111 protein-coding genes, 3 tRNA genes and 1 pseudogene (1 of these 115 cut by a window edge) are annotated in these 109,357 nt (G+C 64.7%); 47 read left to right on the forward strand and 68 right to left on the reverse strand.

Annotated features, from left to right (window positions below):
• Positions 1-231: 231 nt before the first annotated feature.
• A complete protein-coding gene (locus ABIB91_RS14865) occupies positions 232-711 on the reverse strand; it encodes a hypothetical protein (protein ID WP_219682442.1) in 480 nt (159 codons plus the stop codon).
• Between the two features lie 195 nt (positions 712-906).
• On the opposite strand from ABIB91_RS14865, the gene ABIB91_RS14870 reads away from it, so the two are divergent.
• The gene (locus tag ABIB91_RS14870) at positions 907-1,209 is read left to right on the forward strand and encodes a hypothetical protein (RefSeq protein ID WP_354162753.1); all 303 of its coding nucleotides are present in this window, start codon (positions 907-909) and stop codon (positions 1,207-1,209) included.
• Positions 1,210-1,372: 163 nt separating this feature from the next.
• Here ABIB91_RS14870 and ABIB91_RS14875 read toward each other — a convergent pair whose 3' ends face one another.
• On the reverse strand, positions 1,373-2,587 hold the full coding sequence (locus ABIB91_RS14875) for a hypothetical protein (protein WP_354162750.1): 1,215 nt from the start codon (positions 2,585-2,587) through the stop codon (positions 1,373-1,375).
• 70 nt (positions 2,588-2,657) lie between these two features.
• On the reverse strand, positions 2,658-3,287 hold the full coding sequence (locus ABIB91_RS14880) for an NUDIX hydrolase (protein ID WP_502916981.1): 630 nt from the start codon (positions 3,285-3,287) through the stop codon (positions 2,658-2,660).
• Between the two features lie 66 nt (positions 3,288-3,353).
• On the opposite strand from ABIB91_RS14880, the gene ABIB91_RS14885 reads away from it, so the two are divergent.
• The 4 genes from ABIB91_RS14885 (at position 3,354) to ABIB91_RS14900 (ending at position 7,168) form a co-directional block, all read left to right on the forward strand.
• Positions 3,354-3,779, forward strand: coding sequence for a PaaI family thioesterase (locus ABIB91_RS14885; RefSeq protein WP_354162744.1), 426 nt, complete (start codon positions 3,354-3,356; stop codon positions 3,777-3,779).
• Between the two features lie 278 nt (positions 3,780-4,057).
• Positions 4,058-5,068: an aldo/keto reductase gene (locus ABIB91_RS14890; protein ID WP_007597527.1), complete on the forward strand. Its 1,011-nt coding sequence runs from the start codon at positions 4,058-4,060 to the stop codon at positions 5,066-5,068.
• Between the two features lie 13 nt (positions 5,069-5,081).
• Positions 5,082-6,395 (forward strand): tetratricopeptide repeat protein, encoded by a 1,314-nt coding sequence (locus tag ABIB91_RS14895; protein WP_354162739.1) that lies wholly within the window; start codon positions 5,082-5,084, stop codon positions 6,393-6,395.
• Positions 6,396-6,592: 197 nt separating this feature from the next.
• The gene (locus tag ABIB91_RS14900) at positions 6,593-7,168 is read left to right on the forward strand and encodes a hypothetical protein (RefSeq protein ID WP_007597530.1); all 576 of its coding nucleotides are present in this window, start codon (positions 6,593-6,595) and stop codon (positions 7,166-7,168) included.
• Between the two features lie 9 nt (positions 7,169-7,177).
• Here ABIB91_RS14900 and ABIB91_RS14905 read toward each other — a convergent pair whose 3' ends face one another.
• Positions 7,178-8,737, reverse strand: a complete 1,560-nt coding sequence (locus tag ABIB91_RS14905) for an oleate hydratase (RefSeq protein ID WP_354162736.1) — start codon at positions 8,735-8,737, stop codon at positions 7,178-7,180.
• A 454-nt stretch (positions 8,738-9,191) separates the two neighbouring features.
• Here ABIB91_RS14905 and ABIB91_RS14910 point away from each other — a divergent pair, with 454 nt between their 5' ends.
• A complete protein-coding gene (locus tag ABIB91_RS14910) occupies positions 9,192-9,512 on the forward strand; it encodes a hypothetical protein (protein WP_354162733.1) in 321 nt (106 codons plus the stop codon).
• Between the two features lie 58 nt (positions 9,513-9,570).
• On the opposite strand, the gene ABIB91_RS14915 is transcribed toward ABIB91_RS14910, so the two are convergent.
• From ABIB91_RS14915 to ABIB91_RS14930, 4 genes are all read right to left on the reverse strand, one after another.
• Positions 9,571-10,842, reverse strand: a complete 1,272-nt coding sequence (locus tag ABIB91_RS14915; RefSeq protein ID WP_354162730.1) for a flavin monoamine oxidase family protein — start codon at positions 10,840-10,842, stop codon at positions 9,571-9,573.
• Between the two features lie 8 nt (positions 10,843-10,850).
• Positions 10,851-11,561 carry a RibD family protein gene (locus ABIB91_RS14920; protein ID WP_219682450.1) on the reverse strand — a complete coding sequence of 237 codons (711 nt, stop codon included), beginning with the start codon at positions 11,559-11,561 and terminating at the stop codon, positions 10,851-10,853.
• 19 nt (positions 11,562-11,580) lie between these two features.
• On the reverse strand, positions 11,581-12,252 hold the full coding sequence (locus tag ABIB91_RS14925; RefSeq protein ID WP_007597539.1) for an FABP family protein: 672 nt from the start codon (positions 12,250-12,252) through the stop codon (positions 11,581-11,583).
• A 236-nt stretch (positions 12,253-12,488) separates the two neighbouring features.
• A complete protein-coding gene (locus ABIB91_RS14930; protein ID WP_354162726.1) occupies positions 12,489-12,989 on the reverse strand; it encodes a hypothetical protein in 501 nt (166 codons plus the stop codon).
• A 376-nt stretch (positions 12,990-13,365) separates the two neighbouring features.
• Here ABIB91_RS14930 and ABIB91_RS14935 point away from each other — a divergent pair, with 376 nt between their 5' ends.
• The gene (locus ABIB91_RS14935) at positions 13,366-14,508 is read left to right on the forward strand and encodes a helix-turn-helix transcriptional regulator (protein ID WP_354162723.1); all 1,143 of its coding nucleotides are present in this window, start codon (positions 13,366-13,368) and stop codon (positions 14,506-14,508) included.
• Positions 14,509-14,521: 13 nt separating this feature from the next.
• Here ABIB91_RS14935 and ABIB91_RS14940 read toward each other — a convergent pair whose 3' ends face one another.
• The 10 genes from ABIB91_RS14940 to ABIB91_RS14985 all read right to left on the reverse strand — a co-directional run bounded on the left by ABIB91_RS14940 (position 14,522) and on the right by ABIB91_RS14985 (position 20,899).
• Complete coding sequence (locus ABIB91_RS14940) at positions 14,522-14,770, reverse strand: hypothetical protein (protein ID WP_354127099.1); 249 nt, start codon at positions 14,768-14,770, stop codon at positions 14,522-14,524.
• A gap of 185 nt (positions 14,771-14,955) precedes the next feature.
• Positions 14,956-15,031: transfer RNA gene (locus ABIB91_RS14945), tRNA-Phe, on the reverse strand.
• Between the two features lie 185 nt (positions 15,032-15,216).
• Positions 15,217-15,399 (reverse strand): DNA gyrase inhibitor YacG, encoded by a 183-nt coding sequence (gene yacG, locus ABIB91_RS14950; RefSeq protein ID WP_007597555.1) that lies wholly within the window; start codon positions 15,397-15,399, stop codon positions 15,217-15,219.
• A 155-nt stretch (positions 15,400-15,554) separates the two neighbouring features.
• A complete protein-coding gene (locus ABIB91_RS14955) occupies positions 15,555-16,184 on the reverse strand; it encodes a Maf-like protein (protein WP_007597557.1) in 630 nt (209 codons plus the stop codon).
• Positions 16,185-16,340: 156 nt separating this feature from the next.
• A complete protein-coding gene (locus tag ABIB91_RS14960) occupies positions 16,341-16,808 on the reverse strand; it encodes an arsenate-mycothiol transferase ArsC (protein ID WP_219682453.1) in 468 nt (155 codons plus the stop codon).
• A gap of 5 nt (positions 16,809-16,813) precedes the next feature.
• Complete coding sequence (locus tag ABIB91_RS14965) at positions 16,814-17,311, reverse strand: UPF0262 family protein (RefSeq protein ID WP_018453111.1); 498 nt, start codon at positions 17,309-17,311, stop codon at positions 16,814-16,816.
• Positions 17,308-18,603 carry a histidinol dehydrogenase gene (gene hisD, locus ABIB91_RS14970; protein ID WP_035993721.1) on the reverse strand — a complete coding sequence of 432 codons (1,296 nt, stop codon included), beginning with the start codon at positions 18,601-18,603 and terminating at the stop codon, positions 17,308-17,310. Before hisD ends, ABIB91_RS14965 begins: the two co-directional genes overlap by 4 nt.
• 152 nt (positions 18,604-18,755) lie before the next feature.
• Positions 18,756-19,193 carry a DUF2948 family protein gene (locus ABIB91_RS14975; protein WP_354162718.1) on the reverse strand — a complete coding sequence of 146 codons (438 nt, stop codon included), beginning with the start codon at positions 19,191-19,193 and terminating at the stop codon, positions 18,756-18,758.
• Positions 19,194-19,274: 81 nt separating this feature from the next.
• A complete protein-coding gene (locus ABIB91_RS14980) occupies positions 19,275-19,934 on the reverse strand; it encodes an NAD(P)H-binding protein (RefSeq protein ID WP_354162715.1) in 660 nt (219 codons plus the stop codon).
• 26 nt (positions 19,935-19,960) lie between these two features.
• Entirely contained in the window at positions 19,961-20,899 is a 939-nt protein-coding gene (locus ABIB91_RS14985; RefSeq protein ID WP_354162712.1) for an SDR family oxidoreductase, read from the reverse strand.
• 84 nt (positions 20,900-20,983) lie between these two features.
• Between ABIB91_RS14985 and ABIB91_RS14990 the strand changes: the two genes are divergently transcribed.
• Positions 20,984-21,637, forward strand: coding sequence for a TetR/AcrR family transcriptional regulator (locus ABIB91_RS14990; protein ID WP_035993724.1), 654 nt, complete (start codon positions 20,984-20,986; stop codon positions 21,635-21,637).
• Between the two features lie 6 nt (positions 21,638-21,643).
• Here the strand turns inward: ABIB91_RS14990 and ABIB91_RS14995 are convergent, their stop codons facing one another.
• Entirely contained in the window at positions 21,644-22,468 is an 825-nt protein-coding gene (locus ABIB91_RS14995; protein WP_354162708.1) for an alpha/beta fold hydrolase, read from the reverse strand.
• A gap of 19 nt (positions 22,469-22,487) precedes the next feature.
• Positions 22,488-22,996 (reverse strand): annotated as a pseudogene (locus ABIB91_RS15000) (hypothetical protein).
• Between ABIB91_RS15000 and ABIB91_RS15005 the strand changes: the two are divergent.
• On the forward strand, positions 22,955-23,173 hold the full coding sequence (locus ABIB91_RS15005) for a hypothetical protein (RefSeq protein WP_354162799.1): 219 nt from the start codon (positions 22,955-22,957) through the stop codon (positions 23,171-23,173). The pseudogene ABIB91_RS15000 and the gene ABIB91_RS15005 overlap by 42 nt on opposite strands.
• 96 nt (positions 23,174-23,269) lie before the next feature.
• On the opposite strand, the gene ABIB91_RS15010 is transcribed toward ABIB91_RS15005, so the two are convergent.
• From ABIB91_RS15010 to ABIB91_RS15020, 3 genes are all read right to left on the reverse strand, one after another.
• The gene (locus ABIB91_RS15010; RefSeq protein WP_007597575.1) at positions 23,270-23,578 is read right to left on the reverse strand and encodes an EthD family reductase; all 309 of its coding nucleotides are present in this window, start codon (positions 23,576-23,578) and stop codon (positions 23,270-23,272) included.
• Positions 23,579-23,794: 216 nt separating this feature from the next.
• Complete coding sequence (locus tag ABIB91_RS15015; RefSeq protein ID WP_354162796.1) at positions 23,795-25,501, reverse strand: FAD-dependent oxidoreductase; 1,707 nt, start codon at positions 25,499-25,501, stop codon at positions 23,795-23,797.
• Between the two features lie 27 nt (positions 25,502-25,528).
• A complete protein-coding gene (locus tag ABIB91_RS15020; protein ID WP_219682459.1) occupies positions 25,529-25,741 on the reverse strand; it encodes a hypothetical protein in 213 nt (70 codons plus the stop codon).
• Between the two features lie 315 nt (positions 25,742-26,056).
• On the opposite strand from ABIB91_RS15020, the gene ABIB91_RS15025 reads away from it, so the two are divergent.
• Positions 26,057-26,131, forward strand: a tRNA-Thr gene (locus ABIB91_RS15025).
• 820 nt (positions 26,132-26,951) lie between these two features.
• Positions 26,952-27,356, forward strand: coding sequence for a VOC family protein (locus ABIB91_RS15030; protein WP_354162703.1), 405 nt, complete (start codon positions 26,952-26,954; stop codon positions 27,354-27,356).
• A 126-nt stretch (positions 27,357-27,482) separates the two neighbouring features.
• On the opposite strand, the gene ABIB91_RS15035 is transcribed toward ABIB91_RS15030, so the two are convergent.
• The 3 genes from ABIB91_RS15035 to ABIB91_RS15045 form a co-directional block, all read right to left on the reverse strand.
• A complete protein-coding gene (locus ABIB91_RS15035; protein WP_354162700.1) occupies positions 27,483-27,959 on the reverse strand; it encodes a Crp/Fnr family transcriptional regulator in 477 nt (158 codons plus the stop codon).
• A gap of 207 nt (positions 27,960-28,166) precedes the next feature.
• Positions 28,167-28,787: a ferric reductase-like transmembrane domain-containing protein gene (locus ABIB91_RS15040; RefSeq protein WP_354162697.1), complete on the reverse strand. Its 621-nt coding sequence runs from the start codon at positions 28,785-28,787 to the stop codon at positions 28,167-28,169.
• An 11-nt stretch (positions 28,788-28,798) separates the two neighbouring features.
• Positions 28,799-29,302: a peptidase associated/transthyretin-like domain-containing protein gene (locus ABIB91_RS15045; protein ID WP_354162694.1), complete on the reverse strand. Its 504-nt coding sequence runs from the start codon at positions 29,300-29,302 to the stop codon at positions 28,799-28,801.
• Positions 29,303-29,585: 283 nt separating this feature from the next.
• On the opposite strand from ABIB91_RS15045, the gene ABIB91_RS15050 reads away from it, so the two are divergent.
• Positions 29,586-30,581 (forward strand): LLM class flavin-dependent oxidoreductase, encoded by a 996-nt coding sequence (locus tag ABIB91_RS15050; protein WP_354162793.1) that lies wholly within the window; start codon positions 29,586-29,588, stop codon positions 30,579-30,581.
• A 234-nt stretch (positions 30,582-30,815) separates the two neighbouring features.
• Here the strand turns inward: ABIB91_RS15050 and ABIB91_RS15055 are convergent, their stop codons facing one another.
• The 6 genes from ABIB91_RS15055 to ABIB91_RS15080 are packed head-to-tail and all read right to left on the reverse strand — an operon-like array spanning position 30,816 to position 35,420.
• Complete coding sequence (locus ABIB91_RS15055; protein ID WP_354162691.1) at positions 30,816-31,691, reverse strand: amidohydrolase family protein; 876 nt, start codon at positions 31,689-31,691, stop codon at positions 30,816-30,818.
• 13 nt (positions 31,692-31,704) lie between these two features.
• The gene (locus ABIB91_RS15060; protein ID WP_354162688.1) at positions 31,705-32,097 is read right to left on the reverse strand and encodes a RidA family protein; all 393 of its coding nucleotides are present in this window, start codon (positions 32,095-32,097) and stop codon (positions 31,705-31,707) included.
• A gap of 25 nt (positions 32,098-32,122) precedes the next feature.
• Positions 32,123-32,926 carry a 2-oxo-hept-4-ene-1,7-dioate hydratase gene (hpaH, locus tag ABIB91_RS15065; RefSeq protein ID WP_354162685.1) on the reverse strand — a complete coding sequence of 268 codons (804 nt, stop codon included), beginning with the start codon at positions 32,924-32,926 and terminating at the stop codon, positions 32,123-32,125.
• A 3-nt stretch (positions 32,927-32,929) separates the two neighbouring features.
• Complete coding sequence (locus ABIB91_RS15070) at positions 32,930-33,790, reverse strand: fumarylacetoacetate hydrolase family protein (protein WP_354162682.1); 861 nt, start codon at positions 33,788-33,790, stop codon at positions 32,930-32,932.
• 43 nt (positions 33,791-33,833) lie between these two features.
• Positions 33,834-34,451, reverse strand: a complete 618-nt coding sequence (locus ABIB91_RS15075) for a flavin reductase family protein (protein WP_354162679.1) — start codon at positions 34,449-34,451, stop codon at positions 33,834-33,836.
• A gap of 3 nt (positions 34,452-34,454) precedes the next feature.
• A complete protein-coding gene (locus ABIB91_RS15080) occupies positions 34,455-35,420 on the reverse strand; it encodes a Bug family tripartite tricarboxylate transporter substrate binding protein (RefSeq protein ID WP_354162676.1) in 966 nt (321 codons plus the stop codon).
• Positions 35,421-35,551: 131 nt separating this feature from the next.
• On the opposite strand from ABIB91_RS15080, the gene ABIB91_RS15085 reads away from it, so the two are divergent.
• The 4 genes from ABIB91_RS15085 (at position 35,552) to ABIB91_RS15100 (ending at position 39,088) form a co-directional block, all read left to right on the forward strand.
• Positions 35,552-36,352 (forward strand): IclR family transcriptional regulator, encoded by an 801-nt coding sequence (locus ABIB91_RS15085; protein ID WP_354162673.1) that lies wholly within the window; start codon positions 35,552-35,554, stop codon positions 36,350-36,352.
• Between the two features lie 81 nt (positions 36,353-36,433).
• Entirely contained in the window at positions 36,434-37,729 is a 1,296-nt protein-coding gene (locus ABIB91_RS15090) for an O-acetylhomoserine aminocarboxypropyltransferase (protein WP_354162670.1), read from the forward strand.
• Between the two features lie 4 nt (positions 37,730-37,733).
• A complete protein-coding gene (locus ABIB91_RS15095) occupies positions 37,734-38,516 on the forward strand; it encodes an alpha/beta fold hydrolase (protein ID WP_354162667.1) in 783 nt (260 codons plus the stop codon).
• 68 nt (positions 38,517-38,584) lie between these two features.
• The gene (locus ABIB91_RS15100; protein WP_354162664.1) at positions 38,585-39,088 is read left to right on the forward strand and encodes a DUF6496 domain-containing protein; all 504 of its coding nucleotides are present in this window, start codon (positions 38,585-38,587) and stop codon (positions 39,086-39,088) included.
• A 209-nt stretch (positions 39,089-39,297) separates the two neighbouring features.
• On the opposite strand, the gene ABIB91_RS15105 is transcribed toward ABIB91_RS15100, so the two are convergent.
• The 9 genes from ABIB91_RS15105 to phnG are packed head-to-tail and all read right to left on the reverse strand — an operon-like array spanning position 39,298 to position 46,239.
• Entirely contained in the window at positions 39,298-39,909 is a 612-nt protein-coding gene (locus ABIB91_RS15105; RefSeq protein WP_354162661.1) for a pyridoxamine 5'-phosphate oxidase family protein, read from the reverse strand.
• A 22-nt stretch (positions 39,910-39,931) separates the two neighbouring features.
• A complete protein-coding gene (phnN, locus tag ABIB91_RS15110) occupies positions 39,932-40,528 on the reverse strand; it encodes a phosphonate metabolism protein/1,5-bisphosphokinase (PRPP-forming) PhnN (protein WP_354162658.1) in 597 nt (198 codons plus the stop codon).
• Positions 40,525-41,679 (reverse strand): alpha-D-ribose 1-methylphosphonate 5-triphosphate diphosphatase, encoded by a 1,155-nt coding sequence (locus ABIB91_RS15115; RefSeq protein WP_354162655.1) that lies wholly within the window; start codon positions 41,677-41,679, stop codon positions 40,525-40,527. Before ABIB91_RS15115 ends, phnN begins: the two co-directional genes overlap by 4 nt.
• An 11-nt stretch (positions 41,680-41,690) precedes the next feature.
• Positions 41,691-42,389: a phosphonate C-P lyase system protein PhnL gene (gene phnL / locus ABIB91_RS15120; RefSeq protein ID WP_354162652.1), complete on the reverse strand. Its 699-nt coding sequence runs from the start codon at positions 42,387-42,389 to the stop codon at positions 41,691-41,693.
• A 22-nt stretch (positions 42,390-42,411) separates the two neighbouring features.
• Positions 42,412-43,209, reverse strand: a complete 798-nt coding sequence (phnK, locus tag ABIB91_RS15125; RefSeq protein WP_354162649.1) for a phosphonate C-P lyase system protein PhnK — start codon at positions 43,207-43,209, stop codon at positions 42,412-42,414.
• Positions 43,202-44,098 carry an alpha-D-ribose 1-methylphosphonate 5-phosphate C-P-lyase PhnJ gene (locus tag ABIB91_RS15130; protein WP_354162646.1) on the reverse strand — a complete coding sequence of 299 codons (897 nt, stop codon included), beginning with the start codon at positions 44,096-44,098 and terminating at the stop codon, positions 43,202-43,204. Before ABIB91_RS15130 ends, phnK begins: the two co-directional genes overlap by 8 nt.
• The gene (locus ABIB91_RS15135; protein ID WP_354162643.1) at positions 44,095-45,210 is read right to left on the reverse strand and encodes a carbon-phosphorus lyase complex subunit; all 1,116 of its coding nucleotides are present in this window, start codon (positions 45,208-45,210) and stop codon (positions 44,095-44,097) included. The genes ABIB91_RS15130 and ABIB91_RS15135 overlap by 4 nt, the downstream gene beginning before the upstream one ends.
• Positions 45,211-45,212: 2 nt before the next feature.
• Entirely contained in the window at positions 45,213-45,821 is a 609-nt protein-coding gene (phnH, locus tag ABIB91_RS15140) for a phosphonate C-P lyase system protein PhnH (protein ID WP_354162640.1), read from the reverse strand.
• A gap of 4 nt (positions 45,822-45,825) precedes the next feature.
• On the reverse strand, positions 45,826-46,239 hold the full coding sequence (gene phnG / locus ABIB91_RS15145; protein ID WP_007597616.1) for a phosphonate C-P lyase system protein PhnG: 414 nt from the start codon (positions 46,237-46,239) through the stop codon (positions 45,826-45,828).
• A 170-nt stretch (positions 46,240-46,409) separates the two neighbouring features.
• Between phnG and phnF the strand changes: the two genes are divergently transcribed.
• Positions 46,410-47,141: a phosphonate metabolism transcriptional regulator PhnF gene (gene phnF, locus ABIB91_RS15150; RefSeq protein WP_035993736.1), complete on the forward strand. Its 732-nt coding sequence runs from the start codon at positions 46,410-46,412 to the stop codon at positions 47,139-47,141.
• 109 nt (positions 47,142-47,250) lie between these two features.
• Here phnF and phnE (ABIB91_RS15155) read toward each other — a convergent pair whose 3' ends face one another.
• From phnE (ABIB91_RS15155) to phnC, 4 genes are all read right to left on the reverse strand, one after another.
• Positions 47,251-48,099, reverse strand: coding sequence for a phosphonate ABC transporter, permease protein PhnE (phnE, locus tag ABIB91_RS15155; protein WP_354162636.1), 849 nt, complete (start codon positions 48,097-48,099; stop codon positions 47,251-47,253).
• On the reverse strand, positions 48,096-48,980 hold the full coding sequence (gene phnE / locus ABIB91_RS15160; RefSeq protein WP_007597621.1) for a phosphonate ABC transporter, permease protein PhnE: 885 nt from the start codon (positions 48,978-48,980) through the stop codon (positions 48,096-48,098). Before phnE (ABIB91_RS15160) ends, phnE (ABIB91_RS15155) begins: the two co-directional genes overlap by 4 nt.
• 75 nt (positions 48,981-49,055) lie before the next feature.
• Complete coding sequence (phnD, locus tag ABIB91_RS15165; protein WP_354162632.1) at positions 49,056-49,991, reverse strand: phosphonate ABC transporter substrate-binding protein; 936 nt, start codon at positions 49,989-49,991, stop codon at positions 49,056-49,058.
• A gap of 63 nt (positions 49,992-50,054) precedes the next feature.
• A complete protein-coding gene (gene phnC / locus ABIB91_RS15170; RefSeq protein WP_007597623.1) occupies positions 50,055-50,864 on the reverse strand; it encodes a phosphonate ABC transporter ATP-binding protein in 810 nt (269 codons plus the stop codon).
• A 183-nt stretch (positions 50,865-51,047) separates the two neighbouring features.
• Between phnC and ABIB91_RS15175 the strand changes: the two genes are divergently transcribed.
• The 3 genes from ABIB91_RS15175 to ABIB91_RS15185 are packed head-to-tail and all read left to right on the forward strand — an operon-like array spanning position 51,048 to position 53,614.
• Complete coding sequence (locus ABIB91_RS15175) at positions 51,048-51,707, forward strand: LbetaH domain-containing protein (RefSeq protein WP_354162629.1); 660 nt, start codon at positions 51,048-51,050, stop codon at positions 51,705-51,707.
• Positions 51,704-52,897: an alpha-D-ribose 1-methylphosphonate 5-triphosphate diphosphatase gene (locus tag ABIB91_RS15180; protein ID WP_354162626.1), complete on the forward strand. Its 1,194-nt coding sequence runs from the start codon at positions 51,704-51,706 to the stop codon at positions 52,895-52,897. The genes ABIB91_RS15175 and ABIB91_RS15180 overlap by 4 nt, the downstream gene beginning before the upstream one ends.
• A gap of 18 nt (positions 52,898-52,915) precedes the next feature.
• Positions 52,916-53,614 carry a DUF1045 domain-containing protein gene (locus ABIB91_RS15185; RefSeq protein ID WP_354162623.1) on the forward strand — a complete coding sequence of 233 codons (699 nt, stop codon included), beginning with the start codon at positions 52,916-52,918 and terminating at the stop codon, positions 53,612-53,614.
• A gap of 3 nt (positions 53,615-53,617) precedes the next feature.
• Here the strand turns inward: ABIB91_RS15185 and ABIB91_RS15190 are convergent, their stop codons facing one another.
• The 6 genes from ABIB91_RS15190 to ABIB91_RS15215 all read right to left on the reverse strand — a co-directional run bounded on the left by ABIB91_RS15190 (position 53,618) and on the right by ABIB91_RS15215 (position 60,526).
• On the reverse strand, positions 53,618-54,208 hold the full coding sequence (locus ABIB91_RS15190; protein ID WP_354162790.1) for a hypothetical protein: 591 nt from the start codon (positions 54,206-54,208) through the stop codon (positions 53,618-53,620).
• Positions 54,209-54,285: 77 nt separating this feature from the next.
• Positions 54,286-55,686, reverse strand: coding sequence for a selenium-binding protein SBP56-related protein (locus tag ABIB91_RS15195; protein ID WP_354162620.1), 1,401 nt, complete (start codon positions 55,684-55,686; stop codon positions 54,286-54,288).
• A gap of 307 nt (positions 55,687-55,993) precedes the next feature.
• Positions 55,994-56,935 (reverse strand): dihydrodipicolinate synthase family protein, encoded by a 942-nt coding sequence (locus tag ABIB91_RS15200; protein WP_354162617.1) that lies wholly within the window; start codon positions 56,933-56,935, stop codon positions 55,994-55,996.
• 124 nt (positions 56,936-57,059) lie between these two features.
• Positions 57,060-59,141 carry a methyl-accepting chemotaxis protein gene (locus ABIB91_RS15205; RefSeq protein ID WP_354162614.1) on the reverse strand — a complete coding sequence of 694 codons (2,082 nt, stop codon included), beginning with the start codon at positions 59,139-59,141 and terminating at the stop codon, positions 57,060-57,062.
• Between the two features lie 129 nt (positions 59,142-59,270).
• Entirely contained in the window at positions 59,271-60,041 is a 771-nt protein-coding gene (locus ABIB91_RS15210) for an enoyl-CoA hydratase (protein WP_354162611.1), read from the reverse strand.
• Between the two features lie 11 nt (positions 60,042-60,052).
• Positions 60,053-60,526, reverse strand: coding sequence for a MarR family winged helix-turn-helix transcriptional regulator (locus ABIB91_RS15215; protein ID WP_354162608.1), 474 nt, complete (start codon positions 60,524-60,526; stop codon positions 60,053-60,055).
• A gap of 154 nt (positions 60,527-60,680) precedes the next feature.
• On the opposite strand from ABIB91_RS15215, the gene ABIB91_RS15220 reads away from it, so the two are divergent.
• Positions 60,681-62,399, forward strand: a complete 1,719-nt coding sequence (locus ABIB91_RS15220; RefSeq protein ID WP_354162787.1) for an ATP-dependent Clp protease adaptor ClpS — start codon at positions 60,681-60,683, stop codon at positions 62,397-62,399.
• A gap of 25 nt (positions 62,400-62,424) precedes the next feature.
• On the opposite strand, the gene ABIB91_RS15225 is transcribed toward ABIB91_RS15220, so the two are convergent.
• The 3 genes from ABIB91_RS15225 to ABIB91_RS15235 form a co-directional block, all read right to left on the reverse strand.
• Positions 62,425-64,086 (reverse strand): tannase/feruloyl esterase family alpha/beta hydrolase, encoded by a 1,662-nt coding sequence (locus ABIB91_RS15225; RefSeq protein WP_354162605.1) that lies wholly within the window; start codon positions 64,084-64,086, stop codon positions 62,425-62,427.
• 77 nt (positions 64,087-64,163) lie between these two features.
• Entirely contained in the window at positions 64,164-65,408 is a 1,245-nt protein-coding gene (serA, locus tag ABIB91_RS15230) for a phosphoglycerate dehydrogenase (protein ID WP_354162602.1), read from the reverse strand.
• A gap of 98 nt (positions 65,409-65,506) precedes the next feature.
• Positions 65,507-66,736 carry a rhodanese-like domain-containing protein gene (locus ABIB91_RS15235; RefSeq protein WP_354162599.1) on the reverse strand — a complete coding sequence of 410 codons (1,230 nt, stop codon included), beginning with the start codon at positions 66,734-66,736 and terminating at the stop codon, positions 65,507-65,509.
• A gap of 182 nt (positions 66,737-66,918) precedes the next feature.
• Here ABIB91_RS15235 and ABIB91_RS15240 point away from each other — a divergent pair, with 182 nt between their 5' ends.
• Positions 66,919-67,587 (forward strand): hypothetical protein, encoded by a 669-nt coding sequence (locus ABIB91_RS15240; protein ID WP_354162596.1) that lies wholly within the window; start codon positions 66,919-66,921, stop codon positions 67,585-67,587.
• A gap of 57 nt (positions 67,588-67,644) precedes the next feature.
• Here ABIB91_RS15240 and ABIB91_RS15245 read toward each other — a convergent pair whose 3' ends face one another.
• The 3 genes from ABIB91_RS15245 to ABIB91_RS15255 all read right to left on the reverse strand — a co-directional run bounded on the left by ABIB91_RS15245 (position 67,645) and on the right by ABIB91_RS15255 (position 72,317).
• On the reverse strand, positions 67,645-68,838 hold the full coding sequence (locus tag ABIB91_RS15245; protein WP_354162593.1) for a PepSY-associated TM helix domain-containing protein: 1,194 nt from the start codon (positions 68,836-68,838) through the stop codon (positions 67,645-67,647).
• 63 nt (positions 68,839-68,901) lie between these two features.
• Complete coding sequence (locus tag ABIB91_RS15250; RefSeq protein ID WP_354162590.1) at positions 68,902-71,226, reverse strand: TonB-dependent siderophore receptor; 2,325 nt, start codon at positions 71,224-71,226, stop codon at positions 68,902-68,904.
• Positions 71,227-71,432: 206 nt separating this feature from the next.
• Complete coding sequence (locus tag ABIB91_RS15255; RefSeq protein WP_354162587.1) at positions 71,433-72,317, reverse strand: dihydrodipicolinate synthase family protein; 885 nt, start codon at positions 72,315-72,317, stop codon at positions 71,433-71,435.
• A 177-nt stretch (positions 72,318-72,494) separates the two neighbouring features.
• Between ABIB91_RS15255 and ABIB91_RS15260 the strand changes: the two genes are divergently transcribed.
• Both ABIB91_RS15260 and ABIB91_RS15265 read left to right on the forward strand, forming a co-directional pair.
• Entirely contained in the window at positions 72,495-73,907 is a 1,413-nt protein-coding gene (locus ABIB91_RS15260) for an FAD-binding oxidoreductase (protein ID WP_354162584.1), read from the forward strand.
• Positions 73,908-73,915: 8 nt separating this feature from the next.
• Entirely contained in the window at positions 73,916-74,581 is a 666-nt protein-coding gene (locus ABIB91_RS15265) for a GntR family transcriptional regulator (RefSeq protein WP_354162581.1), read from the forward strand.
• Between the two features lie 6 nt (positions 74,582-74,587).
• Here ABIB91_RS15265 and ABIB91_RS15270 read toward each other — a convergent pair whose 3' ends face one another.
• A complete protein-coding gene (locus ABIB91_RS15270) occupies positions 74,588-74,752 on the reverse strand; it encodes a hypothetical protein (protein WP_007597654.1) in 165 nt (54 codons plus the stop codon).
• A gap of 266 nt (positions 74,753-75,018) precedes the next feature.
• On the opposite strand from ABIB91_RS15270, the gene ABIB91_RS15275 reads away from it, so the two are divergent.
• The 3 genes from ABIB91_RS15275 to ABIB91_RS15285 all read left to right on the forward strand — a co-directional run bounded on the left by ABIB91_RS15275 (position 75,019) and on the right by ABIB91_RS15285 (position 77,957).
• A complete protein-coding gene (locus ABIB91_RS15275) occupies positions 75,019-77,040 on the forward strand; it encodes a YgiQ family radical SAM protein (RefSeq protein ID WP_354162576.1) in 2,022 nt (673 codons plus the stop codon).
• 247 nt (positions 77,041-77,287) lie between these two features.
• On the forward strand, positions 77,288-77,590 hold the full coding sequence (locus ABIB91_RS15280; RefSeq protein WP_354162573.1) for a type II toxin-antitoxin system HigB family toxin: 303 nt from the start codon (positions 77,288-77,290) through the stop codon (positions 77,588-77,590).
• A complete protein-coding gene (locus tag ABIB91_RS15285; protein WP_007597661.1) occupies positions 77,577-77,957 on the forward strand; it encodes a helix-turn-helix domain-containing protein in 381 nt (126 codons plus the stop codon). Before ABIB91_RS15280 ends, ABIB91_RS15285 begins: the two co-directional genes overlap by 14 nt.
• 90 nt (positions 77,958-78,047) lie before the next feature.
• Here ABIB91_RS15285 and ABIB91_RS15290 read toward each other — a convergent pair whose 3' ends face one another.
• Complete coding sequence (locus ABIB91_RS15290) at positions 78,048-79,067, reverse strand: MFS transporter (protein WP_354162570.1); 1,020 nt, start codon at positions 79,065-79,067, stop codon at positions 78,048-78,050.
• Between the two features lie 370 nt (positions 79,068-79,437).
• Between ABIB91_RS15290 and ABIB91_RS15295 the strand changes: the two genes are divergently transcribed.
• Positions 79,438-79,896 (forward strand): Rrf2 family transcriptional regulator, encoded by a 459-nt coding sequence (locus ABIB91_RS15295; protein ID WP_354162567.1) that lies wholly within the window; start codon positions 79,438-79,440, stop codon positions 79,894-79,896.
• 26 nt (positions 79,897-79,922) lie between these two features.
• A complete protein-coding gene (locus tag ABIB91_RS15300) occupies positions 79,923-80,606 on the forward strand; it encodes a class I SAM-dependent methyltransferase (RefSeq protein ID WP_354162564.1) in 684 nt (227 codons plus the stop codon).
• Positions 80,607-80,653: 47 nt separating this feature from the next.
• Here ABIB91_RS15300 and ABIB91_RS15305 read toward each other — a convergent pair whose 3' ends face one another.
• On the reverse strand, positions 80,654-81,457 hold the full coding sequence (locus ABIB91_RS15305; protein WP_354162560.1) for an outer membrane protein: 804 nt from the start codon (positions 81,455-81,457) through the stop codon (positions 80,654-80,656).
• Between the two features lie 66 nt (positions 81,458-81,523).
• Complete coding sequence (locus tag ABIB91_RS15310) at positions 81,524-85,159, reverse strand: autotransporter outer membrane beta-barrel domain-containing protein (protein ID WP_354162557.1); 3,636 nt, start codon at positions 85,157-85,159, stop codon at positions 81,524-81,526.
• 355 nt (positions 85,160-85,514) lie between these two features.
• Between ABIB91_RS15310 and ABIB91_RS15315 the strand changes: the two genes are divergently transcribed.
• The 3 genes from ABIB91_RS15315 (at position 85,515) to ABIB91_RS15325 (ending at position 88,680) form a co-directional block, all read left to right on the forward strand.
• Positions 85,515-86,483, forward strand: a complete 969-nt coding sequence (locus ABIB91_RS15315; RefSeq protein ID WP_354162554.1) for an AraC family transcriptional regulator — start codon at positions 85,515-85,517, stop codon at positions 86,481-86,483.
• A gap of 219 nt (positions 86,484-86,702) precedes the next feature.
• Entirely contained in the window at positions 86,703-87,605 is a 903-nt protein-coding gene (locus ABIB91_RS15320; RefSeq protein ID WP_354213052.1) for a helix-turn-helix domain-containing protein, read from the forward strand.
• Positions 87,606-87,657: 52 nt separating this feature from the next.
• Positions 87,658-88,680 (forward strand): LLM class flavin-dependent oxidoreductase, encoded by a 1,023-nt coding sequence (locus ABIB91_RS15325; RefSeq protein WP_354162548.1) that lies wholly within the window; start codon positions 87,658-87,660, stop codon positions 88,678-88,680.
• Between the two features lie 30 nt (positions 88,681-88,710).
• Here ABIB91_RS15325 and ABIB91_RS15330 read toward each other — a convergent pair whose 3' ends face one another.
• The gene (locus ABIB91_RS15330) at positions 88,711-88,869 is read right to left on the reverse strand and encodes a hypothetical protein (protein ID WP_007597667.1); all 159 of its coding nucleotides are present in this window, start codon (positions 88,867-88,869) and stop codon (positions 88,711-88,713) included.
• Positions 88,870-89,316: 447 nt separating this feature from the next.
• Between ABIB91_RS15330 and ABIB91_RS15335 the strand changes: the two genes are divergently transcribed.
• Complete coding sequence (locus tag ABIB91_RS15335) at positions 89,317-91,611, forward strand: MHYT domain-containing protein (protein WP_354162545.1); 2,295 nt, start codon at positions 89,317-89,319, stop codon at positions 91,609-91,611.
• 75 nt (positions 91,612-91,686) lie between these two features.
• On the opposite strand, the gene ABIB91_RS15340 is transcribed toward ABIB91_RS15335, so the two are convergent.
• On the reverse strand, positions 91,687-92,172 hold the full coding sequence (locus ABIB91_RS15340) for a hypothetical protein (RefSeq protein WP_354162542.1): 486 nt from the start codon (positions 92,170-92,172) through the stop codon (positions 91,687-91,689).
• Positions 92,173-92,409: 237 nt separating this feature from the next.
• On the opposite strand from ABIB91_RS15340, the gene ABIB91_RS15345 reads away from it, so the two are divergent.
• Together ABIB91_RS15345 and ABIB91_RS15350 are read left to right on the forward strand one after the other, a co-directional pair.
• On the forward strand, positions 92,410-92,634 hold the full coding sequence (locus ABIB91_RS15345; RefSeq protein ID WP_354162539.1) for a hypothetical protein: 225 nt from the start codon (positions 92,410-92,412) through the stop codon (positions 92,632-92,634).
• A 251-nt stretch (positions 92,635-92,885) separates the two neighbouring features.
• Positions 92,886-94,307 carry a DUF7986 domain-containing protein gene (locus tag ABIB91_RS15350; RefSeq protein ID WP_354213045.1) on the forward strand — a complete coding sequence of 474 codons (1,422 nt, stop codon included), beginning with the start codon at positions 92,886-92,888 and terminating at the stop codon, positions 94,305-94,307.
• A gap of 80 nt (positions 94,308-94,387) precedes the next feature.
• Here ABIB91_RS15350 and ABIB91_RS15355 read toward each other — a convergent pair.
• Together ABIB91_RS15355 and ABIB91_RS15360 are read right to left on the reverse strand one after the other, a co-directional pair.
• Positions 94,388-94,464, reverse strand: a tRNA-Arg gene (locus tag ABIB91_RS15355).
• A 163-nt stretch (positions 94,465-94,627) separates the two neighbouring features.
• The gene (locus ABIB91_RS15360) at positions 94,628-96,127 is read right to left on the reverse strand and encodes an ATP-binding protein (protein ID WP_219682512.1); all 1,500 of its coding nucleotides are present in this window, start codon (positions 96,125-96,127) and stop codon (positions 94,628-94,630) included.
• Positions 96,128-96,511: 384 nt separating this feature from the next.
• On the opposite strand from ABIB91_RS15360, the gene rpmH reads away from it, so the two are divergent.
• The 11 genes from rpmH to dapE all read left to right on the forward strand — a co-directional run bounded on the left by rpmH (position 96,512) and on the right by dapE (position 106,376).
• Entirely contained in the window at positions 96,512-96,646 is a 135-nt protein-coding gene (gene rpmH, locus ABIB91_RS15365) for a 50S ribosomal protein L34 (protein ID WP_008542748.1), read from the forward strand.
• 27 nt (positions 96,647-96,673) lie between these two features.
• Positions 96,674-97,117, forward strand: a complete 444-nt coding sequence (gene rnpA / locus ABIB91_RS15370) for a ribonuclease P protein component (RefSeq protein WP_354162530.1) — start codon at positions 96,674-96,676, stop codon at positions 97,115-97,117.
• Between the two features lie 13 nt (positions 97,118-97,130).
• Positions 97,131-98,978 carry a membrane protein insertase YidC gene (yidC, locus tag ABIB91_RS15375; protein ID WP_354162527.1) on the forward strand — a complete coding sequence of 616 codons (1,848 nt, stop codon included), beginning with the start codon at positions 97,131-97,133 and terminating at the stop codon, positions 98,976-98,978.
• Positions 98,979-99,090: 112 nt separating this feature from the next.
• On the forward strand, positions 99,091-99,744 hold the full coding sequence (gene yihA / locus ABIB91_RS15380) for a ribosome biogenesis GTP-binding protein YihA/YsxC (RefSeq protein ID WP_007597680.1): 654 nt from the start codon (positions 99,091-99,093) through the stop codon (positions 99,742-99,744).
• Positions 99,744-100,115 (forward strand): DUF423 domain-containing protein, encoded by a 372-nt coding sequence (locus tag ABIB91_RS15385; RefSeq protein ID WP_007597682.1) that lies wholly within the window; start codon positions 99,744-99,746, stop codon positions 100,113-100,115. The genes yihA and ABIB91_RS15385 overlap by 1 nt, the downstream gene beginning before the upstream one ends.
• Before the next feature lie 170 nt (positions 100,116-100,285).
• Positions 100,286-101,173, forward strand: coding sequence for an acetylglutamate kinase (argB, locus tag ABIB91_RS15390; protein WP_007597683.1), 888 nt, complete (start codon positions 100,286-100,288; stop codon positions 101,171-101,173).
• A gap of 185 nt (positions 101,174-101,358) precedes the next feature.
• The gene (locus ABIB91_RS15395; RefSeq protein ID WP_354127106.1) at positions 101,359-102,345 is read left to right on the forward strand and encodes a DUF1036 domain-containing protein; all 987 of its coding nucleotides are present in this window, start codon (positions 101,359-101,361) and stop codon (positions 102,343-102,345) included.
• Between the two features lie 199 nt (positions 102,346-102,544).
• Complete coding sequence (locus ABIB91_RS15400) at positions 102,545-103,237, forward strand: pyrimidine 5'-nucleotidase (RefSeq protein WP_007597685.1); 693 nt, start codon at positions 102,545-102,547, stop codon at positions 103,235-103,237.
• Between the two features lie 244 nt (positions 103,238-103,481).
• A complete protein-coding gene (gene dapD / locus ABIB91_RS15405) occupies positions 103,482-104,327 on the forward strand; it encodes a 2,3,4,5-tetrahydropyridine-2,6-dicarboxylate N-succinyltransferase (RefSeq protein ID WP_354162521.1) in 846 nt (281 codons plus the stop codon).
• Between the two features lie 232 nt (positions 104,328-104,559).
• Entirely contained in the window at positions 104,560-105,213 is a 654-nt protein-coding gene (locus ABIB91_RS15410; RefSeq protein ID WP_354162518.1) for a DUF805 domain-containing protein, read from the forward strand.
• Positions 105,210-106,376, forward strand: coding sequence for a succinyl-diaminopimelate desuccinylase (gene dapE / locus ABIB91_RS15415; RefSeq protein WP_354162515.1), 1,167 nt, complete (start codon positions 105,210-105,212; stop codon positions 106,374-106,376). The genes ABIB91_RS15410 and dapE overlap by 4 nt, the downstream gene beginning before the upstream one ends.
• 167 nt (positions 106,377-106,543) lie before the next feature.
• On the opposite strand, the gene truA is transcribed toward dapE, so the two are convergent.
• From truA to def, 3 genes are all read right to left on the reverse strand, one after another.
• On the reverse strand, positions 106,544-107,281 hold the full coding sequence (gene truA / locus ABIB91_RS15420; RefSeq protein WP_354162782.1) for a tRNA pseudouridine(38-40) synthase TruA: 738 nt from the start codon (positions 107,279-107,281) through the stop codon (positions 106,544-106,546).
• A 120-nt stretch (positions 107,282-107,401) separates the two neighbouring features.
• Positions 107,402-108,337 (reverse strand): methionyl-tRNA formyltransferase, encoded by a 936-nt coding sequence (fmt, locus tag ABIB91_RS15425; RefSeq protein WP_354162512.1) that lies wholly within the window; start codon positions 108,335-108,337, stop codon positions 107,402-107,404.
• 202 nt (positions 108,338-108,539) lie between these two features.
• Entirely contained in the window at positions 108,540-109,064 is a 525-nt protein-coding gene (def, locus tag ABIB91_RS15430; RefSeq protein WP_354162509.1) for a peptide deformylase, read from the reverse strand.
• Between the two features lie 171 nt (positions 109,065-109,235).
• Between def and ABIB91_RS15435 the strand changes: the two genes are divergently transcribed.
• Positions 109,236-109,357: the 5' portion of a DNA recombination protein RmuC gene (locus tag ABIB91_RS15435; protein ID WP_354162506.1), read on the forward strand. It continues 1,078 nt past the right edge of the window; only the first 122 of its 1,200 coding nucleotides appear in the window; the start codon lies at positions 109,236-109,238; its stop codon lies off the right edge, out of view.

Raw genomic sequence — 109,357 nt, forward strand, 5'->3', positions numbered from 1 at the left:
TTGCCCCACCTGCCGATATGCCATCCCCAGATCCTCTTCAGATGTCTCTTAGAGAATCGCAGATTCGCGATTTACGCAAAGCCCTCGCTTGCGGGTGAGGTCGGCGCGAAGCGCCGGGTGAGGGCTTCCTCCTCTGGGGGATTGCCCCATTGCGGAAACACCCTCTCCCCAACCCTCCGCGCAAGCGAGCAGGGAGCGCACCGTCACTGGCGAACTCTCACTGGCAAACGCTTACTGGAAAGTCATGTCCAGGCATTTGGAGATGTCGGAGCCGAGGCCGGAGGAGATGATGATGCAGCCGCGCACCTTCTGCGCGCCGACGTCGGCGGCCCAGACCGAGTAACCGCCGGGGCCGAAGAACGAATTGGTGTTCGGCGGCTCGGTCTCGGTGGCGTCGAAATCGTAATGGCCGTCGGTCTCGAAGATGCGCGGCTTCTTGGTGCAGGCGCCGTCGGTCTGGACGTTGATGACTTCCTTGTTGTCGCGGGTCAGCGCCAGCGAGACCTGGCAACGGAAATATTCCGAGGTCTTGGTGTTGAAGAGATATGTGTAGGACTTGCAGGTCGCGGTGTTCAGCTTGCCTGGGGCCAGGCCGCGGCTGCACGAAATCCTCTGGTTGTGGCTGAGCTGGTAATCATCGGCCCGGGCGGCCGGCGCGAGCACCGTCAGCAACAGGCCGGCGGCCCAGCAAGCTTTAATGACGAAGTTCATTCGAATCATCCCCTACCCAATGTTTTTGTCGAATTGCGTTCTAGACGGAAAGCGGAACATAGTCGCGCGGGGACGAAGGGAAAATCACAAACTGCTCGGCAAGACGTGATGCGCTGCGGCGCTTTCGCAAATTGACCTGGAAGCGCCGTTCGTGATTTGTTCAAGCCGGGGCGCCTCGATGGGGAGGATAGGGTGATGGCATTTTCGACAAGGATTTTTTTGGTGACGGCCGTGCTCGGCGCGTTGGCTGCACCCGCATTGGCGCAGACCGCTGCGACACCTTGGGAGCTCAAGCCCGACACCGGCTACGCCTATGACAAGGACGGCAAGACCTTCTCCTACAAGATGGGCACCAGCAATGCCGGCGAACTTCTGAAGGGCGCCAAGAAGGTGCCAAAGGGCACGCTGTTCTTCATCGGCCACAACGGCCAGCTCTACATGCGCAGCGGCCCGTATCTGGAAGGCGACGGCAAGTTCAAGTTCGGGTCGGATCAGTAGGGCGGGGTCGCGGCGCGCTCCCTCGCCCCGCTCTTGCGGGGAGAGGGTTGGGGTGAGGGGCTGCCTCCGCGCATGAGATTGTAAAGAGACCTGTACCCCCTCACCCGGATTGCTTCGCAATCCGACCTCGCCCCGCAAGCGGGGCGAGGTGAAGAGACACCGTCTAGAACGTCCCCGCCAGCTCCCGCGCGCCGGCGTTGTTGCTGTTGCTGTCCATCCTCGTATCCGTCACCGCCAGCAGCTTCGCCACCGTGTTGTGGCGGATCGCGACCGGGTTGCGCTCGTAGCCGCCGCGCTGGAAGAAGTTCGAGGTCGGCACTTGCTCGCGCATCGCCGGCGGCATCGTCACCATGTCGAGCCCGGTGCCGTCGCCGGTGAGGTTCATCATCTCGAGTTCGGCCGCGCTGAGCGGGCGGGTGTAGCCCTTGGCGCGTGCGAACAGCACCGAGGTGAGCAGCTTGTGAGTCTGCAGCATCGGCCCGATATCGATGTCGAGCACCATGGCATGCATGGCCCAGCCCTGCGCGGTGTTGCCGATCTTCTCGTGCTCCGACCAGGTGTCGGGCACCGATTTGGCATGTGCCACCATTTTCTTCAGAACGGCGAGCTTGTGCTCGAGCGACTGGCGCGCCGGGCCCGAGGTCCTCGCGACCCTGTCAGAGAGCGCGCGGATGAATTCATGGCCTTGCTCGGCCAGCAGCTCGACGCTGTTGGTCGTCAGCAGCTGGTTGTAGCCCATCGCGGTCGAAATGGCGCGCTTGCCGCCATGCTCGATTCCGGCCTGCACGTCGTAACTGCCGGTGCCGCCGGTCTCGAACGCATAGACCCGCACCGCCTGCTCGCGCGTCAGCCCCGAGGCCAGCGCGTAGCGTGCATAGACGCGCTTGAACTCGACTTCGCTGGACGGCCGCTGCGGCGTGAACTGATAGAGCTCCTGCGCCGCACGCAGCAGATCGGCGACCACGGGGATCGGCTTTCTCGTCGGCCGGTCCGGGGTTTCCTCTGGCTCCGGATTCACCGGCCGTTTCGGCCCGTTATAGAGCGGCGGATGCTCCAGCACGTAATCGTCGAGCGTGATCTGCTGCCCGCTGCGCCGCTTGGCGTTGCGACCTTTCCGCTTCTCGGAGATCTGACTCCAATATGCGCCGGCTTCCTCGTCGAACGCAGCACGCGCCGCCTGATACTCCTGCAGCTTGCGGCGATATTCGAGCACGGCCGGCGACGCGCCGCCTTGCGCGAAAAATTGCGACAACAGCTGGGCTTTGGCATTGCGGACGGCTGGCGGCAGCGCGTCGGATTCGCCCCCGCGCGCGGCAGGCGCGAGCAGGACGAGCGCGAGTGGAACCAGTCTCACGGCATTTCGAATCGATCGATGCATGCTGCCCTCTTAGCAGGCATCCGGTAACTGTCACGTTAACGCGCCGTTTACCTCGTTTTCGCCCCTCGCGTCATTTCCAGGCGAATACCGGCTGTTCCAGCTCGGTGACGCGGGTGTGCCGTCCTGCCAGCACTTCGCGGAACTGGTAGATCAACGCCGCCGTCGGTGCGTGGATCAAGCTCGACTGATGATGGAAGCGGATCACACGGCGCGTGCTCTCGGGGATCCCGACGAAATCAAACGCATCTTCGCGCTCGACCGTCGCAAGCGCGATGCGATGGACGGAGGCGACCTCGTCGGGGTTTGGTTTGATCGCGGCACTGTCGGCGGCCCAGACCACGACCGGCGTGATCAGATAGCCGGAGCGGGTCGGATAATCATCGAGCGTCCCGAGCACCTCCGCGCCGGTGAGCTGGAGGCCGAGCTCCTCGTCGAGCTCGCGTAGCGCCGCCTCGACCGGCGTCTCGCCGGCATCGCAGCGTCCACCGGGCAAGGCCCATTGACCGCGATGGGCGCGCAAATGAGATGCGCGCAGCGTGAGCAGCAACGCTGTGTCATCGCTCTCGCTGGCCGCAGTCAGCGCAACTGCCACCGCGGCGCGCTTCAACGCCGCCGGCGCCTCGTCCTCCGGCAGCCGCGTGAAGGCCGCGCAGGCGGCCGCGATATTCCGCCGTGTGGCATCGTCGAACGATCTCATGATGCTTGACTACACCACGTCCGGCCCCGATGAAATGAGATCGCACGACCCGCGCAGGAAATGGACGACATGACCAACAAGACCGCCGCGAGGCTGAAAGCAGACGGCTGGACCATCCTGGAGACCACGGGCTTCATGCACCTGATCGGCCCGTTATGGGAGCGCAAGATCGACGGCCAACACGAATTCGCACTTGCGACCGAGGACAAACACCACAACCGCCGCGGCATGGTCCAGGGCGGCGTGATGATGACGTTCGCGGACCGTACCTGCGGCATGACCGCCCGCTACGTCTCCGGCAAGGAGTTCATGGCGACGGTGCAGCTCGACACCCATTTCGTCGAAGCCGGCCAGATCGGCGACATCCTGATCTCCCGCCCGCGCGTGGTGCGCTCGACGCGCAGCCTGATCTTCATGAGCACCGAGGTCAGCGTGGACGGCCGCTGCGTGGTGATGGCCAATGGTGTGTTCAAGATTTTGAAGGGGCCGGGGTAGCTCCACACCCAACACTGTCATTCCCCGCGAAGGCGGGGAATCCAGTACGCCGAGGCTTCTCCGGTCATCACTATCCTCTCGGCGTACTGGATCGCCCGGTCAAGCCGGGCGATGACAGCTGAGAGCGTAGCAAGCTGCTCCCCCAACCGCGTCATTGCGAGCGCAGCGAAGCAATCCAGGCTCTTTCTGCGGATGCATCTCTGGATTGCTTCGCTGCGCTCGCAATGACGGCATGAGACGGCTATGCTGATGCCACAAGAAGCAGCAAGGACGCGCCCATGCAATATCGCCAACTCGGCCGCAGCGGCATCAAAGTGTCGCCGATCTGCTTGGGCACGATGATGTTCGGCGGGCCGACCGATGAAGCCACCTCAAAGCGGATCATCGCGAAGGCGCACGAGGCCGGGATCAATTTCATCGACACCGCGGATGCCTATTCGAAGGGTGCATCCGAAGAGGTCGTGGGACGCGCGATCGGCAACAACCGTCACGCCTGGGTGCTCGCGACGAAACTCGCCAATCCCATGGGCGACGATCCCAACCGTGTCGGCCTGTCGCGACGCTGGGTATTGCAGGCGGCGGATGAGAGCCTCAAGCGGCTCGGCACCGATCACATCGACATCTATTATCTGCACAAGGAAGACCATGCGACGCCGCTCGAAGAGACGGTGCGCGCGATGGGCGATTTGATCCGCGCCGGCAAAGTGCGCTATTTCGGCGTCTCGAACTACCGCGCCTGGCGCGTCGCCGAAATCTGCAACATCTGCGACCGGCTCGGCATCGACCGGCCCGCGGTGAGCCAGCCCTATTACAACGCCATGAACCGCATGCCCGAAGTCGAGCACTTCCCGGCCTGCTCCTATTACGGCCTCGGCATCGTGCCCTACAGCCCGCTGGCGCGCGGCGTGCTGACCGGCAAATACAAGCCCGACGCGGCTCCCGACAAGGAGACGCGCGCAGGCCGCAACGACACGCGCATGATGCAGACCGAATGGCGGCCGGAATCGCTTCAGCTGGCGCAGGAGATCAAGGCTCACGCTGAGAAAAAGGGCATCACCGCAGGCCAGTTCGCGGTCGCCTGGGTGCTGAACTCCGCCTTTGTCTCCTCGATCGTTGCCGGGCCGCGCACCGAGGAGCAATGGGACGGCTACACCGGCGCGCTCGACTATCGCTTCACTGCGGAAGACGAGGCGCTGATCGACAGGCTCGTCGTGCCGGGGCATCCCTCGACGCCGGGCTACAACGACCCGGCCTATCCGATTGAAGGACGTCGCGCGCGGACGGCCTGAGCCGGAGACAAGAATGGCCCTCGAAGATCGCTACGGCCTGCCGCTCTCTACCTCTTCGCCCGAGGCGGCATCCGATTATCGCGAGGGCGTCGACCTCATGCTCGCGGGCTGGACCGGTACGGCGGAAACGCTGGAGCGCGCGATTGCGGCCGATCCGGATTTTGCGCTGGCCCATATCGCCCGCGGCCGCCTGCATGGCTTCTATCAGCAAGGCGATCTGGCACGGCAGAAGGCGGCACTCGCGCGTGAGCTCGTGGCGACACGCGGCACGGAACGCGAGCGTTCGCATGTCGAGACGCTGGCGCTCGCAATCGAGGGCCGGCTGCCCGAGGCGATCGCGGCGACGATGAAGCACGTCGAGGCGTGGCCGCGCGATGCATTGGTGCTGTCGCTGCCGCTCGGCGCCTTCGGCCTGTTCGCATTCTCCGGCATGGCCGATCACGACCGCGCGCGGCAGGAGCTGTGCGAGCGCGTGGCGCATCACTATGGCGAGGATTGGTGGTTCCTCACCATGTACGGCTGGGCGATGACCGAGAACGGCAATGTCGGTCGCGGTCGCGGTATCACCGAGCGCGGCTTCGACCTGCGCCGGCAGAATGCCCACGCCGCGCACGCCGTGCTGCATGCGATGTTCGAGGACGGTTCGATCGAGGCGGCCGACCGACTCGTCGACGACTGGATACCCTCTTACGACCGGGCTGGAATTTTGCACGGCCACATCCGTTGGCATCAGGCGCTCGGCGCGCTGGAGCATGGCGATGCCGCGCGGGCGCTCGCGATCTATGCCGACGTGCTGCAGCCGCAGGCGACGCAGGCGCCGCCGCTCAACGTCGTCACCGACGCCGCGTCCCTGCTCTGGCGCCTGTCGGCTTACGGCCACGCCGTGCCGAAAGCGCTCTGGGTCGAAGCCGATGCCACCGCGCAAAAGCTGTTTCCGAAATCGAGCCTGCCCTTCGCCGACATCCACATGGCGCTGTTCGCGGCTGCGACGCAAAATCGCGAGGCGCTCGCCATACGTCTTGCCGCGATCGAGCAGCGGCTCGCCGATGGCAAGCTTCCGGCCGGTCCCGTGGTGCCCGCGGTCTGCCGTGCGCTGGCAGCCTTTGCGGAAGAGGATTACGCGGCATGCGTGCAAATGCTCGCGCCGGTCCTCGGCGAGGTCGTGCGCGTCGGCGGCAGCCATGTCCAGCGCGAATTGATCGAGGACACTTTTGTCGTTGCCCTGATGCGCAGCGGCGAGCTGCCCCGCGCCCGCGCGCTGCTCGACGCCCGCCTGCACCGCCGTCCCTCCCTGCGCGATACGCGCTGGCAGGCGGCAATGGGGTAGCTCCGCCACGAAAAAAACACCGGCCGGGCGGCAAGTGCCGGCCGGGAATGGGTTGGGCGATACGGGCGAATCGCCGTTGGGGTGGCGCGGTGGTATTTCAGACGAATCCGGCAGAACAAACGGGATCGCAACCAATTTGCGGTTCGCTGGTTATCGGACGGAACTTTTCCGTGGTTCCCTGGCATGTGAGCCTCCCGATGCGCCTCTGCCGACCAGTCCTCACCGCCGCCCTTATCAGCCTGGCAAGCCCTTGTTTTGCCGAGTCTTCCTTGTCGATTCCCGTCAACAACCCTCCGGCCGCAAACGCTTACGTCGACCTGCTGGCGCTGATGTCCGGCCACTGCAAGACGTTGAAGGTCGCCGGGCGCACCTTCGCCTGCAAGACGGTGGCCTACGCCCATGGTGACAAGGGCCGGGTCAATTTCGCGGTCGCGGTCGACGATCCCGCCGATCACAATCACGTCGTGTCGTTCTCCGGCGAGAACGGCAAGCGCGCCGACGACAATTCCTACGAGCTGCCGATCGATCGCATGCTGCTCAACTCCAAGGACCGCCCCAAGGTCGACGGGTTGCCAGTGCCGGCCGAGCAGACCTCCACCGGCCTCTGCCGCCAGACCGGCAATTTCGCCGCCAAGAAGGTGACTGACGTCACCTGCTCCGCCACCGACAGCGAGGGCCGCCGCTACGAACTGCTGTTCGTGTCCGACGGCACGCCCGTGAGCGTGCGTCGTATCAGGCAGTCGGCACCATCGATCCAGGATCCATTCAAATAACTCGACCCGTCACGTGAACGCCTTTTCCAGCGTTGCGAAGATCACTGCGAGCGATTTGTCGTGCCGCGTCACCGGCGGCACCGGGCGATCGATCTTCATCAGCTGATAGACCGCCGTCTGCGCCGCGCGCACCGAATATTCGACGGTGAACACGACGTCATCGGGGATTTCGACGAACTGGCTGACGAAGGCGAGATTGACGGAATTCCTGGGCACCGGCAGCGGCCGGTCGGTCGCGCTGCGCGGCATGAACATGCTGGTGATGTAGGGCATGCGGCAGGGAACGCAGATCGCATCCTCGAAGACGCCAAGGTCGAAATTCAGATGGCCGCAAAGCTCCTTCAGGATGTCGGCGCCGCTGCAATCGGACATCGGTTTGGCCACGAAATTGCCGACGCGGTCGGGATGCAGCGCATAGCCCCAGAACACCTGCACGTTGTTCGGCTGTCCGGCGAAATGCGGCTGGTGATACAGCACCACCGACATCAGCCAGTTGGAGTCCCTGAACGTGACGAGGCCGCCGGTGCCGGCCTTGTTGCCGGAGAACGCCTCCATCTTGCCGAAGAAGCGCGGATCGCGGCAGGTGACCGTGAATGACAACCAATAGGATTCCGGGATCGACGCGTTGAACGCGGACGGCTTGCCGAATTCGGGACGTCCCTCCGCGATTCGTTCCCACAGCGTCCAACCCCGGCTGTCGGACTTGGTCAGGCGCGGAGCCGGCTCGGTCATCGAGCCCAGGCTCGAGGCATCCGTCATCGAGCCGTTCTGAAAGAACACGAGGTCGCCGTCCTCGATCTGGACATTGGCGATGCGGCCGTCGCGGTCGAGTACGAGCTGGCGCACCCGCAAGCGTCCGTCCTCGCTCTCGATCGCCATGTCGGTGACGGCGGTCCCGCGCACGAACTGCACGCCCTGACCCTTGAGCCAGTCGGCAAGCGGCCGCACGATCGCGTCATACTGGTTGTAGACGGTGCGCTTGACGCCGGCGAGCGTCTCGATGCGCGGGAATTCGTTCATGAAGCGATGCAGATAGCGCTTCAGCTCGACCGCGCTGTGCCAGGGCTGAAAGGCGAAAGTGGTCTGCCACATGTACCAGAAATTGGATTCGAAGAATTTGGGCGACAGCCAGTCGGTGATGCGGCTGTTGCCGAGCGTCTCCTCCGAGGCCTCCGTGAGCCGCAGCAGCTCGAGCCGGTCGCGCGCGGAAAATCCCATATGCGAGACGTCGAGCTTGAAGCGGTTGCGATCGACCAACCTCGCCTGCGAATGCGCCGGGTTCTCGGTGTTGAACGCGACGGTTTCCTCGCGCACGCTGAGGCCGGGATGTTCGAGCGAGGGAATGCTCGACAGCAGGTCCCAGGTGCATTCGTAGTGATCGGTCGTGAGCATGCGTCCGCCGCGCAGCGAATAAGCGCCGTTCGCGAGCAGCGCGCCGTCGAGGCTGCCGCCGACCAGCGGCTGCGCCTCGTAGATCACGATGTCCCGCCCCGGCAGCTGCGCGTCACGAACCAGGAACGCCGCGCCCGCGAGCGATCCAATGCCGCCACCGATGAAATACGCCTTCATGTCTTGCCTCGATCTGCAATTCGAATTGTCGCGGCGACATTGCATGGGGAGACACTGGCCGGAGTTGCGCTGGATCAAGCGCAACGCGCATGAGGATCACGTTGAGTTGAGCGATTGACTGATCAGCCCCCGGCATGGCGGCCTTTCGCGACTCTCGTGCCCCGGAAGCAGCGCAGCGTCTCTTCGACGGCGCGCTGCAGAGCCGCGACCCACGTCTCTAGGGGATTTTGCGCAGCATTGGGTCCCTATCACGACCGATGACGTGATTGCGTCATTCGCGGCAGAGTGATGGCAGAGTTGCGATCGACGCCGGTGATGCGACAATAGATCTCACGAGACGCACGCAGCCGCGCAAATCGAACGCCAATGAAACTGCGTCGTTTCGACGCCCGCACTGGCCGGAACGCGCCGGATGACCACGTGTTGTCACACGACATTCAACTGGAGTGATGACATGAAGTATCTCATTGTCGCGATAGCCGTCGGTGCTGCGGCGCTTGCTGGCGGATCCACGGCGAACGCGGCCAACAATTCAAGCGCGAAACAGAACGCGCCAGCCGGCCAGTCAACCGATATCAGCGCGCAGCACAGGCACCACCATCACGGCTATCGCCATCACTGGCGTCCTCACCACCATCACGGATTTCATCGTCCGCACTACCGGAGCTACGGCTATTACCCGCGGCACCACGGCTATTACGGCGGCGGACCGTACGGATATTACGGCGGCGGCGGTCCCAGCGTGACGTTCGGCTTCGGCGGCAGCCGCTGGTAAGACGAAAGGCAGCAACACGAAAGGCTCGCGAAATGCGGGCTTTTCTTTGCTCGTCAGCCTATCCCCGCAAGATCATCCCCGCCGTCTGTTGACCGCTCGCCAGCGCCGCTTCGACCGTGCCCATGTCGGCTCCGCGATAGAGCGCCTCGCCGGAGAACGACACCGGACCGTCGGCGCGCGCGAGGATCGTTTGCGCCTCGCGCGTTCGCGGCGTCGCCCAGGAATAGGCGCCGCGGGCATAGGGATCGTGCGCCCAGTTTGTCGCAACGGCCGCGATGATCTCGCGCGCGAGGTCCTCACGCGACAGGCCGAAGACGGTCGCAAGCGAATCGAGCCCGGCATCGATCAGCGCTTGCGGGCCGAGGTGCGACAGCGCTGCCGTGCGCGGGCCGCCGAACCATCCGGTCAGCACGGGATGCCGGTTCGGATATTGCGTCCACCACACCGGGATGACCTGGTCGGACAAAATGAAGCTCATGTCCGCGAGCTCTTCCTTGCGCTCGCGCCACCATGGCCGCCTGAAGCGCAGCAGGATTTTTATCACGTTACCGAAGCCGATGTCGTCGGCCGCCGCCGCCTTCGCGCGCGCGCGGCTCGGCAGCCCGATCTCGCGCAATAGCGGCAACGGAACAGTGAGGATCACGCGACCGCAGCCATGCACGTCGCCGCCGATACAGCGAACGGCGATCGCGCCGCCCTCCTCCTCGACCGCCGACACCACGCAGCCCAAGCGAAACATCACGCCAAGCTTGCGGCACTCGGCTGCCAGGAAGTCGATCATCCCACCATAGCCTCCCTTGATGCGCGCCTGCGGAGAGTGCCCGCCAGCCATCCATTCCTCGCGCAGCGCCAGCGTGGAGGCGCGCTCGGGATCGGCCGCATCGTAGCCCTCGACCATTCGCTCGATCGAATGGCGCAGCCCCGCATGCTCATCGCCGGCAAAATGCCGGCGCAGGAAATCGGCGATGGTGAGATCGTCATTCAATTCCCGAACCACGGCGTGCAGCTCAGCCTCAAGCGGATCGTGGCGGTCCTCGCGCACGATGTCTGCGCCGTCAAAGCCCCATCGCTCGCCTTCGATTTCCTGAAGGGACAGCCCGGCCTCATGCAGCAGCGCGCGCGTGACCGGCGCCTCGCCGTGGACGAATTCGGCGCCGCCATCGGCGGGGTAGCCGAACTCCGAAACAGACAGCGGATGGATGCGGCCGCCGCAGCGCTCGCGCGCCTCCAGGATCGTCACCGTCCTGCCCGCGCACGCCAGCTCGCGCGCCGCCATCAGGCCGGCCGCGCCGGCACCGACGATGACGATATGCTCTGATGTTGCCGACATGTCGGTGCTTACTTGCCCACGGCCTGCGGATCGTTCTGGATCAGATAGCGCAGCAGCAGGACGCCGCCGCCGAGATCCCGCGTGCTCTCCAGCGTCATCGCGCTCAGCGGTGCACGCCGGTCGCCATCGGCATCCGTGGAATCGAACACGAAGGGCGCGCCCTTGGCGCCGTCGATCGCGGGGCTAAGGATCAGATCGAACTCGTCGATCAGGCCGGCACGCAGGAACGCGCCGTTGGCGACGCCCCCGCCCTCCACCAGAAGGCGCTTCACGCCGAGCTCGCGGTTGAGAATGTCCACCGCCCGCGCGAGGTCGATCTCGGACTTTCCGGCAAAGATATAGGACACGCCCTCGCGGCGGAGCCCCGCGAGATGCGAATCGGAGACGCTCTCGGTCAGCACGACGACGATCGGATCGCCGCCGATATCGGAGCGGCCCCAGCCGATCTTGCCCTTCGCATCGAGCACGACGCCATAGGTTATCGCGTCACGTCGTGCCAACCAATTTTCGCGCGGAAATTTCGCGGCCGCCGTCGCGGGATAGGGCTTGCCCTTGGCGAACTCCGAGCCGGTGACGCGGCCGATTACCCAGGCATCGCCGCCGAGCTCGTCGTGGATCTTCTCGAACCAGTCCGTCCCTGCCCCCTTCGGGCGCCAGCGGCTCGGATGGGTGCGGCCGTCCAGACTCGAATGCATCAGACAGATGACGTAAGGCTTCATGCGTATCTCCGGGCCGCGCTCAGGCTGCCGGCTCATTGCCCTTATTCCCAGTGGCGCGATCGTTCAAGATCACCGCGAGGGGATTGAGCTTTGGCGGCGCGACGAGTTTCAGCGTGTTGGTGTCGCGATGGTTGAACGGCGCGCCGCGCACGAACAACTCGGTCTGGATCAGATAGGTCCAACTGCCGTCGTCGTTGAAGGTGATGTCGCAGCGGTAAGCATCGGTGCGGAACGCTTGTTCCAGAAAATCAGTCGAGCAGATCCCATATGCGGTGTCGCCGCGCTTGGCGGTCACGGAGATCTCCTTGTCGTCCGCCCCGGCCTTGCCCGACGCCAGTAGCACCTGCCCGCGCGGGATCGCCAGCGTCTGCATGATCAGCCCGGTCGCTGGCTCCCACAACCAGTAGCCGACCTGGTCGTGGAAGGTGATGTCTTCCTCGGGCGTGTTGATGTGGATGTGATAGCGCAGCCCATAGAGCAGCTGCGGCCCGTTCGCCTGGGGATCGATCGGGTCCATCCGGATGCGCTCAATGAAGGTCCGCCGCTCCGGCCCCTCCGCCTTCGGATTGATATCGATACCTTTGTCGGCCTGCCAGCTGCCTGCGAGACGGCGGAGCGGGCCGAGATTGGCAAGCCCGTCGGGCGAGACGTCCTCGGGCTCGGTGAAGATATCGGCGGGAAGGGGGAGCATGGGTGTCCTCGCGTCATTGCGGAGGCAGCAATAGCATGAGAGCGCGGGCGTGGCTCGTTCGCAAGCCTCACAATCGCGAATGGACATAGGCGCCACGCGCAGACGATCCATGACGCGAGCCACCTGACAACAGGCTGGACTGACCGGCTGGAATGATATGTGTCGTCAATCACGCGCTGATCGTCGACCCGCTTGCGACTTGCCTCGTGCAATCGGAGGAGAGGCCATCCGCACTGCTACTTCAACGCAAGGCTGCTGCAATATGCCGAGGTCTCGCCGGAGCGCCAGCCGGTGATCCGTCCTGCTTCCTTGCACTCGTCATAGGTCTTGTAGTTGCCGACGTTACGGCACGTGAACGAATAGACGCCGCCCGAAACGTTGCAGCCAACCCAGGGCTTGTCGCCCGCCTTGAAGCTCGATTGGCAACCGCCGACGCAGCAGCCCGTGGCGGCGGCGAGCTTGGCAAGCTTCGCGGCGTCCGAGTTCGGCGCCAGTGACGCCGTCGAAGCGGCTGAGGTGCGCGACGCGGGCCCGCGAGCTGTCGCGTGATGCGCCAACCGGTGTGGCCGCGCCACATGCTTCGGCGCATCAACCGTGACGCCGGGAAGCTGGGTTTCGGCGGCGGTCGTGGTCGGCGTCGGTTGCGACATCGCGGTGCCGCCGAGGGCGCACAGGAGCAGTGCAATCGATGAGATGGCGACAGCGGGACGCGTAACGAAGCGTGATGACAACGTCATGGCCATGTCCTTCCAGATGTGGGGCGGTCAATTCCTTCCCGAGGGCCAGGATATCACGCCCTGATCCAGGTTGCATGGAGAAGCACCATGCAACCTGACACGGCCAGCCGACGCGCTCCGCATCGCATCTGCTGCAGTTTTGAGCAGGCATCGAGCAGAACAGACACTGGACTAGCGACGACAAAGCACGAGCGCGAAATTCGTCGCGGTCGCCAACAAGCCACCCCAAGCATTTGTGTTCGGTGTTCCCGTTTGTGCCACGGAATCACGATGATAAGATCACTGCCTCAGGGTTGTGAAATACATCATAGGCGATGAAGCCACTCCTAAACTAACGTTCAAGTGACGTCCGTTATTTTCAAGTGAGTGGTTTGGAATGCGGCAGGCTTCGGTCGAGAAGTTCTCGGGCCTCATCGGCAGTGTCTATGATTGTGTGATCGCACCTGAACGGTGGACCGCGGTTCTGGATGAGATTTGCGCCGAGTTCGGCTTTGCCACCGGCGCGCTCTCGGTCGCCAGCCTCACCAACATGAAGGCCGTCGTCAATGCGGTCTCCGGGTCCGACCTGGCCCAGATGGCCCGGAACGGGGTCGGCTACGGCGCCGACATCATTGAGCTCTGGGGCGGCGCCGAACGCATTCAGCAATACCCGCTCGGCGAGCCGATCGTTCAATCCCAGGCGGTCCGGCCGGACGTCATTTCCAGCAACCGCTATTATCGCGAATGGGCGATGCCCAAGGGCTTGTTCGACGCCGATGCCGTCGGCCTCGTACGCGACAGGACGATGGTTGGAAATGCGATATTCAGCCAGCAAGAGTCGGCGGGTCGCATTGACGATGCGCAGGTCGACGGATTGCGCCTTCTGGCGCCTCACATCCGCCGCGCCGTGACGATCAGCAATCTGTTCGACATGAAGGCGGTGGAGGCCAACACATTCGCGGCGACGGTGGAGGCCCTGACGGTGGGCGTCATCCTGGCCGACGAGGATTCGAAAATCGTTCACACCAACGCCGCAGCTGCGGCGATGCTCGCGGCCGGCGATCCGATCGTGGCAAGGCATGGCCGGATCGCGGTTCAATCCGCGGCGACCACGGCCACATTGCAATCAGCGGTCGCGCAGGCAGCAAAGGACGAGACGAAGCTCGGGCAAAAAGGCATCGGCATCCCGATCCCTCGCCAAGGCGGTGACGCTCTCGTCATTCACGTTCTGCCGTTGCGACGCAGCCACACGCGATCCGGCCTGATCCAAAGCGCCGCTGCCGCCGTGTTCGTGACGTCAGCCTCCGGGCCGCCGCGATTGCCTCACGATGCGCTCAACCAGCTCTATGACCTGACGCCGGCCGAAATTCGCATCTTCGAGCTCATCTGCGAGGGACACACACGAGACGCGATCTCGGCCTTGCTCGGCGTTTCCGTCAGCACCGTGAAGAGCCACCTCATTCACGTCTTCGAAAAGACGGGCTGCCGGCGCCAGGTCGACCTGGTCAGGCTTGCGAAATCGCTGACGTTCCCGGTGTAACAGAAGAGCGCGCTCAAGCCGCTTCCGACGTTGATCGCGCACGCTGCTCGAGCACGCCGATCGTCGAGACCAAATTGTCGCGTCGCGCGCGAAGATTAAGCGCAAGAAGCGGGTATGTCGGCTGCAGCACGTCAAACACCCCTGCTCTCGCCTCTTCCTCGAGAATGTCTGTGTTCATGAGCCGAACGCGCCACCACAAATCGGCGACCAACGCATCGAGCCGGAGTTCGCCAGCAGCATCAGAACGGGACACTTCCTGCATCACTTGCCTCAACCTGAAACGGCCTCTCTTCCAAGGCCAGACTTTGGTCCTGGCTGAGCAAGCAGAGTGCCAGCAATGGACGGGCGCGATCTGGTTCCGGAACGGATTGCTGCGCGAGCCGGCTGGTCAAGACCTGGCGCTCAAGGCTTGGCGCTGGGGAAGATGTTGCCCGTGGCGAGCGAAAATGGTGCCCAGGGGCGGAATCGAACCACCGACACTGCGATTTTCAGTCGCATGCTCTACCAACTGAGCTACCTGGGCGTGCTCCAAAGAGGGGCCAAAGCCCATCGAGCGGGCGGTTTATAGTGGGCTGAAGGCTGCCTGTCCACCCGGCTTCACCAAGAGGCTTCGCCGGGCGCGGCCCGGCTGTGCACAAGGTCGGGCGGGCTTGCTGGAGCTGGCGTGCTGCGCGGGCATCATTCACTTAGAATGTTGATATTACTTGTTTATTCTTCTCCATCCGCCTCGTCATCCCGGCCGGGGATGACGTAGGAGCCTTTCAGCCAGCGGTTCAGATCGACGTCGCGGCAGCGCGAGGAGCAGAACGGGCGGGTGGCCTCGGACTGCGGCTTGCCGCAGATCGGGCAGGTTTTGAGGGGGCTTGCGGGCTTTTTCACCTGGTCGTCCATAGGGTGCTCAGCTTGCACGAGGTGAGAGAGTTCAAGAGCCTGTCGCCAAAGGAGTTCCTCCGGCGGAAGTGCAGGCGTTCCGGCCAGATTCCCGCGGGGCAATTCTACTGTGCATGGGGTTGTTTTCGCGATTTTTACAGGAGCGGCTTGTCGGCTCAGACGGCGGTGGCATTGAGCCAGCCGAAGCGGATCGGGAAACCTTCGCCGCCGAGCAGCGTGGTGGTCTCGTAGAGCGGCAGGCCGACCACGTTGGTGTAGGACCCCACCATCTTGACCACGAACGACCCCGCGATGCCCTGCACGGCGTAGCCGCCGGCTTTGCCGCGCCATTCGCCGGAGCCGATATAGGCCTGGATGTCGTCCTCCGAGAGGCGCTTGAAGCGGACGCGGGTCTCGACCAGGCGCTGGCGGAAGGCCTCACGCGGCGTCACCAGGGTGATTGCGGTGTAGACGCGATGGTTGCGGCCCGACAGCAGCCGCAGGCACTGCGCGGCCTCGTCGACGAGATTGGCCTTGGGCAGGATGCGGCGGCCGACCGCCACCACCGTGTCGGCGGAGAGGATGAAGGCGCCGCGCAGCTCGTCGTCGAGCTGCACTGATTTGAGCGCCGCATCCGCCTTGGCCCGCGCGAGCCGGTTGGCGCAGGCGCGCGGCAGCTCGCCCCGCTTCGGCGTCTCGTCGACGTCGGCGGGCCGGAGCGCGTCCGGCTCGATGCCGGCCTGGTTGAGCAGCGACAGGCGCCGCGGCGAACCGGAGGCGAGAACGAATTTGGGGCGGCCGAGCATCAGGTGATTTGGGGAATGAAGCAGGGGGTGAATTGCGCGCGGAACCTATCGGACGGGGGCTGATTTCACAACCCGGGAACCCGGACTTTACTGATTCGACGGGTACAGGATGCGTGTGCCCGCAGTCTGTGACGCGGGTGTTACGGGCGCCGAATGCTACCCGTTCGCCGCGCCCACCTTCGAAAACCGCCGGCGGATGCGCAGCAGGAGCTGGTCGCAGACGTCACGGTAAGCCGCCAACTTCTGGTCGCGGCTGCCTTCCATGGTGGTGGGATCAAGCGTCGGCCAATACTCGACGTCGGCGGCAAGCGTCCGGGTCAGCTCCAGCGCCTTGTGATGCGCCTCCGGCGACAGCGTGATGATCAGGTCGAAATTCAGCCCCTCCCAATCCTCCAGCTCCTCGAAGGTCTGCGGCTTGTGGGTGGAGATGTCCTGGCCGAGCTCGGCCATCACGGACACCGCGAACGGATCGAGCTCGCCGCGCCTGGCGCCGGCCGACTTCACGTAGAGGCCTTGCGGAAACATGTGCCGCAGCAGGCTCTCCGCCATCGGCGAGCGCACGCTGTTCATGGCGCAAGCGAACAGCACCGATTGCGGATCGCGTGCGCGTGGCGGACCCGCCATCGCGTTTAACCCTTCCAGTGCAGGACAGTAATGAGCGTGAACAGCCGGCGCGAGGTCTCGAAATCGACCCGCACCTTGCCCTTCAGCCGCTCCTGCAGCGTACGCGATCCTTCGTCATGGATGCCGCGGCGGCCCATGTCGATGGCCTCGATCTTGTCCGGCGTCGCCGTGCGGATCGCCTGGTAGTAGCTGTCGCAGATCATGAAATAGTCCTTCACGATCCGCCGGAACGGCGTCAGCGACAACAGATGTGCGACCACGGGCGTGCCGTCCTCGCGGCGGATGTCGAACATCAGGCGGCTGCCGGTGATGCCGATATGCAGCGTGAACGGCCCCTTCCCGTCGGCGCCCTCCGGCGCGAACAGGTTCTGTTCGATCAAATCGTAGATCGCGATCGCGCGCTCATGCTCGATGTCGGGGCCGGAACGGCCGATCGAGTCCTCGTCGAGCGTGACGCCGACGATGCGATTGGTCGAGTCGTCCTGTTCGGGCGGCTGGGTCATGACAGGTTGAGGCGCAATCCAATCGAGCGCGAATGGGCATCTAGCCCCTCCGCCTTGCCGAGAATCATCGCGGCCGGACCCAGCGCACGCAACTGATCCGGGCCGCATTTCAGGATCGAGGTGCGCTTGAGGAAATCGTGCACCGAGAGCCCCGACGAGAATCGTGCCGAGCGCGCCGTCGGCAGCACGTGGTTGGAGCCGCCGACGTAATCGCCAATCGCCTCCGGCGTGTGCGGCCCGAGGAACACGGCGCCTGCGTTGCGGATCCTTGCGGCGAGCGCGTCGGGATCATGCGTCATGATCTCGAGATGCTCGGCGGCAATCGCATCCGCGAGCGGAATGGCGTCATTGAGGCTCTGCACCATGATGATGGCGCCGAAATCGGCCCACGAGGCGCTGGCGATCGCAGCGCGCGGCAGCGTCTTCAACTGCGCCTCGACGGCCTTTTCGACGTCGGCGGCAAGGCGCGCGGAATCGGTAATCAGGATCGACTGCGCGCTGGAATCGTGCTCGGCCTGTGCCAGCAGGTCGGCGGCAATCCAGTCGGCATTGCCGGTGTCATCGGCGATGACAAGCACCTCCGAGGGACCGGCGATCATGTCGATCCCGACCTTGCCGAACACCAGCCGCTTTGCCGCGGCGACATACGCGTTGCCGGGTCCGACGATCTTGGCGACGGGCGCGATCGTCGCGGTGCCATGCGCGAGCGCGGCAACCGCCTGCGCACCGCCGACGCGATAGATCTCGGTGACGCCGCCAAGCTTTGCTGCCGCCAGGACCAGCGGGTTGAGCTTGCCGTCGGGCGAGGGCACCACCATGACGAGGCGCGCTACGCCCGCGACCTTTGCCGGCACCGCATTCATCAGCACCGAAGACGGATAGGCTGCAGTGCCGCCGGGCACGTAGAGGCCGGCGGATTCGATCGCGGTGTAGCGCCAGCCGAGCTCGACGCCGAGCGAATCGGTGAAACGCTCGTCCTTCGGCAGTTGCCGGCTGTGATAGGTCTCGATGCGATCGCGCGCGAGCTTGAGCGCATCCAGGGTCGCTGCGTCGCAGGCTTTCACCGCGGCCTCGATCTCGGCGGCGGTGACGCGCAGGCCGGATGCATTGAGCGTCAACCGGTCGAACTTTGCCGTGGCCTCGAGCAGGGCGGCATCGCCCCGCTTCGCCACGTCGTCGACGATGGCTCGCGCGGCCGCCTCGACGTCGGCCGAGGCCTCGCGCTTGGCGGCGAGGAAGGCCCCGAATCGCTGGTCAAAATCGGCGCTGCTGCGGTCGAGACGAACGGGCATCTTGGCTTCTAACTGGTTTTTGGGGGCGCGGTTTGGCTCACCAGGCCCCTGCTCAATGGCGCGGCGGGGAAGCTGCGTCAACCCTTGGGCCGGGCCGTTCCCCTCCGGCGTCGTCCTGGCGAAAGCGGAATGCGTGGCCTTGGCATGCCACTTCACCCCTCCCCTTCAGCCTCCAACCCCGCTCCCAGCTGATCCGCCCCCAGATCAGTCAGTTCGCATTCCAGGCATTCGACGTCGAGGCGGATGGCGCCGCCTTGGGCAAACAGGAGCAGCGCGCTCCCGCCGGGGGCGTCCTGGCCGCGGAATTCGATGCCGACGAGATCCAGGACAGTGTCGGGCGCGTCGAGGTCGATGTTGCGCGACTTGCAGGCGAGCACGCGGTCGAAACGGAGGGCGGCGACCAGCCTGCGCGGCTCGGCCTCGCCGTCCAGCGTCTGCTCCCAGTCCAACCGGCTCATGCCGACGACCAGCCGCTTTTCGCTTTGCCGCCAGATGATGTCCGAGGGCTGCACGCGGGCGTCCTGGACGTGGGCCGAGATCACGGAGAGGTCGTCGGCGTCGAGTGCGATCAGTTTGAGCTGGGGAGACATCGACGGCGCTTTCTGCTTCGGGCGGACGGGGCTCAACGCGCGCGGGCGGCGAAATTTCCCTAGAACTAACGCCCCACTGGACTAGAGGCTATTGATATCCTCCATCTCCAGCACCTTTCGCGGATACCCCTCCCGCGCGACCCGGATCATCGCGCGGCCGATCTGCTCCGTCGAGGTGACGAGCCGCGGCGAGACCCGGCGCAGTACCGACCACAGTGGCCAACTTGCTGCATACACGGCCTGCACCCACGCGGTCTTGGAGCGGGCACCGTGGAGCGGTTGGATTGCACCGGGGCGGAACATGTAGGCCGCCTTGAACGGCAGCTTGAGCAGATCGTTCTCGGTCTTGCCCTTGATCCGCGCCCACATCCGCGAACCCTGCTCGGTGGAATCGGTGCCGGCGCCCGTGACATAGACGAATGTCATCTGCGGATTGAGCCGTGCCAGCGCGGTCGCCGCTGCGAGCGTGAGGTCATAGGTGAGATGGCGGTAGCGCTCCTCGCTCATGCCGATCGAGGAGACGCCGAGGCAGAAGAAGCAGGCATCGAAGCCGGTGAGCTGCGCTTCGATCGCCGAGTAGTCCGTGAAATCGCCGTGCGTGATCTCCGTGAGCTTGGCGTTGCGCACGCCGGTCGGGCTGCGGCCGACCACGAGCACGCGATCGATGCCGGCATCGATCAGGCATTCGCGCAAGACGCCCTGCCCGACCATGCCCGTCGCGCCGAAAATGATGATCTGCATCGGGACCTCCCCGACAGGCTCGCGGCTCATGCGGCGGCCGCGATCTCGTCGAAGGATATACCGGTCAACGTCGCCGAAACATCCCACAGCATGGCTGACGAGGCGAAATCCTTTGCATGCGGCATGACCTTCGCCGGCCGCGGCGGCCCTTTCAATTCGAAGAACCAGTTGGGACCATAGTAGCCGCCCGGCTCTGCTGCCGGCGAGGTCGCCGCCAACAAAGTCGGCAGCGCGCCTTCCGCGGCAGACTGGCTGATGAAGGGCTGCAGCCACCGGCTCACACGCCACTGGAACGTGTTCGCACCCGGACCGTTCGAAATCAGATCGGTCCGCGCGTAGCCGGGATGTGCGGCAAGGCTCGTCAGACCCCAGCCTGCGGCGAGGCTGCGGCGCTGCAATTCCAGCGAAAACATCAGCATCGCCAGCTTGGACTGGCAATAAGCCCGCCACGGACGATAGGAATGCTTAGCCTGCAGATCGTCGAAATTGATCGCCCCGGAGCGGTGCGCAAGGCTCGAAAGGTTGACGACCCGAGCCGCCTTCGCCCGGCGAAGCTGCGGCAACAGCCGCGCCGTCAGCGCGTAATGACCGAGATAGTTGGTGCCGAGCTGCATCTCGAAACGATCCGCCGTCTGCTGCCGCTTTGGCAGCGCCATCACGCCGGCATTGTTGACGAGCAGGTCGAGCTGCTCGTTGCTGGCGGCGAAGCGCCTGGTAAAATCGGCGACGGAAGCGAGGCTGGCGAGGTCGAGATGCTCGTAGGCGATCAGCGCATTGGGAAAGCGCTCGCAAATGCCCTCGATCGCGCGCAGGCCCTTTGCCTCGTTGCGTCCGGTGAGTATGACAATGGCACCGGCGCCCGCCAGCGCCATCGCCGTCTCGTAGCCGAGGCCGCCCGTCGCTCCGGTCACGACGGCAGTCTTGCCGCTGAGGGAGGGGATGTCTGCCGTGGTCCAGTCGGTCATGCCATAGCTCCGTCGGGGCTGGGAAAGGCCCCCGCGACGGGTCTAAATGTGCACTGGGTGCAACTTTGCAAGTGGTGAAGTGATTTGAAGCTTTCGAAAGTCGCCGGGAAATCAGTCAACAGGCGCACCAAGCCATTGCCGGCAGGAGCAAAATCCGCCGATGGCACCGGCCTGCGCCAGCGCAAATTGCAAGCGACCCGCGAGCGGTTGACCCGCGCCGCGATGGCGCTATTCCTGGAGCGCGGTTTCGAGGCCACGACCATCGACGATATTGCGGCCGCGGCGGACGTGTCGCGACGCAGCTTCTTCCATTATTTCGCCTCGAAAGAGGACGTGGTCGCGGCTTGGCAGGAAGGCGCCGCCGCCGCGCTGGTCGCGGAGGTCGTGGCGCGGCCGGCGGGCGAAACCATGCTGACGGCGGCGGAGAACGCGATCGCGGCGGCGCTCAAGCGGATCGATCCGGCGGAGGCTGCGGCCATGTCGCGGCTCAAGCGCGATAATCCCGCGCTTCGGGCGCGCGACCAACTCAAATACGAGAAGCTCGAGCGGGCGCTGGCCGAAGGGCTCGCCCAGCGCGCCAGAACCAAATCGGACCAGCTGAAGGCGCGGCTCGTCGCCATGATCGCCACCGGCGCGATGCGCGTCGGCGGCGAGAGCTGGATCGCCGGAGGAGCGCCGGAGAAGCCGGAAGCTTTCGTCAAGCGCACCTTCGACGCGATCAGGGCGATATTGGCGTGAGGCCGCTCACTCCCTAAAGAACGCCAACAGGTCCGCGTTGATGGTCTCGGCGTGCGTCGTCGGCATGCCGTGCGGAAAACCCTTGTAGGTCTTCAGCGTACCGTTCTTGAGCAGCTTGGCTGACAGCGGCGCGGAATCGGCGTAGGGCACGATCTGGTCGTCGTCGCCGTGCATCACCAGCACCGGCACAGTGATCTTCTTCAAATCCTCGGTGAAGTCGGTTTGCGAGAACGCGACGATGCCGTCGTAATGGGCCTTCGCGCCGCCCATCATGCCCTGGCGCCACCAGTTCTGGATCACCGCTTCCGACGGCTTCGCGCCGGGACGATTGTAGCCATAGAAGGGGCCAGCCGCGATGTCGCGGTAGAAGCTGGCGCGGCCGGCAGCGAGCTGCACCTGGAAATCGTCGAACACGCTCTTCGGCAGGCCGCCGGGATTGGCGGCGGTCTGCAGCATCAGCGGCGGCACCGCGGAGAGGATCGCGGCCTTCGCCACCCGGCTCTCGCCGTGGCGCGCGATGTAATGCACCACTTCGCCGCCGCCGGTGGAGTGGCCGACATGGATCGCGTTCTTGAGATCGAGATGGGCCGTCACGGCCGCGAGATCATCGGCATAATGATCCATGTCGTGGCCGTCGGCGACCTGCGACGAACGGCCATGGCCGCGACGGTCGTGCGCGATGACGCGATAGCCGTGCGTCACGAAGAACATCATCTGCGCGTCCCAGTCGTCGGCCGACAGCGGCCAGCCGTGGCTGAACACGATCGGCTGGCCCGAGCCCCAGTCCTTGTAGAAGATCTCCACGCCGTCCTTGGTGGTGATGCTAGGCATTGTCAGGCTCCTTGAATGATCAGGCGAACGCCATCGGTTTGAAGCGGCGCCAGGCGCCGATGGTGAGCACCACGAAAAACACCAGCACGAGGCCCTGCACCACCGCGAACACGGGGCCTCCGGGCGGCGCCGGCGCCACGGCGGGTGCGAGCGCGGCGAGCGCCGGCACCTTCAGGAACGACTGGATCACCAGCACGAAGACATTGAAATACAGCGAGATCATCGCGGTCACGATGTAGACCGGACGCCAGACGCCAGCGAGCTTCATGCCGTACAGCGCGATGCAGGCGATCGCGAGCAGCACCAGCGAGATGATGCCGATGATATGCGACGGCAGCAGCTCCTTGAACGGAAACAGGAAGCCGGTGGCGCTGGTGAGGATCGTAAACGCTAAGAAAATCGCGGTGAGGCCCGGCATCGGCTTCGAGCCGAGCAGGCCGAACACACGACGAGGCCGGCGGCAATGCCGATCAGGCTGATGATGACATGAACCAGCGTGAAGGCGGGCAAGCTCAACCCAAGAACCATGACATCTCTCCTACTCTCTGCATCGAGTTCGGGATTGATATTACGGTCCTCATCGGATTGCCACACGCGCTGGTGTCACACATGCGTGCGCAGCCATGCGTCATCGTGCGAATCGAAAAACGCATGGCTGAATTTTTTGCAACGCTGTCACGAACGACGACAGTTTGTAGTGCGTAGCCCGGATGGAGCGATAGCGTAATCCGGGATTTTCGCGTGCAAATGCATGGCCCCGGATTACGCTGCGCTCCATCCGGGCTACACGAGAGTCGCGGCTCACACTTCCTTGGTATCGAAGATCAACAGGTCGGCGCCGCCAGTGGCGAATTTCGGCACGTCGCCGGCCGCCGCCTTGCCTGCTTCGCTGCCGAAGGCCGACTGGATGGCGGCGACGTTGTCGAAGGTGAGAATGGCGACGAGGTGAATTCCGGAAGGTCCGGCGGGGGAGCCGACCGTGCCCGTGCTGACGGCGTATTTCTTCAAGCCGGGAAGTTTCTTGGCGAGCGGAATGTGGGTCTCGGCATAATGCTTGTCGAAAGCGGCGGCATCCTTGGGCGTCTTGTAGAGCACGACGAGTTCGGCCATTTAGTCCTCCCATATAAATTTGTTCTGTTAGATCCTCATGGTGAGGAGCGTGCGAAGCACGCGTCTCGAACCATGAAGGCCCGGCTTTGGCAGCTGGGCCTTCATCCTTCGAGACGCGGCCTGCGGCCGCTCCTCAGGATGAGGGGAGATAGTCACGCATCACCCGGCAAGATGGCAAGCCAGATTCGGCTTGCCGTCCGCTCGTCTTCTGCTTGACTAAAGCGCCGGTTTTGCGGCGTCGCCGAGGAAGCCGTGCAGGGAGGCCACGACCTGCGCGCCTTCGCCGATGGCGCCGCCGACGCGCTTGACCGAGCCGGAGCGGACGTCGCCGACGGCGTAGACGCCGGGCACCGAGGTCTCCAGCGGCGCCACCAGTCGGCCCTGGTTCTGCTCGGACTGCGCGCCCGTGACGACGAAGCCGCCGCGATCGAGCGTCACGCCGCAGCCGTCGAGCCAATTGGTGGCGGGATCGGCGCCGACGAACAGGAAGAGATTGCGGATATCCGCGAAATCCGCGTCATCAGACAGCCGGCTCTTCCAGCGGATGCGCCGCAGTAGCGAGGCCTCGTCGCCTTGGAGCGCCGTGATCTCGGTGTTGAACATCAGTTCGATGTTCGGCGTGGCTTCGATGCGCTCGATAAGATAGCGCGACATGCTGGCGCCAAGGCCACCACCGCGGATGATCATCAGCACTTTCTTGGCGTGCCCCGAGAGGAAAACAGCGGCCTGCCCCGCGGAGTTGCCGGCACCGACCAGCGCGACCTCTTCGCCGGCGCACAGCTTCGCCTCGACCGGCGATGCCCAATACCAGACGCCGCGGCCCTCGAACTTGTCGAGGTTCTCGATCTCGGGCCGGCGATAGCGCGCACCGCTTGCGACCACCACCGCGCGCGAATGCAGCGGGCCGCAGCCGTCAAGCGCCACCGAAAACGCGCCGTCCTTGCGCGTGCAGTCGAGCGACTTCACCGTCACCGGGATCATGATCTCCGCGCCGAACTTTTGCGCCTGATTGAAGGCGCGCGCGGTCAGGGCCTGGCCGGAAATGCCGGTCGGAAAGCCGAGATAGTTTTCAATGCGTGCGCTGGCGCCGGCTTGGCCGCCGAAGGCGCGGGTGTCGAGCACGGCGACCGAGAGGCCTTCGGACGCGGCATACACGGCGGTAGCGAGCCCGGCCGGCCCGGAGCCGACGATCGCGACGTCGTAGATGCGGTCGTTGCGCGGGCCGCCGATCATGCCGATCGCGCGCGCAAGCTCGGTTTCGCCGGGATTGCGCAGCACCGCACCATCGGGGGTGACGACCAGCGGCCAGTCGTCCGGCTTGGGCGAATAACGCGCGATGACATCGGCGGCGTCGCGATCGCGCGCGGGATCGAGCAGATGATGCGGCTGACCGTTGCGGGTGAGGAAGCCTTGCAACCGCACCACGCCTGCCGAATGCGACGGACCGATCAGCACCACGCCGCCAACGCCGCCCTGGAGCAGATTGACCCGGCGCAGAATCAGCGCGCGCATGATGCGCTCGCCGAGTTCAGCCTCGGCGACCAGCAGCGCGCGCAGCCGCTCCGGCGGCAACAGCAGCGTCTCGACATCGCCTTCGGCGCGGCCGTCGACCAGCGCCGGCCGTCCCGAGAGCTGGCTCAACTCGGCCAAAAATTGCCCCGGCCCCTGGTCGATCAACGGGGTGACATGGCCAAGGCCGTCGCGCTGGGTGATGGCGACGTGGCCCTTCAGCACGACGAACATGCCCGGCCCGGGCTTGCCGGTCTCAAACAGGAATTCCCCGTCGGCGTAGTTGCGGACCTCGCCGAAATGCCTCATCCGCTCGATCTCGGCTGACGTCAGCGCCGGAAAGGTCTGCTCAGGGCGGGTGAACCGCGACATCTGCGCGTCACCGTCGGGTCGTTGCTGCTCGTCCTGCCCCATTGCCACGGCCATGCACTCCAAAAAATTCTAGTCGCCGGTCTTGTCGGCTATCTTGCCGGCGGTCCCCTCATTTAGGGAATCATCTTCGTTCTGCGAGGGGCCGCCACTTGCGGCCCGTTCGCGCGCCTGCATCCTTCGCCGCTTCAGGTTTTCGCGCAGCGCCGATTTGAGCCGGTCGTCGCGGGACGCCCTCGCCTGTCTGGAGTCCTGCTTCGTACTCTTGTCGTTCTGGTCTGCCATCGAGGTCCATTACAGCGATCGGCGATAACATGCCCGAGGAATAAGGCAGCTCAAGAGGGCCGCGCGATCCGATCGTGCGAAAATCGAAATGGATCGAATCCGGCGCATCGGGCAACTGGCCAGTTGGGTGGGGATATCGGAACCGAATCCGCGGAAAGTCGGCCGTTTCGAGCCAAAATAGGCATTTTGGCCCCGATATCGACCCGATTTTATCGCTTTGGCGGAGCTAGCAAGCTTGCACAGGAGGGGGGCTTGTGGCAGATATCGGCCCGCTTGGTAGGCCCCTCGTGGCGGCCGATTCTTACCCCAGCACATGCTGCCGTAGCTCAGTGGTAGAGCACTCCATTGGTAATGGAGAGGTCGACAGTTCAATCCTGTCTGGCAGCACCATTCCCTCGCTCAAATCGCACATGAAGCAGCCTTCTCGCGGCACCAAATGCCCGAGTTTTGCTTTTTTCGTAGCCCTCCTCAGTGAAGAGGGCGCAGGGAAGACCGGGTGCCGGCTGGCACCCGCGGTCCGCTGCGCAAAGATGTAGCGCAAAGAGACCGCACAGCAGCATACAGGTGACGCCGAACACTCGGCCTTCCCTGCGCAGTGGATTGACGGCTTATGCCGCGCTCTCCCCGGCGACGAGTTCCTTTTTGTCACCGTCGCCTTGCGAATTGACGATGGACAAAGACCCGGTAGAGCCCCGATCCATCTCCGCAAGGCTTGACCGTAGCAACGACGGCCAGGACCACACGATTTTGCCGTACGCAGCGATCCGGCTTCGCCCGAAGGCTTCGCCGGACACAGGCGCCGTTCGTCCGCACGCTAGACAAGACCTCACGAGGTTCATCTCGCCCTGGTCCCGTCTTCATGCCCGACGCTGCCGCGTCCACCGCACCCCGATCCACGTTCGTTACGACGGACGATCGCCCCTCTCCCTGGATCGGGATGGGGAATTGATACTGCGATTCCGAATTTCGGTAAAGTGGAATATTTTTGTGGTGGGGGATTGACGGGGTTTTGCGGGAAGGCGGGTGTGTTGCCCGACGGGTCGCCCTTGGCCACGCGTGCTGCTTTTGACATAATCGGCGAATCCAAGAGGCAATCCCGCGACAGTCCTGGCGCAGCTAAAGCCTTGTTCGGTGGCCAAGCATGCATGATGGGTTTCGCAAGTGCTCTACCCATCCTACGCGAGCTTAAGACTTAAAAAAGGAGAGAGGCATGCTTGGGAACGCGAAGGTGGCAACCCGGCTTCCAGCCAAAGACCTGGATCGGGCGCGAGCGTTCTATTCCGAAAAGCTCGGGCTCGAGCCGGTCGAACAGCGCGAGGGTGGACTCCGCTACGTCTGTGCGACCGGCGAGTTTGCGATATTCATCTCGGCCGGACTGCAATTCGGCACGCACACACAGATGGGCTGGGAAGTTGAGGATATCGAGGCAACGGTGCGCGAGCTTCGCGTGCGGGGAGTCGAGTTCGAGGAATATGACCTACCCGGCTTGAAGACCGTTGATGGAATTGCCGCGATTACCGGGAATTACCCCAGCAAGGGTATCGGTGAGCGGGGCGCGTGGTTCCGCGACAGCGAAGGTAACTTGCTGGGAATCGGGCAGCCGATTCGATCTTGACGAGCAGCTGGGTCGTTCGTGTCGTCGTCATTCGGACGGCCGCCGCCAACCATCGCGGTCTTGCGGCGGTGACGAAACATGATGGGTTTCGCAAGTGGTCTACCCATCTCACGCATTATCACTTGATCACTTGTCGTCACCCATCTGATGCCCCGCAAAGCGATCGTCGCTGCGACGCAGCCGGCGGCATAGCTCGCGATTGATGTTTTGCAGGACGATCACATAGGCATGGATATCGGCCTTGTAGCAGGCGTAGAGCTTTTGGGCCGTCAGCTCGTACAGCACCGTCGGACTCTCCGCGATCACCGTGGCGGAACGATTCTGCATTTCGATCAGCGTCATCTCGCCGAAGAAATCGCCGGGCTCCAGAACGGAGATCGGGATCACGCGCCCCGCATTCGCCCGTTTGCTCACCGCCAGCCGGCCGGATTTGACGATGAACAGCGAGCGTCCGGGCTCGCCCTCCGTCACGACGGTTGCTCCGGTATCAAATCGGCACTCGACCAGCATCGACATCAGGAGGTCGAGACTTTGATCCGGGATACCGCCGAAGAACGGTGTGGCGAGCAGGAATGCTTTCAGGTCGGGGACACTGACGGCCATCGCGCGAGGATAATCTTCACCGCCATCCGCGGCAAGCAGGGCAGATGCGGGCGCTGACGACGCCGACGTGTTGGAATAAAGAGGTCAGCGGAAGTTTCGTGTCTCGTAGGGCGGGCAAAGCGAAGCGTGCCCACCAACCACTGTGATAGGTAGATAGATGGTGGGCACGGCGCTACGCGCCTTTTGCCCACCCTACGCTTACCACCCCTACGCACTCTCGCCGCGCAGCGTCCGCTTTCGCCAGAGGTCAGCCATGAGCTTGACGGTCGCTGCGAGCACGAGCGCGCACAGCACCGCCTTCGAGATCGTCTCCATCGTCCCCTCGATCAGCAGGCAATGCGCCACACTGCCTGCGACGATGACGATCGCGAGGGGAATGTGGACGATGCGCCAGGTGCGCAGCCGCAGTCCCAATCGCCGGCGGAGTAGCGCCAGAAGCGCGACGGTGAAGATGGCCCACATCGCGGTCACGCCGAAGGGGGAGAACGGCGTCGGTGAGGTATAGGTCAGGGCGTCGATCATATCGGGCGGACTGGTGATCCAGAGGCCGGCGACGTGGATCACCACCGCCAGAGCGAGCGCGCCGCCGATCCAGCGATGGGCGCGCCGGCCGCGATAGGCCGACAGGCCCGGCAAATATCCGCCGATTAGCAGGGGCTGAGCGAGCACGAGACCGAGCGCGACGATGCCCGCGAAGCCGGCGAGGATGTAGAGCGGGCCGCGCCATGCGAGTTGCTCGCTTGTTGCGGCGGCGGCGACCGGCACGCCGATGGCCAAGGCAAGGGTGACCCAGATCAGGGGCGCCCGGGCCGATCGCCACCCTTTCATTCGCAATGCGGTCAGGCCGGCTGCAGCACGAAATGCGCTTCCAGGCTGGTTTCCTTTGGGCTCCGCATCACCGGCCGCAGGAAGACGGTTTTGAACTCGCCGCTGTCATAGGCGAGATGGCCATGCGGCTGGCCGAAGATCGGAACGATCTGCGGCATCTCGAGTCGGAATTTTCCGTCCTTGTCGGTGAGCGTGGCGCCATGACTCTGCGGCTCGTGCTCCTGACCTTCGGTGGTGTGCGCCCAGATCTGGATGCGCTGGCTTGCGAGCGGCGCGCCGTCGCCGGCGCGGCGCACGGTACCGCTCATCCAGAAGCCGCCTTTGCCGATCCGCTCCACGATCGCTGCGCCCTTGCGGTAATTGTTCGCGCCGCCCGACATCGTCTCGGTCGGCGCGAGCCCGTCCGCACGGGCAGGCAACAGCAGGCCGGGAACGCCGGTTGCCAAAATCCCGGTGGCGACGATCGAGCCGCCAGCGGCAAGGAGGTTGCGGCGATTGAGTAGGACCGTGGTCATGTCGGTTCCTCCTGCAACAGAGCAGTGGCTCCGGCAATGGTACAACAACAGACGCGAGACGCCCAGTTGGGGCGAGGGGTGGAACGGGGCGCGATGACGGTGTTGTGAATGGGGTTTAGGCCGCTCGAACAGCTTCGTAGGATGGGTAGAGCGCAGCGAAACCCATCGAGCCTTGTTCGATGAAGACGCATGATGGGTTTCGCTGCGCTCTACCCATCCTACGCGCCGACACTACATGTATTCTCAGCCGCCGCGCGTCATCCTCCTCCACTTCGGTACCGAAATGATCCCCTTCTCCGTGCTCGACCTCGCGCCCATCCGCCAGGGTGGCGACGCGTCACAAGCGTTCCGCAATTCGCTCGATCTCGCCCGGCACGCCGAAGGTTGGGGCTACAAACGGTTCTGGCTGGCCGAGCATCACAACATGACGGGCATCGCGAGCGCGGCGACGTCGGTGGTGATCGGGCATGTCGCGGGCGGCACCAAAACCATCCGCGTCGGCTCCGGCGGGATCATGCTGCCGAACCATTCACCGCTGGTCATCGCCGAGCAGTTCGGCACGCTGGCCTCGCTCTTTCCCGGGCGGATCGATCTTGGGCTCGGCAGGGCGCCGGGCACCGACCAGTTCACCGCACGCGCGCTGCGCCGCGATCTCGCCACCAGCTCCGAGAATTTTCCGCAGGACGTGCTGGAGCTGCAGGCGCTGCTCGGCGATGTGCAGCCGAACCAGACGATCCGCGCCGTGCCGGGCATGGGGACGAAGGTGCCGCTGTGGATCCTGGGATCGAGCACCTTCGGCGCGCAGCTCGCAGGCATGCTCGGCCTGCCGTTCGCGTTCGCGTCGCATTTCGCGCCTCAGATGATGATGCCGGCGCTGCGCGAGTATCGCGCGCGATTCGAGCCGTCGGCGCAGCTGGACAAGCCCTATGCAATGGTCGGCGTCAACGTGTTCGCCGCCGATAGCGAGGCGGACGCGCAACGCATGTTCTCCTCGCTGCAGCAGCAATTCATCAATCTTCGCCGCGGCACGCCCGGCCCGCTGCCGCCACCGGTCGACGACATGGACGCGCTGTGGTCGCCGGCGGAAAAGGCCATGGTCGGGCAGTCGCTGTCCTGCTCGGCGGTCGGCTCGCCTGACATGGTCGAAGCGAAGCTGAAGGCTCTGATCGCCGAGACCGGCGCGGACGAACTGATGACCACGGGCCAGATCTACGATCACGCTGCGCGACTGCACTCGTTCGAGATCGCGGCTGGGGTAAGGGATCGGCTGGCGGGGTGAGCGCAGAGTTTGTCGCCCGACAAAGGTGCGTTCCCTCCCCCCTTGTGGGGGAGGGCTAGGGAGGGAGGTAGCCCAGGAAAAGGTGCTGGTTGTAGATGATGCGCTCAGGGCCGGTGCGCGAAGGAAAGAACCCCCGCGTGGCACCCCCCTCCCTGCCCCTCCCCCACAAGGGGGGAGGGAACGGAGAGAGCGGTATTCGCGGTTAAACTCGACTCGGCTTCAGCTCATCTCGCCCTAATCCGGAAAGCCGAACAGCTTGGCCGGATTGTGCACCAAAATCTTCTCCAGCGTCGACTGGTCGGGCGCGTAGCGGTACATCAGCTCCAGCAGATCGGCGTCGTTGGGCGGCTGCTTCACCGAGACCGGATGCGGCCAGTCGCTGGCCCAGACGCAGCGGTCGACGGCTGCCTCGATATAGGCGCGCGCGATCGGGATCACGTCGTCGTAGGGTGGCCCAAGCTTCGAGGTCTTCTCGCCGAGCGACAGCATCACCCAGAAATTGCCCTTGGCGAGCAGCTCGAGCATCTTGCGCAGGTTCGGATCGTTGCTGCCGGCTTCAGGATCTGGCCGCGCCATGTGGTCGATCAGCACGGGCACATCGAGATTCTCGTATTTGGCGACGCTGGAGACAATGCCGTCCTTCTCGGGCTGGATCTTGACGTACCAGCCGAGCTCGCGGATGCGCGCAATGGCGCGGGCGAAATCGGCATCCGACAGCACCGCGCCGAGCTCCTGGCGGAAGCTGAAGCGCGCGCCGCGGACACCGGCATCGTGCAGCTTGGCGAGATAGGCGTCGTTCGCCTCCGCGAACACCAGCGCGTTGGCGCAGCCGCGATAGTTCGGGCCCATCGCGGCGAGACCGTCGAGCACGACGGCATGATCGGCGCCATAGGTGGTGGTCTGCACGATGATGCCGCGCTCGATGCCGAGCGTCTTGTGCACGCGTAGCGCCGCTTCCCAGGTCGCGGAAGGCATCCGATAGGCCGCACCGGGTCGTTCCGGATATTTGTCGATGGGGCCGAGCACGTGAAACTGGCTGTCCACGGTTTTGGGCGGCGGCGCCTTGACCGGGCGGCGCGGGTTCGGGTCGAACGGCAGATAGGTCGGCATGCGCAAAACTCCCTCAGTCGATCATGGCGGTGAAGTCGCACTGCACCAGCGCGCCGCCATCCATGTTGTCCATCGGCAGCGCGTGGCGCGCCGGGCGCGAATGCTCGTCCGGAAACATCTTCAACCACTCGACATTCACGGGCGCGCGCTGCGTACGGTCCTTCAGCCACACCGTCATCTTGATGATGTCGTCCGTGGTGCCGCCGGCGGCCTGTACCGTCGCCTTCATATGCGCGAACATGTTGGCGCATTGCGCGTCGAGACTCTCGGGCATCGCGCCGGCCGCATCGCGGCCGAGGATGACGCCCGACATCACGAGATTGCCGATGCGGCAGGCGTTCGGAATCGGGTTGGCGTGCTTGAAGCCGCCGATATGGATGCTCTTGCGCCGCGTGTGACCCGTCATGGTGCGCTCCCTCTTAGGTGTGGGTTCAGACGAACTGGCACGACACCGAGCCGAACGCGCCGTAGTCGGCATGAAACGTGTCGCCGCGGCGGATATCGACCGGACGCGTGAACGACCCCGCCAGCACCACCTCGCCGGCGGCGAGATGCTCGTCATGCGGCGCGAGGCGGTTGGCGAGCCAGGCGATGCCGTTGGCGGGATGATTGAGCACGCCGGCCGCAAGCCCGGTCTCCTCGACCTCGCCGTTGCGGAACAACAGCGCGCCGATCCAGCGCAGGTCCGCATCCAGGGGGCGGAACGGCCGGCCGCCGAGCACCAGCGCGGCATTCGCCGCGTTGTCCGAGATCGTGTCCATCACCTTTCGCGCCTTGCCGGTGTCGGGATCGACGCGGTGCATGCGCGTCTCCAGGATCTCCAGCGCGGGCGTGACATAGTCGGTGGCGTTGAGCACGTCGAAGATGGTGCAATCCGGCCCGCGCAGCGGCGCCTTCAGCACGAAGGCGAGCTCGACCTCGATGCGCGGCGCGTGAAAACGGTCGAACGGAATCGGCGTGGCATCGGCATAGAACATGTCGGCGAACAGCACGCCGTAATCCGGCTCGGAAATGCCGACCGCGTTCTGCATCGCCTTCGAGGTCAGGCCGATCTTGTGGCCCTTGATGACCCGGCCGCGTCCGAGCTGGAGTTTGGTCCAGGCGCGCTGAACGGCATAGGCATCCTCGATGCTGAAATCGGGATAGTCTTTGGTGAACATCGTGATCAGCGTCTTGGTGCGCTCGGCTTCGTCGAGCCGCGCGGCAAGGCGTTCGATCGTGGCGGTGTCCAGCATGACTTAACTCTCCGCGGCCACAGTGTTGCGCAGCACGCCGATGCGGCTGGATTCGACCTCAACGACATCGCCGACTTTCAGCCAGCGCGGCGGGTCGAAGCGGGCGCCTGCCCCGGTCGGCGTGCCCGTCACGATCATGTCGCCGGGCTTCAGGGTGGCGAAGGTGGAGAGATAGGAGATCAGAAAATCGAACGGAAACATCAGCCGCTCGGTGGTGTCCTGCTGCCGCACCTCGCCGTTGACGCGCGTGACGATATCGTGCGGCCCGCGCGGGTCGAGCTCGTCCGACGTGACGATCCACGGACCGATGCTGCCGGAGCGATCGAAATTCTTGCCCTGCGTGACGTTGAACTTGCCGTGGCGCAGCCAGTCGCGGATCGTGCCCTCGTTGCACAGCGTCATGCCGAAGATGTGCGACCAGGCCTTCTCGCGCGGAATGTGGCGGCCGCCCTGCCCGATCACGATGACGAGCTCGCCTTCGTAATCGAGCTGATCGGATACCGTGGGCTTCTCCAGCGGCTGACCGGAGCCTGTCATCGAGGACATGCTGCGCACGAACAGGCTGGGATATTTGGGCAGGTCGGAGCTGTCCTTATACTCCGCATTGCGCTCGGCATAATTGACGCCGATGCACCAGAGCTTTTCCGGCGCCAGCACCGGCGGAAGCAGCACGAGCTCGCCGAGGGCATAGTCCGGCTTCTGCCCAGCGACGGCTTCCTGCGCGTCGGCCAGCGCATTGGCTGCGATCAGCGCCCTCAAATCGGAGAAGTCGCGGCCGACCCGCCGGGTCAGATCGACGACACCGCCTTCGATGGCGGCACCATAGTGCGGCTCTCCGTCCACGAGATAACTTAGGAGTCGCATGGTCGTTCTCCAATGGTCTTGAGGCGCGCGCGGGGCAGCGCGCTCAGTCTTTCGATTTGGGAGTCTGGAACACGCCGCGCAGCGTCACGATCTCGCCGAGCCGGGCGTAGCGCGGTCCGCCGATGCGCGCGATCGGATCGAGCGCCGCGGTTTCGACCTTGCCGTCGTTCACGAGGCCGTCGCGGAGGTGGAACATCACGACTTCGCCGACGATCAGGCGGCTGCGGGCGTCGCCGAATTCCAGGCACTGCCGGAAGCGGCATTCCATCGCAACGGGTGCAATGCTGAGCCGCGGCACCTTGATGCGCTCGCTCGGGAGCGTCTCGAGGCCAAGCTCCGCGACCTCACTGATCTCAGGCGGATGCTCGACCGATGAGTCGTGCACGGCCTGCATCAGCGAGGTATCGGCGATGTGGATGACGTATTCCTCGGTGTCGAGGATGTTGTGCGCGGTGTCCTTGTAGTCCGCACCCTTGCGGCCGACGCTGATGGCCAGCATCGGCGGCTTCTGCGAGACGAAGGTGAAGGCGCTGAACGGCGCGAGGTTGAGCACGCCTGCGCGGGACAGGCTCGTCACCCAGGCGATCGGACGCGGCACCACGATGCCGGTCATCAGCCGGTAGATGCGCTCGGCGCCGAGCCCGGTGGGGTCGATCCGCATCGATCAATCCGCCTTGATGTTGGCCTTGCGCACGATCGGAATCCATTTGGCGTCCTCGCGCGCGAGATAGGCCTTGAATTCGTCGGGCGTCATCGCGACGGCTTCGCCGCCGAGCTTCTCGAACTTGTCGACCACGGCGGGGTCCTTCAGAATCGCGGTCAGCGCCTCGTGCAGCTTGTCGATCACGGGCGCCGGCGTGCCTGCCGGCGCGAACAGGCCAGTGAAGGTCTGGCCGTCAAAATCCTTGTAGCCGAGCTCGGCGAAGGTCGGCACGTCGGGCAGCGACTTCAGGCGGTGCGGGCTGGTGACCGCCAGTGCCCGGAACAGGCCGGCCTTGATGTGCTGCAGGCTGACCGTGAGCTGGTCGAACGCGAACTGTACCTGGCCGCCCAAGAGATCGTTGACCGCAGGCGCATTGCCGCGATAGTGCGCGGTGACCCATTGCAGGTCGAGGCTGGACTGCATCAGCTCACTGAGCAGATGGTTGGTGGTGCCGGGACCGGGCGAGGCCATCGTCAACTTGCCGGGCTCGCGCTTGGCAAGGTCGATGAATTCCTTGAAATTCGTCGCCTGCACCGACGGATGCACCTCGAGCACCAGCGGCGTCATCGAGATCGTCGAGATCGGCAGGAAGTCCTTCTTCCAATTGTAGACGTCGCGCTTGTTGATTTCGGTTGCGAACAGCACCGGGCCGTTGGCGCCGACGAACAGCGTGTAGCCGTCGGGCGCGGATTTCGCGAAGGCTTCGCCCGCGATCATGCCGCCGGCACCCGCCTTGTTCTCGATGATGAAAGGCTGGCCGAGCTTTTCCTGAAGCTTGTCGGCGATGATGCGCGCGGCGCTGTCGACATTCCCGCCGGCCGGATAGGGCACGATCAGCTTGACGTTGCGCGCCGGCCATTGCTGGCCGGACGCCGGTCCCGCCAGCATCGCCGCTGCGGCAGCTATGGCAATCCAGATTAATCTCATGTTAACCTCCCGGCGGTGCTTCCAATTTTACGTCGATTTGCCTGACGTCGTACACGGCATCTCGATTCGGAGCGCAATCTCCAGATGCGCGCTTTACCTGTCGAGTGAATTGTGGCGTTCTTGTCCATATTATGGACAAGACGACTTCCGCGAAATCCGCCCGCCGCATGACCGAACCGCGACAGGGCGCGCAGGCGATCCGCCGCGCGCTCGCGGTGCTGCGCATTCTTGCCGCAGGCCGCGAAGACGGTGTGCCATTGGCCGAGGTCGTGCGCGCGACCGGCCTCACCCGCCCGACCGTGCATCGCATCGTCCACGTGCTGATCGAGGAAGGCATCGTCGAACGACACGACAAAACCGGGCGCTACGCGATCGGCAACCAGGTGCCGGAGCTTGCGCTCGCACGGGCCCGGCCGTCGCGGCTGCTGATCGCCGCCAATCCGTCGCTGCAACGTGCGTCGACCGAGATCGGCGACACGCTCTTCCTGACGGTGCGGACCGGCAACGACACGCTGTGCGTCGATCGCAGGATCGGAATCTATCCGATTCAGGTGCTGTCGATCGAGGTCGGCGCGCGCCGACCGCTAGGCGTCTCCAGCGCGGGCGTTGCCATCCTCGCCGCGATGCCGGCCCAGGACGCGCGAAAAATCGTCGCAGCCAATGAGAAGAGACTGGAGGCCTACCGGACCGACGCTGCGACGGTGCTGGGCCAGGTCACCGCCGCAAGACGGCTGGGATACGGCATGAGGGAAATTGGTCTCGTGCAGGGCACGAAATCGATCTCGACCTGGATCAAGACCCCGGACGGCCGCCCCGCCGCCGCGATGACCGTCTCCGCCGTTCGGACGAGGCTCGGCCCGCGCCGCGAGCAAGAGGTCGCGGAGATCTTGCTGCGGGAGACGCGGATCATCGAGCAGGCGATCCGGGGTTAGGCAACCCTGTCAATGGGCTGACGTAGCGCGCATTTTTGTGGCACAAGAGCCGCCTCCGCCGACCGAGCAACGAGGCCACGCATGCCCGCGCCAAAACCGCCCGCCTTCGAGACCCTGAGCCTGCATGCGGGCCAGCATCCGGATCCCGCGACCGGCGCCCGCGCGGTGCCGATCTACCAGACCACGTCCTACGTGTTCCAGGATTCCGACCACGCCGCCGCGCTGTTCAACCTCGAGCGTGCGGGCCACATCTATACCCGCATCTCCAATCCGACCACGGGCGTGCTCGAGGAACGGCTTGCGGCGCTGGAGGGTGGCGTCGGCGCGATCTGCACCGCGAGCGGCATGGCGGCGCTGCATCTGGCGATCGCGACGCTTCTGAACGCCGGCGACCATATCGTGGCGTCGAGCTCGCTCTATGGCGGCACCATCAACCTGCTTGCGCACACGCTGCCGCGCTTCGGCATCACCACAACGTTCGTGAAACCGCGCGATCTCGATGCGTTCCGCGCGGCGATCAAGCCGAACACGAAGCTGGTGATCGGTGAGACCATCGGCAATCCCGGGCTCGAGGTGCTGGACATTCCGAAGGTCGCGCAGATCGCGCATGACGCGAAGATTCCGCTGCTGATCGACAACACCTTTGCCACGCCCTATCTCAGCCGTCCGATCGAGCTCGGCGCCGACATCGTCATGCATTCGGCGACCAAATGGATCGGCGGCCACGGCATCGCGATCGGCGGCGCCATCATCGACGGCGGCCGGTTTGATTGGCGTTCATCCGGAAAATTCGGCGTGCTGACCGAGCCCTATGGCGGCTATCACGGCATCGTTTTCGACGAACAGTTCGGCACCGCCGCCTTCGTCATGCGCGCACGCACCGAAGGCCTGCGCGATTTCGGTGCTTGTCTATCCCCGACCAACGCGTTCCAGCTGTTGCAGGGCGTCGAGACGCTCGGCGTGCGCATGGACCGCCATATGCAAAACACGCACCTCGTGCTGGAAGCACTGAAGTCCAACAAGGCCGTGGATTGGGTGCTGCATCCCTCGCTGGAAGATCACGCGGACTACCAGCTGGCAAAACAGTTGCTGCCGCGCGGCGCCGGCTCGATTGTCTCCTTCGGCATCAAGGGCGGGCGGCCCGCGGGCCGCAAGTTCATCGAGCAGCTGCGCATGATCAGCCATCTCGCCAATGTCGGCGATGCCAAGACGCTGGTGATCCACCCTGCCTCGACCACGCATCAGCAGATGGACGCCGAACAACTTAAGTCCTCCGGCATCGGCGAGGAGCTGGTGCGGCTCTCGGTCGGCATCGAGACCGCAAGCGATATCATCGACGATCTCGCGCAGGCGCTGCGCATCTCGCAAAAGGTCTGACACCATGAAGCTCTCCGTCAACGGCGCCGAGGTGCTGGTCGCAACCGGCGGCCGCGACTTCGACAAGGCCCTGCCCGCGGTCGTCTTCCTCCATGGCGCCGGCTTCGATCATTCGACCTGGGCGCTGCACACGCGCTGGTTCGCCCATCACGGCTTTGGCGTGCTGGCGCCTGATCTGCCCGGTCACGGCCGCTCGCCCGGACCCTCGCTCGCCAGCATCGCCGAGATGGCCGACTGGACGGCGGCCCTGCTCGATGCGGCCGGAGTTACGAAAGCGCATCTGATCGGCCATTCCATGGGCTCGCTGATCTCGCTGGAGACGGCCGCACATCACCCCGACAAGGTGTCCGCGCTCAGCCTGATCGGCACGGCCGCGACCATGGCGGTCGGCCCGGATCTGCTGAAGGCGGCCGAAGCCAATTCGCAGGATGCAAACGACATGGTCTCGATCTGGGGGCTCGGCTTCAACGCCGAGCTCGGCGGCAGCCTCGCACCGGGCCTGTGGATGCATGGCGGCGCGCAGGCCGTGTTGAAACACTGCGAGCCGGGCGTGCTGTTCCGGGATTTGTCGGCCTGCAATGCTTACGCGAATGCGCTTCAAGCAGCCGCGAGCGTGAAGGTGCCCACGACGCTCATCCTTGGCGAACGGGACATGATGACGCCGGTGAAGGCCGGCAGGGCGCTCGCCGCGGCGATCCCGCATGCGAAGACCGTCGTCGTGCCCGGCGCCGGCCACATGATCATGGCCGAACGCCCGGATGAATTGCTGGCGGCGCTACGGAACTGACAGGATCAATCGTCCATCTTGCGCGTTGCGGTCAGACATCCCTGTGAATTCCAGAGGGAACCGGACCCATGCCAAGACAGCAAGTCGTTCGCAAAGCCAGGCAAGACAAGCGTGCCGGTAAATCGGCAAGCACGCAGGCCGGCGAATTCGTCAAGGACCAGATCGACAAGATCCGCAAGGGCAGGCATGGTGCGCGCTCGACGAAACAGGCCATCGCAATCGGTCTGTCCGAAGCGCGCCGCGCCGGCGTCGATCTTCCGCCGCCGCGCAAGGGACGCGTCAAGAAGGCGACGCGTCGCAGCGCCAAATATGCCTATGAGGTCGGTCAGGGCAAGCGCACCGCGAAGCGCCGGCCGCGCGTGTCGCGGGCCGTCGAAAAGGTTTTGAAGAAGGAGCCGCGCTCGACCGCATCGCGCAGCGCACTGTCGAAACAGGGCAAGCGCGCCGCGAGCCAGCGATCCGCCGCGTCGCGTTCAGCCACCGCGCGCAAGGCGAGCCGCACCAAGGGCGCCAAGGCCCGCTCCACCGCCGCGAAGAAAGCGGCACGCACCAGGGCGCGCCGCCGGAGTTGATCAGTTCGCGCGCCGGCCCCGTTCGGAGAGCACGTTCTCCCCCTTCTTCCCTTCTCCCCTTGCGGGAGAAGGTGGCGCGAAGCGCCGGATGAGGGATTGCCTCCGCAAATCCTGACGCAGGAGAGTCGCGCGCGGAGAGAACCCCTCACCCGTCTCGCCGCTAGGCAGCGAGCCACCCTCTCCCGCAAGGGGAGAAGGGAAGAACGAACTCACCACATCGTCGCGGCTGCCCGCTCCGGCCAGGTGCGGTCGTATTCCGCGCCGCCGACCTTGTTCTCGCTCATTTCGGCGAGGATCTGGCCGGGTGTCGGCAGCGTCTTGGGGTCGATGCGCTTGTCGGGATTCCAGAGATCGGAGCGGACGATGGCGCGGGCGCACTGGAAGTAGATTTCGTCGACCGTCATCACCATGACGCTGCGCGGCGCCTTGCCGTCGACCTTGAAGGAAGCGAGCAGTTCGGGATCGATGGAAACATAGGCCCGGCCATTGGCGCGGACCGCATTGCCGGAGCCGGGGATCAGGAACATCAGCGACACCCTGGGATCGCGCACGATGTTGCGCAAGGAATCGACCCGATTGTTGCCGCGGCGATCCGGCAGCATCAGCGTCTTCGGGTCATAAATGCGGACGAAGCCGGAGAGATCGCCGCGCGGCGAGCAGTCGATCCCCTCGGGTCCGATGGTGGCGAGCGCGGCGAACGGGGCCTTTTCGATGAAGACGCGATAGAGCGGGGTGACGTGGTCGGCGACTTTCACGGTCGAGGCGTCATTGGTGACGTCGTAGATGGCCTCCAGCTGCTCGACCGTTTCGATCACCGACATTCCAGTCTCCTTGTTGTGCCGGCTATTCGTGCCAGCCTTGATTCCTGATCACGCGCAGAAGCTGGCGGCCATGATACTCCGCGCTGCCCGCGTTGAGAATGGTGACATCGGCCTGCGCCGATGCGTCGTCGACGCTGCGCGTCAGCCGTTCCGCGATATTGCCGTCACTGTGCCGGGCGCGGGCGGCAAGCCGCTGCGCCAGCACATCCGGCGGCGCGGTGATCGCGACCACCACGACGTTTGCATAGGTCTGACGTAGCGCGCCGATCACCGTGCGCGAAACATTGGCCACGACGGCGCGTCCGGCACGAATATCGTCGTTGAGGTCGCGCGGCAGCGCGTAGGAATGCCCATGCGCCTCCCAATGCACGGCGAAATCCCGATGCTCGCGCGCGCGACGGAATTCGTCAGGGCTCACCGCAATATTGTCTTCGTCGGCCGAGGATTCGCGCGTCACGACACGGCGCGGGAAAACGATGTCCTTATCCTCAATGCACGCCGCCCGCGCCAGCCGCAGCAGCGTGTCCTTGCCGGCACCGCTGGGACCGACCACGAGCACGAGCCGCCCGGGCCCGATCGCGGCCGTCTGCGCTCCCGCCACGGTGACGGTCTCGCTCATGCGACGCGGCTCCCTTCGCGCCAGACACTGCGGACCGCGGGAACGTGGCCCGCAACATGGACGCGGATCAGATCGGCACGCTTGCCGACGGAAATCTCACCGCGGTCGGACAGGCCGACCGCCTCGGCGGGCGCTTTCGTCACGGTGCGGATCGCCGCCGCAAGACTGATGGCGGGCACATGCTCCGGCAAATGCAATGCAGCCATCAAAAGGCTCGAGGGGATGTAATCCGACGACAGGATGTCGAGCAGGCCTTCGCGGGCGAGATCGACCGCGGCGATGTTGCCGGAATGCGAACCGCCGCGCACGACGTTCGGCGCGCCCATCAGGATGTCGATGCCGGCCTCGTGCAGGCCGCGCGCGGCCTCCAGCGTGGTCGGGAATTCCGCGACCGAAACCCCATCGCGCACGGCGTCCACGACGTTCTCCTCGGTGGTATCGTCGTGGCTCGCCAGCGGGATCTTGTACTTGTGCGCCAGTGCCACGATCTCGCGCATGTTGGTCGCGGCATAGGCCTTCTGATATTCGAAGCGCTTCGCGAACAGCTGGTCGAGCTCGGCGTCGGTCTTGCCACCGCCCTTGCCGCGATAATAGTCGCGCAGCTTGCCTTCGTCGCGGAACTGGCGCTGGCCGGGGGTGTGGTCCATCAGCGACATCAGCCGCACGTCGGGACGGTCGATCAGCTCCATGGCCTCCTCGACCACGCTCGGCATCGGGATTTCGCAGCGCAGATGCAGGAAGTGATCGGCACGCAGCAAATTGGCATCGCGTGCGGTGGTGATCGCGGCGGCGAGTGTGCCGGCGCGTCCGTCGACTTCCTCGGCGCCATCCTCGCGCCAGACCCGGAGCGAGTCGAACACCGTGGTAATGCCCGATGTCGCGAGCTGGCCGTCATAGGAGACGACGGCTGCGACCGGATTCCAGAACACTTTTGGCCGCGGCACGTAATGCGCCTCGAGGTGATCGGTGTGGAGCTCGATCAAGCCGGGCATGATCAGATCGCCGCCGGCATCCTCTGCCCCCGCGGGCGCCCTGCCCTCGCCGATTTCGGCGATGCGTCCATCGGCGAGAGCAAGCCAGCCCTGCCCGATCACCCGCTCCGCCAGCACGATCCTGGCGTTGGCGATCACGATGTCCTTCTTGGCGTTCATGTCCATTTCCTTCAGGCCGCGGCGGCGAAGCTGGTGACGTCGACGATGCGGTCGGCAATCTGATGACGGATTTCGTCGTCATGGACAATGGCGACCATGGCGACGCCCTGGCGTTTCTTTTCGGCGACCAGCTCGACCACGACGGCGCGGTTGGCGGCGTCCAGCGAGGCGGTGGGCTCGTCCAGCAGCAGGATCGGCAGATCCGAGATGAAGCCGCGGGCGATGTTGACGCGCTGCTGCTCGCCGCCGGAGAAGGTCGCGGGCGGAAGCTGCCAGAGCCGCTCGGGGATATTGAGTCGGTGCAGCAATTCACCGGCACGGACTTGCGCCTCCGCGCGCGCCAGGCCGTTGACGATCAGCGGCTCGGCGACCACGTCGACGGTCGCGACGCGCGGCACAGCGCGCAGGAACTGGCTGACATAGCCAATGGTCGCGCGGCGGATGTTGAGGACCTGCCGCGGCTCGGCAGTGGCAAGATCGACCAGCGCGCCGCGATGGCGGATGCCGATGCGGCCCGAGTCGCAGCGGTAGTTACCGAAGATCATCTTCAGGATCGACGATTTTCCGGCGCCTGATGGCCCCGACAGCACGACGCATTCGCCAGGATTGACGTGGAAGGTCACGCCGCTGACGACTGGCAATTCGATGCCGCCCTGCAGGTGCATCGTAAAGGTCTTGTTGGCGTTGGCGACGTCAATCATGGCGGTCATTGAAAAACTCTTCCTGGAAGGCTCATGGCGGCAGGATCGAGGAGACGAGGAGTTGGGTGTAGGGCTCGCGGGGATCGTCGAGCACCTGGTCGGTGAGGCCGGTCTCGATGACGCGGCCGCCCTTCATCACCATCACGCGGTGCGACAGCAGGCGCGCGACCGCGAGATCATGAGTGACGATGATGACCGCGAGGTGCAGCTCGGCGACAAGGCTGCGCACGAGGTCGAGCAGGCGGGCCTGCACGGAAACATCGAGGCCGCCGGTCGGCTCGTCCATGAACACCAGCCGCGGCTCGGTGACCAGGTTGCGGGCGATCTGGAGACGCTGGCGCATGCCCCCGGAATAGGTGCGCGGCGCATCGTCGATGCGTGCGATGTCGATCTCGACGCGGGTCAGCCAGTCCGACGCGCTATCGCGGATGCGGCCGTAGTGATTCCACCCCACCGCCATCAGCCGCTCGCCGACATTGGCGCCGGCCGAGACCGCCATGCGCAGCCCCTGCGCGGGGTCCTGGTGGACGAAGCCCCAATCGGTGCGGAACAGAAACCGCCGCTCGGCCTCGCCCAGCATGGCGAGATCGCGCGTGACGCCGTCGCGCATCCGGTAGGACACCTGGCCGCCGCTGGCCGCGAGCTGACCCGACAGGAGCTGGAGCAGCGTCGACTTGCCCGAGCCGGATTCGCCGACAATCGCCAGCACTTCGCCGGGATAGAGCGCAAAGGATACATCGCGGCAGGCAGCGATCCGTCCGTAGGACTTGCTGAGGGATTTTGCGACCAGCAGCGGCTCGTCATTCTCGATCATGTCTTGATCAGCCATTCGATGCCTCCCGCGCCTTCTCCTTGTACGGCGCGGCGCTGAGGCTGCCGTGATGGCCGGCGGCCTGACGGCCCTCGCAATAATCGGTGTCGGAGCAGACGAACATGCGCCCGCCCTTGTCGTCGGTGACGATCTCGTCGAGATAGGAGTTTTCCGCGGCACACAGCGCGCAGGGCGCGTTGAAGCGATAGGGCTCGAAGGGATGGTCTTCGAAGTCGAGCGACACGACTTGCGTATAGGGCGGGATCGCATAGATGCGCTTTTCGCGGCCGGCGCCGAACAATTGCAGCGCCGGGCAATTGTCCATCTTTGGATTGTCGAATTTCGGCGTCGGCGACGGGTCCATCACGTAGCGCGCATTGACCTTCACCGGATAGGCGTAAGCCGTCGCGATGTGGCCGAAGCGGGCGATGTCCTCGTAGAGCTTCACATGCATCAGGCCGTATTCGGCGAGCGCGTGCATGCGCCGCGTCTCGGTCTCGCGCGGCTCAAGGAAGCGCAGCGGCTCCGGGATCGGCACCTGATAGACCAGTACCTGGTTCGCGTGCAGCGCCGTCTCGGGGATGCGGTGGCGGGTCTGGATCACCGTTGCATCTTCCGTCGCAGTGGTTGTGGCAACGCCCGCGGTCTTGGCAAAGAACTTTCGGATCGAGATCGCGTTCGTGGTGTCGTCCGAACCCTGGTCGATCACCTTGAGCACGTCCTGCGGACCAAGAAGCGCGGCCGTCACCTGCACGCCGCCGGTGCCCCAGCCATAGGGCATCGGCATTTCGCGGCTGGCGAACGGCACCTGATAGCCGGGGATCGCGATCGCCTTGAGGATCGCCCGGCGGATCATCCGTTTGGTCTGTTCGTCGAGATAGGCGAAATTATAGGTAGGCGCGTTCATTCCGCGGCCTCCTTCATGGCGTCAGGCGCATTGGCCTCCGCAAACGCTTCAGAAAACTCTTGGCGCAGCTTGCGCAACAGGCCGAGCTCGGACTGGAAGTCGACATAATGCGGCAGCTTCAAATGCTCGACGAAGCCGGTCGCCTGGACGTTGTCCGAATGCGACATCACGAATTCTTCATCTTGCGCGGGTGCGAGTGCCTCCTCGCCGAGCTCGCGCGCGCGCAACGCGCGGTCGACCAGCGCCATTGACATGGTCTTGCGCTCGCTCTGGCCGAAGGCGAGGCCATAGCCGCGGGTGAAGCACGGCGCTTCGGTCGCGGAGCCCTTGAATTGATTGACCATCTGGCACTCGGTGAGTTCGATCGAGCCGAGCGGCACGGCGAAGCCGACGTCTTCCGCCGAAAACTCGACCTCGACCTCACCGAAGCGAATCTCGCCGGCGAAGGGATGGTTGCGGCCATAGCCGCGCTGGGTGGAATAGCCCATCGCCAGCAAGAACCCTTCGTCGCCACGCGCGAGATTTTGCAGGCGCAGGTCGCGGTCCGCCGGGAAATTCAGCGGCTCGCGGGTGAGGTCGCCGACGTTGGCGCCCTCTTCGGCCTGCGGCGAGGGCTCGATCAGGCCGTCGCGGCCGAGAATATCCGTCACGCGCGGCGTGGGCACCGTGGATGCTTCGGCCGTCGCCGGCGCCTCCGGCACAAAACCTTCGGCGAGCGAGGGATCGAGCAGGCGGTGGGTATAGTCGAAGGTCGGGCCGAGAATCTGGCCGCCGGGAATGTCCTTGAAGGTCGAGGACACCCGCCGCTGCACCCGCATCGCGCCGGTCTCGACCGGCTCGCTGGCGCCGAAGCGCGGCAGCGTGGCGCGGAAGGCGCGGACCAGGAAGATCGCCTCGATCAGATCGCCGCGCGCCTGCTTGATCGCGAGCGCCGCGAGCTCGCGGTCATAGAGCGAGCCTTCGCTCATGACGCGGTCCACGGCGAGGCCAAGCTGCTCCGAAATCTGGTCGAGGGAAATTTCCGGCACGCTTTGATCGCCGCGCCGCGCACTGGCGAGCAGGCGATGGGCGTTCTCGATGGCGCGTTCGCCGCCTTTGACTGCGACATACATGGTTAGCTTCCCTTGCTCACGACGCGCGTGGTGCGCGGGATCGCAACCACGGCCTCATCGGCGACCAGCACCACATCGATGCCGCGCGGAAACAGCGCCTCGTTAATACGAAGTCGCTCGAACAGGTCGAACGGCTTGATCGACGCCTGGAGCGTCGCGACGCCGTCGATGCCGGGACCGCGCAGCTCGAAGCTGCGCCCCGAATGCAGGCTCTCGACCTGAAGGATCAGCGTGGTCGACCGGTCCGGGTATTCGCTCGTACCCAGCGCGAAGCGCTCCAGCGAAGGCAGCGCCCCGCCGTCGCTGATCAACGCGAAGCTGGCGATGGAGGAATCCTGCACCACCGGCGCGCCGGTGTGGAACTTCAGCCATTTCACGACGTCGGAACTCTCGGCCATGCGCGCGTCGAGCCAGAGCGGCGTGTCGTGATCGAACAGCGTCAGCGCGATCGCGGCCGTGCCGCGCATCATCACATGAGGCGCGCCTGATGTCGGCACGATGCGCTGGACCGATCCCGGCCGCGCCATCGCGTCCATGACCGAGCGAAAGGTCGATTGCGCCGACAACACCTTGTCGACGAACCCCGGCGGCAGTTCCGCAATCGTGGTCATGATCTCACCCCTCACCGCGCACCATGGTGTAGAAATCAACTTTCGTCGCGGCGGTCTCGGCCGCAGCCTGTTTACGCCTGACCATCAGCTGCTCGCGCAACGGCGCGATGATGTCCCGCTCCACCGCGCCACTGAAATCGCTGGACTGCACCAGCGCATCGCACAGCGCAATCAGCCGCGCCTTCTCACCGTCGCGACCGAGCGTGTAACCGAAACCGACCTCGCCGCTCGCAAGCCGCACCGCAGCCCGCGACACCGTCGCTTCGCCGAGATTGAATGGCGCACCGTCGCCGCCGACCCGGCCGCGCAGCATGACGAGGCCGTTTTCCGGCGCGCGCAGATCCTGATGCGCCGGCAAAGCGAGAGCGCGGAGGCGAGCGGCGATCTCGCCCGCCTCCGCGTGCGCCAGCACGGCCATTGCGGCCTTGCGCTGGGCTTGCTGATTGTTGTTCTGGGTCACCACATCCACCGAACTTTTCTGCAGAACTTGCCGAATCCAAGTTGTCTATGATACTAGACAACTTGATACCGGAGCGCCATGACTGTTTCGTGACAAAGGCGTGATTTCTGGAGTAGCTTCCCGGCCACATGAGCATGCAGGACACAGCCTCCTCCGGCGTCGCGTTGTGGCGCCTCGTTGCCGATGGCATCGAGCGCGGCATCGCCGACGGCCGCTTTGCGGCCGGCGACAAGCTGCCGGGCGAGGTGGAGATCGCCGAAACCTATCGCGTGAACCGCCACACCGTGCGACGCGCGCTGGCCGCGCTTGCCGAGCGCGGCATCGTGCGGGCCGAACGCGGCAGCGGAACCTATGTCGAGGCGCAGAAGCTCGCTTATCCGCTGCGCTCGCGGACCCGTTTCTCGGAGATCGTCGGCGCGGACGGCCGCGAACCGCATGGCCGGTTGATCGAGGCGTCGGATGATGTCGCGACCCGCGAACTCGCGCGCGAACTTGGATTGAAGGCCGGCGCACCACTGGTGCGGATCGAGGCGATGCGCCTCGCCGACCGCACGCCGATCTGCGTCTCCACGACGTGGCTGTCAGCGCAGCTATTCCCGGGTGCGGGCGACGTCTTTGCTGCCACCCGCTCGATGACGAAACTGCTCGAGCATTACGGCGTCCGCGACTATCGCCGGGGCGCGACCCGGATCACCGCCGGCATCGTCGACGCAACCGACGCCGCCCGGCTCGATCTGGCGCTGGGACGACCGATCCTGGTGGTCGATGCCACCGACCACGATCTCGACGGCAAGCCGCTGGTGACCAAGCATTCGCGCTTTGCCGCGGAGCGAGTGGAATTTCTGGTGGAGAACGGGTGAAGAATCGTAGGGTGGGCAAAGGCGCGCTTGCGCCGTGCCCACCATCTATCCAACGTCGCGATTGAAGTGGTGGGCACGCTTCGCTTTGCCCACCCTACGAAATCGGTGATCAGGCCACCGCCCTTCGCCCAATAATCGCAAACCGCAATTTTCCCGAGACGAAATCGATCGCGGCGACCGCGACCAGGATCATCAGGATCAGGAACGACACCTTCTGCCATTCCAGTACGCGGATCTGCTCGGCGAGCTGGAGGCCGATGCCGCCGGCGCCGACGATGCCGATGATGGTGGCCGAGCGCGTATTCGACTCGATGAAATAGAGCACCTGCCCGGCAATCACGGGCAGGACCTGCGGCAGCAGGCCGAAGCGGATCTCGTGCAGCGCGCTGCCGCCGGAGGCGCGGATGCCCTCGACCTGCTTCTGGTCGGCGCCCTCAATCGCTTCCGAGAACAGTTTTCCAAACGCGCCGAAATCGGACACGGCAATGGCGAGCACGCCGGCAAACGGGCCGAGCCCGACCACGTTGATCCACACCAGCGCCCAGATCAGCGTGTCGACGCCGCGGATCGAATCCAGGAAACGTCGAATCGCGAAGCGCAAAATGCTCGACGGCACGACGTTACGCGCGGCAAGAAGACTGACCGGCAGCGCGAACAGTGCGGCCAGCGTCGTGCCGAGCAGCGCGATCGACAGCGTCTCGCCCAGCGCCTTCAGATAGATCGGCAGCGACGAGCCGGGATCCGGCGGAATCATCATCAGGCTGATCCAGCCGAGCTGGCTGAGCCCGGCGACGAAGCGCGAGGGCGAGAAGTCGAGATCGACGAGGCCATAAATCAGGATCGCGAGCGCCGCGACGATCATCGCCGGCATCGCGAGCCGCGCCGAGGCCGGCCGGTCGAACACGTCAGGATAGCGCGCGCGAAGCGCCGCGGTGTCGATCTCCTGCGGTCCCGTCACGTCCGCGCCTCCTTGCCGAACAGGCGGCCGCGCAGCCAGCCGGTGCTGATGTCGATGATGAAGACCGTGACGATGATGGTGAGCAGGATCGCGCTGACGTCGGAGTAGTAGAACTTGCGGATGGCGACGACGAGCTCCTGGCCGATGCCACCGGCACCGACAAAGCCCATCACGGAGGCCTCGCGGACGTTGATCTCGAAACGCAGCAGCGCGTAGCTGGCATAGCCTGCCGTGACCTGCGGCAGGATGGCGAAGCGCATACAGGAGAGCCAGCTTGCGCCGGTCGAGCGAACGCCTTCGACCGGCTTCATGTCGGCGTTCTCGACGATCTCCGAGAACAGCTTGCCGAGCGCGCCGGTGGAGTGAATCGCAATTGCGAGCACACCCGCCATCGGACCGAGACCGAAGGCGATCACGAAGATCAGCGCAAACACGATGCCGGGCACCGTGCGGGCGAATTCGAGCAGGCGCCGCACCGTGAAACGCAGCCAGGGCGCGGGCGAGGTGTTTTCAGCAGCGAAGAAGTTGAGGCAAAATGCAAAAACCGCGCCGATCAACGTGCCGACATAGGAGATCAGCACGGTCTCGCCCAGCATCTTCAGCCATTTGCGCCAGCCCCACAGCCACTCGCCGACATCGGTCCAGACCCGCTGTCCGTTGTCGAGTGTAAGGATGCGGTCGAAATAGCTGATGAAGTTGCCGTAATGGGTGAACAGCGTGCGCAGATTCACTTCGGCGCCGAACGCGGCCAGACACAGTGCAGCGGCGAAGATCACGGCTCCAAACAGGAGTCGGAGCCGCCTGCGCGCGACCGCCTGGCGATAGGCGGCGTTGAGCACGGCGAGCTGCTGCTCGGGAAGGATCGAAACCGCGACGGTCATCTGATCAGGACAGGTGGTCGATCAAAGAGAAAGAGCCGGGTCCATCGACCCGGCTCCAGTGGCATCGTCCGAAACTCAGGACGCCTTCTTCTTACGCAGCGCATCGACGAACTTGATCAGCTCGATCGTGCCATCCCAATCCTTGGTGGTCGCGGGATGAAAACCCTTCTTCTGGCCGTCCTGGAGGCGGTCGAAGGCAGCCTTGTCCTTGGCCGGCGCGTCGAAGAACGCCTTCGCGATCGCGGCCTTGGCCTCTTCCGGCAGATCGGAATTGTAGGCATAGGGACCGTTGATGATCGGCGCCGATTTGTGGATGATGCGGAAATCGTCCTTCTTCATCGCCGAACCGTCGGCATTCTTCAGCATGCCCTTGGTCAGCATCTGCGCCAGCGTCGAATCGTCATCGCTGGTCCACTGGTTGGCGGCAACGTCGACAGTGCCCTGCGCCAGCGCCAGGATCGCGTTCTCATGGCTGCCGGTGAAGACGACCTTGCTGAAATAGGTGTCGGCATCCGCGATGCCCATCTTGTCGAGCTCGAAGCGCGGCACGTTGTTGCCGGAGGTCGAGTTCGGGTCGACCAGGCCGAGGTTCTTGCCTTTGAGCTGGTCGATGCTCTTGTAGGGGCTGCTCGTCTTGACGAAGAACACCGAGTAATAGCCGGTCGAGCCGTCGGAATTGATGTCGTTGGCGAAGGCGTCGGTCTTGACGCCGGTCAGGCGGGCGCGGGCGAACGAGGCAGAGCCGTAGCTCGCGATGTGGATGTTGCCGGCGCGCTGGCCTTCGATCACGGCAGCGTAGTCGTTGGCGATGCGCAGCGTGACTTTCACGCCCAGTTCCTTGGAGAGATAGCTCATGAACGGCGCCCAGCGCTCGGTGACGCCCGAGGCGTTTTCCGCCGGAATGACCGCGAAGGTCAGCTCGGGATATTTGGCCTTCCAGTCTTCGGCGGACGCGGAAGTCGTGAACGCGAGCGCGGCGGCGCCGGCAAGAATCAATCTGCGAGTAATCATGATAGCCTCTTCATTGGTTGAGGTCGGTTGACGCAAAACTGGTGAGTCCTGAAGCGGCGCAGCTCAGGCGGCGGCCGCCGTTCCAAGCGCCGGAATGCCCTGTCGCACCGGTGCAGGCGTGCCGCCCATGACATCGGCGGCTTCGAGATCGTAGAGCTCGCGCGCAACGTGCTCGGTCAACTCGGCCGGCGCGCCGTCGAACACCACGCGACCCTGCGCCATGCCGATCAGCCGGTCGCAATAGCTGCGCGCCAGATCGAGCGAATGCAGGTTGCAGAGCACGGTGATGCCGAAATGCTTGTTGATGCGCAGCAGCGCATCCATCACGATCTTGGTGTTGCGCGGGTCGAGCGAGGCGATAGGCTCGTCGGCGAGAATGATGTCGGGCTGCTGCACCAGGGCGCGGGCGATCGCCACGCGCTGCTGCTGGCCGCCGGAGAGCTGATCGGCGCGCTGGGCTGCGAGCGGGGCGATATCGAACTGTTCGAGCGCGGACATCGCCAGCGCCTTGTCCTGCTCGGGCCAGGTCTGCGACAGCGAGCGCCAGGCTGGCATCGTCGCGAGCCGTCCCATCAGGACGTTGGTGAGAACATCGAGCCGGCCGACCAGGTTGAACTGCTGAAAGATCATCGCCGAGCGCGCTCGCCACTGCCGCAGCTCCTTGCCGCGCAGCGCCGTGACGTCGAGGCCGTCGAACAGGATGCGGCCCTGTGAAGGGGTCGCGAGACGGTTGATGGTCCGGAGCAGGGTCGACTTGCCGGCGCCGGACCGTCCGATCACGCCGACGAAGCCGCCGGGAGAAACTTGAAACGAAGCGTCGTCCACCGCGGCTTTCACGCCGAAGCGACACGTCAGACCTTCAACCACCAGCATGCAGGGCTCCAGAGTAGCTGGGACCCACCGCTAACGCCGGCGCTTGACACTTGTGTGACACGGACGTTGCGGTGCGGCGATCCTACACACCTCATCCCCTGTTCATCCCTTGTCACCGCGTCGTCATGACATTGTCATCAAGCCGCTCGAAGAGAAACGCCCGCCCTCTCGTTCGGATGCAACATGGCCGCCAAAGCGCTTTCGGTCCAGCCGACCATCGATCCCTCGGCGAAGCTGCACGACACCAGGCTTGGGGCCTACACCGAGGTCGGCGCGCGCACGATGCTGCACGAAGTGACGATGGGCGAGTACTCCTATGTCGTGAACGACGCCCAGATCACCTACACCACCATCGGAAAATTCTGCTCGATCGCGGCGATGACACGGATCAATCCGGGCAATCACCCGATGAACCGCGCCACGCAGGCGCACTTCACCTATCGGTCGAGCGCCTATTTCGAAGGCGAGAGCGACGACACGGAATTCTTCGACTGGCGGCGCCAGCATCACGTCCATATCGGTCACGACGTCTGGATCGGTCACGGCGCGATCGTGCTGCCGGGTCGCAACATCGGCACCGGCGCGGTGATCGCGGCCGGCGCCATCGTCACCAAGGACGTGCCGGCCTACACCATCGTTGCCGGCAATCCGGCGCGCATCGTTCGCCGGCGGTTCTCGGAAGAGGTTGCGGGGCGGCTTGCGAGGCTCGCCTGGTGGGACTGGGATCACGACAAGTTGCGTGAAGCCCTGCCCGATTTCCGCAAGCTCGGGATTGAGGATTTCCTCACGGCATACGAAGCACGGGCACCTTCCTCTGCCAGCAAACGAAGCGCGGTCGCGTGACAGACATATTCCTCGAGGGCGGCCGGGCCCTGATCGGCTCCGAATTCGTCGAAACGTCGCTTCTCGTGTCCGGAACGGACATCGCGCAGGTCGATGGCTCTCGCAGCCGCGTACGACTTGCGATCGACGCGCGCGACCTGCTGGTGCTGCCTGGCATCGTCGATCTGCACGGCGATGCCTTCGAGCGACAGATGATGCCGCGTGCCGGGGTCGACTTCCCGATCGATGTGGCGCTCGCCGACAGCGATCGCCAGGCGATCAGCAACGGCATCACCACGGTGTTTCACGCCACGACCTGTTCGTGGGAGCCGGGCCTGCGCAGCGCCGACAATGCGCGCGGCCTGATGGAGGCGATCGAACGGCAGCGCCCGCAGTTTGCCGCCGACACCCGCTTTCACCTGCGCCACGAGACCTACAATCTCGACGCCGAGGCCGAGATCTCGCAGTGGCTCAGCGAGGGCCGCGTCGACCTGTTCGCCTTCAACGACCACATGGACGGCACGGTTGGGGACATGGCCAAGCCCCGCAAGCGCAACCGCATGGTGGAGCGCACCGGCCTCTCGGGTGAAGATTTCGACCGGCTGGTCGGACACATAATGTCCCGCGCCGCGGATGTGCCGGCTTCCGTGTCGCGACTCGCCGCGGCGGCGCGCGCCGCCGACGTGCGGATGCTCTCGCATGACGATGCGACGCCGGCGATGCGCCAGAGCTTTCGCGCGATGGGCGTGGCGATCGCGGAGTTTCCGATCAACGAGGAGACGGCGCGGGCGGCAGCAAGCCACGGTGATGCCATCGTCTACGGCGCGCCAAACGTCGTGCGCGGCGGTAGCCACACCGGCTGGACCAAGGCATCCGACATGATCGCCAAAGGGCTCTGCTCGGTGCTGGCCTCGGACTACTACTATCCCGCGCAGCTGCTCGCTGCGTTCCGGCTCGCCGCCGATGGCGTGCTGCCGTTGACCGAGGCCTGGAATCTGGTCTCCGCCGCGCCTGCGCGCGCGACCGGCCTTGCCGATCGCGGCGTACTCGCTGAAGGACGGCGCGCGGACATTCTGCTGGTCGACGACCGCGTGCCGCTGCGGCCGCGGCTGATCGCCGTGATATCAGGCGGCAAGCTCGTACATCTCACCGACGCGACGCGGTTGCTTGGCATGGCAGCTGCCCCGCGCGAAGCTGTCGTCGCGGCATAAACCCGCTATGCTCGAACGATGACAAGTTTCCCCCGCTACGCGATCTACCATGCCGCCAGTGCCGACAGCGCCGTCTCGCGCTTCGGCGCCGAACTGCTCGGCTATGATGCGCATACCGGCCGAGAGCTGCCGTTCCCGGACGAGGCGCTGCGCACGGCTCCGGACTGGCGTGATGTCACCGCCGATCCCCGCAAATACGGCTTTCACGCCACGCTGAAGGCGCCGATGGCGCTGGCGTCCGACAGGCGCGAGGTCGAGCTTGTTGCGGCCTGCGCGACATTCGCCGGCGGGGCACGCGCAATTCCGGTGATCCGCCCGGTCGTCGATTCCATCAGCGGCTTCATCGCCGTCATTCCGGCGGAGCCGGTCGGCGAACTCCAGCAGCTCGCCGCCGATTGCGCGCGCGACTTCGATTCCTTCCGCGCGCCGCTGAGCGCGGAAGACCGCGCGCGGCGCAAGCCGGAGAAGCTGAGCGAACGGCAACGCGACTATCTCGACCGCTGGGGCTATCCTTACGTGATGGAGGAATTCCGCTTCCACATGACGCTGACGGGCCGGCTCGACGCGGAGCGGCGCGGGCCGATTCTGGACATGCTGCGGGGAAGGTTTGCTGCGCTCGGTCTCAAGACGCTTGCGATCGATCGCGTCGCGCTGTTCAAGCAGGATGACGCCAAAGCTCGCTTCCGCATCATCGGCGAGTGGGCCTTGACGCAGTAAGCGTCAGTGCCAGCTCGCGAGATTGCCGAGCGCCACAACGCCAACCAGAATGAGGCTGGTCGCCCAGATTACATCCAGATTGAACCAGCTTCGCGAGACGAATCTCAATCCCAGATGGCGGTAGACCAGCCATGCCAGGCATCCGCCGGCGCTGACCATGGCGGCAACGTGCACCAAAGACACCAGCACCGCCATCCCGAGACTCGCCTTCATCAGCGCGCCGGCGGCCTCATGGCCGGCATCGAGTTCGAAGGCCTGGCAGAGCCCGAGATAGATCGGCACGAGCATCAAGGCGGCGCCATGAGCGATGGCAACGGCAAATGACCAGAGCGCCAATTGCGTCGGCGGAATTCGTGCCAGCGCGCGCGGATGGCGCCGCTCGACCAGCCGATAGACGCCGAAGCCGATGACGAGAAGGCTCGCGCCGAGCTGGATCGAACGCTGCCACTCGGCCAGCACGAGAAGGAACGCGAATGGCAGCAGCACGAGAAGCGTTGCCAGGAGATGCCCGGCCGCCAGAGCCCACAAAGCACGAAAGAGCGCGCGCGGGCTCTTGTCCATGAGCCCGGCCGAAACGGCGAGCGGCCAGCCCATTCCCGGATTGACCCCGTGATAGAGACCGCTCGCAACAAGAGCGAGCCACAGCCAGCCGAGGCTCGCGTGTGCCCAATCTAGGCCGACGGGTAGCAAAAGGAGTCCGTCGAACAATCACCGCCCTCCAGCCTGATCTGGTGCGCACGATATCCGTCGGGGAAGCTCACGAAGTAGTTCTTGTCGAGCTCAAGGCCGCCATTGCGACCGACATTGGCCATGACTTCCACACCCGGAACGCCATCGGGATAGAACTGGTCATCCCAGGTGGAATAGAGCGAATTGGTCCAGTACACCCGCCTGCCGTCGCGGCTGATCTCGACCATCTGCGGGCCGGCCGCAAATGCCTTGCCGTTCGGATGACGGGTGCGGCGCGCGATGCCGCCGATGTGAACCGAGCCCGCAAGCTTCGGCTTTCGCGGATCACTCACGTCGTACTGGCGCATCTCACCCGTGCCCCAGCACGAGACGTAGAGAAAACGATCATCCATCGACAGGTCGATGTCGGTCACCAGCGGCGGCACGGCGCCAAAGCCCTGAAGCAGCGGCGGGAGCTTCTCCTTTGGCGCAGGCTCGGACGGGATCGTCGCCGTCTTCTCCGCATGGAATTTTCCGCCTTCGCGCCACCAAGTCCAGATCGAGGCTTCGAGATTCGTGGTGTCGACCACAACGCCTACGAAGCCGTATTCGCGAACCGGATCGTGCGCCGGCCGTACCTCCAGCGCCATCTGATGATTGGCGCCGAGGTCGATGGTCTGCACGTTGCGACGGGCGCGAAGATCCCAAAAGTGGAGACGATGGCCATATTTGTTCGCCAGCAGATCTTCCGCGACGATTCCGTTCTCGAACTGCGGCGGCAACGCCCATTCACTCGTCACCATGTAGTCGCGCGGCAGGTTCCACCAGAAATCATAGTGCAGCGTCTGCGGACCGCGGTCGATCTCCCATCGTCCAAGGACCTCGAACGTCTCGCAATCCATGATGAAGACGCCTGGAGGCCCGTTGGTGCCGTCCTTGCCGCCGCCGCCGAGCGTGCTCACATAGACGCCGTCCGGCCCGCAATGGATGGTATGCGGCCGCGAATAGCCGGTCTTTTTGAAAACTTCCTCGGGCTCGATGATTTTGTGGATTTTGGCTTTGGTCGGATCGGGCTTGGTATCGATGATGTAGATCCGCGACGAGCGCAGCCCGGGAATGATGAGATAGCGCCGCTCGATGAAGGCATGCCCAGTGAGCGGCGACAAGGCGGAGGAGCAGGCATTCCAGCCGAAGTGATGAAACTCATCGCCCTTGTTGGGCATCGTCACGGTGTGGACGATCTGGCTGTAGGTCGGCGATCCCGGCTTGACGTCGATGACCGCGAGAGCATCCGGTTTTGAGAAATCCGGACTGAGCAGCAACGTGTAGGCAAAGTTCTCCGCAGGAGCTTCCATCGCAAGCTTGGGCGATGCGTGAAAGGTGGGATCCGGCCTCATCGTCATGGCACTGCCTCCCTGTCTCGTTGGTTCGCACCAACCTGGTTCGGAATAGCGGCATAATGAAGAGTTGTTGCGCGATGTCTTGATATGCTCCGCGGGCCTGGTTGGCGAGCGAACAATATGTCATCGCCGGGCTGCGCGAAACCGCCCGAACCGCGTTAATTCGACGCTTTCAGCCGGCGGGATCAGGCCAGGGCGCGCACCTCACAGCGCGCCTCACACTCAGTGTCGTCCCGGCCTAGTGCGCAATCGCGCACGGGAGGCGGAACACATAACCTTCGGGCGCGCTTGTCCAGGACGCCGGCAGAGGCTACTTCCCCCACCGCAGCGCCAGCGCATCCCGTTCTTTCGCGAGCTCCAGCAGCCCGGCCCGCGTCGCCGGGTGCAGCGGCTGGAGCGGATGCCGCACCGTGTCCGACTTGATCACGCCGCCGGCCTGCATCATCGCCTTGCAGGCGATCAGGCCGCATTGGCGGTTTTCGTAGTTGATCAGCGGCAGCCAGCGTTCGTAGGCGGCTTTGGCCTCTTCACGCTTGCCGGCGAAGTAGGGATCGACAATCTGGCGGATGCCGTCGGGATAGCCGCCGCCGGTCATCGCGCCGGTGGCGCCTGCATCGAGATCGGCGAGCAGCGTGATCGCTTCCTCGCCGTCCCAGGGACCTTCGATATCGCTGCCGCCCGCCTCGATCAGGCTACGCAGCTTTGCAGCCGCGCCCGGCACCTCGATCTTGAAATAGCGGATGTTGGAGAAGTCGCGCGCCAGCCGCGCGAGCAGCTCGACCGACAGCGGGGTGCCGGCGACGGGCGCATCCTGGATCATGATCGGAATCTTGATCGCGCCCGACAGCACCTTGAAGAACTCGACCACGCCTTTCTCGGGCACGCGGAAGGTTGCGCCGTGATAGGGCGGCATGACCATCACCATGGCGGCACCGGCCGCCTCGGCCTGCTGGCTCCGCGCGGCGCAGACGGCCGAGCTGAAATGCGTGGTGGTGACGATCACGGGAACCCGGCCCGCGACATGCTCCAGCACTGCATGCATCACGGTCTCGCGCTCGGCGTCCGTGAGCACGAACTGCTCGGAAAAATTGGCGAGAATGCACAGACCGTTCGAGCCTGCGTCGATCATGAAATCGATGCAGCGGCGCTGTCCCTCGAGGTCGAGCTCGCCGCGCTCGTCGAAGATGGTGGGCGCGACCGGGAACACGCCGCGATAGGGGCGCTGGGCCTTGTGTTGAGGCGTGACCGGCATCGAACTCTCCATCCCTGATATCTCTTACATCTGCCGCGACGCTCGCGCAGCGTCACAGATGTACCCGCCGCGCGCATCGGCGGCAATGCCGATCGCGCGACGTAGGGACGGAAGATTGTCGAAGCTATGCGGTCCTCACCGCGCCCAAAAAGCCCTCGACCGCGACGCGGAGACGATCGGCATCGGCGGACATTTTCGTCACGGACACCGACAGGACCGAACCGGCATTGCCTGTCTCCTGGTTGAGCCTGGCGACGCTGCCGATGGTGTCGGTGACCTCGCGGGTTCCCTGCGCGGCCTGCTGGAAGTTGCGGGAGATCTCGGTGGTGGCCGCGCGCTGCTGTTCGACGGCGGCGGCGATCGCCGTCATCTTCTCGTCGATGCCGCTGATCGCGCCGCCGATCGCGCGGATGGCAGTGACCGCCTGGCCCGTCGCGCCCTGGATCTCCGCGACCTGGCGGGAGATCTCTTCCGTCGCCGTCGCCGTCTGCGAGGCGAGGCTCTTGACCTCGCCGGCAACCACGGCGAAGCCGCGGCCGGCCTCGCCCGCGCGCGCGGCTTCGATGGTGGCGTTCAACGCCAGGAGATTGGTCTGCCCTGCGATGGCGTTGATCATCTTCACGACCTCGCCGATGCGGCCAGCGGTCTGATCGAGGATCTCGACCGTCGCATTGGTCTGCGCTGCCTGCGACACGGCCTCGCGGGCCTCGCGGGCGCTGGCCTGCACCTGCGCGGAGATCTCGCCGACGGACGCCGAGAGTTCTTCGGTCGCAGCCGCGATGGTCTCGAGATTGTTGGTGGCCTGTTCGGCGGAGGACGAGACCGCCGCGGTCTGGCTGCTCGATTCCGTAACCAGCGAGCGCACGTCGGTCGCGGTGGCATCGAGTTCCTTCGTCGAGGCCGCAACGCTGTGAATGACGGCTTGCACGGTGTCGTCGAAACTGCGGCAAGCCGCATCGACGGTGCCGGAGCGGGCGAGCTGGAGCGCCTGCTGCGCTTCGCGCTCCCGGCCCAGGCGTTCCGCGGTCGCCGCGCTCTCGCGCAGGCTTTCGAGTGCGGCCGCCATGGTGCCGAACTCGTCGGGATACCTGGATTGCGGGACGGGCGTTGCGTAGTCGCGGGCGCTGATCTTGGCGATGGCGTCCACAATGGCGCGCACCGGGCGCATGAGGCGGTTGCGGACCACGTACACGCCGGCCAGGGTCACGGCCAGCGCGAGCAGGAACGCGAGCGACTGTACGACGAGATTGGTGAGCGCCTTGGCCTGCACCGTTTCCGCCCGGACGATCGACTGGTCGAGCGCCTTGTTCGCCACCGCGACGATGGACGCGAAGGGTGACTGACACAGCGTATTCCATTCCGCGGCGGGCATCGCGGGCTTGCCGCTGCCGTCAAAATTTTTCGTGAGGTCGCCGATCTGCTTGAGGGCACCGTCGGTCGTGGCCTTTGCGTCCGTCGCTGCCGTCACCAGCTCTGCCGCCACGTCCGGCGCAGCCAGCAACTCGGCCATGCCCGCCCAGCCGGAGGCGATCGTGCCATCCCATTGCGCCATTGACCGCTTCTGAGCGTCATCGAGCGGCTTGCTGGCGTTGACGTTGGAGCGAAGGGACGAACAATGGATTCCATAACGATCGCGCACCTGCCAGGCGAAGCGCCGAACCTGGATCATGCGGGCGATGAAGGGGTCGTTCATCCAGGCACGGTTCGAGACCGCGGTGGAGGCGAGATTGGCCGTGTCGATCACCTTGGTGACGGCATCATACCAGGAGTTGGTGCGCTCGATCTTGCGCTCCGCGCGCGGGCGCTTGGCTTCATCGTAGAACAGCTGGAATTGCGGCGAGGCGGCGCTCCAGCCCTGCTTCAATGTGCCAGCGAGTTCGTCGCGGCGGGCGAAATCGACGGTGGCGAGCGCAGCGCCAATCGCGTCGTAACCTCCCTGCTCAGCCTTTTCCACCTCGCCAAGTTTTGCCCGCGGGTCGTCCTCGCCGAGGATTGCGCTCTGCGCATCGCCGCGATTGTGGCGCAGCGCCAGCACGCCCTGGAAGATCGCCTTGTCGGCGGCGGCGAGCCGCGCGGTCTCCAGGCTGTCGCTATAGCGGCCGAACGCCCCAACCATCTGGATCGCCGTAGAGGCCAGCGCACCCGCGGCCAGCAGGGCCATCAAGGTCAGGAGAAGCGAACTTACCGATTTCTTAAATATTGCCATGGTGTCGGGGGCCTGAGGTCGGGGGCCTATTCTTCGGGCACCACCTTGCCCCGCGACATGCCAATGTTCCGTTAAGGTTTTAATCGAATGGGCGTGAGTTTCCGGCCCAAGGAGCCCCGGCCCCGGCCATCACGCAACCTTGGTGAAATCCGGCGGGCGGCGTTCCGCGAACGCCGTGAAGGCCTCGCGCGCCTCGGCGGTGCGCAGGCGCAGTCCGAACTGCTCGCCTTCGGCATTCATCTGCGCGACCAGCGCCTCGCCATTGCGCATCAGCTTTTTGGTGACGGTGAGCGCGCCGGCCGGCTGACGGGCAAGACGCTGCGCCAGCGCGAGCGCCTCGGCATCGAGCTTGTCGAGCGGCACGACGCGGTTGGCGAGCCCCCATTCCAGCGCGGATTTGGCCGGCACCGTCTCGCCCAGCGCGAACATCTCGTAGGCCCGCGCGTAGCCGATGCGCGCCGGCATCAGCAGGCTGGAGGCGGCCTCCGGCACCAGCGCAAGGCTGACGAAGGGAGTCGACAATTGCGCGTTGTCGGCGAGTACGACGAGGTCGCAATGCAGCAGCATCGTGGCGCCGACGCCGACGGCGCGGCCCTGCACCGCGGCAACCAAGGGCCGGGTGCAGCGCGCCAGCGACTGGATGAAGCGCACCACGTTGCGGCTTCCTTCCGACTTGCCCGCTGCGACTGCGGCGAATTCGCCGACGTCGTTGCCGGCAGTGAACATGTCGCCTTCGCCGCGGATCAGGATCACGCGGGCCAACGCATCGGACTCGGCGGATTCGATGGCATCGGCAAGCTTGCCGTACATCGCATCCGTCAGTGCGTTCTTCTTGTCGGGGCGCGCCAGCGTGAGCGTAAGAATACCGCCGTCGTTCTCGATCCGGACGTGCTCGGTCATGGGTCTCTCCTCTATTCCTCTGGATCTCTCAAAGGCTCTGTTGGAAGTTCTCTTGGAAACTTGTCCTGAATGCTGGTCAGCCAGCGCGCGATGGTATCGATCTCCGCACTGGTGAATCCGTCCGTCAAGGCAGCGTTGACCTGTGCCGCGTTGGCCTTTGCCTGTGCGAGCGCTGCACGGCCCTTCGGCGTCAGCCAGACGCGCCAGGCGCGCCCGTCCTCGCGATCGGCCCGCCGCTCGATCAATCTTGCAGCCGCCGTGCGATCGACGAGGCCGGAGATGCCGGCCGGCCCCAGATCGAGCGCCGTGCCCGCCTCGCCCATGAGCACGCCGTCCCGCTTGCCGAGGATGAACAGGAGTCCTGCCTGCGCCGGCGTGACCTCGCTCGAAGGCTGCGCGGCCATCCAGCGCTGCAAGCGCCGCTGCGCAACGCTCAACAGGTAGATCAGCCGATGATGCCCCGCGCCGGCTTCTTTATTTCGCATGCGAAATAGATAATCGAAGGGGCTGGGAAAGTCAAAGGACAGCGATGAGGTCGATGTGCCGCGGCAGGCGTCGAGGAATACGCTTGACGGCCACTTCCATTTATGTTCCCTATTCGTTCTATTCAATCATAGATTGTCCCGGAGACCTTTCGTGATGAACAGTATGCGTGGCGAGAGCCAGCCGACCCAGCTCGTAATTCATAATGACGATGATACGCCGGACCAATTCGTGATGGATCTGCTTCGGCAGGTCTTCGGCAAATCAGACCGTGAAGCGACCGCGCTGATCACCCAGATCGAGCAGAAGGAAAAGGCGGTTTGCGGACCTTACCCTCAATCCGTCGCCGAAGCCCTTTTCAAATCTGCGCAACAATCCATCGGCTTGGCCGGCCATCGACTGCAGGTCACGCTTGAGGCGGTCAAAACTCCTTGCGAACTCTGCGGGAAGCCTGAGGGACAGATGGACGTGCGTATCGGCGACCGCACGATCTGGCTGTGCAGCGACTGCATGCGTGCGGCGGATGAGCCCTCGAACGAACAAGAGGAAGATTTCGACTTTGCTTGCGACGTTCTCGATTGGCACCTTGCCAGCACCGCGCGCAGCAAACTCGTGACCACGATCCGCCAATTTCCCGGCCACATGCGCGTCGATCTCCAGGCCGCAGTCGACCGGCTCTTCGGCAAGGCCATCCGGCTGGTGGGATTGAACGAGGAGCAGCGCTACGAAACGCTGTCGATTCCACGGCTGCTCAAGGAGGGCCGCTATGCGATCGCGATCGCCCCGCTGCAATATTCCGACGTCGACGTAGGCGAGAAGAGCCCGGTCAAGTGTCTGGATAACGGACTATGGCTGTGTGAGCAGGATCATCTCCGCTATGCGGTTTTGCTCTGCGCACACCGCGAATACAGTCGCGAGCCCGGAATTCGGATCGAGATCCTGGTGCCTTCAGGTTCCGCAGGCGCGGCTCTGGTCCAGCAATGCTTCAGTGAATTGGAAGAAGCCGTACAGGCTGCGCGGACCTATCGCGGCAAGATCCTGTCGCTCGATGCGGACTCCGACTATCGCGGTCGCTCGCGCGGCATCACGGTGCATCGCTTGCCGCAGGTGTCGCGCGACGAGGTGATCCTGCCGGAGCAGACCCTGCGGCTGCTCGATCGCAACGTTCTGACCTTCGTCAACACCCGAGACCAATTGCGCCGGTTGGGCCAATCGACCCGCAAAGGCATCTTGCTGTACGGCCCGCCGGGCACCGGCAAGACCCACACGATCCGCTATCTCGCAACGCATTTGCCCGGGCATACGACGCTGATCATCACGGCCGAACAGATCGGTCTGCTCGGCGCCTATATGAGCCTGGCACGGCTGCTCCAGCCGTCGATGGTGGTGATCGAGGATGTCGATCTCATCGCCCGTGACCGCGATGACATGGGGCCGTGTGAGGAATCCATGCTGAACAAGCTGCTCAACGAGATGGACGGGCTGAAGGAAGATGCCGACATCCTGTTCGTCCTGACCACCAACCGGCCGGAGGACCTCGAAGGTGCTCTCGCGGGTCGCCCCGGCCGCATCGACCAAGCCATCGAAGTGCCGCTACCCAACGAGACCGGCCGCGGCAAGCTGGTCCGGCTCTACGGCAAGGGACTGCCGCTCGACGAGGCGGTCATCGCAGAGGCTGCCCGGCGTAGCGACGGCACGAGTTGCGCCTTCATCAAGGAGCTGATGCGGCGGCTGGCGCAAGGAAGCATTGCGCGGGACGGCGGCAACACCGTGGTCTCCGCCGATATCAACGAAGCCCTCGACGACATGCTGTTCTCCGGCGGCCGGCTTAACGCGCAGCTGCTCGGCGGCGCGCAGGCAATGGCCACCGGGTGACGCTTCCTCCGACGTGGCGCGCCTGTTACGGCGCGCAGGTGAAGCTCGACGCCTCCGTCACCGGACCGCTCTTGTAGTGCGGCCAGGCCGGCCAGCGGCACAGCGGCAGCGCGCGAAGCGTCGCAAACGACGGCGCCTCGACCTTCTGCTCGGCGACTTCGAGGTTGCCGGGCGCCGTGCCCTTTTCGACCCAGTCGACCAGCGCGCTCAGCATGTCGACATTGGCCGGCGCGCCGGAGCCGACATGGTCGACCCCGGGCGCGGTGTAGAGCCGCGCGAATTCAGCCGTCTCGGCCTTGCCGAGCATGCGTTCGACGTTCTCGAAATAACGGATGCCGGCATAGGGGCTCTGCGCATAGTCCGCCATGTGCTCGAGCATGATCAGCCGGCCGCCGCGAGCGCGGAAGCGGCGGAGATCGGGGTCGGTGGAATCCATCAGGCTGGAGACCTCGAGCAGCCGCGCCTTGTGCTGTTCGGGCTTATACGTCGTCACGTCGAGCTTGGGATCGCGCGCGAACACATATTGGATGCCGCCGGCACCGTAGATCCAGGCGATGCCGTTGTTGGGCGCGGGCGGCTGCGCCGGGGGCGCCGTGCCGAGCCACCACGCGACCCAGCCGCCGGTCGGGCCAACCGCCGGCGTGTCCTCGCCCGACACGCCCCAGCCCGGATAGTCGTCGAGGCCATTGGCAAGCGCGAACGGGAATTTGTAGGTCGCATGCAGGGTCTCGATCGCCTTGATTTGTGCGTCGGTGAGGCACTGATCGCCGGTCTTGCCGCTGGCGCAACGCAGCGTCTCCGCCTTGAACGCTGCCTTGCAGGATACAGGATCCTGCACCAGCGCGTCATCGGAGCCATCGGCCTTGTCGCAAGCCGCGCGCACGGCATCGCCGACGAGCTTCACCTGCGCCGGATTGATCCAGCCATCCCCCATGGTCACGAGCCCGGAACGCGTGCCGGCATGCTGAAGGCCGACCCAGTTGATGACGGGCACGCGGGCAAAGATGCCGTCGAAATCATCAGGGTAGCGTTGCGCCATGGTGAGGCCTTCGCGGCCGCCTTCGGACGACCCCATGAAGTACATTTTCTCCGGCGTCTTGCCGTAAGCGCGCTGCATCAGCGCGACGGCGGCGTCGCGCACCTTCTTGTAGGCGCGATGGGCGAAATTCTCGAAGGCTTCGTCGTTGAGCGCGAACAGCTGCGGCGGTTCGCCCGGCTTGGACTCATGACCGGAATCGGTGCCGTAGGTGACGAAGCCGCGCGCGAGCGGCGACGGCTTGTCGAAGGGATAGGCCGGCGGCAGCGTCAGGCCCGTGATCAGCACGCCGTTGAATCCGCCGCCGCCATATTGCAGCGAGCGGCCGTTCCATTCGACGGGCAGATTGACCTGAAATTTGATCGGCGGCGCCTTGGGATCGCTGGGATCGATATGGCCGAGCAGCTTGCAGAAGCCGGGATTGGCGGGCGTGACGCGCTGCGACGGCGTCGGGCCGCGTTCGGCGACGGCAAGCTGCGACGGCGCCAGCAACGTCGCCGAATCGATCTTCACGGCGTCGATGCCGCCGACGAGGCCCTTGCAGACGGTGTCCGCATCCTCGGCCAGCGTCGCCGCTGAAGCCGAATTCGCGCCGAGCACGCCCGCTGCGCCCACCAGCAATGCGCACAGTGTCACATGGATTTGCGCCATCGTTTCCCCCTGAGTTTCTGTTCGTTCTGCCGGCAGGCCGCATTCAAGGCGCCCTGCGGCCGGTCGTCAATGCAGTGCTAGTGCTCAAACACCAGCCGCGCGCCGACGGTGCCCTCGAGGCTGCGGATCTGCTGCAGCAGCGCGCCTGAATCCTGGCCGCCGAGGTCGGCATCGAGCACGACGTAACCGAGGTCGCCCGAGGTCTCCAGATACTGCGCGGCGATGTTGATGTCGCGCTGGAGGAAGACCTCGTTGAGCCGGCGCAGCATGCCGGGCACGTTGCGATGGACGTGGCTGAAGCGCGCGCCGGAGGGACGCAGATGCAACTGCACCTCCGGAAAATTCACCGCCCCCGTGGTCGAGCCGGTGATGAAAAAGTCAACCAGCTTGCGCGCCACCTCGCCGCCGATGCGCTCCTGCGCCTCCTCGGTCGAGCCGCCGATATGCGGCGTGAGGATGACATTGCCGAGGCCCTGCACCGGGCTCTTGAAGCGGTCCGAATTCGAGGACGGCTCGACCGGAAACACGTCGATGGCGGCACCCGCGATATGGCCGTCGCGCAGAGCCTCCGCCAGCGCGTCGAGATCGACGACGGTGCCGCGGCTGTTGTTGATCAGGAGGGAGCCGGGCTTCATCGCCCGCAGCTCCTTCTCACCGATCATCCCAGCGGTCTCCGGCGTCTCCGGCACGTGCAGGCTGACGACGTCGCTCTGCGCCAGCAGCTCTTCCAGCTTTTCGACCGGCTCAGTGTTGCCGTGGCGGAGCTTGTCGGTGCGGTCGAAATAGATCACGCGCATGCCGATCGCCTCCGCCAGCGTCGAGAGCTGCGAGCCGATATTGCCGTAGCCGATGATGCCAAGGGTGCGGCCGCGCACTTCGCGGCTGCCGGTCGCCGACTTGTCCCAGCCGCCCTCATGGGCCGACACCGAGCGCGGGAAGATGCGCCGCAGCAGCATCACGATCTCGCCGATCACGAGCTCGGCGACGCTCCGCGTGTTCGAGAACGGCGCGTTGAACACCGGAATGCCGCGCTTGCGCGCCGCCAGCAGATCGACCTGGTTGGTGCCAACGCTGAAGCAGCCGACGGCGAGAATCTGGTCGGCTGCTTCCAGCACCTCATCGGTGATCTGGGTGCGCGAGCGAATGCCGAGCAGCGACACGCCCTTGAGCGCCCGCCGCAAATCCTCGCCGTCCAGCGCCTTGGTCAGGCGCTCGACATTGGTGAAACCCGCCGTTCTGAACAGGTCCACGGCGCTGTCGTTGACGCCTTCGAGCAGCAGCGCCTTCGCGCTCCGCTCAGGGCTTTGGCCTGGGGCTGGCATGAAATCTCCGTGGTCACAGCTTTGCCGCAGCTCATAGACCGCGGGGGATGCGCAGCACAATAGGGGTCGGATACGGGGAGAAGATGGCGGGGCAGTCGTCAGATCACGTAAAACCCGTGCGTTCCGTCCAGACGCAACTGATCGACCAGGCCGTATTCCCAGTCGAGATAGGCCTGCATCGCGCGCTCGTCGACGCCGGTGCCTTCATAGGGGCGGCGGTAACGGTGGGCGGGGTCGGGCTTGGGCAGGACGTGCGGCGGACCGATTTCGAGGGCGCCGTCATAGCCACCTTCCTGCACATAGACCTCCCAGCCCATCTGCGCGAGCCAGGATGCCGTCATGTCGGCGCGGACGCCCCTGTCGTCGGTCAGCACGATGCGCGCGCCGCGCACTGGTGCTGCCATATCGGTCTCCTGGACCAGCTGGCCGCCGGGATAATGGCGGAAGCCCGGGAGATGGGCTGCATATTCCTCGGCGTTACGCACGTCGAAGCGATAGAGCGTGCGATCGGCCTGCGCGACAAGCGCAGCCATCTCGCTCGCGCCGATATGGCGAACGCCGGCGCGATAGGCGACGTCGCGCGCATTGGCCGGGCCGCCCTCGAACGGTCCGATTGCGCCACGCCGGTCGGCACCATGGTCGAGCGTATGCCGCGCCAACGTCCAGCCGATGGTGCCGTTGCGCAGTGCCCGGACTTTGTTCGGCACGCCGGCATTGATCAGCGATTGGGTGCCGATGATCGAGCGGGTGCGGCCGGCGCAATTGACGATGATGGTGGTCTCGGCATCGGGTGCCGCCTGCCCTGCCCGCAGCACCAGCTCCGCGCCGGGCACGCTGACCGAGCCCGGGATGTTCATGGTGGCATATTCGTCGAAGCGGCGAACGTCGATGATGGCGATGTTGGCCTTGTCCGCGATGAGTTTTGCCACCTCGTCGGCACTGGACGACGGCGTGTGCCTGCGCGATTCGACCAGCTCGCCAAAGGCTTTTGAGTAGGAGTTGACGTCCTCGAATATTTGATAGCCGGCGTCGCGCCAGGCCTTCAGCCCGCCATCGAGCGCGCGGACGTTGGTATAGCCGAGCGCGGCGAGCCGCTCGGCGCCGGCAGTGACGAGGCCCTCGCCGTCGTCATAGAGCACGATCGGCACATTTTTGCGCGGCAGCCTGACCTCGGCTTCGATCTCGATCCGATCGGCGGCCAAATTGGCGGCGAACAATGGATGTCCCGTCGCGAAACCAGCCTCGTGCCTGAGATCGAGCAGCGCGATCTCCTCGCGAAGCAGCAGCGCGCGGCGAATGTCGGCGGGGGTGACGGTGGTGAGCTTCATGGGGTAGGCAACCTTGGGAGACTTGAACGGGACTGGTTCTTGAATGATTGCCGGCCGGTTGGCCAGCCCGATCCGGGGCATGGCCCCGCCCGGCGGCGCGCCCGCCCTGGCCCCTCGCTGAAAAATCGTTTCGTATGCCGCGCTTGGGGGCTAGAGTTTCCAAATCGTCTGGGGGGCGCAATATGAAAATGTTGAAATTCCTGGTGATATTTCTGGCGCTTCCGGGCGTCGCCATGGCCGCGCTCACCAATGCCGAACGCAAATCGCAATTCGAGCGGGCAATGGCCTCGATCATGGCCGCAGCGACGCCGGCCGTACACCCAACGCTTCGCGACACGCTGATCAAGGACTATCTCGCCTGCAAACCCAACAAGGGACAGGCCGTGGAGCTCATCCGCGCAAGCTATTTTCGCTCCTGCGAGCATGAAGACCCGTCTGTCACCGGCGACCGCTCGCTCGAAGCGTGTCAGCTCCGCTACGGCAAGCCATGCGCCCTGCTGGCCGTCAACGAGGAAATCGTCGCCGAAGGCGAGCTCGCGTCGAGAGACATGCCGCGGCTGCACTATGCAGGCAAGTACGACTTGTGGCAGATTCCGATCATCCGGCGGATCACGCGACAGCGCCCTGACGTGCAGAACTACGACAAGGCCATGGAGCCCAAGGCGATCGCGATCCATCCCTGGGGCAAACTATTCATCTCGGCAGGGGATCCCAGCCTGAAAGACGCCCAGACCTCCGCGTTGGCGAAATGCAACAGCGATCCCGCGCGGAACGGCCGAGATGGCGGCTGCTTCGTCTACGCTATCAACAACGACATCGTCATTGACGAACGGCGCATGCAGGCGAAGTGACATGAGGGCGGCAGGTCAGCCGGGCGACCCCAAGCCGTGTCGAAGCAGTTCGTCCGTTCACTCGCCCGGCACGAGCCGGCCGAGCCGCGGCTGCACAGGGCGCCGCAGCCTGCGGCGCGACAGATAGAGCAGGACGCCGGTGAGCGCGAACAGCGGCATCAGCGCCGCGGCGACCATGAACGCGAGCTTGCCGGGCCAACCCAGAATCGCACCGCGGTGGATGTCGAGCACATTCGCGATGATCTTCTCGCCGAACGTCTTGTCGGCGTAGCGTTCCGCAGAGACCAACTGACCGGTCACGGCGTCGATGCGGAGTTCGTCGCGGGTAGTATCGAGGGTGGAGTCTTTCCCCCAGGAGCGGATCCGTATCACCGTGCCCGGACCGGCGGGCAGCGTCAGTAACGCCTTGGAGAAGCGGCTGCCCTCTTCGTGCAGGAAGGCGGCCCACGCGCGATCAAAGCCGATCGGCTGCGCCGTCTCGCCGGCGCCGGTGGCACGCGACGCCTTGGTGGGCATCTTGGGCTGCATCTTAGCGGCGGCGACTTGCGGCCGCGACAGCAACCAGACGACGCCATCCTTGTACCAGTCGAACGAGTACCAGAGCCCGGTGAGCGTCATCACCAGATAGACCGGCAGGACCCAGGTGCCGATCACCGCATGCAGCGACCGATGCAGCCCGCGCCCGCTGAGCCGGACATTGGGCTTCAGCCACATCTTGACGCTGCCTGCACGCCGCGGCCAGCGCAGCACGAGGCCCGAGATGAGCATCACGATCAAGCCGAGCGCGGCCACGCCCGTGATCTGACGCCCCCAGCCCTTGGCGTCGCCGGGAATCAACAGCCAGCGATGCAGCTTGCGCACGGTCGCGAAAAACTCTTCGCCGCGCGGTGCGCCCAACACGCGCGCGTCATAGGGATCGACATAGAGCGAGGACGGCCGCGCGCCTCGTTCGTCGCGGGCGAAGCGCACATGCACCGCGGCGGACGGATCACTTGCTAGCGTCACGGCGGAGACCTTGCCGACATCCTGCGCCGCAGTCAGGCGCGCAACCAGTTCGTCCGGCATCAGCGCCGCTGCCTGGCGCGGCGCGACCTGCATGATGCCGCGGTTCAGATAGTCGCCGATCTCGTCCTCGAAACTCATGATCGCACCGGTCAGCGCGATCACAGCGAGTAGCAGCGCGAGCGCGAGGCCCGCGATGGAATGGACCTGAAGCAGAACGGCCTTGATCGCGCGCCAGCACTCATGCATCGGCGCCGGCCCTTCTGGTCTGCACGACCGGGAAATCGGCTTCCTCGCGCCACACCGTCATCGCTAGAACTTCACCGTCGCCGACAGGGATATCCTGCGCGCGTCGCCGATCGCGACGTTCAGAGCGTTTCCGGTGGTGGACGTATAGTAGACCTTGTCGAACAGGTTCTTGACGTTGAATTGATAGGTCACCGGCAGATTGTCGATCTTGGTGTCGTAAGTCGCAAAGATGTCCGCGACGGTATAGGCCGGCAGGAAGAACGTGTTGAGGGAGTCGCCCGGTCGGTCACCGACATAGTGCGCGCCGCCGCCGAGCCGCAGACGTCCGGGCAGCGCATCGCCGAAATCGTAGACGAGATAGAGCGAAGCCGTGTTCATGGCGGCGTTCAGGAGCTTGGCGTTACCGACAGCGGGATCATTGATCAGCCGGGCATCGGTATACCCATAACTTCCGATCAGGCTCCATTGATCAGTCAGTTTGCCGGTCACGTCCAGTTCGACGCCGCGCGACTTGGCCGCGCCGGAGGCGCGCGCCGCCGACTTGCCTCCGCCGATGTCATCCAGCACCAGGACATTCTTCTTCTGGATGTCGTAGACGGCCAGGGTGCCCGACAGCCGCTTGTTGACATCGAACTTCAGACCGGTCTCCCATTGCGTTCCTTCTTCGGGCGCGATGGTGGAGTCGACGACAAAGCCGGAGGTGAACGCTGCGATGACCGATGTCGGCTTCAACGACTGCGTATAGCTCACGTAGTAGGAGAGCTGATCGTTCAGCTTGAAGATGACGCCGCCGAGCGGCAGCACTTTGTCACCCGCCAAATTAGTGTTTGTGATGAAGTTCGGCCGGCCTTTTCCGGCGAGCTGCTCGTATTCCATCCAGCGCACGCCTCCGACCACGGACAGCCAGTGGGTCAGATGGAAGGTGTCCTGAGCGAAGAAGCCGCGGGTGCCGAGCTTGTCGGTCTGTTCGCTGTCCGTTGGCGAAACAGCCGTGCCCGGCGAGATCAGTCCGTAGACCGGGTTGTAGAAATTGAAGCTCGCCGTCGCCTGACGGATCAAATCGTGGCGATCGATCGTGCGATACAGCGCCTCGCCACCGAACAGGATCTCGTTGCGGAAGCCGCCCACCCAGACGTCACCCTGTAAATAGGAGGTGCCGTAACTGGCGTTGCTCAGCGAGTTCTGGGTGCCGTCATTGCTGCGGGTCTCCACACCGCTCTTGGCGTTGACGCCGGTGATGCGAAGCTGATTGGCGCTATATGTTTCGGTGTTGTAGCTATAGGCCGCCGTGACCTTCCAATTGTCGTCGAGCTTCTGCTCGACCGAGGCCTGCACCAGGTCGGAGGTGCCCCACATGTTGTTGAAGGGCTCGTCGAGCCGGCGCGTCTTCGGGATCGCCAGCGGAGCGCCGTTGACGAACGCGGCGCCGCGGTCGAACGGAGTGATGAATTCGCGGTGCTCATAGGTGAGCTGGACCGTCGTGGTGTCGCCGTACCAGGCGAGCGACGGGTTGACCAGCATTTCCCTGTGGCGGCCGAAATTGCGCCAATAGTCCTCGCTGACGCCGTAGCCGATGAAACGATAGGCGAGACCGCCGTCGCCGATCGGACCGGTGATGTCGAGCGTGCCGTCAGCGCCGCTGCGGTTGTTCGCGAAGGTCGAGCCGAGCAGCGTGACCGAGCCGTGCTGATAGAGCTCCGGACGCTTGCTGATGGTGTTGACGATGCCGCCGGGATCCATGATGCCGTAAAGCAGCGAGGCCGGCCCCTTCAGCACCTCGACGCTGTCGACGGCTGCATTCAGGCTGCGCCCCTGCACCAGGGGCATGCCGTTGCGCATGATCGAGCCGTCGCGGTTGTCGCCGAATCCGCGACGGATCACGGCGTCCTGGGTGCCGGCGAGCGTGTTGGTCTGGGTGATGCCGGAGATATTGACGAGCGCATCGTCGATGTTGCGCGGAAGCTGGTCCTTCAACACCTGCGCAGGGACGACGTTGACGGCCTGCGAGGTGTCGAGCGGCGAGGCGCCGCTGCGCAACGTGGTTGCGCTCGGCATCGCGCGGTAGCCGAGCTTGGCGGCCTGTTGCGCGGCGGCTTCCGCGGCGGCGCGCTCCGAGAGCGTCGGCGCTGCGGGTGCTGGATTGTGATTGCGCTGGCGCGCGGCGGTTTGCGTGCGGCGCGGAGACTGGTCCGATGCACGCGCCGCTTTCGGCCGCGGAGCCCGCGCTTCCACCGTCACCGGCGGAAGTGCGGATTGGGCCTGCGCGGTCGCCGAGCTGGAGAGAAATTCGGCGAGCAGCACGGCCGCTCCAATGAGAAGACCCGCGCGGCTCTCGCCGGCAAGCGTTCGACGGCCGCTGACGCGCTGGCCGTCCAGATAGACACGCACTTTCGATTCACTTCCAAGTCAGACGCAGAAGCTGGCGCGTCTAACAGCCGCTGTTCGTGAAGAGAACCGCAAGCGAACTTGAATCGCTCTAGTGTTGAAGGGTTCTAGATTCCGATCCCGCTGTTCGGCAATCTTCGATTGATTGCGCAGCGAGCGCGACACGCAGCGCGCGAATTTGCGGCAACGTGTCGCGGTTTTGCGCGATCTCACGCGATGGCGGGAGCCGTCAGCTCGTCGAGCTTCCGCTTGAGCACGGTGCCGTCGGATAAGGCCCGGAGCGGCGGCCGCACACGCAGCCAGCTCGCATCGCCCGTCTGTGCCGCGAGGATGGCTTTCAGCGTCGTGAGGAAGGATGGCGATTTCACCACGATGTCCACGGCAGCCTGCATGCGTGCTTCGACATCCTTGCCGTCGATCATCGCCTTGACCAGCTCCGGCGCGATGTTGGCCATGCCGCAGATGGTGCCGGCGCCGCCGGCGGCGATCGCGCGGGTGATGTCAACCTCGTTGCCGACGGTGATGGCGAGCTCAGGAGCGGCGGCGCGGAACGCCTGGAACTGCTTGAAGTCGCCGCTGGAGTCTTTCAGGCCTGCAACGACCTTGCCGTGGCGCTTGCGCAAATTCGCGGCGACGCTCGTCGGGATCGCGACACCCGAGATCTGCGGGATATGATAGAGGTAGGCGCGCAGGCGATCGTCGGCGACGCCGTCGAGGATCGCCGCAAAGGCATCCTCGATGCCTTCAGGGGTGACGCTGCGGTCGAAGTAAGGCGGCAGATACAGCGCGTGACGCAGACCGAGGCCGAGCACGGCGCGCGTCAGTGCGATGCTGTCGCTGATCGCGGGGAAGCCGCCGCCGATTCCCATTCGGTCCGGCGCGACGCCGGCCTTGAGCACGGCCTCGATGGTCGCGACCCGCTCGGCGACATTGAACGAGGTACCCTCGCCGGTGGTGCCGAACAGCACGACACCGTCGACGCCCTTGCCGAAGAGTTGCTTGGCGTGGGCCGCGAGCTTGGCGGAGTCCACGCTGCCGTCGGCGGCAAGCGGCGTCGCCGACGCCACCCAGAACCCGCGAATTGCCTCCGTCATCACACCATCCGTTGCTGTGGCTTCGGACCACGCCTCTGATCTCGGACGATCGAACCAGGGGCTTGGCAAGCCTTGTTTTTGCTTTACTTTCCGCCTTGTACCTTACATACAACAAAGGCGCAAATCCTTTCCATTGTCATGGCGCGCATGACACGCAGCCAGATTCCGAGGTCTCGCATGGACATGGTGACCCCCGTCGAGCGGCCCGCCCAGTTGCTTAGCGCCTTGCGCGGCAGGCTCGGCGCCGCAGCCGTGCTTGTTGGCACCGACGTGCCCGCGCGCAATTGCAACGACTGGAGCGCGAGCCTGCCGCAAACGCCGCTCGCGGTAATCCGCCCGGTCGACGCGCAAGGCGTTGCGGATGCGATCGCGACTTGCCGGCAGGCACATCTGCCGTTCGTGCCGCAGGGCGGATTGACCGGGCTGTGCCGCGGCGCATCGCCTGAGGCAGGCTGGGTCGCGATCTCGCTGGAGCGCATGAGCGGCATCGAGGAGATCGATCACGCCTCGATGACGATGACGGTGAAAGCAGGCACGCCGCTTCAGACGATCCAGCAGGCGGCCGACGAAGCCGGCTTCTTCTTTCCGCTCGATCTCGGCTCGCGCGGCTCCTGCGCGATCGGCGGCAACCTCTCGACCAATGCCGGCGGCAACCGCGTGATCCGCTACGGCATGACGCGCGAGCTGGTGCTCGGGCTCGAAGTCGTGCTGCCCGACGGCACCATCATCACCAGCCTCAACAAGCTGATGAAGAACAATGCCGGCTATGACCTGAAGCATCTGTTCATCGGCTCGGAAGGCACGCTCGGCATCATCACCCGCGTGGTGCTGCGGCTGTTTCCAAAACCGCGCTCGACCATGGCCGCGCTCTGCGCGCTCGAGGACTATGCCGCGGTGATCGCGCTGCTCGGCGCCGCGCGAAGCGGGCTCGGGCCGCTGCTGTCGGCATTCGAGGTGATGTGGCCGGACTATTGGGACGTCATTACGACTCGCGCCGGCGTCAAGCCGCCGGTCGCCACAGGCCACGGCCTCTACGTGCTAGTCGAAGCGCAAGGCACCGACGAGAGCCTCGACGCACCGCGGTTCCAAAGCTGGCTCGAAGAGCTGATGGAGCGCGGGCTGCTCGCCGACGCTGCCGTGGCGCAATCGCTGGGGCAGACGCAGAGCTTCTGGCGCGTGCGCGACATCTGCGCCGAGTTCGGCCAAGTGCTGGGGCCGCACATCTCCTACGATATCGGGCTCGCCGTGGCGCGGATGGACGAGTTCGTCACGCGCTGCAAGGCCGCGCTGGCGGACGGCATCGACGGATGCGAGAGCGTCTATTACGGCCATATCGGCGACGGCAATCTGCATCTCGTCTCCTGGGTGACCGGCCTTGCCGTCGAGCAGCAGCCGAAGGAAGCGATGGACGCGATCATCTACGGTCTCGTGCGCGAGATGGGCGGCAGCGTCTCCGCCGAGCACGGTATCGGCACCTTGAAGAAGAAGTGGCTGGGTCATGCCAGGAGCGAGGCCGAGATCGCGCTGATGCGGACGCTGAAGGCCGCGCTCGATCCCGATCATCTGCTCAACCCCGGCAAGGTGATCTGAGAGAGCCGATGCGATCGCTGAAGCTCGATGCACCGAAATCGCTGTCGCGGCGGGTGATGCAGCGGCTGCGCCAAGCCATCATCGACGGCGAGTTCGCGCTCGGCGCCGCCATCTCCGAGGAGATGGTGGCCAACTCCTTCGGCGTCAGCCGCACCCCGGTGCGCGAGGCGATGGGCCAGCTGCAGGCGCAGGGCCTCGTCGTGATCCGGCCGCAGGTCGGCAGTTTTGTCTTCACGCCAAGCGCCGAAGACATCACCGCGCTCTGCACTTTCAGGATCGCGCTGGAGCCCAAGGCCGCCGAGCTCGCCTTCCACCATGATCGCGAGGGTGCGACCGCGACGATGAGCGAGGCGATCACGGCGATGGAGCCGGCGATTGCGGCCCGGGACAATATCGCCTACGGGCGCGCCGATGCCGCTTTCCACGAGGCGCTGTTCGCCCATTGCGGCAACCGCTATCTCGCCGAATCCTATCAGCTCGCATCCAGCCGCGTCGCTGCACTCCGCACCAATTTGACTTCGCCGATCGACGTGCGCACCCGCACGTCCTTCGACGAGCATCGCAAGCTGCTCGATCTGTTCGCGCGCGGCGAGTTTGCCGCCTTCGCGACGCTGATGACCACGCACGTCACCAATTCGGGCGTGGTCTACGCAAGAGCACTGCAGGTGGATTGAGCGCTGCTACCGCGCACCTTTCGTGCCGGGCCTGTCCAGAAAATCCAGCGCGGTGTTGATCTGTTCGAGCTGGTGCTCGATTTTGTCGCGGTCCTCGACCGTGGGCGCCTTCTCGAGCTGCTCAACGAGCTTCTGCTTTCGGAGCAGCAAGTTCTCTATGACTGTACTCACGGCTCCCCCATCCGCCCGAGGCGAACATCGAGGCGATACTAGACCCCTGGCGCGAGCGCGCGCCAGCCGGGCCGGCGCAAACCCTGCATCAGAATGTTCGCGAGGGCAGTTGGTTCCTGCGTGTGACCCGAGAAGGTGCACACAGCTGATGGCTGCGTTCGCGAACGGTTAACGCGGTCGCACGCCTGGGCTGCCGGCCACGGAACCGGATCTTTCACGTGCCCGTCGGTTGTATTCGCCGTCCCGGAGTCCTATGCGTATGCGCCATGGACATCCAGATCATCGCCGCCGAAAAACCCCTGATGGCGCAGGCACGCCCGCGCAAGCCGGCGCCGTTCCTCCCGATGAGCCGCGCCGAGATGGATGCGCTCGGCTGGGATGCCTGCGACATCGTGCTGGTGACGGGCGATGCCTATGTCGACCATCCCAGCTTCGGCATGGCCATCATCGGCCGCCTGCTGGAGGCGCAGGGCTTTCGGGTCGGCATCATCTCGCAGCCGGACTGGCATTCGGCCGAGCCGTTCAAGGCACTGGGCAAGCCAAAGGTGTTCTTCGGCGTCACCGGCGGCAACATGGACTCCATGGTGAACCGCTACACCGCGGACCGCCGCATACGCAGCGACGACGCCTATACCGCGGGCGGCGAAGGCGGCAAGCGGCCGGACCGCTGCACCGTCGTCTATGCGCAGCGTTGCCGCGAGGCGTTCAAGGGCGTCCCGGTCGTGCTCGGCGGCATCGAGGCCTCGCTGCGCCGGATCGCGCATTACGATTACTGGTCCGACAAGGTGCGCCGCTCGGTGCTGGCCGACGCCAAGGCGGACCTGCTGCTCTACGGCAATGCCGAGCGCGCCGTCGTCGAAGTGGCCAACCGTCTTGCCGCCGGCGAGGCGCCGCGCGAGCTCGACGACATCAGGGGCGTCGCGCTGTTCCGCCGCGTGCCTGAGGACTATGTCGAGCTGCACGCCGACGATCTCGATTCCGCGGATGAGGGCGCTTCACGGACGAAAGGCTTGACCGTGATCCGGCTGCCGGCGCTGGAGCAGGTCGAGCAGGACAAGGAAGCCTATGCGCGCGCGTCACGCGTGCTGCACCGTGAGAGCAATCCCGGCAATGCGCGGCCGCTGGTGCAGCGTCACGGCGATCGCGATCTCTGGCTCAACCCGCCGCCGATCCCGCTGACCAGCGACGAGATGGACGCGGTCTACGATCTTCCTTATGCACGCGCCCCGCATCCGTCCTACGGTGACGCGAAGATCCCGGCGTGGGACATGATCAAATTCTCGGTAACGATCATGCGCGGCTGTTTTGGCGGCTGCACCTTCTGCTCGATCACCGAGCACGAGGGCCGCATCATCCAGAACCGTTCCGAGGGCTCGATCCTGCGCGAGATCGAGAAGATCCGCGACAAGACGCCCGGCTTCACCGGCGTGATCTCGGACATCGGCGGCCCCACCGCCAACATGTACCGGATGGCGTGCAAGGACCCGAAGGTCGAGGCAGCGTGCCGGCGGCCGTCCTGCGTCTTCCCCGAGATCTGCCCGAACCTCAACACCTCGCATGACGATCTGATCCGGCTCTATCGCAAGGTGCGCGAGACCAAGGGCATCAAGAAGGTGATGGTCGCCTCCGGCGTGCGCTACGACCTCGCGGTCGAGAGCCCCGAATACATCAAGGAGCTCGTCACCCATCACGTCGGCGGTTATCTCAAGATCGCGCCTGAACATACCGAGCGCGGGCCGCTCGACAAGATGATGAAGCCCGGCATCGGCGCCTACAACCAGTTCAAGCGGATGTTCGATGCCGCGGCCGAACAGGCCGGCAAGAAATATTATCTGATCCCGTATTTCATCGCGGCGCATCCGGGCACGACCGACGAGGACATGATGAACCTCGCGCTGTGGCTGAAGAAGAACCGCTATCGCGCGGATCAGGTGCAGACCTTCCTGCCCTCGCCGATGGCGACCGCAACGGCGATGTACCACACCGGTGTCAACCCGCTGCGCGGCGTGCGGCGTGGCGGCAGCGACAAGGTCGAGGCGATCAAGGGCCTGCGCCAGCGCCGCCTGCACAAGGCGTTCCTGCGCTACCACGACCCCGACAATTGGCCGGTGCTGCGCGAGGCCCTGAAAGAAATGGGCCGCGCCGATCTGATCGGCTCCCGCCCCGACCAGCTGGTCCCCGCGCACCAGCCACCCGGCACCGGCAAGGCCGCCGGCACACGGCGGCCGGTTCGTCCCGGCGACAAGACGCAGCGGTTCACGACCAAGAATCTGCGGGTGATGAAGTAGCGGACGAGCCGGATCAGGTCCGGTTCAGCTTCGCATTGTCGCCCTCAAAACAAAATCCTCGAAAACAACCCCATGCACAGTAGCCGGCATGAACGGGATCAATGACTTAGGCGCCTGGCGAAGCATCGATCCGTCGACCAGAACACGGCGGCACAACAGCTACGGGAATTCGCCACGAACGTTCCGGATTGCGCCCATTTTGGGCGCATGATACCATTGCCTCATGCGGATCATAGCTCGTCGGACATTGCGGGAGTTCGTCGAGGCGCGGCGCGGATACAAGGACCACGGCGCACTGAAGGCAGCCCTCGATGCGTGGTTCGATGAAGTCAAAAAAGCGCGATGGTTGAGCGCAGCAGACATTAAACGCAGCTACGCGACCGCCAGCATCATCTCGGCGGACCGCGTCGTGTTTAACGTCAAGGGCAACGACTACCGGCTGGTCGTTGCAGTCGATTTCGAGAAGAGCATCGTGTGGATCAAGTGGATCGGCACGCACCGGGACTACGACAAGGTCGATGTAAGGGAGGTTCGGCATGGCGGCGACTGAGATTAGGCCAATTCGGACGAAGCAAGACTATGATGGCGCACTCAAGGAGGTGGAGCGCCTCTGGGGCGCGAAGTCCGGCACACCCGAAGGCGACCGTCTGGATGTGCTCGCGACGCTGATCGATGCATACGAGGCCGAGCATGATCCGATGGATCCACCCGATCCTATCGAGGCCATCAAGTTTCGCATGGAGCAGCAAGGGCTGACCCGGCGGGACCTGGAAGAGATCATCGGGACACGCACCCGCATCGCCGAGGTTCTGAACCGAAAGCGCGGGCTGTCGATCACGATGATCCGCCGCCTCCATGAACGTCTTGGAATTTCCGCAGACGTTCTGATCCGACCGAGCCGTAAAAAGGCGGCGTGACGACTTGCGGATTTTAAGACGCGTTCTTGCTCCGTCGGGCAAAACAGGCGCAAGATGCGATCATCGACGCATTGGCCATTGCGCGGCGTTTCAAGCCGCATCGGCTCGGAGGCGCGACTGGCGCCCCGCCCAAAATGCGCAGATCGCCAATCCCTGCACCAGCGCCGCGGCAACATAAAAGCCGGGCGTGGCGCCCGTACCGGCCGGAAGCCATTCCCGGATCAAACCAAAGACCGCCGGCGCAAATGAATAGGCGCCTTGCGACATCGCAACAATCAGCGCGACCACACGCGGCACGTCGTCCGGAGCGAATTCGAGCTGCGCAATCAGCGGCGGAAGGAACGTCCCGTTGCCGAACCCGAGGCCGAACAAGACAACACCGAGGATCAACAGCGGAATGTTCGTTCCGGCCGCGGCAATGAATGTGATCGTGCCGGCGATTTGAACGGCATAGCTGGCGCAGGCAACCAGCCGCCGGTCGATGCTTCCAGGCATGAGCCAGCCCAGCAGCGTCCGGCCGGCGATCGCCATGACGCCGATCAGTCCCACCACCGGACCAGTCCATTGCGCACCGAGCGCAGGCAGCAGCAGCGAGAAGAGATGCGCGGTCAGGCCGATCTGTGCGAACAGCCCCAGGCTCATGCCAGCCGCGAGCGTCAGGAATTTGCGGTCCCGCCAGAGCAGCGATCCCGGCAGCGGCCGTGCGCTCTTCGCCGAGACAGTCTCTTCGGCCGGGGCCGCGCCGTCCGGCATCGATCCGGTCTGCTCCGGCGTGCGCGACAGCACGGTGCTCGCAAGCAGCCACACTACCACGACCAAGATCAGGCCGATGGCTGCTGCTGCAACGGCAAACCCAAGCTTGGCAATGGCCGCAGCCCAGAGCGGCGAAAAGATGATCCCGCCGACATTTGCGCCGTTATAGGCGACCGCGAGTGCCGCGGGACGACGACGGACGAACCAGGGCGACACGATGGCGTTGACCGCGGCCACGCCCATCGTCACCCAGCCTGCACCACTCAACAGCGTCGCACCGAACAATTGCCACGGCGTCGCTGCTATCGCCCATCCAAAGACGCCGACGGCCAGCGACAGCGCCCCGGCCTTCGTCACAGCCGGAATGCCGAAGCGCCGATAGCGTCGGCAGATTGGCCGTCACGATCGATCCCGCCAGGAAGTGCACGGTGACGGCCGTCGAGACCAGGGCCAGCGGCCATCCGTGAGCTTCGCGAATGGCACTCAGGAAGATCGGCGGCCCATAGAAGCCGAACCCCAGGCCGAGAACGGCGAGACCAAACGCCGCGGCGACAACGCGCCATCCATAGAACGTTCCGCTTCGCATCGTCGTCAGCCGCCTGAGCTTTGCGACGAGATTCTGCACAGACCTGGCGGCGCGCAGTTCGCTTCCGGTCGAAGCGTGAGATCGGAAGGCTCGCGCCGAAATCGCTTGACCTGAATGAAATCATGTAACATATAAAGTTACATGAAACGAGACAGTCGATTATCGGGCGTGCTGCACGTCCTGCTGCACATGGCACAGCAGCCTGGTCCCTTCACGTCCGAGACCCTGGCAAAAGCAATGGATACCAACCCGGTGGTGATCCGGCGGATCATGGCCGGGCTTCGGGACCTTGGTTACGTCCGCTCCGAAAAAGGCCACGGCGGCGGCTGGACGTTGGCTTGCGACCTCACGAAGGTGACGCTGCGCGACGTCTACATCGCGCTCGGCAGTCCCTCGCTTCTGGCGATTGGTAACCGGACGGAGGCGCCGGGCTGCCTCGTCGAGCGGGCCGTCAATGCCGCCCTCGATCAGGCGTTTGGCGATGCGCAGGCGCTGCTGCTGTCGCGGTTTGGCGAGGTAACGCTGGCGATGCTGGGCGACGATCTGCGCAAGCGCCTCGGCTCGCGAAAGCTTCAAGGCATGAGCGCGCATGGCGCGTGATTGGCCCATTCAGCAAGGACTACATCATGGCCGACATTCAGAACGTGTTTTCCGATCCGCAAGCGGTGGCGAGATACACCGAAGGACCGCCACGGTTCGTCCCCGGCTACAATGCCATGCTGTCCATGGCGGCGATCCTACTGGCCGAGCGCGCGCGTGACGATGCACGGATTCTCGTTCTCGGAGCCGGCGGCGGCCTGGAGCTGAAGGCTTTTGCGCAAGCGCATGGAGGCTGGAGCTTCGATGGCGTCGATCCGTCCGCGGCCATGCTGGGGCTAGCGAGGCAAACCCTCGGATCGTTCGCGCCACGCGCGCGTCTTCATCAGGGCTACATCGACGACGCTCCGGAAGGCCCGTTCGACGGCGCCACCTGCCTATTGACCCTGCACTTCGTCGATGTCGAGGAGCGACGCCGTATCGCCTCGGAGATCCGCCGCCGGCTCAAGCCGCGCGCGCCTTTCGTGGTCGCGCATTTGAGCGCGCCCAATGGCGAGGAGGAACGCCCGCTCTGGCTGTCGCGGTACTCCGCGTACCTCGCCGCGTCCGGCGTCGAGCCGGACCAGGCGGCCGCCGCGCGGAACGCCGTCACCAACCATCTGGAAATCCTCGCGCCCGCGCAGGATGAAGCGATTTTGCGGCAGGCCGGATTCTCCGACCCGACGCTGTTCTATACCGGCTTCACTTTCCGCGGCTGGGTCGCCTACGCCTGAGGCGCTACAGCAACGTTGATGTAGGTATCTGGAAGAAATACTCGGAATCAGTACCACGCGACCACCGGTCCAGGCGCGAACTGGTAGTTGAAGCCGGCCCGCAGGATATGATCGTGGAAGCCGACTGTCGTTTCGTTGGCAGTGCCACTGAAGTAAGTGGCAGAGCCCAGATCGAGATAGAGGTATTCGAGTTTGGCTGACCAGTTGCGGTTGAATTTCTTTTCGATGCCGGCGCCGGCGGTCCAGCCCAGGCGGGTCCGGCTCTCCGAGACTATCGCACCGGCAATCGTCACCGGCGCTCCGACGGGCGCATTGGCACCATGAAACAATTGCGCGGTCAGCGTTGCCTGTGTTCCGAATTTAACCTCTCCGACTGCCAGGCCGCCGGTTGCATAGAGCAGCAGGCTGGGATCGGCCAAAACTCCGGCGCGACCGCGGAAGGTTGCAAACCACGGGAAATCAGTGCTGCTGGTAGTCGTGCCGGTAACCCCAACCAAACCGATCCTGACCGCCGTCAGCGCGTCAGTCGAACGGCCGCTCTCGCCGGTTGCTTGAAGATCGGCCTCGACACCCAGAACCCATCTCGGATCGATCTGCCAGCTGTAGCCGGCCTGGCCACCGCCAAGCCCGCCGTCAGCGTTCTGTCCGATGCTCACGGCCAGCGGTGTGATCGGCAGGACCGTTGCGTTGGAGCGGCCCCAGCTATAGCCGCCGTTCAACCCCGCATAAAATCCCGTCCAGTTGTAGCCGGGATCGACCATCGGCGGCGCCTTGACGTGCGGGCTTGGTACGTTGCTTCCTGGCGCCAGATCGGCAGCCGTCGCGCCCGTTGCAAGCAGCGACACCGCCATTCCAATCACGATCCGATTCATCAAAAACTCCTCAGCACGAATTCCCTGAAAGGCGCTTGGTGCACTTCACCACTGATATCTGGCGATGCCCTTGCCGGCGTAGCTACGGGCGACGCTCGAGAACTCACTCTCGAAGGTGCCGGACAGCGAGAAGCCGTTCAGCCATCTCAGCTCGGCCGCGCCCGTGAGGAGCGCGGCATCGGGCGCCTGCGCGGCGCCATTCACCACGAAACTCGCGCCTGGCAGGGTCTGGAAGGTGGCCGCGACCGCACGATCCGGATTGACATCATGCGCCCACGCCGCACGGCCGCGCAGCGTGAGAACCGCCGTCTCCAGTGCATAGGAGCGATCGGTGCGCAGACCGAGTTCGCCGCGCGCGGCGGTGACATCCCTGCCGGCATAATTCAGCGCAAAGGTGTTGGCGCCGGAGATCGCCTGCTCGCCATAGCCCGACAGGAACAGCGTCGTGAACTGCGCCGCCGCATAAGGCGTGATGCCCATCCAGGGCGTGGCATAGCGATAACCGCCTTCGAGGCGTCCCGACAGCGCGTTGGCGTCGAAGCGGGCCCGCAGATGGTCGGCGCCCGCGATCGTCACCGTGCGATCCGTCGTCACGTCCTGCCAGCCATAGGCGAGTGCGCCGGCAACGTAGGCGTTGCCCATGGTGTGGCGTGCGTAGACGCCGGCCTGGAACAGGTCGGAGCTGCCTCCGCCGAGCCCATTGGCGACGCCAAAGCTGGTGCCGCCGCCGCCGAGCGCGAAGCCGACCAGCGTGTTCGGCGATATCTGATAGTCGGCGCCCGCGGCCACGCCGGCGATGCGGCTGGTCGCGGTGTTCGAACCGATCACCGCATTGCCGTCGGTGGTCTGCGCGCCGCCATAGCCGGCCGCCCACACGCTCCAGCGCCGTGCGAACGAATCCCCGGCACCCCGCGCCTTATCGATTGCCGCGTAGGCGTCCCGACTCGGGTTCGTGCGCGTGGCGGCGCCACCCTCGGCATATCGGGAAGCCCCGTTCACCGGCGCGCCGGCATCGTTGCGGCCGCCGAAGAACGGGTCGAGCATCGCGTTGAGGAACTGGCCCATGGCATTGAAGGTGCCTTGCTGCGCACCGGTGGCGGCTTCGCCGGAGGCCTGCGTCAGCCGGTTGAGGAGATTCTGGCCGGTCGCGTTGAACAGCGTGTTGAAGCCGGTCGAAAGCGAAGCGCCCGAGAGCAGGGCATTGTCGATCCCGGCGGCGACATTCCTCTGGTTGATGTTGGCGAAGCCGGGCAGCGACGGCGACAGCAATCCGGCATCGAGCGTCAGCAGCACGTTATTGCCGGAGTAGGTGACCCGCGCGTTGCGTGCGTAGGCCAAGTTGCTCACCGCGACCGATCCGAACGTCCCGGTCGTGTTCGCCGAACTGAGGATGGTATAGGTCGTGGTCGCCGCGATCCGGCCGGTCAGGTTCACCGCGACGGTGCCGGCGAGCTGCGCGGCGCCTGCGACCACCGTGTTGCTGGCCGATATGCCAGAGACCTGGACCATGTAGGTCGCCGCCGTGGACAGCACCAGATTGCCCGCAATGGTGAGCGTGCCGATCGCGTTGGTGCCCGGCGCCAGCGTGCCGCCGCTGATGGTGGTGTCGCCGACGATGCCAATGCCGCCCAGTGTGCCGCCGGCGTTCACGGTGGTGGTGGAGCTTGCAATCGTGCCGTTCACCAACAGCGTACCGCCATCAACGGTGGTCGGCCCGGTATAGGTGTTGTTGCCGGTGAGGATGGTGGTGCCCGACAATAGGTTGACGGCGCCGTTGCCGACGATGTCAGGCGAGAACAGATAATTCGACGAGGAGTGATTGAAATTGATGGCGCCGATGCCGGCGCCGAACTGGACCGTGGCCGTCGCCAAGGTGCCGGGCGCCGCCGCAGCCGAGCCCGGCGCCGCCCCGATGTTGAGCGCGCCGGTCGAGCCCGCCTGATTGGCGATCACGAACTGGCCAGCGGCGGAAACCGCGCCACCATTCGAGATCGTCAGTGAGCCTGTTCCGGCGTTTCCGATCGTGATGTTCACAAAATTTGTCCAGGACGAACCCGCACCGTCCACGGTGACGCTGCCGTTCGAGCCGCTGCTCTGTCCGATCCCCGTGTTGAGATTGCTCAAGCTGCCGCCATGCATAACCGCAAGTGAGCCGAGCGTGTTCATGCCGACATAGAGGCTATTGACGGTCCATGACGAGCCCGTGCCGTCGATCACGGCCGATCCGCCGCTCCCGCCGGCAGTCAGGCCAAGCACAGCAGTGGCGCCCAGAGCTATGCCGCCATTGGAGAGCATCAGCGTTCCCCGGCCGGCGCCCCCGAGCACGAGCAAATTGGCGGCGAACCATTCCGATCCTGCGCCGTCGACGAGAACAGAACCGCTCGCGCCGGTCGCCGCGCCGACAATGCTGTTGCTGCTTGCGACTTGGCCGGCATTGGTGATCGCGAATGTACCGATTCCGGCCACGCCGACAGACAAGTTGGCATTTGAGGTCAGGCCGAGGCCCGACCCTGCTCCATCGACCCGAACATTGCCGGTTGAGCCGACGCCGTTGCCGATACTGATAGCGCCTGAGCTCTGCACGAAGGCACCATTTGTGATCGTCAGCGTGCCGGTGCCGGCGTTACCCACGGTCAGCGTGCCGGTGTTGGTCCAGATCGATCCCGCGCCATCCACCGAGGCCGTGCCCGAACCGCCATAGTATCCGAGGAAAACGCCGGTGCTGTTGACATGACCCCCGCCGTAAACGGTCAGCTGGCCAATACCGTCGAGCCCGGCGGTTAGCGTTCCCGTACTCAGGGTTGAGCCGACACCGTCCACCGTGACGTCGCCGTGGACGCCCGCCGCGGAGCCGATCTCGGTGATCGTCGCACTCACCGAGCCGCCCTGCAACACCTGCAATGTGCCGCTGGCGCCCGCACCGACGAGAAGGTTAGCGCCGGCAGCCCAGGTCGAGCCGGCCCCCGTGACCGTCGCCGTACCGGCGCCGAGATTGCCGATGAAGCTGTTTCCGACCGTGATGACGCTGGCGCCGTTGATAACCGTCAGGCTGCCAGTGCCGATGTCGCCGACATTGACGTCGCCAGCATTGATCCAGGTCGACCCCGCACCGGCCACCGTGACACTGCCAGAGCCGCCGCCGCCTCCGCCGATCGACGCGTTGACGTCGGTCACGGTACTGCCGCCGGATATCCCGAGGTTGCCGGCGCCAAGACGGCCGATGCTGAGATCGGCCGTATTGTTCCAGGCCGAGCCCCCGGACACGTTGACGCTGCCGATGCTGTTCTGGAGATAGCCGAGGTAGCCGAAGGCGTCGTTCAGGATGCCGCCACCGCCGATGGACAGGTTGCCCGTGCTCACGCCACCCACGAAGGTCTGCTGCGCCGCTGCCGTTCCGCCGTTGATGAATGTGAGATGCGTTGTCGTATCGATTGTGACCGTATCGGTCGCGTTCGGCACCGCCGAGGTATTCCAGTTTCCGGCGGTGAACCAGTCGGTCGAGATGGTGCCGACCCAGACCGGATTGCCGGCGCTTGCGGGGCTGATCAGCGCCAGCGACACCACCGTCAGCGCGGTCGAGCCGATCATCAATGCCATCAACGACGCCGCGCGTGAGGCAAAGCGGCTCCGCGCGGGAGCCAGTTGCGTAGCCGCGTCGCGGTTGAATGAAAGATGCGGCATGCATGACCTCGTACAAATCGAACATCGATCTCGCGCGAACCGGCCCGGCCATTTGGCGAGACTGAATCGCACTGAAACTTCGCGTGGCATCAATGAGGTATGCGGGGTTTTCTGTCTTGGAACGCAACGCCATTCGCTTCACTCCCAGCGCCCCGCGAGCGCGACAGCGGCGCTCTGATGCAGAACGGCCACGGACGAAAGCGCCTAAACGCGGCGGCTTCCTGCGCACTCTCGAATGGCACCGGTCCAATTGGACTCCAGCGCCAATCGTCGAGATTGAGGCGCTATCCTCCGGCGCCGGCCTTTCGGTTCGGCAATCTCCCGGTATGGTGTGCGATCGCAATTGAAGGGACCCATGATGGATCGTGCGGGCGCGCCGAACGTCTTCGTCAACCGTTACACGGGTCCGCCAAGCGGACGCGAATACCAACGGTGGCGCGAGGAAATGTACCGGTGCACGCTGCGGGTCGACGTCCAGCCCGGCGCCGGCGACAGCATCGATTGCAAAATGCAGATCAGCCTGTTGGGCGGCATCCTGTTGGGCACCACTGTCGGAACGTCGGCTGAATTTTCGCGCACCCCCGAAATTCTCAGGGATGGTTACGACGGCATGTGCCTCGTCATCGCCACATCCGGCCCCGTGCTCATATCGCACGAGCAGCATTCGATCGAACTGTCGGAATCGCAAATGTGTCTCGGCGACATGAGCGTGCTCTGCGGCACGCGCATGAGCAGCGATTGCGAGGTCAAGACCATACGCATCCCGCGGTCGCTGCTCCTGACGATCTGCCCCAGAGCCGAGGACCGGCTCGCGCTGGCTCTCGTCGACCAGGCTCCGATACGAGAAGCGATCGCACGCTACCATACGCTGGCCGCCAGCATTGGTCCGCACGCGGATGTGGTCGGGCAGCACCTGATGGCGCAGCACATGGTCGATCTGATTGGGCTGTTGCTGGGGACGGACGGCGATCGCACCGAACTGGCGAACAGCCGGGGACATGCCGCCGCACGGCTTGACCTCATGCGTGCCGACATCATCGCCAATCTGAGCACGGACAAGCTCACGATCTATTCGGTGGCACAGAAGGCGGGGCTCAGCCCGCGCCAGGCGCAACGGATGTTCGAACAGACCGGAACCACGTTCACCGAATTCCTGCTCGAACAGCGCCTGCTGCTGGTGCGCAGGCTGTTGCTCGATCCGCTCAACCGCTGGCGCAAGGTCAGCGATCTCGCCCACTCGTCCGGCTTCCCCGACGTGTCCTATTTCAACCGCATGTTTCGACGGCGTTTCGGCGTCACACCGTCCGACCTGCGCGGCGCCTGAGGCGCGGGCGATACCGGCGCGGTGCGATTGGACTCCAGCGCCAATCATGTAGAATGAGGCGCCAACCACGTCTCCCGGCCTTTCGCTCGGGGAATCTCCGGATATTGTGGGCAGCCGGAATCGACGGGAAGCATGATGCAAACAAGCGCGCCGAATTTTTTTGTCGACCGTTACACGGGTCCGCCCAGCGGGCGCGATTACGAGCGATGGCGCGAGGAAATGTATCGATGGACGTTCCGGATCGACGTCCAGCCCGGCGCCGGCGACAGCATCGACTGCAAATTGCAGGTCAGCCTGCTGGGCGACATCATGATGGCCGTCGCCAGCGGATCGTCTGTTGAATTCTCGCGCACGCGCGAAACCTTGAAGGACGGCTACGACGGGCTATGCCTGGTCATCGCCACGTCCGGACGCGTGCTTGTATCGCAGGAGAAGTGTTCGATCGAATTGTCGGAATCGCAAATGGGTCTGGGGGACATGGGCGTGCTCTGTGGCACGCGCATGAGCGACGATTGCGAGGCCAAGGCCATACGCATCCCGCGATCCCTGCTCCTGGCGATCTGCCCGAAGGCCGAGGATCGGCTGGGGACAGTTGTTGGCGGTCAAGGTCCCATCAGTGAAGCAATCGTTCGCTACCACGCCCTGGCCGCCAGTGTTGGCCCGCATACGGACATGGTCAGTCGGCACCTGATGTCGCAGCACATGGTCGACCTGATTGCGTTGTTGCTGGGAACCGACGCCGATCGCGCCGAACTGGCGAACGGCCGAGGACATGCCGCCGCGCGGCTCGACCTCATGCGCGCCGACGTGATCGCCAATCTCGGCCGAGCTGACCTGACGATCTATTCGGTCGCACGAAAGGCCGGTCTCAGTCCGCGTCATGCCCAGCGGACGTTCGAACAGACCGGAACAACGTTCACCGAGTTTCTGCTTGAACAGCGCCTGCTGCTGGCACGCAGGCTGCTGCTCGACCCGCTCAACCGCTGGCGCAAGATCAGCGACCTCGCCCATTCGGCCGGATTCGCCGACGTCTCCTTATTTCAACCGCGTGTTTCGACGGCGCTTCAGCGTCACACCGTCCGACATGCGCGGCGCGTGAGGCGAGGCGCGAGTCTTAGGTGATTGGGCCGACGATGGTCTCGCAAACCGTCCTGATCGTCATTAGATTGCGCCCATGAAAAAGATCGGATTTCTCTCCTTCGGGCACTGGACGCCCTCGCCGCAGTCGCAGACCCGCTCGGCCGCGGACACGCTGCTGCAATCCATCGAGCTTGCGGTTGCGGCGGAAGAGCTTGGCGCCGACGGCGCCTATTTCCGGGTGCATCATTTCGCGCGGCAGCTCGCCTCGCCCTTTCCGCTGCTCGCCGCGGTCGGCGCCAAGACCAGCAAGATCGAGATCGGCACGGCCGTGATCGACATGCGCTACGAGAATCCGCTCTACATGGCGGAGGACGCCGGCTCTGCCGATCTCATCGCCGGCGGGCGCCTCCAGCTCGGCATCAGCCGCGGCTCGCCCGAGCAGGTAATCGATGGCTGGCGCTATTTCGGCTACCAGCCGGCCGACGGCGAGAGCGACGCCGACATGGGCCGGCGTCATGCCGAGGTCTTTCTCGACATCTTGCGCGGCGAAGGTTTTGCAAAGCCCAACCCGCAGCCGATGTTCCCAAATCCGCCGGGCCTGTTGCGGCTCGAGCCGCATGCGGAAGGCCTGCGCGAACGGATCTGGTGGGGTGCCGGCTCGAACGCGACCGCGGTGTGGGCCGCCAAGCACGGCATGAATCTGCAGAGCTCGACCCTGAAGAACGACGAGACCGGCGAAGCCTTCCATGTGCAGCAGGCCGCGCAGATCCGCACCTATCGCGCAGCCTGGAAAGAGGCCGGCCACGCCCGCGAGCCCCGCGTCTCCGTCAGCCGCAGCATCTTCGCGCTGATCGACGATCGCGACCGCGCCTATTTCGGCGGCGAGCGCGGGAGCGAGGACCAGGTCGGCTTCATCGACCCGCGCACCCGCGCGATCTTCGGCCGCTCCTATGCGGCCGAGCCCGACGCGCTGATCGAGCAGCTCCGAGCGGACGAGGCGATCGCCGAGGCCGACACGTTGCTGCTGACCATCCCGAACCAGCTCGGCGTCGACTATTGCGCGCACGCCATCGAGGCGATCCTCACGCACGTGGCGCCGGCGCTTGGGTGGCGCTGAGGCGAACGGTCGATTTGGCGAAGCGCGCTCTCAAAGCAAGGCGGCGCTGACAGCCTGTCCGTAGATCATTGCGGCCACGAGAGAGAGCAGCAAGCCCGCGCCCGAAAAGATCACGAGGACTTTCAGAGTTTCGACGTCGACGTCGGTTCTCGTCGCGCGGGATATCGCCTTTGCCAGTGCAGCCATCATCGCCAGCTCCGAACAGGCCGCGCGGAGGCGCGCCTGGTTCCATCTAGCGTCATTGGGCGCGTTTGCGTGTGAAGCAGATTACAGGTGATCTCGCGTGCTGCACCTCACACCGCCGGCCGAGCCTGCCTGGATCTTACCATCGGTAGCGCACCACGCCCTTGCCGGCGTAGCAGCGCGTGACGCCGCCCTCGCGTATGACGGGCGGCTGCTCGTCATGCATCTTTTGCGGGAACCAGCAGACTTGCTGCCACCTTTGCGGTGCAGGCTCGTCGTCGGTACTATTCTCAACTGATTCTCGTCTGGCGAAGTACGGATGCCGCGGCCGGTCATCGGCGCCGTCCTGTCAGGCGGAAACGATCTTGGTGCCGAGGATGACTCGGCGTCGTCGGGGGAGGACAATTTGCGGGAACGCGAACGCGAACGTAAGTTCGGCTAGCGTCGGCCGAAATGCATCATCATGCGGCTTTTCACGATCCCGTTCTGGTCGCGTTATCGATTCTGATCGCGGCACTCGCCTCCTATACGGCGTTGGACCTGGCGACCCGAATGCGAGCTGCTTCGGGAAGGGCCCGCCGATCCTGGCTGGTAGCCGCCGCGATCGCCATGGGCGGCGGCATCTGGTCCATGCATTTCGTCGGTATGCTGGCCTTCAGCCTGCCTGGAATCGAGATCTCGTACGATCCATTCCTGACTCTCCTCTCGCTTGTCATTCCGATCGTCGTCGCCGCTGCGGCCTTTGCCGTCGTCGGACGACGCCCACGGGCGCTGCTCGCATCCGGCTTCGCGATGGGACTTGGTATCTCCGGCATGCACTATACCGGCATGGCCGCGATGCGCATGGCGGTGCTCATGGAGTACGATCCCCGATGGGTTGTGCTCTCGATCCTGATCGCGATCAGCGCCTCGGTCGTGGCGCTCTGGCTCGCCTTTCGCAACACCAACGCGGTCCAGCGGCTGTTCGCGGGACTGGTGATGGGCCTTGCGGTCTCCGGCATGCACTACGCCGCGATGGAAGGCGCCATGTTCCTGCCGACGAACATCATGGCCCGGCAGGCAGGACATCTCGGCGTCGGTCAGGCGCCGCTCGCGTTCCTGCTCGCCGGCATCACCATTGTGATCCTGAGCATCGGAATCGCGGCTGCCGTCTATGACAGGGCTTCCGCGGAGCGCGCTCAACGCGAGGCCGACACCCTGAGGCGCAGCGAAGAACGCTTTCGGCTCCTTGTCGAAGGTATCGTCGACCACGCGATCTTCATGCTCGATCCGGACGGGCGCGTGGGCAACTGGAATCTCGGCGCGCACCGGCTGATGGGCTATGGCGATGACATCGTAGGGACGAGCTACACGATCTTTCACACCGAGGAGGATTGCGCGGCCGGGGCCCCGGCGCGCGCCCTTGTTGAAGCCGAGCGCGAGGGGAAGTCGGCAATCGAAGGCTGGCGTGTCCGCAAGGACGGCAGCCGCTTCTGGGCGGAAGCAACGATCGTTGCGGTACGGAACGAGAGCGGCGCAATCGCCGGCTTTGCGAAGATCGTGCGCGACGTCAGCGAAAGGCGACGGGCACAGGATGCGCTGGATCGGGCGCGCGAAGCACTGATGATGTCGCAGAAGATGGAAACCATCGGCCAGCTTACCGGCGGCGTGGCCCACGACTTCAACAACCTGCTCGCAGCCGTTCTCGGCAGCCTCGAACTTCTGAAGAGGCGCCTGCCGCCGGGCGATGCGAGGGTCCAGCGCCTGGTGGACAACGCGACGCTAGGCGCGCAGCGGGGCGCGTCCCTGACCCAGCGTATGCTCGCTTTTGCGCGTAAACAGGATCTCAGGCCGGCGGTCGTCGATATCCACGAATTGGTGCACGGCATGGCCTCATTGCTGAAATTCGAGGCCGGAATTCGTGTCGAGACGCTGTTTCCGATGGACCTGCCGAAGGTGAGGGTCGACGCGAACCAGCTCGAACTGGCTGTCCTCAACCTGGCGGTCAACGCACGTGATGCGATGCCGGGCGGTGGCCTGATTACCATTGCCGCTCGCGAAGAGCGGGGCGATGGCGGCCTTCGGACGAGCGACTATGTTGCGCTCTCGGTGAGCGACACCGGCTGCGGCATGGATGACGAGACCCTCAGGCACGCCCAGGAGCCGTTCTTTACGACCAAAGGCGTCGGCAAAGGCACCGGCCTCGGCCTGTCAATGGTCCACGGACTTGCCGAGCAGTCCGGCGGCAAGCTCGCTTTGAGGAGCCTTCCCGGGGAGGGCACGACAGCCGAAATTTGGCTGCCGATGGCCGGGGAGACCGCGGTGCCTGACCCGCGCGCGGAAGCTCCGGCGCCCGTACCGCGGGCCAGCCGACAGCTTTCCGTACTTGTCGTCGACGACGATCTCCTGGTGCTCGAGAACACGGCAGCGATGTTGGACGATCTTGGGCACATCGTGGTCGAGGCGCGCTCGGGCGACGAGGCACTGGCTTTGCTCCGCCGCACCCGTACCGTCGACCTGGTCGTGACCGACTATGCCATGCCTGGGATGACTGGACTGCAGCTGGCCAGCGCTGTCGCCGCGGAGCGCCCCGGGACGATCATCCTCCTGAGCACGGGATACGCAGAGATTCCCAGCGACGAACGATCCAGCCTGCCGCGATTGTCAAAACCATTCGACCAGGCTGCGTTGGCGAAGGCCATCGAGGCGGCAATGCGCGAAGACGAGCCAACCGGATCCATCGTCGCCTTTCGGCCGAAGAGCGCGTGAAAGCCGGATGATGAATGGCGCACGCCGCCTGCGCGCGGTGCGGTCCCGGTTCGGAGACTCCAAGGCAATGGTCCGTCAAATCCCGCCGGGAAGCTCGACGCCCGCTTCCGTCAGGTCACGGAGGAATTTCCGCACCAGGAGCATGTTGGTTCTCTGCAGCTCGTGATTATTGCCGAACTTGAACTGATTGGCTTCGGTCACGATCAATCCATGGTCGGTCTCGCGGAAAATGCCTTGCTTCTTCAAGCGATCGGCGCGCCGCCGGACGGTTTCGATCGGCAGACCGAAAAAGCGGGACAGGGCGGCACGGGAAACGCCCTGCTTGATCTTGTCCGGCTCAACCGCCTGGATACTGCCAAATTGCCGGTCCAGTTCGGGGTTCTTCATGATCTTGAGAACGTTGGCATTCAAGACCGCATGAATGATCATCAAGTCCAGCGGATCGAAATCGTAGTGGCGGAACATTTCGCTGGCTGCGCACAGCATGTAAGCCAACGAGTGGCGGGAGACGGTTCGGATCAAATCCGCCGCGATGTCCTCGTCTTTCGCCGTACCAACCATGGCCAGTGCCCGCTTCTACGGATGTCCGGTCCGACGCCCACAAGTCGGTTGCAAGCCAGTTATATGTCTCCCTGGCGCACCGCGTGAGGCAGGACCGGTCTGCTGTTTCCCCCAATATGGGTATGGTCGCGGTTCCATCGGGTCAATAGCTGGCTTGTCGGCAACATCATTTTCACCGATACGAGGTTGAGTTGCCGGGCGCGCAATTGGCGCGTGCCAATTGTGGTCATAGGCCAAATGACATTTATCATCGAAGCTATTAAAGACGACTGCCGCACCGTGGATTTCCGTGACAGCGCGATCGTTGCAGTGATCCTGGCCCGCAAACACGCGGTGAATGGTTTTGCGGTTTCGATCACGGCTCCGAACGGGCAGCTTTTTTTCGCCGATCAGTTCAACCGTTTGCTGACGAGCAAGGGGCTCGGTTCGGATCCGGCGGCGCAGGAAGTTGGGCGGCGCTAAAGCGGGCTTTGTTACGCGCCATCTTGGAACCGGTGCAATCAATTGCAGCGGCTTCGGTGAGCGGTGCAAGTAGGGCATCGTCGGCACGCACGCGGCCCTGGCGTCGCCGGGCGAGTTCGGGTGCCAAAGGAATTCGTTGATCGTCATTTCGAAAAATCCAGTTCCGGATCGAACAGGTCGCGCGGGCCTGCTAAACTCCGGCATGGCCGCGCTTACGCGGCGACCGGGAATTCCGGGATGCGAGCAGGAACATGGCCAGCAAGCACGTGCTCGAAGGGTTGATAAGGTGGTCTACGCGCGATCGATGGGCCGATCGGTTCGACTGGGTCCTTGAAGGTCACCTTGTCCCCACCTGCGAGGAAACCGGCATCGAGATCGAGCAGATCGCTTCGACCATCGGCGAAGACCTGTTCATGAGCACCGTGTGGGCCTGCGCTTTCGAGGACTTCCTGACCCGTGAATTCGACGGCGAGAACGCGACGGATGACTATCTCAAGCGCCGCGGCTGGAAAGAATCCGCATCGATTCGCAATTACATGGCCGCGCTGCGGAAATCGACGATGAGCCTCTATGAGGTCAGCGACATCGTCCCCGACACTTCGTTCCTGGCGCGCGACCTGCTTCGCGACACCGAACCGGTCCTGGTCAGCGAGCGGAGCGCGACCCGAAGCCTCAAGCCATGGGACCGCATTGCCGCGCGCGTGGTTCATGTCGGTTCGCGGTCGCAGATCGGTGGCGGCTTGCTGGTATTCGACCACGAGACATCGGAACTCTTGGTCGCGGCCGTTCGGAAGCTGGAGTCGCTGAGCAGCGAGGAAGAGCGAGAATTGGCGGAAGCGAACGGATACGAGTTCGACGAGGACCGATTCTCGGATCTTTCTCCCACCGACAGGCTCCGCGCAATCACGCCCATGTTCACCACGTTCTGGCTTGTCGACGCGATCGACCGAATTCAGTCACCGAGAATTCCCGATTTGCGGAACGCCGAGGGGGACGAGGTGATGCTGTGCGAGGCGCGCTTCCCGCTCGCCGCCCGCACCACGGGGCGTGACATCCGAGCGGCGTTGGAAGCACGTCCGGAGTTTCGCGCCACGAGCTCAAAGTCATGGAGCTGGGTTGGCGAAAACAGAAGCGCAGCCAAGCCCGCCGCCGCACCAGGGCACGACGGATCATCGCGGAAACAGCTGACCTTCGAAACATGGTCCGACGAGGACAGGCTCGTGCTGGGCGATATACGGCTGGAGAGCAAGACGTTGGTGCTCAATACCAACTCCGAACAGCGCTGCAGCCGCGGATGCGCACTGCTGTCCGACGCGCTCGGCGGACGCCTGCGCCACCCCTCGGTCAAGACGGAATCGATCGAGCAGGTCATGGTGTCGCGAGAGTCTGCCATGCCAAATCAGCTCGATATCCCTGAGGACGAGCAGCGTGCCATCGTCCATGACTACATGGACCGGCATTACCGTGACGTGCTCGATCAACCGGTTCCCGCGCTCGACGGGCAAACGCCGCGGACCGCGGTGAAGACGGAGGGCGGACGGATGAAGGTCGTCGAGTGGCTCAAGCTCATGGAGAACCGGACGGCGAAGCACGCCGATCCAGATAATCCGATGGCCAGCTACAATTTCGCGTGGCTATGGACAGAGTTGGGTCTCAGTGAGCGGAGGGAGTGAACGAACCGGGCAATGACCGCTGCGCTGGGCCGCTGAAGGGGGCTTCGATCCGCGTGACCAGGCGACAGTCGGTACCGAAATGGCGCGCCCGGAACGATTCGAACGTCCGACCCTCAGATTCGTAGTCTGATGCTCTATCCAGCTGAGCTACGGGCGCGTTTTTCGCTGACAGTGCGGGCGTGGCCCGCAGGCAGCCCCCGGCGACGCCGGAGGGGTGCGAAAGAGCGCTCTGACTAACCGCTCTTGCCCCAATTGGCAAGGTCCGGATTGGGGAGATTTTGCAGGGACATGACGGTTTCCGCACTCGGCCGCCGGCCGACCTACGCCCGCGCCCGCTCGTTGCGGACGGAGAGCAGTTCCACGGGGCGGTCGGGGATGACGATCCGGAAGGTGGCGCCGATGGTGCCTTCGACCAGATGGATGTCGCCGCCATGGGCGCGGACCAGCTCGGCGGCGATGGCAAGGCCGAGGCCGCTGCCACCGGGGCGGCCGGAGGTCTGGAACGCCTCGAACAGGTGATCGCGGGTCTTCTGCGGCACGCCAGGGCCGGTGTCGGAGACCTCGATGATGGCGACCGCGCCCTCGCGTTTTCCCGTGATCCGGATCTGCTGCGCGCCGCCCTCGGCGGACGCATGGCTTTCCAGCGCCTGGGCGGCGTTGCGGACGAGGTTGAGCAGCACGCGAAACAGCTGGTCGGGATCGGCGTCGACCGCGAGCCCGCGCTCAATCGCGGCGACCCAGGCGATCGAGGCGTCGGAGGCAAGGCCGGCGGTCTCGCGCACCTCCAGCACCACAGGCTCGATCATGATCATGCGCCGGTCGGGCGCGGCTTCCTGAGCGCGGCCGTAAGACAAGGTCGACTGGCAGAAGGCGATGGCGCGCTCGAGCGAGCGCACGAGTTTTGGCGCAAAGCGCTGCACCCGCGGATCCGGCACGCTGGCGAGCTGGTCCGACAGGAGCTGCGCCGAGGCCAGCAGATTGCGCAAATCGTGATTGATCTTGGAGACGGCGAGGCCGAGGGCGGCGAGCCGGCTCTTCTGGTGCAGCATCGACATCAGGTCGCGCTGCATGTCCGACAATTCGCGCTCGGCAACGCCGATCTCGTCGCTGCGCTGGCTCGGCACGATGATCCCCGCCGAACTCTCGGGATTTTCGTGGAAGCCGACCAGGCTCGCAGTCAGCCGCCGCATCGGGCGCACGAAGAGATAATGCATGGCGAGATAGACGAGGCCGGCGGTCAGCACCGCGATGATCAGCGCGACCACCACGACGTTGCGGGAGAAGCGGTACATCGACTGCCGCAGCGGCAGCTCGTCGGTGACAATCTCCATGAACTGGGCGTTGCCGACGCCGGGCCCGACGATCCGGATGGCCTGGTTGCCGGTCTCCAGCATCATCCGGAACGAGCCGGTGATCGCCTCCCACGCCGTCATGTCGCGCAGGTCGATGTCATGCTCGATGGCGGCGGGCAGATTGTCGCTGGCGAGCAGACGGCGCTGCTGGCCCATCTTGATGGCGACGGCGCGCGCATTGATGCTCTTCAGGATCTCGCGCGAGAGCGAATCGGGGACCATGCCGAGCGGCGCCGCATCGAGCACCAGAGCCGCCGTGTTGGCCGCGGCGACGCGGTCGTTGAGCCGGTTGACCCAGAAGTTGGCGATGGCGGGCACGTAGAGCAGGATGGCCGCGATCATCACCAGGGGAACGGTGAGCAGCAGCAGCTTGCCGGACAGCCCAAGCCCGCGCGTCCCGCGCGGCAGCGCCGCCGGCGGGTCCCGCTGATCCCCATCCTGGATCGGCTGGAGGTCTGTCGCTGCCACGAAATTCGCCCTCGCTGCCTTTACCGGATTAAAGATGTCGCCGGGTGAAGGGTTTTGGCGCGTATGAAGATGCGGCCCGCCCCCAGCGCGGTCAAATTACAGATCGTCAATCTGCCAAGGTCGGATGTAAGCGCAGATCTGGCGAGTCGCCACCTCAAGTGTTAAAAACCCCGCACGGACAGCGATATTCGCCCGAATTGAGCTCTTGTGCGGCGTTGACGAAAAGAAGGCGCTCGCATATAAGCCGGCCAATTGTCCGCGATGACCCGGTGTGACCGCCGGGAGCGGCTCTCTTGGGGCCGAAAAAGGCCCGTTTTGGGCAGCATCTTCCGGACGTTATCATCAATTCTACAGGCAAATTGCCCGGTCAGCGGAGAAAAACCCGTGAAGCGGACTTATCAACCCAGCAAACTGGTGCGCAAGCGCCGTCACGGCTTCCGTGCCCGTCTCGCCACGGCCGGCGGCCGAAAGGTGCTCGCCGCCCGCCGCGCCCGCGGCCGCAAGCGTCTGAGCGCCTGAGCCGGACCCCCTTTTTGGGATTTCATCATGGATCGGCTGAGGCAGCGAGCGGATTTCCTCGCCGTTGCCAATGGCGCGCGGGTGAATAGTCCCGCGTTCGTCCTGCAAAGCCTTGACCGTCAAAGTCTTGACCGCCAAAACCTTGGCCGAGACGACAGCGGCCCGGTCCGGATCGGCTTCACCGTCACCAAAAAGAACGGCAACGCTCCCGAGCGCAATCGCATCCGGCGCCGGCTTCGCGAACTGGTGAATCGGCTCGATCCGGTGTCGATGCAGCCCCATCATGATTATGTGCTGGTCGGCCGAAGGGACGCGCTCTCGCGCGACTTCGCCGCCATGCTCGACGATCTGCGCATAGCGTTCGCGAAGCCCGCACGGCATACGCGCAAGGGACGCGGCTCAAAAAGCAGCCCAACAACCGACGGCTCAAAGCCCGGCCCCGCTCCTGCGACCAGCCGCAAACCGGATTGATGACGAGAGAATGATGACCGACAACCGCAATACCATCCTCGCCGTCATTCTGTCGGGCTTCGTGCTGATCGCCTGGCAATATTTCTACAACATGCCGGCGATGGAGAAGCAGCGCGCGCAGCAACAGGCACAGGCCGAGCTGCAGAAGACCACGCCGCAGCCAACGGCTTCCGCGACGCCGGGCGCCACGCCGCAGGCCGGCAGCACGGCCCAGCCGTCGACGCCGAGCGCGAACCAGCAAGCCCAGCCGGTCCAAAGCCGTGACAGCGCGATTGCAGCGAGCCCGCGCGTGAAGATCGAGACGCCGCGGATCGCCGGCAGCATCTCGCTCAAGGGCGGCCGCATCGACGATGTCGCGCTGGTGCAATTCCGCGAAACGGTCGATCCGAAATCACCGCCGATTATTCTGTATTCGCCCTCGGGGACCGCGGAGCCCTATTACGCCGAGTTCGGCTGGGTGCCGGCGACGGGCGTGACGGCGAAACTGCCGGACGCGCAGACCGTCTGGAAGCAGGACGGCAGCGGCAGCCTGACGCCGACCACGCCGGTGGTGCTGAAATGGGACAATGGCGAAGGCCTCAGCTTCCGCCGCACCATCGCGGTCGACGACCACTACCTCTTCACCGTCAAGGACGAGGTGAGCAATGTCGGCAACGCGCCGGTCACGCTCTATCCGTTCGCGCTGATCTCGCGCCACGGCACGCCGCAGGTCTCCGGCTACTACATCCTGCATGAAGGCCTGATCGGCTATCTCGATGGCTTGCAGGAATACGCCTACAAGAAAATCGACGAAGCCCGGACGGTGAACTTCAAGGCCACCAATGGCTGGCTCGGCATGACCGACAAGTACTGGGCCTCGGCGCTGCTGCCGGACACCAGTGCGCAAATTCAGGCGCGCTTCTCGTCGAACCCGAGCGGCAACGTCCACACCTACCAGACCGATTATCTGCTCGATCCCGTCACCGTCGCGATCGGCGGCTCCGCGACCGCGAACGCGCGGCTGTTCGCCGGCGCCAAGGAAGCCAGCGTCGTCGGCATCAACTTCCCGCTCGCCGGCCATGGCGGCTACAACAAGGAACTCGGCCTCAACCATTTCGATCTGTTGATCGACTGGGGCTGGTTCTACTTCATCACCAAGCCGATGTTCCTCGGCCTCGACTTCTTCTACCGCTTCTTCGGCAATTTCGGCATCTCGATCCTGCTCGTGACCGTGATCGTGAAGCTCCTGTTCTTCCCGCTGGCGAACAAGTCCTACGCCTCGATGGCGAAGATGAAGTCGGTCCAACCGCAGCTTCAGGCGCTGAAGGAGCGCTACCCTGACGACAAGGTGAAGCAGCAGCAGGAGATGATGGAGATCTACCGCAAGGAGAAGATCAATCCGGTCGCCGGCTGTCTTCCCGTGGTGATCCAGATCCCGGTGTTCTTCTCGCTGTACAAGGTGCTGTTCGTCACCATCGAGATGCGGCACGCGCCGTTCTTCGGCTGGATCAAGGATCTTTCCGCGCCGGACCCGACCAACCTGTTCACTCTGTTCGGGTTGATCCCGTTCGATCCGACCACTATCCCGGTGTTCGGCCACTACCTGGCGCTCGGCATCTGGCCGATCATCATGGGCATCACGATGTGGTTCCAGATGAAGCTGAATCCGACGCCGCCGGATCCGACGCAGCAGATGATCTTCAACTGGATGCCGCTGATCTTCACCTTCATGCTGGCGGGCTTCCCGGCAGGCCTCGTGATCTACTGGGCCTGGAACAACACGCTCTCGGTGCTGCAGCAGAGCTTCATCATGCGCCGCAACGGCGTGAAGGTGGAGCTGTTCGACAATCTCAAGGCAACGTTCGCGAAGAAGGCGACGTAGCGGTCGTCATTGCGAGGAGCGAGCGACGAAGCAATCCAGAGTCCCTCCGCGGACGCATTTCTGGATTGCTTCGCTTCGCTCGCAATGACGCGGACAAACAGAAAGCCTTCGCATGAATGACGACAAGGATGCGAAGCTGATCGAGGTCGGGCGGAAGCTGTTCACGCGCGACTGGCAGTTCATCTGGGCCTCGCCCTCGACTGAAACGCTGCCGCCGATGGCGGGGCTGGAGATCGCCTTTGCCGGCCGCTCCAATGTCGGCAAGTCCAGCCTGATCAACGCGCTGACCGGGCGCAACGCGCTCGCGCGCACCTCGCATACCCCGGGCCGCACCCAAGAGCTGATCTTCTTCGAGGTCCCCGGGAAAAGTGAACTGCGCCTCGTCGACATGCCCGGCTATGGCTACGCCAAAGCGCCGAAGAGCCAGGTCGCGTCCTGGACCGAGCTGATCCACAAATTCCTGCTCGGACGCGCCAGCCTCGCGCGTGTCTACGTGCTGGTGGACGCGCGGCACGGCCTCAAGGACGTCGATCTCGAAGTCCTGAAGACACTCGATCGCTCCGCGGTCAGCTACCAGATCGTGCTGACCAAGGCCGACCAGATCAAGGCCACCGAGCTCCAATCGCGCATCATCGAGACCGAGGCCGCGCTCGCCAAGCGTCCGGCGGCGTTCCCCAACGTGCTCGCGACCTCGTCGCGGAGCGCGACCGGCATGGCCGAGCTGCGCGCAGCGATCGCAAAGTTGCTGGAAGAGCGAACCTCGTAATGACGGCATTCCGCCTGCTGATCGGGCTTGCCGGCGTGATGGGCGCCGCCGGCGTCGCGCTGGCCGCGGCTTCCGCGCATGGCGGCGATGCGAGCCGGCTCGCCGCCGCAAGTGCCATGCTGCTGTTTCATGCAACCGCCATACTCGCGGCCGTCGCCCTGCTCGGGCGCGGCCTTCTGCACGACGGAATTGGCATCATCGCCGCGTCCGGCTTCGCAGCCGGCGCCGCGCTGTTCGCGGGCGACCTCACGTTGCGGCAATATGCCGGCCATTCGCTGTTTCCCTATGCAGCGCCGACCGGTGGATCGGTGATGATCTTGAGCTGGCTGGCGGTGACGCTCGCCGCGGTGGTGGTGAAGCGCAGTCCGTAGCCCGGATGGAGCGAAGCGCAATCCGGGAGAGCTTGCGCGGGTAGATTCCCGGATTACGCTGCGCTCCATCCGGGCTACGCGGCTGCGTATGGGGGACGAAGACCACTTTGCGCCCCGCCCGCCAATCGGATAGAACGCGGCCCGAGTATCCCGCCAGCGAGATCCGCCTCATGACCGAAATCTCCCCGCTCGACCAGGCCCGCATCCTGTCCGAAGCGCTGCCGCACATGCAGCAGTATGACGAGGAAACCATCGTCATCAAGTATGGCGGCCATGCCATGGGCGACGAGGAGACCGCGAAGAATTTCGCCCGCGACATCGTGCTGCTCGAGCAGACCGCGATCAATCCGGTGGTGGTGCATGGCGGCGGCCCGCAGATCGCGACCATGCTGAAGCGCCTCGGCATCGTCTCGGAATTCGCCGCCGGCCTGCGCATCACCGATGCCGCGACCATCGAGATCGTCGAGATGGTGCTCGCCGGCTCCGTGAACAAGCAGATCGTCGGCTACATCAACGAGGCCGGCGGCAAGGCGGTGGGGCTGTCGGGCAAGGACGCCAATATGGTGAAGGCGTCCAAGACGACGCGCACCATCATGGATCCGGACTCGCACATCGAAAAGGCGGTCGATCTCGGCTTCGTCGGCGATCCCGAGAAAGTCGATCTCACGCTGCTCAACCAGCTGATCGGCTACGAGCTGATCCCGGTGCTGGCACCGCTCGCGACCTCGAAAGAGGGCCAGACGCTGAACGTCAACGCCGACACTTTCGCAGGCGCCGTGGCCGGCGCGCTGAAGGCAAAGCGGCTGCTGCTGCTCACCGACGTGCCGGGCGTGCTCGACAAGTCCAAGAAGCTGATCCCGCAGCTCTCGGTGAAGGACGCGCGAAAGCTGATCGCCGACGGCACCATTTCCGGCGGCATGATCCCGAAGGTCGAGACCTGCATCTACGCGCTCGAACAGGGCGTGGAAGGCGTCGTCATCATCGACGGCAAGATGCAGCACGCAGTGCTGCTCGAGCTCTTCACCAACACCGGCACGGGCACGCTGATCCACAAGTGATGCGAGAGGCGCCACGCATGAAAGCCGTCATGGCCGGGCAACAGCGCGAAGCGCGTCTTCGCGAAGATGTCCCGGCCATCCACGACCTTTCGTCCCGCGCCAAGAACGTGGATGCCCGGGACAAGCCCGGGCATGACGAGTTGAGGACTCGGCGGCATCGCCGCTCGACCTTGAGCCGTTTCTTGATGACGCTCCCTGCCGCAGCCATCTCGTTCGTGTTCTCCTCCGCACCGGCGTTCGCCGACCTGAAAATCTGCAACCGCATGTCCTATGTCGTCGAGGCCGCGATCGGCATCGACGACAAGGCGGCGACCGCGACGCGTGGCTGGTTCAGGATCGACCCCGCCACCTGCCGCGTGGTGGTGCAAGGCACGCTCTCCGCCGACCGCATCCTGCTCAACGCCCGCGCGCTTGGCGTCTACGGCGCCTCCCCGATCCCGCAGAACGGCAGCGACACGCTGTGCGTCGCGCAGGACAATTTCGTCATCGCGGCCGCACGGCAGTGCCGCAGCGGCCAGACCCAGGCCGCCTTCACCCAGATCACGCCGACGCAAGGCGCGGACGGCAATTTCGTCGCCTATCTCGCCGAGGACTCCGAATATGACGACGAGCAGGCTCGCCTCGCCGGCATCCAGCGGCTTTTGGTGATCGCAGGCTACGACGCCGCGCCAATCGACGGCGTCGACGGGCCGAAGACGCAAGGCGCGCTGGCCGCTTTCCTGAAGAGCCGCGGATTGTCGTCCGACATCCTGTCGTCGCCGAACTTCTTCAAGACCATGGTCGATGCCGTGCAGACGCCGTCTGCGACCGGCCTCACCTGGTGCAACGACACCACGCACAAGGTGATGGCGGCGGTTGCCACCGACGACGGCAAGGCGGTGACCAGCCGCGGCTGGTATCGCATCGACCCCAAGACCTGCCTGCACCCTGATGTGAGCGGCCAGCCGAAGCAGATCTTCAGCTTCGCGGAAGCCATCGACGCCGACAACCGAATCGTCAAGCTAAAGGACAAGCCGCTGAACTGGGGCGGCGACAAGCAGCTTTGCACGCGCGAGACCAAGTTCGAGACCAACGAGCAGACCGACTGCGGCGCGCGCGGCTTCGCGGCGACGGGTTTTGGCGCGGTGGACATGTCGAGCGGCGGCAAGACGCTGCGGTTTGCGATGCCGTGATTGCTTTTGTGATCGTACCGGTGCCATGCACTCCGCTGTCGTCCTGGCGAAAGCCAGGACCCATTACCCCAGGATCGCGTTTGGCGAAGAGCGACGACTAGCGTGCCCCAATGATCAGTCACGGAGTATGGGTCCTGGCTTTCGCCAGGACGACGATTGAGGGTGGGGCGCCACCGCGGTCAACGGATAGAGAGTGAAAATGAAATCCCCCCGCGCCTTCGGCCATGTCGACACCTGGGTGTTCGACCTCGACAACACGCTCTATCCGCACCACGTCAATCTGTGGCAACAGGTCGATGCGCGGATCACCGAGTTCGTTTGCAATTGGCTCGATCTGACAGCGGTGGAAGCGCGCAAGATCCAGAAGGATTATTACCAGCGCTTCGGCACCACCATGCGCGGCATGATGACCCTGCATGGCGTCCGCGCCGACGACTATCTCGCCTATGTCCACAAGATCGACCACTCTCCGCTAGAGCCGAACCCGGCGCTGGGCGAGGCCATCGCAAAACTGCCGGGACGAAAGCTGATCCTGACCAACGGTTCGGTCGATCATGTCGATGCGGTGCTGGCGCGGCTCGGCTTTGCCACGCATTTCGACGGCGTGTTCGACATCATCGCCGCCGAATTCGAGCCGAAGCCGGCGCCGCAGACCTACCGCAAGTTTCTCGCCGACCATTCGGTCGATCCGACCCGCGCCGCGATGTTCGAAGACCTCGCCCGCAACCTCACCGTCCCGCACGAACTCGGCATGACCACCGTGCTGGTGATACCGGATGGGACGAAAGAGGTCGTGCGCGAGGACTGGGAATTGGCGGGCCGTGATGCCGCCCATGTCGACCATGTCACGGATGATCTCGCGGGTTTTTTGGGCAGGCTGTCTCCCAAATAACCGCTGTCGTCCTGGCGAAAGCCAGGACCCATTATCCCAGGGTGGAATTTGGCGCGAGCTGATAACTACCAGCCTTCGCCAAACACCTCCCAGGGGTAATGGGTCCTGGATCGGCGCTCACGTTGTTCGCTTGTCCAGGACGACGATGGAGGACGACACTGAGTTTGCCTTGACTCCGTCCCCCCAAATCCCGAAAAAGCGCTCCAAATCACCGCAAATCCTGCCTTCCCGAGAGGAAATCCTGATGTCCCTGTCCGCCCTCGAATCCACCATCAACGGCGCCTTCGAGGCGCGCGATGGCGTCTCGACCTCGACCAGGGGCGAGGTCCGCGAGGCCGTGGATCACGCGCTGGAGATTTTGGACAAGGGCGAGGCCCGCGTTGCCGAGCGTGGGACCGACGGCAAGTGGAAGGTCAATCAATGGCTGAAGAAGGCGGTGCTGCTCTCGTTCCGCCTCAACGACATGGGCGCCATTCCTGGCGGCCCCGGCAAGGCGGCCTGGTGGGACAAGGTGCCCTCGAAGTTCGAGGGCTGGGGCGAGAACCGCTTTCGCGACGCCGGCTTCCGCGCCGTCCCCGGCGCCATCGTGCGCCGCTCGGCCTTCATCGCCCGCAACGTCGTGCTGATGCCCTCTTTCGTCAATCTCGGCGCCTATGTCGATGAATCCACCATGATCGACACCTGGTCGACCGTCGGCTCCTGCGCGCAGATCGGCAAGCGCGTGCACATCTCCGGCGGCGTCGGCATCGGCGGCGTGCTCGAGCCGCTGCAGGCCGAGCCCGTGATCATCGAGGACGATTGCTTCATCGGCGCGCGCTCCGAGGTCGCCGAAGGCGTGATCGTGCGCAAGGGCGCGGTGCTGTCGATGGGCGTGTTCCTGGGTGCCTCGACCAAGATCGTCGACCGCGACACCGGCGAGATCTTCATCGGCGAAGTGCCGGAATATTCGGTGGTCGTTCCCGGCGCGCTGCCCGGCAAGCCGATGAAGAACGGCCAGATCGGCCCGAGCACCGCCTGCGCCGTCATCGTCAAGCGCGTCGACGAGCGCACGCGCTCAAAGACCAGCATCAACGAGCTGCTGCGGGATTGAGAGTCTATTCTCTCACCGTCACCCTGAGGTGCTCGCCTCTTCGGCGAGCCTCGAAGGGCGACGGCCCGGCAGCCAGCTACATCTCGGCCGCTCATCCTTCGAGGCTCCCCCGGCGGTGCTCTGCACTGCAGGCCTCGCACCTCAGGAAGACGGGTCTGGCAACGGCATCGAACCCACCCTCCCCCCATCGCGACCAAGATCCGGGCGACCTCTCCCGCCCGGAGCCTCTGGCATGGACTGGACCTGGTATCTCTTCCGCTTTGACGGCCGCATCAACCGCGCCTTGCTGTGGCAGGCGCTGCTGATCGTCATGATGCTGGCCTGCATGCTCGGGATGATCGACCAGGCCATCAAGGTGCTGAACGGGGCCGCAACTTTCGCCTTCAACTTCAAGCTCGACTTTGATTTCGGTGTCGACGACATCTTCAACGTGGTCGATCCCAGGGCCTACCGTCTGCTGGCAACAACCGATCGCGCGACCCTCATCCTCAGGGGGCTCGGCACTTTGCTATTCCTGTGGATCTACCTGGCAACCGCGACCAAGCGGCTGCACGATCGGGACCGGAGCGGCTGGTGGCTGGTTCCGTTTTTCGTCGTGCCCGCGTTGTTCGACCAGTTCTCGGACCTGCTGCCCACCGAATCAAACTGGGTTCTTGCTCTCGCCTGGGCCATGCACATTCCGTGGTTTTGGGGCCTCGTGGAAATGTTCATCGTGCCCGGCACCTCGGGCGACAACCGGTTCGGCGCCGATCCGTTGGCTAAGGTGGAGAGCGGCTCCGCGCCCGCCCCGCCTGCGGCGAGAAGCTGGGACCAGCAGAGCGAGATCGAATTTGTCCCGCCCAGTGCTAGCCCACCCGGCGGCATGCATGTTAAGCGGGGCGTATGACCGATGCTCTCTCGATCGCCCGCGATCTCATCCGCTGCCCCTCGGTAACCCCGGCCGATGCCGGTGCGCTGGGCGTGCTCGAAAAAGCACTCAACGCAGCCGGCTTCACGTGCCACCGCGTCACCTTCAGCGAGCCCGGCACCGCCGACGTCGACAATCTCTATGCGCGGATCGGCACTGACGGGCCGCACATCACTTTTGCCGGCCACACCGACGTGGTGCCGCCGGGCGACGAGAGCGCCTGGAGCGTCGGCGCGTTCTCCGGCGAGGTGAAGGACGGCTTTCTGCACGGGCGCGGCGCGGTCGACATGAAGGGCGGCATCGCCTGCTCGGTCGCCGCGGTGCTGGAGCATCTTGCCGCGAACGACGGCAAGCCACGCAGCGACGGCAAAGGTTCGATCTCATTCCTGATCACCGGCGACGAGGAAGACGTCTCCATCAACGGTACCATCAAGCTGCTGAAGTGGGCGGCGGAGCGCGGCGAGAAATTCGACCATTGCGTGCTCGGCGAGCCCTCCAATGTCGAGGCGCTCGGCGACACCATCAAGGTCGGCCGCCGCGGCTCGCAATCGGGCACGCTGTATGTCGACGGCGTGCAGGGCCACGTCGCCTATCCGCACCGCGCCGCCAATCCGGTGCCTGATATCTCGCGGCTGATCGTGGCGATCTCCGACGAACCGCTCGACCATGGCAGCGCGCAGTTCCAGGCCTCCAATCTCGAATTCATCTCGGTCGACGTCGGCAACACCGCCAACAACGTCATCCCAGGACAAGCCCGCGCAAAATTCAACATCCGCTACAACGACAATCACACCCAGGCGAGCCTGCGCGAGCTGGTCGAGACGCGGCTGACCAAAGCCTGCGGCAACCGGATCCGCGCCCGCATCGTCTGGGAGCCTTCGAACTCGAACGTGTTCGTGACCAAGCCCGGCCCGTTCACCGATCTCGCGGTGTCCGCGATCGAGGAAGTGACGGGCCGCAAGCCGGAGCTGTCGACCTCAGGCGGCACCTCGGATGCGCGCTTCATCTCGAGCTATTGCCCGGTGATCGAGTTCGGCCTGGTGGGACAGACCATGCACCAGGTCGACGAGCGCGTGCCGGTTGGGGATTTGGAGCAGTTGACGAAGGTGTATCGCGGGATTTTGGCGAGGTATTTTGCGTAGCCCCCATTGCCGCCAAACCCTCCGCTGTCATCGCCCGGCTTCACCGGGCGATCCAGTATTCCAGAGACGGCAGTGACTGAGCCGAGAGGCCGCGGCGTACTGGATGCCCCGGTCAAGCCGGGGCATGACAGTGGTGGATGTAGCGAGAGCGCGCGCCCTCACCCCAATCAGTAATCCACCTGCATCAGATACAGCCCGTCCGGCGGGGCGACGATGCCGCAGGCGGCGCGGTTGCGTGCAGCGAGCGCTGCGGAGAGATCTTCGGCGGTCCAGCGGCCTTCGCCGACCCACATCAGCGACCCCACCATCGAGCGCACCTGGCTGTGCAGGAACGAGCGCGCCGAGGTGAGAATCGTGATCTCGCGCCCGTCGCGCAGCACGTCGAGTTGATCGAGCGTCTTCTCCGGCGACTTGGCCTGGCACTCGGTGTCGCGGAAGGTGGTGAAATCGTGCTTGCCGAGCAGGCGTTGTGCCGCCGCATGCATCGCATCGGCATCGAGCCGGCGCGGCACACGCCAGGCGTGGCCGGCATCGAGCGCGAGATTGGCGCGGGTGTTGACGATGCGGTAGCGATAGTGGCGCTTGATGGCCGAGAAGCGCGCCTCGAAAGTCTCCGGCACGATATCGGCTTCGACCACGGCGATGGGATGCGGGCGCAAATGCGCATTCAAGCCGTCGCGAAAACGGCCCTGCGGAAACTGCTTGTCGATATCGACATGCGCGACCTGGCCGCGCGCATGCACGCCGGCATCGGTGCGCCCGGCGCCGTGCACGCGCGCATCCGCGCCGGTCATCGCCTTCACCGCCGCTTCCAGCGCGCCCTGCACCGAGGGCAGCGTCTCCTGCACCTGCCAGCCGAAGAACGGCGCGCCGTCATATTCGATGGTGAGCTTGTAGCGGGGCATCTTGTCCAGTTTCGCTGTCATCGCCCGGCTCGACCGGGCGATCCAGTACTCCGCAGCCTATCCGTTCGACCGAGAAGCCTCGGCGTACTGGATACCCCGCCTTCGCGGGGTATGACAGCGTCAGGTGAATTTGGCGCCGGACTTCAGCGGCACGCCACGCAGGAAGTCCGCGGCCTGCATGCGCGCCTTGCCTTCGCGCTGGAGCTCGATCAGGCGGATTGCGCCCTCGCCGCAGGCGATGGTGAGGTGATCGTCGAGCACCTCGCCCGGCGTACCCGAACCCTTCGCCAATTCACAGCGCAGGATTTTTACGCGCGCGTTCTCGCTCACGCCGGTGAGCTCGGCCCAGGCGCCGGGAAACGGCGACAGGCCGTGGATATGGCTCAGCACCTCGCGCGCGGGCCTGGTCCAGTCGATCCGCGCTTCGGCCTTGTCGATCTTGGCGGCGTAGGTGACGCCATCCTCGCTCTGCTGCTTGAGCTGAAGCCCGCCGCGGTCGAGCGCGGCCATGGCGCGCACCATCAGATCGGCACCGAGCCGGGCCAGACGATCGTGCAGATCGAGCGCGGTCATATTGTCCGTGATCGCGAGCCGTTCCGCCATGGCGACGTCGCCGGTGTCGAGGCCAACATCCATCTTCATCACCATCACGCCGCTCTCGGCATCGCCGGCCATGATCGCGCGATTGATGGGAGCAGCACCGCGCCAGCGTGGCAGCAGCGAAGCGTGCAGATTGTAGCAGCCGAGCTTTGGCGCATCGAGGATCGCCTGCGGCAGGATCATGCCATAGGCGACGACGACGGCCGCATCGGCGTCGAAGGCGCGGAATTCTTCCCGCGCCTCCGGCGTCTTCAACGTCTTCGGCGTCAGCACGGGCACGCCGAGCTTTCGCGCGGCCTCTTCCACCGGGGTCGGCTGCAATTGCAGGCCACGCCGTCCGCCGGGCTTCGGCGCGCGCGTATACACGGCCGCGATCTCGTGGCCGTGCGCGACGAGCTCGAGCAGCGTCGGCACGGAGAAATCGGGCGTGCCCATGAAGATCAGGCGGAGGGGCATGACAAGGACTCGGTACGTTCCCTCCCCCCTTGTGGGGGAGGCTTAGGGAGAGGGGTGCCACACGACGCGCTCTCTCGGCATGAGCGCTCACCGCACGCACTTGATCAGATGACGGATAGACTTCCTCCTGGGCTACCCCTCTCCCCCGCCCTCCCCCACAAGGGGGGAGGGAGCGCAGGGGAGCGTGGGGCAGCACCGAAAACTACTCCGCGCGCTTGGCGGCTTTCTCGAATTTCTTCAGCACGCGGTCGCGCTTGAGCTTCGACAGATAGTCGACGAACAGCACGCCGTTGAGATGGTCGATCTCGTGCTGGATGCAGGTGGCGTAGAGGCCTTCGGCGTCCTCCTCATGCACCTTGCCGTCCAGATCGATGTAGCGCACCCGCACCTTCGCGGGACGCTCGACCTCCTCGTAATATTCGGGGATCGACAGGCAGCCTTCCTCGTAGACCGACAGGTCCTCGGAGGAGGCGATGATTTCCGGATTGATGAAGACGCGCGGCTCGGGCTTGGTCTCGCCGTCCTGGTCGGGCTTGGCGAGGTCCATGGTGATCAGCCGCAACGGCTGCGCGATCTGGATCGCCGCGAGCCCGATGCCGGGCGCGTCGTACATGGTCTCGAACATGTCGTCGGCAAGCTTGCGGATCTCCGGCGTGACCTTCTCGATCGGCTTGGAGACCAGACGCAGCTGCTTGTCGGGCAGGATGATGATTTCTCTGAGGGCCATGGCCGCGATTTAAGCCGGGCGCCGGACGCGGTCAATCCGGCCGGGAACCCCGTTAACCCTCCGCTAACCATAAAACTTCAGGTTTCGTTAACCATAAAAATTAACGAGGCATTTACACTAAATGTTCGCTATTCGTTCGTGCCGCCGAGCGAATCGGCTAGAAGCAGGGGCATGAACGAGATCATTTTCATGCTCGGCGACTGGCCGGTGCGCACCGTGGACGCGCTGATCGGCTTCGGCGCGCTGGTCCTCATCCTGCTGGCGGTCATCGCCGTCGTGATCGCGCGCTCCGG

Source organism: Bradyrhizobium sp. JR4.3 (genome assembly GCF_040547695.1).
Lineage (GTDB): Bacteria > Pseudomonadota > Alphaproteobacteria > Rhizobiales > Xanthobacteraceae > Bradyrhizobium > Bradyrhizobium canariense.

What these genes read in the sequence shown, in the direction of transcription:
- ABIB91_RS14935 (WP_354162723.1), top strand. Translation starts at nt 13,366, where the DNA reads ATGCGGCAGGCTTCGGTCGAGAAGTTCTCGGGCCTCATCGGCAGTGTC.
- ABIB91_RS14930 (WP_354162726.1), bottom strand. Translation starts at nt 12,989, where the DNA reads ATGACGTTGTCATCACGCTTCGTTACGCGTCCCGCTGTCGCCATCTCA.
- ABIB91_RS15215 (WP_354162608.1), bottom strand. Translation starts at nt 60,526, where the DNA reads ATGCGAAATAAAGAAGCCGGCGCGGGGCATCATCGGCTGATCTACCTG.
- ABIB91_RS15175 (WP_354162629.1), top strand. Translation starts at nt 51,048, where the DNA reads ATGGCCGCCAAAGCGCTTTCGGTCCAGCCGACCATCGATCCCTCGGCG.
- ABIB91_RS15340 (WP_354162542.1), bottom strand. Translation starts at nt 92,172, where the DNA reads ATGGTTGGTACGGCGAAAGACGAGGACATCGCGGCGGATTTGATCCGA.
- ABIB91_RS15075 (WP_354162679.1), bottom strand. Translation starts at nt 34,451, where the DNA reads ATGCGGATCGACCCCACCGGGCTCGGCGCCGAGCGCATCTACCGGCTG.
- phnC (WP_007597623.1), bottom strand. Translation starts at nt 50,864, where the DNA reads ATGCTGGTGGTTGAAGGTCTGACGTGTCGCTTCGGCGTGAAAGCCGCG.
- ABIB91_RS15090 (WP_354162670.1), top strand. Translation starts at nt 36,434, where the DNA reads ATGCCCGCGCCAAAACCGCCCGCCTTCGAGACCCTGAGCCTGCATGCG.
- ABIB91_RS15285 (WP_007597661.1), top strand. Translation starts at nt 77,577, where the DNA reads ATGGCGGCGACTGAGATTAGGCCAATTCGGACGAAGCAAGACTATGAT.
- ABIB91_RS14960 (WP_219682453.1), bottom strand. Translation starts at nt 16,808, where the DNA reads ATGGCGGGTCCGCCACGCGCACGCGATCCGCAATCGGTGCTGTTCGCT.
- ABIB91_RS14910 (WP_354162733.1), top strand. Translation starts at nt 9,192, where the DNA reads ATGAAGTATCTCATTGTCGCGATAGCCGTCGGTGCTGCGGCGCTTGCT.
- ABIB91_RS15385 (WP_007597682.1), top strand. Translation starts at nt 99,744, where the DNA reads ATGACGGCATTCCGCCTGCTGATCGGGCTTGCCGGCGTGATGGGCGCC.
- yidC (WP_354162527.1), top strand. Translation starts at nt 97,131, where the DNA reads ATGACCGACAACCGCAATACCATCCTCGCCGTCATTCTGTCGGGCTTC.
- ABIB91_RS15345 (WP_354162539.1), top strand. Translation starts at nt 92,410, where the DNA reads ATGACATTTATCATCGAAGCTATTAAAGACGACTGCCGCACCGTGGAT.
- ABIB91_RS15200 (WP_354162617.1), bottom strand. Translation starts at nt 56,935, where the DNA reads ATGCCGGTCACGCCTCAACACAAGGCCCAGCGCCCCTATCGCGGCGTG.
- ABIB91_RS15105 (WP_354162661.1), bottom strand. Translation starts at nt 39,909, where the DNA reads ATGTCGGTGATCGAAACGGTCGAGCAGCTGGAGGCCATCTACGACGTC.
- hpaH (WP_354162685.1), bottom strand. Translation starts at nt 32,926, where the DNA reads ATGCTGGACACCGCCACGATCGAACGCCTTGCCGCGCGGCTCGACGAA.
- ABIB91_RS15185 (WP_354162623.1), top strand. Translation starts at nt 52,916, where the DNA reads ATGACAAGTTTCCCCCGCTACGCGATCTACCATGCCGCCAGTGCCGAC.
- ABIB91_RS15240 (WP_354162596.1), top strand. Translation starts at nt 66,919, where the DNA reads ATGAAAATGTTGAAATTCCTGGTGATATTTCTGGCGCTTCCGGGCGTC.
- ABIB91_RS15300 (WP_354162564.1), top strand. Translation starts at nt 79,923, where the DNA reads ATGGCCGACATTCAGAACGTGTTTTCCGATCCGCAAGCGGTGGCGAGA.
- ABIB91_RS15320 (WP_354213052.1), top strand. Translation starts at nt 86,703, where the DNA reads ATGTATCGATGGACGTTCCGGATCGACGTCCAGCCCGGCGCCGGCGAC.
- ABIB91_RS14895 (WP_354162739.1), top strand. Translation starts at nt 5,082, where the DNA reads ATGGCCCTCGAAGATCGCTACGGCCTGCCGCTCTCTACCTCTTCGCCC.
- ABIB91_RS15310 (WP_354162557.1), bottom strand. Translation starts at nt 85,159, where the DNA reads ATGCCGCATCTTTCATTCAACCGCGACGCGGCTACGCAACTGGCTCCC.
- ABIB91_RS15245 (WP_354162593.1), bottom strand. Translation starts at nt 68,838, where the DNA reads ATGCATGAGTGCTGGCGCGCGATCAAGGCCGTTCTGCTTCAGGTCCAT.
- phnF (WP_035993736.1), top strand. Translation starts at nt 46,410, where the DNA reads ATGAGCATGCAGGACACAGCCTCCTCCGGCGTCGCGTTGTGGCGCCTC.
- ABIB91_RS14920 (WP_219682450.1), bottom strand. Translation starts at nt 11,561, where the DNA reads ATGAAGCCTTACGTCATCTGTCTGATGCATTCGAGTCTGGACGGCCGC.
- ABIB91_RS15330 (WP_007597667.1), bottom strand. Translation starts at nt 88,869, where the DNA reads ATGATGGCTGCACTGGCAAAGGCGATATCCCGCGCGACGAGAACCGAC.
- ABIB91_RS14900 (WP_007597530.1), top strand. Translation starts at nt 6,593, where the DNA reads ATGCGCCTCTGCCGACCAGTCCTCACCGCCGCCCTTATCAGCCTGGCA.
- ABIB91_RS15235 (WP_354162599.1), bottom strand. Translation starts at nt 66,736, where the DNA reads ATGAAGCTCACCACCGTCACCCCCGCCGACATTCGCCGCGCGCTGCTG.
- ABIB91_RS15040 (WP_354162697.1), bottom strand. Translation starts at nt 28,787, where the DNA reads ATGAAAGGGTGGCGATCGGCCCGGGCGCCCCTGATCTGGGTCACCCTT.
- ABIB91_RS14905 (WP_354162736.1), bottom strand. Translation starts at nt 8,737, where the DNA reads ATGAAGGCGTATTTCATCGGTGGCGGCATTGGATCGCTCGCGGGCGCG.
- phnL (WP_354162652.1), bottom strand. Translation starts at nt 42,389, where the DNA reads ATGACCGCCATGATTGACGTCGCCAACGCCAACAAGACCTTTACGATG.
- ABIB91_RS15350 (WP_354213045.1), top strand. Translation starts at nt 92,886, where the DNA reads ATGGCCAGCAAGCACGTGCTCGAAGGGTTGATAAGGTGGTCTACGCGC.
- ABIB91_RS14890 (WP_007597527.1), top strand. Translation starts at nt 4,058, where the DNA reads ATGCAATATCGCCAACTCGGCCGCAGCGGCATCAAAGTGTCGCCGATC.
- phnK (WP_354162649.1), bottom strand. Translation starts at nt 43,209, where the DNA reads ATGGCTGATCAAGACATGATCGAGAATGACGAGCCGCTGCTGGTCGCA.
- ABIB91_RS15220 (WP_354162787.1), top strand. Translation starts at nt 60,681, where the DNA reads ATGAACAGTATGCGTGGCGAGAGCCAGCCGACCCAGCTCGTAATTCAT.
- ABIB91_RS15095 (WP_354162667.1), top strand. Translation starts at nt 37,734, where the DNA reads ATGAAGCTCTCCGTCAACGGCGCCGAGGTGCTGGTCGCAACCGGCGGC.
- ABIB91_RS15305 (WP_354162560.1), bottom strand. Translation starts at nt 81,457, where the DNA reads ATGGCGGTGTCGCTGCTTGCAACGGGCGCGACGGCTGCCGATCTGGCG.
- ABIB91_RS15115 (WP_354162655.1), bottom strand. Translation starts at nt 41,679, where the DNA reads ATGAACGCCAAGAAGGACATCGTGATCGCCAACGCCAGGATCGTGCTG.
- ABIB91_RS14870 (WP_354162753.1), top strand. Translation starts at nt 907, where the DNA reads ATGGCATTTTCGACAAGGATTTTTTTGGTGACGGCCGTGCTCGGCGCG.
- phnN (WP_354162658.1), bottom strand. Translation starts at nt 40,528, where the DNA reads ATGAGCGAGACCGTCACCGTGGCGGGAGCGCAGACGGCCGCGATCGGG.
- phnG (WP_007597616.1), bottom strand. Translation starts at nt 46,239, where the DNA reads ATGGCCGTGCTGGCGCACGCGGAGGCGGGCGAGATCGCCGCTCGCCTC.
- ABIB91_RS15275 (WP_354162576.1), top strand. Translation starts at nt 75,019, where the DNA reads ATGGACATCCAGATCATCGCCGCCGAAAAACCCCTGATGGCGCAGGCA.
- ABIB91_RS15205 (WP_354162614.1), bottom strand. Translation starts at nt 59,141, where the DNA reads ATGGCAATATTTAAGAAATCGGTAAGTTCGCTTCTCCTGACCTTGATG.
- serA (WP_354162602.1), bottom strand. Translation starts at nt 65,408, where the DNA reads ATGCCAGCCCCAGGCCAAAGCCCTGAGCGGAGCGCGAAGGCGCTGCTG.
- ABIB91_RS15130 (WP_354162646.1), bottom strand. Translation starts at nt 44,098, where the DNA reads ATGAACGCGCCTACCTATAATTTCGCCTATCTCGACGAACAGACCAAA.
- ABIB91_RS15010 (WP_007597575.1), bottom strand. Translation starts at nt 23,578, where the DNA reads ATGGCCGAACTCGTCGTGCTCTACAAGACGCCCAAGGATGCCGCCGCT.
- rnpA (WP_354162530.1), top strand. Translation starts at nt 96,674, where the DNA reads ATGGATCGGCTGAGGCAGCGAGCGGATTTCCTCGCCGTTGCCAATGGC.
- ABIB91_RS15335 (WP_354162545.1), top strand. Translation starts at nt 89,317, where the DNA reads ATGCATCATCATGCGGCTTTTCACGATCCCGTTCTGGTCGCGTTATCG.
- hisD (WP_035993721.1), bottom strand. Translation starts at nt 18,603, where the DNA reads ATGCCCGTTCGTCTCGACCGCAGCAGCGCCGATTTTGACCAGCGATTC.
- fmt (WP_354162512.1), bottom strand. Translation starts at nt 108,337, where the DNA reads ATGCCCCTCCGCCTGATCTTCATGGGCACGCCCGATTTCTCCGTGCCG.
- ABIB91_RS15100 (WP_354162664.1), top strand. Translation starts at nt 38,585, where the DNA reads ATGCCAAGACAGCAAGTCGTTCGCAAAGCCAGGCAAGACAAGCGTGCC.
- ABIB91_RS15400 (WP_007597685.1), top strand. Translation starts at nt 102,545, where the DNA reads ATGAAATCCCCCCGCGCCTTCGGCCATGTCGACACCTGGGTGTTCGAC.
- ABIB91_RS15060 (WP_354162688.1), bottom strand. Translation starts at nt 32,097, where the DNA reads ATGACGGGTCACACGCGGCGCAAGAGCATCCATATCGGCGGCTTCAAG.
- ABIB91_RS15020 (WP_219682459.1), bottom strand. Translation starts at nt 25,741, where the DNA reads ATGGCAGACCAGAACGACAAGAGTACGAAGCAGGACTCCAGACAGGCG.
- ABIB91_RS15035 (WP_354162700.1), bottom strand. Translation starts at nt 27,959, where the DNA reads ATGGCCGTCAGTGTCCCCGACCTGAAAGCATTCCTGCTCGCCACACCG.
- ABIB91_RS14915 (WP_354162730.1), bottom strand. Translation starts at nt 10,842, where the DNA reads ATGTCGGCAACATCAGAGCATATCGTCATCGTCGGTGCCGGCGCGGCC.
- ABIB91_RS14975 (WP_354162718.1), bottom strand. Translation starts at nt 19,193, where the DNA reads ATGTCTCCCCAGCTCAAACTGATCGCACTCGACGCCGACGACCTCTCC.
- ABIB91_RS15325 (WP_354162548.1), top strand. Translation starts at nt 87,658, where the DNA reads ATGAAAAAGATCGGATTTCTCTCCTTCGGGCACTGGACGCCCTCGCCG.
- ABIB91_RS15080 (WP_354162676.1), bottom strand. Translation starts at nt 35,420, where the DNA reads ATGAGATTAATCTGGATTGCCATAGCTGCCGCAGCGGCGATGCTGGCG.
- truA (WP_354162782.1), bottom strand. Translation starts at nt 107,281, where the DNA reads ATGCCCCGCTACAAGCTCACCATCGAATATGACGGCGCGCCGTTCTTC.
- ABIB91_RS15410 (WP_354162518.1), top strand. Translation starts at nt 104,560, where the DNA reads ATGGACTGGACCTGGTATCTCTTCCGCTTTGACGGCCGCATCAACCGC.
- ABIB91_RS14955 (WP_007597557.1), bottom strand. Translation starts at nt 16,184, where the DNA reads ATGCTCGGCCGCCCCAAATTCGTTCTCGCCTCCGGTTCGCCGCGGCGC.
- ABIB91_RS15195 (WP_354162620.1), bottom strand. Translation starts at nt 55,686, where the DNA reads ATGACGATGAGGCCGGATCCCACCTTTCACGCATCGCCCAAGCTTGCG.
- ABIB91_RS15030 (WP_354162703.1), top strand. Translation starts at nt 26,952, where the DNA reads ATGCTTGGGAACGCGAAGGTGGCAACCCGGCTTCCAGCCAAAGACCTG.
- ABIB91_RS15225 (WP_354162605.1), bottom strand. Translation starts at nt 64,086, where the DNA reads ATGGCGCAAATCCATGTGACACTGTGCGCATTGCTGGTGGGCGCAGCG.
- ABIB91_RS15255 (WP_354162587.1), bottom strand. Translation starts at nt 72,317, where the DNA reads ATGACGGAGGCAATTCGCGGGTTCTGGGTGGCGTCGGCGACGCCGCTT.
- ABIB91_RS15395 (WP_354127106.1), top strand. Translation starts at nt 101,359, where the DNA reads ATGACGCTCCCTGCCGCAGCCATCTCGTTCGTGTTCTCCTCCGCACCG.
- ABIB91_RS14925 (WP_007597539.1), bottom strand. Translation starts at nt 12,252, where the DNA reads ATGCTCCCCCTTCCCGCCGATATCTTCACCGAGCCCGAGGACGTCTCG.
- ABIB91_RS15190 (WP_354162790.1), bottom strand. Translation starts at nt 54,208, where the DNA reads ATGGGCTGGCCGCTCGCCGTTTCGGCCGGGCTCATGGACAAGAGCCCG.
- ABIB91_RS15210 (WP_354162611.1), bottom strand. Translation starts at nt 60,041, where the DNA reads ATGACCGAGCACGTCCGGATCGAGAACGACGGCGGTATTCTTACGCTC.
- ABIB91_RS15050 (WP_354162793.1), top strand. Translation starts at nt 29,586, where the DNA reads ATGATCCCCTTCTCCGTGCTCGACCTCGCGCCCATCCGCCAGGGTGGC.
- argB (WP_007597683.1), top strand. Translation starts at nt 100,286, where the DNA reads ATGACCGAAATCTCCCCGCTCGACCAGGCCCGCATCCTGTCCGAAGCG.
- phnD (WP_354162632.1), bottom strand. Translation starts at nt 49,991, where the DNA reads ATGATTACTCGCAGATTGATTCTTGCCGGCGCCGCCGCGCTCGCGTTC.
- ABIB91_RS14940 (WP_354127099.1), bottom strand. Translation starts at nt 14,770, where the DNA reads ATGCAGGAAGTGTCCCGTTCTGATGCTGCTGGCGAACTCCGGCTCGAT.
- ABIB91_RS15295 (WP_354162567.1), top strand. Translation starts at nt 79,438, where the DNA reads ATGAAACGAGACAGTCGATTATCGGGCGTGCTGCACGTCCTGCTGCAC.
- ABIB91_RS15055 (WP_354162691.1), bottom strand. Translation starts at nt 31,691, where the DNA reads ATGCCGACCTATCTGCCGTTCGACCCGAACCCGCGCCGCCCGGTCAAG.
- ABIB91_RS15260 (WP_354162584.1), top strand. Translation starts at nt 72,495, where the DNA reads ATGGACATGGTGACCCCCGTCGAGCGGCCCGCCCAGTTGCTTAGCGCC.
- ABIB91_RS14885 (WP_354162744.1), top strand. Translation starts at nt 3,354, where the DNA reads ATGACCAACAAGACCGCCGCGAGGCTGAAAGCAGACGGCTGGACCATC.
- def (WP_354162509.1), bottom strand. Translation starts at nt 109,064, where the DNA reads ATGGCCCTCAGAGAAATCATCATCCTGCCCGACAAGCAGCTGCGTCTG.
- ABIB91_RS14965 (WP_018453111.1), bottom strand. Translation starts at nt 17,311, where the DNA reads ATGACCCAGCCGCCCGAACAGGACGACTCGACCAATCGCATCGTCGGC.
- ABIB91_RS14865 (WP_219682442.1), bottom strand. Translation starts at nt 711, where the DNA reads ATGAACTTCGTCATTAAAGCTTGCTGGGCCGCCGGCCTGTTGCTGACG.
- dapE (WP_354162515.1), top strand. Translation starts at nt 105,210, where the DNA reads ATGACCGATGCTCTCTCGATCGCCCGCGATCTCATCCGCTGCCCCTCG.
- ABIB91_RS15015 (WP_354162796.1), bottom strand. Translation starts at nt 25,501, where the DNA reads ATGGGGCAGGACGAGCAGCAACGACCCGACGGTGACGCGCAGATGTCG.
- ABIB91_RS14995 (WP_354162708.1), bottom strand. Translation starts at nt 22,468, where the DNA reads ATGCCTAGCATCACCACCAAGGACGGCGTGGAGATCTTCTACAAGGAC.
- ABIB91_RS15070 (WP_354162682.1), bottom strand. Translation starts at nt 33,790, where the DNA reads ATGCGACTCCTAAGTTATCTCGTGGACGGAGAGCCGCACTATGGTGCC.
- ABIB91_RS15135 (WP_354162643.1), bottom strand. Translation starts at nt 45,210, where the DNA reads ATGTATGTCGCAGTCAAAGGCGGCGAACGCGCCATCGAGAACGCCCAT.
- yihA (WP_007597680.1), top strand. Translation starts at nt 99,091, where the DNA reads ATGAATGACGACAAGGATGCGAAGCTGATCGAGGTCGGGCGGAAGCTG.
- ABIB91_RS15045 (WP_354162694.1), bottom strand. Translation starts at nt 29,302, where the DNA reads ATGACCACGGTCCTACTCAATCGCCGCAACCTCCTTGCCGCTGGCGGC.
- dapD (WP_354162521.1), top strand. Translation starts at nt 103,482, where the DNA reads ATGTCCCTGTCCGCCCTCGAATCCACCATCAACGGCGCCTTCGAGGCG.
- phnE (WP_007597621.1), bottom strand. Translation starts at nt 48,980, where the DNA reads ATGACCGTCGCGGTTTCGATCCTTCCCGAGCAGCAGCTCGCCGTGCTC.
- ABIB91_RS15005 (WP_354162799.1), top strand. Translation starts at nt 22,955, where the DNA reads ATGAACCAGCGTGAAGGCGGGCAAGCTCAACCCAAGAACCATGACATC.
- ABIB91_RS14985 (WP_354162712.1), bottom strand. Translation starts at nt 20,899, where the DNA reads ATGACCGACTGGACCACGGCAGACATCCCCTCCCTCAGCGGCAAGACT.
- ABIB91_RS15085 (WP_354162673.1), top strand. Translation starts at nt 35,552, where the DNA reads ATGGACAAGACGACTTCCGCGAAATCCGCCCGCCGCATGACCGAACCG.
- ABIB91_RS14875 (WP_354162750.1), bottom strand. Translation starts at nt 2,587, where the DNA reads ATGCATCGATCGATTCGAAATGCCGTGAGACTGGTTCCACTCGCGCTC.
- yacG (WP_007597555.1), bottom strand. Translation starts at nt 15,399, where the DNA reads ATGGACGACCAGGTGAAAAAGCCCGCAAGCCCCCTCAAAACCTGCCCG.
- ABIB91_RS14980 (WP_354162715.1), bottom strand. Translation starts at nt 19,934, where the DNA reads ATGCAGATCATCATTTTCGGCGCGACGGGCATGGTCGGGCAGGGCGTC.
- ABIB91_RS15315 (WP_354162554.1), top strand. Translation starts at nt 85,515, where the DNA reads ATGATGGATCGTGCGGGCGCGCCGAACGTCTTCGTCAACCGTTACACG.
- phnH (WP_354162640.1), bottom strand. Translation starts at nt 45,821, where the DNA reads ATGACCACGATTGCGGAACTGCCGCCGGGGTTCGTCGACAAGGTGTTG.
- ABIB91_RS15265 (WP_354162581.1), top strand. Translation starts at nt 73,916, where the DNA reads ATGCGATCGCTGAAGCTCGATGCACCGAAATCGCTGTCGCGGCGGGTG.